The sequence below is a fragment of the Kiloniella sp. genome, assembly GCF_048259265.1.
Taxonomy (GTDB): Bacteria; Pseudomonadota; Alphaproteobacteria; order Kiloniellales; family Kiloniellaceae; genus Kiloniella.
Genome location: NZ_JBLXHT010000007.1, coordinates 114,445 through 227,437, shown reverse-complemented (window position 1 = coordinate 227,437; position 112,993 = coordinate 114,445). Strand labels below are relative to the sequence as shown.

Below are 112,993 nucleotides of genomic sequence, written 5' to 3'. Positions count from 1 at the left end.
CTCTTTCAAGAGATGCACCACCCTTAATTCACTCTGGTGAAAAGAGGGTGGTGTCAGATTAAGTCGGAACTAATTCACTTCATTCTTAATTTATTAGCAACCTAGATGATTGATTTTACTGTTTTTGACCATTCCAATACAGACTTGGATCTAGCTTTTTCTCTCCCCACGATCCGCGAAACTCATCCAGTGCTTTATTGAACTTGAGTTCCAGCATCCCTTTGCCGTAAGTGTCTTGCCACGTACAGGCAAGTACCCTTGTTTTAATTGGATGACAGTTTGTCAGATTTCCGTGTTGAATAGTTTCGGTATCTTCGAATTCATAGGCACCAAATATTTTATTCTCAGCGGTAATGGTCAATGTCGTTGTAATGGAACTCGGTATATTGTTGCTAAGCAATTTTCCCTGATACACGCCAGCTATATCTAAGTGCCAATCGGTTTTTGCGTTGTCTCTGTTCAGACCAGCTTTGTAGTTTTTAATGGCAACTTCAAGCTCTTCTGGCGACAGGCTCATTACATTTTGATCGCCGATAAAGTGCACCTTGCATTCTAAGCTAACTTCTGCGCCGCTGCGATTTTTTTCACACCCTTTTCTGGCCCTGACGAGTGCATCGTCGATATTGGAATATCCCCATGCCCAGCCATAGGTATAGGCACCATTATTGCCAATGGCACCGACCATTGCCTTGTGATCGTCATAGGTAAGGTATTTTTGCTGATCATGGTACATGCCCGGTGGCACCGGGCGTGTGGTTTGGCAGGCAGCGACAGCAAGCAATGTTACGCCCAACGAGAGTGTTTTTAGCAACTTCATAATAACAGTCCTGAATAAAAATCTTTAGAAAATTGACTGGTTCGTAAATCGTTTGTGCGAGCAGACGACTGAAAACCAAGTTCAGACTAGAAGATTGGTATGGATAGACGTTTTTTATAGTAAATCTATTCTCATAAAACAACCATTGCGTGATGTTTGTGAGGCGTATTGTTGCTATCTTAACGAGGCTGTAATCTCGCTATGGGATATCTGCTGCTATATTCCCCTCACTGACGCTCAACTTCGTACCCCAGACGTTCCAGATACCATTGCAGGGATTGATCGCCGCCAAGGTGTCCCGCGCCGACGGCGATGAAGACGGTGCCTGATCCGCGCATGATGTCTTCGATCTGTTCAGCCCAATCGGCGTTGCGGTCGTCTAGCAAGGCGGTTTTGATGCGATCCTGTCCGTCGAAAGAGGCATTCATGAGGGTGGCAAGTTTTTCGATCTGGCCCGTTTTCCAATAGGTGAAAAGTTGATCCAGCATGTCGGTGTCTTCGACCATCTCTTCCATGGAGCTATTGAACATGGCCATATCTTCTTCGGGTGTCATGTCGCCAAAAATACGCAATTGTTGTTCCAACGTTTCCAGATACCCCAGTTCTTTACCCGCAGCTTTGGCATCTTGCCAAAGCGCTTTATCCACACCTGATTCCGGATTGAGCCCCTTGGTTTGCATTTGAATTCCGGCCAAGGTGACGGCGGTGAACCACGGGCGTAGCTCAGCAAAGTTCTGCATGGCTGTTTCGGGAATACCCAAAGAATTTAAGGCGCGGACAAAATTTTCCCGTTCTGGTGGGGAAAGCTGTTCGTAAAAGGGCGTGCCTGATTTGTTAAAGGCATGTTTCTGGAGCAGAGGAACCATGGTTTCCGGCGTGGCGTCACCGATGGGGGCTTCGATATAAAAACGATCTGCGCTATCAAATGCCTGTTTGATTTTTGGTGTCCGCCATTGCAAATTTTCGTTCTGAACATGGACTGTGCCGAATAACCAAACAACACTGTCTTCATCGGACAACTTCCAGATCGCAGGGTTGATTTTGCTATCGGCAAAGGCACTTTGTGCTGCAAAGCTGAGACCTATGATTAATCCTGTAACATGGAGGCTCGAGCGAAAGAAAGCTGTCGTTGCGGTCTTTGTTACGTGAATAATGCCCATGAAGTTCGTGCCCATGAAACTGTCCTGAATTCGAATGCTGTTTAAAAAATGATTACCAGTAGAAAGGAACGCCAGTATTTGCCGTCAAACCGTAAATTGCAACGATGAAAAACAAATGATTATCAGGAAGAATTATGTATTTTTGGGGCGACAATACGGCGGATGAAAAAGATATTGTGATGATAAAGTTTCCCGGGAAAGTAACGATTTAAATTTCTTTTATCGTTTTGCTACTGGAAGTTAGGAACAAAAGGTTCTACCTATAACACTGGGTAATGGGGATGTTAGTATAAGAGGAAGGTCTAGGATTATGTCCAGCTTGTTATTGGAAAAACTTGTTACCGAAGTGCGTCGGTATCAAAACAAAGACTTTCTACATGCAGCAATGGCAGTCTGCGCTATCACGGCCTATTCGGATGGGGAAGTTTCCATCGAAGAACGTTATTCTATTGATTATGCCATTGATAATATCGAAGCCCTCAAAACCTTTGATCCTGTACGAGCAATCGAAATTCTGGATGACTATATCTATCTTTTGAAAAGCGGCACAGAGGGCGCCAAAGCCGAGTTGTATAAAAAGATCAAAGTCTTCGAAGGGAAATACAAAAGATCCCGAACTCTGTTACGGGTGGCGCATTTGATAATCTGTGCCGATCGCGAAGTAGATCCGCGTGAACAGAAAGAATTTGCCATGCTTTGTAATCTGTTGGGGTTAGAGGCAAACAAACTCTGGCGTCAGATCGAAAACCAGAAAGCGCTTTAGGTTCGGGGGGCTAAGTATGAAAGTTTTCTGTGAATTTTGTGATCAGTATTGATATCTGATCAGATGATATCGTCTTTGGATTGTTGCGCAGAAAAAACGGATATCTTGTTGAAAGTGCTGATGATAAAGAGGTTACCTGATTAATGCGATCAACCTTTGGATGATCGTTTGTTTAGCTTATCACAAAGAAGTTCGGCATGATAAACCGGAATGGTGATGCGAAAGGTTGCGCCTGTCTCTTTATTATGCGGGTCCTTCGTGCTCAGGACGTGGATTTTGCCACCTTGATGTTCGATAAGGTCCTTGCAAAGATGCAAGCCAAGGCCACTGCCTATTTCGCCATCTGTACCTTTGGTCGAGACGTTCTCATCCAGCCTGAACAGCTTTGATATTTGATCTGGTGCAATCCCGACCCCGGTATCTGTTACTTCCAGTTCAATAAAATCGCCGTTACTGCGCGTATCTATTGTGACGGCCCCACCTTCGGGTGTGAATTTGATCGCATTGTTGATCAAATTACGGAGAATAGTGTCCACCATGTTAAAGTCGGCCAGAACAATATAGTCTGTGGGCTTACAGATAAGGGTAACACCCTTTTTGTCTGCGGCCGGGGCAAATAGAACTTTGTTGGTTTGAATAACCTCATCCAAACTCACGGGGCCGGGGGCATATTCCATCCGCCCCATTTGTAACAGGGACCATTCCAACAGATTTTCCAGAAGCTTGAAAACTTGTTCGGCGGATTGATGCACCATGGTACCGTATTCTTTTGTTTTTTCAGTGCTTAGGCTTTCGCCGCGATCCGACAGCAAGCTTGAAAAGCCGAGCAGAGCATTAAAAGGTCCTTTGAGGTCGTGGGCGATAATGGAAAAGAATTTGTCTTTCTGTTCGTTCAAGCGGGCCAGTTTATCATGGGCCTCGGATAGGTTTTCGGCCAGAAAAACAAGATCGGCGGCCTGTGCCTCCATACGAACTTCGTTTTCCCTGAACTCATTAACCTGTGCCTTCAAGCGTTCTTCACTGATACGCAAGGCTTCGTCGGCTGCTTTGCGTTCTGTTATCTCTGTTTGAATATGGATATGCCCGCCACCAGATGATTTACTGACTTTGTAGAAATAGCTCCGCCCGTTGGCGTGAACGGTTTCGCCTTCGGTGTGTATGTTTTCACGGCGTTCTTTCAGTCGCTGAGCCAGCCATGTATCAGGGTCAGATTTGGCAAGGGGGTGATCTATTTGGCCAGTGTTCAGACTGCGTTGCAGCAGTTGGGTCATAGTATATCCGGTAATATCATTCTGTGATGGCGAGGCCGGATACATTTCATGATAGCGTTTATTGGTGAACGCCACCCGTTCTTGATGGTCATACAGAATGACGCTGTCGGTAAAGTTGTCCAATGCTTCCTGTAGCATGGCTGCTTCACGTTCGCGGTTATGTATTTCGGTCATATCGGTAAAGGTGGCAATACGTCCCAAGTTATCATCTTGGTATTGTGATATTTCCAATATACGATTATTTTCTGTAACGCGAATTTTTTTCGGCTGTTGGCGCTCAATCAGAATCTCCTTGTGCCTTTTTTGTGCCAGCTTTTCGGGATCCCCTTTGCCATAGTATCCATTCTTTGCCAGATACAGCAGCAATTCAAATAATGTTATCCCTGGTTTAAATGTCCCTTCGGGGATGCCAAACAATGTGTGAAAACGCGTATTACAAATAATCAGGTGATCATCAGGGTCCCAAACGATAAATCCTAAGTTCAGCGCATTCAGAGATTTTTCCAAAAGCTCAGATTGTGCTTGGAGTTCCCGGGTTCTCCTTTCGACGCGCTGTTCAAGTTGTTCTTTTGCTTTTTGAATTTTTTGATCTGTTTTGATCTTGTCTTTGTTTGCCTTTGCCCGTGCCAAAAGTTTTTTGATCAGGATCGGGGCGAATTTCAGATATGTTTGATTTTCGTCTCGGACAATATAATCTGTGATCTCTAGGGAAATAGCCTCTAGCGCAAGGTGCTCTGACCCTTTGTCAACCATGAGAAATACCGGGCATTCCGGGTGCTTTTTCAACAGGTTTCGGGCAATGTCTTGACCTGACATATCTGGTAGATGGCAATCCGTCAGGATGATGTCAAAAGCTTGCTGATCAGCCGTGGCAAGAACAGCTTCTCCGGAAGAAACAGTTGTTACGTTGCACGATCCCAGTTCTTGTTGAGCGGGCTGAGAATGTTCCAGATATTCTTTCATGTCAGCACAACGGGCTACGCACTCTTGTGCATAGAGAATTTTAAGCATGCGCTGATTGGGGACTTTCCTTGTCATGCCGTTTGCAACTGCATTAATTATGTGCTCCTCAACAACCCCTTGTCTCATTATCAGAGAATTAAATTAACAATAGGTTTCTGTAAGTTGCCGGATTTGGGGCAAAAATTAGATTTCATAAAACTATCATTGCAATGTAATGCATAATATTGCATTTTTATGCGCAGTTAATCGTTTAGGTTTAAAATTAATCGTTTTTTACAGCTTTTTATGATGCAATCACTTGATTTAAATAACCCAGATACTCGGCAAGCACTTTTGATCAAGCGACTTGAGGTCGGCAAAACGCTTGTTGCCCGTGTCATCGGCGAAGAGTTAGGCGTTTCGCTTGATACGATCCGAAGGGATTTTATCGCCCTGGAAAAACAGGGGGTTCTCAAAAGGGTCAAGGGGGGCGCAATCCCCATGAACAAATCCCTTTCCCCAGTGGTTGTTCGTCTTCAAGAAAAAACGGATTGGCTGGTAAAGGCAGAAACGGTTTTTCAAGACCTGTTAGCGGGACAACCGAGCTTGTTTTTGGACGGTGGCACCTCGGTTCTTTTTTTTGCGCGGCAACTTCCTATTGGGTACGGAGGATTGGTGATCACGCCATCGCCTTTGGTTGCCACTATCTTATTGGAAAAGCGCATAGAAACCGTTTTGGTCGGGGGGATTTTACGTCCTTTGGGGGGCATTTCCACGGGGGCAGAGGCCATTCGTACCCTGTCGAAGTCATTGGCAGATATTGCAATATTGGGAACCTGTGGGCTGGACCCGGATTTTGGTTTGTCGGCGGATGATGTGGAAGAAGCAGCGGTCAAACAGATCATGGCCGAAAATGCGAACCGTGTTGTCGTTCTCGCGCCGGGGGATAAGCTGGGGTGCAGATCGGCGCATCAGGTCGTGCCCTGTTCTGATATTGATGTTCTTATTACCTCTGGTCTACCCAATGCTACTGCTGACTTTATGGCGTTCGAAACAGAGATACTCCATGTTTGAAGAACTCCGTATTTGGCCCAGTGTTGAACCCAGTATTGAACCCAGTATCCGATCGAATATCGCACCTTCTTACCATTTTTGTTTCTGGTCTTGTTTGGGATCTTATTTCGGGAAATTTCTTTAATCATGGCGACATTATCTCAAGACCCGACAAAACAAGACGAAATTGGGCAAGACCCAGCAAAAGAAGGCCCAGCAAAAAAAGGCCCAGCAAAAGAAGATAGGACAAAACAAGGCCCCAAAAAGGGGCGGGATCAAATTCAGGTCAAAGGTCTGCGATCTCCGCGATGGGCTGTTACGGCCATGTTTATTCTTAATGGTGCGCTCTATGGATCTTGGGCGGCACGTATTCCCTCACTCAAACAAAGCTTTGATCTGTCTGCGGGTGATTTGGGGTTGTTATTGTTACTCATGTCTGGCGGGGCGATTGCGGCTTTTCCTGTTTCTGGGGGACTGACGGATCGCTTTGGGGCGGCAAAGGTGACGTTGGTCTGTGCTGTGGTCTGTTGTGTGTCCATAGCACTGGTTGGCTATAGCCCGGTCATTATTATGCTGTCGATTGCGGTGGTTCTATTTGGCGCTGGCTTAGGGGCCATGGATGTTGCTATGAACGCCTGGGCGGCAGAGGTCGAACGCGGCTATGGCAGGTCGATCATGTCCAGCTTTCATGCCTTTTTCTCTGTGGGCGCTGGTGTTGGCGCGGGGCTTGGCGCGTTCGCGGCTTGGGAGGGAATAAGCTATGGTCATCAGTTCTTTATTTTTGCCTTGATCCTGTCGCCTCTGATTTGGTTTTCTGCATTACCGAACGTTTTTAGCCCGTCAAAAGAGCAACTGATCCCCCAAAAAGATAAGCCAGAGCCAGAAACGACAAAACCCAAAGGCCCCCGTCTTATTATGCCGCGGGGGGCATTGCTGGTGGTGGCGCTGGTGGCTTTTTCCTGTGCAGTGGGCGAGGGGGCCATGGCGGACTGGTCGGCTGTGTTTCTGACCTCTGTCATTAAGGTTGGTGAAGGACAGGCCGCGTTTGGTTATACGGTCTTTTCCATCACCATGGTTGCCATGCGCTTTGTCGGGGATCGTCTGATCATCCGCTTTGGTCCGGTGAACATCCTGCGCTTTTGCGGGGGCGCAGCACTGATCGGCAGCTCGCTCACTGCCACAGCATCGGGCCTTTGGATGACCTATCTGGGCCTTGCTCTGATGGGGGTGGGTTATTCCATCGTCTTTCCGCTGGTTTTTTCCCGCGCGGCGAACAGCAAACAACTTAGCCCCGGTGTGGCCATTGCCTCGGTCGCGACCTTCAGCTACGGCGGCCTGTTGCTCGGCCCGCCCCTGATTGGTTTTATCGCTGAAATATCGTCCCTGCGCTTTGCCTTTGGACTTTTTGTCCTGCTCGCGCTGGTCGTCGTGGTCGGGTCCGTGGCGTTCAGGCAGGGTGACGTGCGTGATAAATCCAGTTAGTTTTTAACAAATATCTGGTCTAGTGGTTTGTATCTATTGTTTGTTTACGGGGTGGACGCTTTATTCACTTTTTATTCACAACACATGAAACGCAAGCTGTGGTTTACTTATTGTCGATGGTTTTGGGAAGCCATCAACTTAGCAAGAGGTATCTGAATAGAGATAGGTTTCTGACAAGAAGTGTGAACACGTCAGTCTGTAACTTTTATATTCTCTCTCTTGGCTTGCTATTCGATAATTGGTCGTTCGGTGAAACGGTGTTTTGTAATTCCGTCCCCTTTGGGATGGTGGCAAAAGCAAAGCCCGCAGCCAACTATCGGGTTAGAGGAAGTATCTCGCATCCCTTATGGAATATGCTTTCGGGTATATATGGTTTTGACATATGCGCTTTCGGGACACACTTTATCAGAATGCTATCTGGCAAAGTTATTCTGCAGAGCGATAGCCAATAAACAAAAACCAGTAAACAGCAGGGTGCGTGAACGGCATGAACATACTGACATCATAAGACATCTCGGTGCGAGAGATGTGCCAGAATAATCCTGAAACGATAATTCAGATGTGACAATCTGGATTGGAATGTCTGGAACAGAATATCTGGAGAAAAATAAACGCTCGACAATCAGATTTGTACCATCCCCGATACAGTCATCAAAAAGCAGAAACAGGACGCTTTTTTGATGATCCAGAATTGGCAATTATTATAATTGCTTGGAAGCTGTTTCGGGGCGTCGTTGATTTCAGGTCCTCCTTTTTAAATTGAAGAATTTGGAAGGAGTTTACAATGGCTGTAAAAACGAAAGAAGGTTCCAGCAAAGCAAAGTCGTCTGACGCAAAAGCATCTGCAAAGTCCAAACTGGACACGGATGATTTTACCAACGAAGTGGTTCTTATTCAGGACGAGGAGCATCTTGATTACCTGCCCGGTATCTATAGTGATCCAGCAGAAGTTAGCGAGCTAGATTATGACGAGGTCGGCTATGATGATCTCGAATTATTTGATGATGACGGCAGTGAAGATATAGAGGCCCTGACCCCTGTACCCGGTGGGCCTATCCCCGGAATACCCGGAATACCCGGAATACCGGGACGTATTCCAGGCCGCATACCAGGACGTATACCAGGGCGTATCCCGGGCCCCCAAATCCCCCTTAATTTCTGTTCAGCGTTGAGTGGCACTTATGGCTATTCATCACCTTTTAGGCCAACACCGCACCCGTTTCCAATCCCGCGGGGGCCTTTTCCACTGCCGACACCGTCGGTCCCGGCACGGCCAGCCCGTCCGGTCGGCCCCTTTATTCCGCTATCTTTGATCAGTATAAAAGTGCGGGTGGATGTGGATCGCTTCTTTCCTCAAAACCGCATATCGATAGAGGTCAATCGGCGGTTTCCTTTCTCGACGGCCCACGCCATTGCAGAGGTCACATCAGATCGCTGTCTGGGCTGGAACCATCGTCGGGTCGAAGCCAATATCACCTATCGCGATGGCCTCAACAGCTTGATCCCGGGGAACCGAGTTATCTTTGAAGCTTCCCGTGGTCGGGGAATTGGCTATGGCACATTCAAACTCACCCTGATCGGACCGGGCAGAACGCGCCGCGTTTATCGTCTTAATTTTGAAAGCCAGCATTTTGACGAGGTTGAGTTCGAAGTTGATCGCGTATCAAATGCCAGTGCGCCGACAACCACCTATGATATAGGCTCTCACCCCAACCGTCCGGCGAACCTGCCTGCGGAAAATATTTCGATGGATACCGTCTATCGCCGTGCGGGATTTGATGTGTCCATGTCCCCGAACAGATCGGTGATCCCCACAAGCGGAGCAGGGGCCAATGGTACATGGAGCGATGCCGAAATGCACAATGCCATGGTGACATACTGGTCACGGTTCCAGAACTTGCCCAAATGGGCCATGTGGGTGCTCTTTGCTCGGCGGCATGATCAAGGGCGCGGCCTCGGCGGTATTATGTTCGATGATATCGGGGCCAACCACCGACAGGGCACGGCGATTTTCACCGACAGCTTTATTCAAGACGCCCCGGCGGGTGACCCCAATGCGGCGGCTTGGCGTCGGCGCATGGTTTTCTGGACGGCAATCCACGAAATGGGCCATGCCTTTAATCTGGCGCATTCATGGCAGAAATCCCTTAGCTATAACGGCGGTGATCCGTGGATACCGTTAACCAACAACAACGAAGCCCGTACTTTTATGAGCTATCCTTTCCGGGTATCTGGCGGTGAAAACGCCTTCTTCTCGGACTTCCGGTTCCGCTTTATGGATGAAGAGCTGGTGTATATGCGTCATGCCCCCCGCCGTTTTGTGCAGATGGGTAATGAAGACTGGTTCTCTAACCACAATCTGGAACAGGACAGCAGCCTGCAAAGTGGTAACTTTGATCTGGAAATTAGACCGAACAAGTCTGGCAACAGCTATGATTTCCTGGAACCTGTATCCCTTGAACTCAAGCTCAAGAATGTGTCGGATCAGGCCGTGGAAATCGAAGAGGATCTGTTGGAAGACGGGCGTCATATCACGCTGTTTGTGCAACGCAGCGAGGGGAAAACCCGCAAGTGGCGGTCACTTTCCACCCATTGCCATCATGAACACACAACCGATCTGAAACCGGGACAAGCCATTTACGGATCGCACATGGTCAGTGCCTCTACCGATGGCTGGACCATTGATGAACCCGGCTTTTATAACATTCAGGCCGTGATTGATGTGAATGATGAAATCATCAGCTCTAACGTGCTTCGGGTTTACGTGAACCCGCCGTCATCCATAGAGGAAAGCAAACTGGCGCCGGATTATTTCACCGAAGACGTGGCACGGACCGTCGCTTTTGCAGGGGCACCGTCACTGGATAGTGCCAATGATGTGCTGCGTGAGGTTGCGGCACGCTGTGCCAATAACCAAGCGGCCCGTCACGCCAATCTAGCCCTGAGCGGCCCGATGCTTCGGAACTTTAAGGTGCTAAACGGTGCAACCGATAAGGCAGAGCTGGAAATCAAGACCATCAACGCCAAAATCGACCAAGGGGCAAAGGCACAAACCGCCGCCTTGATGGATGATCCCGACAGCGCCGCCGATACTCTGGGCCATATCCGCTATTTCGGTATGCTGAACCAACTTGCCACCGCACTGGAAGACAAAGGCGATGACAAGGGTGCAATCAAAGTCCTGAAATCAGCCGTCAGCACCATGAAAAAACGTCAGGTTCTCGACAGTGTAATCAAGGAAACCGAAAAGAAACTAAAATAGTCCTCCCCATATTCCTATTTTGGGAGACTGTTTTACCGGAACTGTTTTGTGACGGTGTATTGAAACCGATTTGATTGGGTGGATATAAAAAGAGGCCCTGTTTATCTCGTACTGAGAACGACAGGGCCTTTTTTCTGTCGGCGTTATTTCGGCAAACTGTTTGGGGCATAGCCAAAATTCAGATGGCGAGATGAATGAAAACTGAAACACCAACTTTGTTTAGGACTAACGGCGTACAAGCAGATTGGAACGCTTATGAAATCCCAAAGAGTGGTAGGAAGGAACGAGGAGTCCATTCGGTAATTTTCCATAAGAAAATAATCACCGTAAAGAATAACAGGACCGCTCAGATTATACTTATCAATAATTCGGGTCGTAAAATCCCGGCTTTCTTCCATACGGGTTGGGATTTTGACCAGATAATGCTCTGAATTCGGAACGATCTCCCAATGAATTTCCTCTACTCTTCTGGGGAAACCCATGTGATCAAAATGATGATCTATTGAAAGCTGATCCTTTTCATCAACAATCTCTATGTCACCCGTTTTGAGGTGAGCGTCTATTTTTCGTGGAGCCTTTTTGCAATAAACTCGTCATTGGAAATCATTTTTTATGCTCAATAATTAACAAAGATTGGGATTAAATTAAGTAGAGTTTTACCATTTTTTAAAGGCTGTAATTAACCAAGTTTCTTTTTTATCATACCTCATCAAACTTAAACGAACTAATTCATTTTTAGTTTCTATTGTTGCTCTTCTTTCACCAAAATCGCCATCAAATCTAGTGAGCTTACCCTTTGCTAAAATTTCAGGTAATCGTTCTCTAACAAAAGATTCATCGTTAATTCCATCCTTCTCAGTTCTTTGCTTGATAATATGTTGCAGACCTGCTTTTGAATCTCCAAAATCTATAGATATCTCGCCAAGATCTTCTCGGAAGACTTTGCCTTTTGATGAAGTTTTTGTTTCCAAGACCTTGGCAATTTCGCTTCCAATCTCTTTTACGGAAGATGTCGAACGTTTGTGGAAAGGTGTTCTTGCGCCATTCATGTTAAGAATGGCGGCGCCTCTTGTTGTTGCTTTGGGAACGGCTGCACCAGAAAGAAAGCCACCGCCAGTTAAATTGAATGCGGCATCGACGGTATCTTGATGTGTAAAGCTCCCACCCTCAAGGGTGTGACCCGGAAGAGTGAAAGTTTTTGCTAAACCATAAAGTAGTTCTGGTGCGGTCCAATCTGTCCAATCAATTGGTTCTTTTTCACCTGCCAAGCTCCCTGCTGGGGTGGGAATGAATCCCGCTCTTCGAATTCCGGGTTCGAGACCAAACATACGCTCTACTTTTTGTTCCAGTGGCGTTGGTTGGTAACGAGGTCGTTTCGCTTTTTGAACAACTTTGGGTTTACCATAAAGCTTTTCAGCATGATCAATGACCTGAACCATCTTGATGTCCTTTGCAATAGGGAGGCTTTAAGGACTATCGCTGATGGGCTGCGTTACAATTCATTACGATTTGTCTTAGCTATTCATGCCCAACTTATCTCTTGTGATAACGATCTCTTTGCCCTTAGAGTCAAAAGATATTTTCTATATACAGGCAGAGGGAACAGGCCTGTTTTCACGATACATAACGGACGATTTTATGGGGCTGGCGGCGCAAGCATTTTCTCGGGTTAAAAAAGACAATCCCATCTATCTTGTTGGTCTCGGGCATGGGGCGACGCATTGGGTGATTGCGACCTTTTATTTTCTGTTGCCCTTTATGGCGCAGGATCTGGGGTTGAGCTATGTAGAGGCCGGATTGTTTGCCTCTGTCTTTTCCCTGGCCTCTTTCGGGGCGAATGTCTTTAGCGGGCCGCTGGTGGATATTACCGGGCGTCGGGTTTTGTGGCAGGTGGTATCCCTCTTGGTGGGGGCTGTGGCGCTTTATGCCATGGGGGCGGTGAGCCTGTATCCCTTGCTGGTGCTGGCGATGATTTTTATCGGGATGTCTAATAACTTGTGGCATCCGGCGGCGATATCTTATCTGTCCCTGCGTTATCCGGATCGGCGGGGCTATGTGCTGTCCATTCATGCGCTGGGGGCTAATCTGGGGGATGCTGTCGCGCCTGTGATTATGGCCCCCGTCTTGGCTGCCTTGAGCTGGCGCGCGACGATGGAGGCAAGTATTGTTGTGCCGTTGGTGGTTGCTATGCTGTTGCTCTTTTTTGTTGAGCGGGTTGGTAAGGCCTCAGGGGGAATTACTGGGAAGCCTGAAACTCAGGGTGGTTCGCACAAGCAATCTTCCATTTCCGAAACCAAACAAGACCAATCCAAACAGGGCCAATCCAAACAGAGAGAGTATTTAGCATCGGTAAACTCGGCCCCGCAAAACGACGAACATGCGCTGAAAGAACACGTACCTACAAGCAGCCCGGATAAAAACAGGGATAAAAACAGGCTAGATATAGATCACACGAAGCCAGACAGAGACCATTCCCAGAGTGAAAGAATGAAGGGGCGGGATTATCTCGCCGGGGTCGGGGCTTTGCTTAAGAACCGCGCGGTGATGGTGCTGTGTTGCATGTCCGGCTTTCGCAATATGGCGCAGACGGGTTTACTGGTGTTCTTACCGCTCTATCTGGCGAATGACTTAAAGTTGTCCCCTTTTCAATTGGCACTGGCGCTTTTTGCCTTTCAGGCTGCGGGACTTGTCGCGGCACCCGTTGCAGGGATCTGGTCGGACCGGATCGGGCGGCGTCCGCTGGTGGTCGGGGGGCTGGGCATTACCACGGTTATGCTGATCCTGTTGACGTTGATTGATAATACGACGGTTTTTGTGGCGGGCATTGCTATGCTCGGCTTTGGGCTTTTTGCCATTCGCCCCGTGGTTCATAGCTGGCTGATGGATATGACACCGCCGCATATGGGGGGCACTGGGACCTCTGTCCTGTTCGGGGTACAGTCTGCCATGACCACCTTTGCCCCTATCATTGGCGGGGCCTTGGCTGATCGTTACGGCTTGATATCGGCCTTTTATTTTCTGGGCGTTACCTTACTGATTGCTAATTTTCTGGTGTTGTTTATCCCCAAGAAAAGCTGACCCAGTCTCTTTAGAATTTCCATATAACAGCCATCAGACATGCAAAATAATGTTAAGCCCTTCATCCTTTTTGGGCGGCACAAAATAGCTGGTGATGACGTCAAACTCTTCGTCGCTGGGGGCGAATTCGTGGGACCCTGATGCGTTGCGCGCGTGTAGGCGTTCTTTGCACAGGTCATTGCTGACGTCCAGATAATGGAGCTTGTTTTTCACCTTGGCGCGGGTCGCAATGCCCAGCATCCATGCGCGAATGTCTGGTGTGTTGGCGGGAAAGTCGAGCACGACGGATACCCCGGCCTGAAGCAATTGTTGCAGGTGGTCTTCCATAATACTGCGCAAACGGCCCGAACAACGCACATAGTCGGGAATGGTATTGATTTCTTCGGGATAAAGCTGGGACAACCAGGTGTCTTCGTTGATCAGAATAACTTTGGGGTCAATCGACAGGTCACGTGCGAGTGTTGATTTCCCTGCAGCGATTTTTCCACAGACAAGATGAAGCGTTGGGGTGAGGTCTGTCATGGCCCTAATCTTTCCGTATGAATTGGGACTGTTCCGTGATTATTGGCACGTTTGTTACAAAGTCGTTCTTGTCAATACAGTGACATGCTTTGTTAACGATCTGCTGAATGAAAGACTAGGCCCTGAAACGGTAAATTACAATACAGTCCTGCCATCTTCTTTTTCTAATCTATTGATTAGCATGATGATTATTTGTGCTTTGCCTAATGGATCAGATGTGTCTTGCTAAACGGGAATGCCAAATGGAGCCAGATGAGCTCAGACACCCCTAGACGAACCCCTGTAAAATGTGTGGATCATCGCGCCGCATTTTCTATTGATGATTTTTCTGATTTGGGTATCATCGTTTCAACGCGACAAAGGTGTATCATTGGCTCTCCTTGGGACTTTTTGCCTGAATTTATTCATTGAGAACTCTAATTTCCGCAAAACCACAATCGATTATTTTGTCAAAAACATGCCCTTGGAAAATGTAGTTGAATAAAATCTTTTGGATCTTGAGAATTTCAACGGCTTTAAGCTCTATGTAATAGAAATAATTAAATATTTTCAGAGTAATAAAAATTAACGAATTGTATTTATACTGTATTTTAGACACTAACGGGTTGTGTGTATCGCAATTATGGTGTTCCAGAAGTGTGGCGATCTAAAGCGGTAAGGTATGGGTTGTATTTATAAGGTGGGATTTAGGTATCAATGAAATTAAAGCATCTGTTGGTTACTGCTTTTTTACTGATTTCGGTTGTGCCATTTATCTTGAGCTTTCAATACTATATCCAGCATTCATCAGAGCAGTATCAAAAACAGATTGAAGAAAATTTATTTGCGGTTTCTCTGATCGCGAAAAAACGTGTTCTGGCCGTTGTTGATCGGGTGCGGGATAACACAGCGTTGATTGCCAGCAGAACCCAGATGCGGATCAGTCTGGATAAGTGGAACAAGACCAAAGAACAGCAACACAAAGATAAAATTACCAAGATCCTGAAAGATGCTCAGGGGAATATGAGCAGATTGGAAGCTATAGAAGTTTTTGATCTCGCAGGAAAAAAGGTCGCGACGACGGACCCAGAAGATACATCTGTTTCAGGTACATCTGATCATGTGTTTGTTATCCCGGAAAAGGACTATACGGTCCGCGTGATCAACAAGGGGGATGGTGTTGTTCAAAGTGCTGTTCGGCTCATTCAGGACGGTCGCGCCATTGGGTATATATCGGTAGAATTCAAAGCTGATTTTTTATCTGATTTAATCGAAGATAGAAGTGGTTTGGGATTAACAGGTGAATGGTTGATTGCGGTTCGGACCAGCAATGGTGATGCGCTTGCAGTTGTACCGTTTCGGCATGACCCCGATGCAGCTTTTAACCGTAAAGTTAGTAAAGAAAATATCCAGACGCCGATTACACAGGCATTATTGGGAAATGAAACCATTCTACGGGGGGTAGCGGATTATCGAAATAAGCCTGTTCGAGCATTTACACGCTTCATTCCAGAATTTGAATGGGGCCTGGTTGTGAAAATAGACGAGGCAGAGGTCAATGCATCTTATGATAATGCAAACCAATCTTTAATTTGGCTGGTGGGGCTTGTTGCGTTGATTTGTGTCGTAGCGGGATTTGTTGTTGCCTATTTTATTGCCCGTCCCATTGATCATCTGAAATTAATGACGAAGCGCTTGGCATCCGGGGAATTTGATGTTCCGCCTGTGACCAAAGGTTGGCAGGAAGCAAAGGAACTTTCGCAATCTTTTCGAGATATGGCAGGGTCGCTTGAAAATTTAAACGAAAACCTTAATGAACTTGTCTTTAAACGTACGGATGATTTGAACCAAGCTAATAAAATTCTGGAAGATAAAAACAAAACGCTGGATGCGTTGGCAGTAAAAGAACAAAAAGCCAATAAGGTGAAATCAGAGTTTCTGGCAAGTATGAGCCATGAAATCCGTACACCGATGAACGGCATTATCGGTGCGACAGGATTACTGCTTGATACAGATTTATCGCCAAAACAATACAGTTTTGCCGATACAGTGATGAAATCGGCCGATGCTTTGTTGAGCTTGATAAACGACGTGCTGGATTTTTCAAAAATTGAGGCCGGAAAACTGGATCTGGAACTCATTCCTTTTGACATGCAACAGCTTGTCGAAGATGTGGTCGATCTGGTGATGCCCAAAGACAAAGATGACGATATTGAATTTTTGGTCAGTTTCCCACCAGAAATGGAACGTTTTGTCGTCGGTGACCCCGGGCGTATTCGGCAAATTCTCCTCAATCTTTTGAGCAACGCCATCAAGTTTACCTATCGGGGGCATATCTTTATTCGCGTCCGTTCGGAAGAGATGGATAACGGGCAAATTAATTATGAATTTGAAGTCAACGATACCGGGGTTGGTATTGCCGATGACAAACAGAAATTGATTTTTGAAAAGTTCTCTCAGGCTGATGCCTCGACGACCCGTCATTTCGGTGGCACGGGTCTTGGGCTGTCAATTTGCCGGGATCTGATTGCCTTAATGGGCGGTCAGCTTTCAGTTAAAAGCGAATTGGGCAAGGGATCTTGCTTTAGCTTTAATATAGAACTTGGGCGACAGGAAAAACTGGTCGCATCGAAAGAAATTGCAGCTATCCAAGCACAGGAATCTTTGGAAGGTCTTAAATTGCTGGTGGTGGATGACAGCAAAGTGTCATTGGAAATCGTCAGGGAACAATTGGCAGATCTTGGTATGGAAATACATCAGGCCGGTACAGCGGAAGACGCATTGGCTCTTCTGCGTGATGGCACGGCCCAGCCTTATGATCTTTTGTTATCTGATTATTGCATGCCGGGAATGGACGGGCACGATCTTGCGCGCGAAATTCAAACCGATTCAAATATTCAAGCGCCACAGATGGTATTGATGTTGTCTTCGCCCGAACGTGGCGATGGTAAGTTGGTCAAAAATCTTGGCTTTCGGGGCTATCTGACGAAACCCATTTTTCCCGGTATTATTCGTTCTACCCTTGCCGCAGTCTGGTCGACGCGGGACAAGGCCGAAGAAACCCCGCTCTTTACTCGGCACAGCTTCCGCGAGGCTGAACTTAAGCAAGAAACAAACCTTAATTTCAAAGGAGTGCGGGTTCTGCTTGCCGAGGATAACCCGATAAATCTGATGATTGCGACAAAAATTCTGGAACGTTACAAGTGCCTGATTACGCCCGCTGGAAATGGTAAAGAAGCCTTGGAGCAGCTGGATCAACAGCAATTCGATATCATCTTTATGGATTGTCACATGCCAGAAATGGATGGCTTTGAGGCAACCCGAAAAATTCGCCAGCTGGAAGATGATCGTAATACATTGCCGATCATTGCTTTTACCGCCAATGCCATGGCGAGCGATCGTCAAAATTGTCTGGATGTTGGTATGGATGATTTCATTTCCAAGCCAGTGCAAATTGATGATTTGGAAAAGGTATTACAAAAGTGGGTCGTTGACCGCAGATCTGATGTTGGGGGCAGGGCATCGAAAGACGATAATCTCAAAGCTGAAGCCCCAGTAAAAAGTAATCCAGAAGAGGTTAAATCTTCTCTTGGCCAATCTGAAAAAGGTGAGCAACTTGTCGATTTTACTGAAATTGAATCCCTGAAAGAAAAAATAGGGGACAAGGTACTCCCGATTATCGAATGCTTTGTTGAATTCGCGGTTCAGACAGCCCCGAAAATGCAACAGGCGCTGGATGACGGGGACGATGCAACCATAAAATCAGCTGCGCATTCGTTCAAGCCGATTTGTTTTGAACTTGGGGCAACAGGCTTGGGCAATCAGGCAAAAGAGATCGAAGCACTGGTGCGGAACGATAACGCAGAACAGGCTTATGCGTTAATCCCTGACTTTATCCGAAGCTGTGATGACGTCGCAGAAACCATGCGAAATTATCTGAATGAAAATCAGCCGGAACCTGATGAGAAAATAGCCTAGTTCTCGGCACAGATCTACTTTTTTACAGGTCCTGAGCGTTGTATAATTTCTTTTATAATTTCAACGAGATTTAACCCACAAGAACGTTAAGTTCAGTGCACTCTAATCATTAAACAGATAGGGCACGACAAATTGTTCTCTCTGATCTTTGACGATCTTTCCAATTTCATCTTGTTCTTTGGATAACAGAATTTTCAGCGTTAGTAATTTCGGATTATCACGGATTTCAATAATCTGATAAAGCGGAAGTTCTGCTTGTGGCGGACCGCAATAGTCACCGAGCGATAGTTCGCGTGTCTGGTGAACTTTAACGTTCAAATTGGTAAGTTCTTTTTTCAATCGTTTTACCGGTACGATCAAAAGATAAAGTGATACAAGAACAGATATCGGTGCCGAAGCAATCAAAATAATGGGCGCAAAAAGAGCCGGGGCAATAATGCCAATCATGAAGATTGCCCAGTACCATGCAACACTCACTTTCTCTTTTAACAATCTGCGTGCTTTGATCAGATTAGCAATTTCTTCTTTTGAGACATCAGCTTTTGAAGCATCGACTTTTGCATTGTGGAGAGTGGGGGCAGTCGCACGTTGCTCGTTTTGCATTATCAAGTCCTGATCGTCTGAGAGAAGTAGGGAGGCGAAGGTGCTTTTACGGCATTAATTTTTGTGGTCTTAGTTTTTCGGCCTTAGTTTATCGGGCTTCTTTAACGGGGTTAATTTTAAAGGCCTAATATCTTTCTGGCTTCGTCTGGTGTGGCCAGTGCGCCGCCCAGATTGTCGATGATATCGGCTGCTTTTTCGACCAGTTGGGCATTGTCACGACAAGGCTCACCCTTGCGGATTTGCAGATTATCTTCCATGCCGACCCGTACATGCCCGCCCAACAGGAAAGACTGGGCAAGGATTGGGAATTCATGGCGTCCAATGCCAAAAGCGGCCCAGACGGTGTCTTTGGGGATTTGCGATACCAGATACATCAGACTTTGCGGGGTGGGTAAAATGCCATACCGCACGCCCATGACAATCTGCATCATGGTTGGGGCCTTCAGAATGCCTTTGTCCAGAAAATCGAGCGCCATGTTGAGATCACCGACGTCAAATAGCTCAATCTCAGGCTTGGTTCCCGCGGCATAGATACGATCTGCCATAATTTCCACATTACGCGGTGTGTTGATCACCACGGCTTCCCCCGACCACATGGTGTTGAAATCAAGCGTACATATTTCGGGTTTCAGCTTTTCTACATGCGCAACACGTAACTCTGGCCGACAGAGGGTACTGCCGGGTGCCGCGACTTTTGGATCGTCTTGCGACGGCACAAAACGGCCGCCTTCACCCGTGGTCAGGTTCAAGATCACGTCCTGATTTTGCTGACGGATCAACCCGACCATTTCTTCATAGAGATTAAAATCCATGGACCCTTTGCCCGTCTGTGGATCGCGCACATGCAAATGCACAATGGCCGCCCCGGCCTTTGCCGCGCCCAAGGCGGCATCAGCGATCTCTTTTGGGGTAATGGGCAGCCCGGGATGCTGTTCCGGCTTGGTCAGGTTCCCTGTAACGGCACAGGTAAGAATAGTTTTCTTTTGTGTTTTGGGCATGAGGGGTGTTTTAGAGATAAGGAGGGCTCTGGGGCGTGGAAATGTTGTTTTTATTGTTTCCACTCTGGCCCAAACGATGAGGGAAAACAAGAAATTATCAGGCGAGAAAATAAGTGGTTTTAAGCGTATATAATCTTAACGATAAGATGAGCTGTAATAGAGGTAACCGTTATCAAGGATAAAGGTTGTTCTATCCTGAAGATTATTCGGATTGTTGTATGCTCGTGAGCTTCTGGATTTACAGGCGGGATTTTTACCTATGCCTAGCTTCTTATAAGTTAACGAAGTTATTTTACTCATATTTTTTTTGAACCATTTTCCTGTTTTATCTATGCGTAGAAAGCCATGCTCCGCACAAGATTGAATGATTTTATCTGACTGTTCTTTGGGAATCTTGAGAAGAATTCTAGTGTGCCCGCCAAATATACCGTTGTTATTTTCTGATAACAGGACCTCGTATTGGGAAAATTGCAAAGCTGGGTAGCTGGATTTGACAGCATTTCCTGGCTCGCTTTTTATGTAATCGGTAAAAACAAAAACACTAGTAGCCGTAATAATAAATAGAACTAGGTACCCACAAATTTTTATACTCCTCTTCAGAGTCCCTTGAGGTGTATCCAGTATTACAGCGATAATGCTTAGGATAATCAGCAGGCTAACGAACATGAAAAGCAAGATGGTTTTGAACTCCTTTACACCTTTTTACTGTAGAAAATGTTACTTTATTATCCTGTTTGGCTTATCCCATTTGAAAGGCAGAATTAAGACCTGCTGGATAATCCACTCAACAATTCTTAGTTTGTGTTGGTGATTTTATTCAGGATCGTTGCTTTCTTTATAACTACGAACGATTGATACCTCACTATTGTTACTCTCATGCCAGATTAGTGATGAACTGCGATGGAAAATTGTATTCTATTATTTACTCCTTTTGGGTAGGGTGGACTTGATTTGAGTATGAACGATCTATATCAATTTTAGTTTATGTCACGTTTGAAGTGTTACTGTCGCGTTAAGCTATCACGCAGACAGGTTTACTCATTAAAGGATTGTTGGTTTGCCTATTGTTATTACAGCGAGTGAAGCTCATCCCTTTTTGCCGTCGCTTGGGGATCCCACGGCGATCGCAGAGGAAAAAGCGCTACATCAGGACATTCGTCCGCTGGAAATTGCAATCCTGAACTTGATGGCAGACAAACAGACAACAGAGCTTCAATTGGCCCGTTGGTTGGGACACACGCCGCTACAGGTTAGGCTCACCTTTGTGACGACGGACAGCTATGTGGCCAGTGTCAAGGCGGGGCATAAATCCAAATCCACACCAAGCGAGCACATCAGTAAATATTACAACGCTTGGAGCGATGTGAAAGATCGCAAGTTTGACGGCTTGCTGGTCACGGGCGTCAACTTACTGGATGCAGATGTCACAAGCGAGGGTATCTGGGGTGAAATTCAGGAAATCTTTAGCTGGTCCAAAACCAATGTGCTGTCGTCCATGTACATTTGCTGGGCTGGCTTTGCCGCCATGCGTTATTTCCACGATATCAAGTGTCACAACGGCAAGATCAAGACGCTGGGTGTCTTTGAACATGGGATAGAGGAAGACAGTGCGGACCTTTTGTTTGGTTTGCCAGACCGATTCCCGATCCCTGTGGGACGTTGGCAACGCTTGCACCGGGATAAGGTAGAAGGCTATGAACCGCTTGAGCTTGTTTCCTGTACCGACGAAGGGGATATTTTTCTCGTGGCAGAGAACAAAGCCTTCAAAAAGGGGTGCAAGACATATCCGCGTCGGATCTATATGTTCAATCACCCTGAATACGATACGGATACGATGAAGAAGGAATTCCTGCGCGATCGCAAGTCATTCCCCGATCTGCCGATCCCGCCGAACTACTTCCCGGATGATGATCTCGAAAAGACGCCGATTAATACCTGGCGTTATACCGCCGCAATCTATGGCAACTGGATCAAATCACTCTACGAAGCGACCCCCTATGATATCAATGATATCCCCGAGGCGTGTGAATAGTTGAGAAGACAGGGGCTAAGTAGAATTACTTACCCAGGTTGAGGGGTACATAATAACGCATTGAGGTTATTATATTCTCTTTGGTTCGTTCCGACGTATTTGGCGAGGAAATTATCTGGTTATCTCGGGGTGCGTGTATGTAGCATCCTCCAAAACTTGACTCTTTCCTGTCTATACATGATAACCGCGCAGTCTTTTTGGTTGGATTTATGGTTTGTTAACCGTAAATGATGTGTGTTTCCCAAAAAGCTGGTCTGTCATCGAACAGGCTGAAAGTCGGCCCCATATTGTTTCGTGTGTTCGGGGGCTTGAGAAAAGCCTGATGATGGCTTTATTGAATCTTACAGTATAATTTTACCTAGGCAGTTACCTGGGAAATTTACTGGGCTTGAGATAACGGTCCCTGATGAACTAGAGTGCTAAAATGCTTAATGTGGAATACAGAACGGTCGCTTCTGATTTGGCGTACAAATACTGGCTTTCGAAATGCCAAGGAGACGCAATCCCAAGCCGGGACGACATAAGCCCTGAAGAAATGGTGCCTTTCTTGCCAAGCATTCTGTTGTTGGATGTTCAAGAAGAACCGCTTGATTTCCGTTTCCGGTTGATTGGAACCCGTATCGTGCCATTGCTTAACCGGGACTATACCGGGGAGTTAATGAGCACAATTGATAACCTGAAATCCCCGAATTCGGTTTGGAAGAACTGTTGCAAAGCAGTTGACTTGGCAGAACCCGTTTATGCCTTTACCCCATACGTTGGCCCGAAAAAGGATATTCTGGATGTTGAGGATCTGATCTTGCCGCTGGCCTCGGACGGTAAGAATGTGAACATGTTAATGATCATCCTTGCGCCTATTAAAAAACAACCGGGACAACAAGGTGATGATGGTGAAAACAAATCTGATGGATCTAGAAGCCGCACATTTTGAAATTTGGATATTTTAAATTCTGTGTATTTTAAAGGTCTGGCTATATTAATCTCTGGGCTTCTCATCTCTGGGCATTCTAATTTCTATAACTGCATCATGATCCCTCTGCTTTAGATTGATCTGTCCTTTTGGTCAGTTTAAAATGCTATGGGGTTATACTCGTGGGGTATAGTTGTGGGAATATGGTTCTCTGGATATAGTCCTCAGGCTTTCCTTGCAGACGTTGGTACTCACGGCGCTTATCAATGGGATAATAAAGAGTTGGACTGTAGCTTACTGGGGCTTACTGGGGCAAAAAGCGCAATATATTAGGGTGCAAGCTGACTAAGGTATAAGCAGGGCGCTTACGTAAGCTCTTGATGGATTGAGGATCAGAATGACCGATTTGAGTTTGGAACTAACCTATATTTCCTGGCAAGAGCTTTTGCTTCGTGTCGGTTTGGCGATGGTTGTCGGGCTTGTTCTTGGGCTAGAGCGCGATAGCAAGAACAAACCAATTGATTTTCGGGCCTATATGATTGTTGCTGTGACCACGTGTGTTCTGGCTATTTTGGGACAGGAAATTTATTCGGATTTCTCATCGGCGGAAAACATTGTAAAGGTTGATCTGTCGAGTATTATTTCCGGTGTCATGACTGGGATCGGTTTTCTTGGTGCGGGCGCAATTATTCAACGGGGTGACCGAGTTGTTGGTACCGCTACCGGGGCCAGTATCTGGGCGTCGGGGGGAATTGGCCTGACGATTGGTTTCGGGTTCTATGCGCTGGGCATTGTTGCTTTTGGGGCCATCAGCCTTATTTTATTGGCGGGCGGCCTTTGTCGGGCATGGATGTCTGGGGTTGATGATAGTGAAAAATGTGCCCAAGAAAATAATAACCAAGAAAATGGTGACCCAAAAAAAGATGCACAAGAAAAGTAACCAACAAGCTTGAAATAACCAATAACCGCAAGAAAACAGTCAAAATTTTCTATTATAATATTGTTGCGAAATAGAACCGTCGGGGCAGATAAGTGAAATTTGCCAGATTTGGTGATTGTTTGATCGCGATGAAGATGCTGGTCAGTACAGATTTATACCTCCAATAAAGGGGAAAGGGGATTAAACAGGCGTGATGGTACATTATCTGTTAGGGGCAATTACAGTGCTGTGCTTTTTGGCCAGTGTACTTCCCTTTATTCCAATTGCGCATGGTGCCGTCAGAATTTTTGATTTTGGACGTCTTCAAATTCTGACTATTTCGTTTGTAACGCTTGCGTCTGTCGTGGCGGTCCTTCCCAGGGATCAGTATTGTTATTCCCTTGTGGGAATGCTGTCTGTCTCGGTTTTGATTGAACTTTTCCATATCATACCCTTTACTCCCTTTTGGTGGCAGCAATCGGCAAGATTTGATCCAGAAAAACATGACCCACAAAAACAGGGTCGTGTCCCGATTTTTAAAATGCTGGTTTGCAATGTAAAGCAGAGCAATAAGAGCCACGATAAACTGATTGAAATCATTGAGGATTGCGACCCAGATATTTTGATCCTGATGGAAACGGATCAACTGTGGGTGGATGTTATGGCGGGGGTAACAGAACGCTATGACTATAAGCTTAGCTGCCCACAAGATAACAGCTATGGAATGTTCTTGGCCTCGCGGTTGGATGTTTTGCAGGGTGATATCCGGTTTCTGCTGAACGACAGTATTCCCAGCTTTCATTGTCGCTTCAGATTTGAGGGCGGGGATGAATTTGACCTGATTGCCATTCATCCCGATCCACCCGTACCGCACCGGGATACCATTGGCAGAGACGCCGAAATTCTGCTGGCTGGGAAAAAGGCACGGTATCGAAAAAGGCCGCTGGTTGTTGCCGGTGATTTGAACGATGTGGCATGGTCATCGACAACCCGTCGTTTTCTGCGGGTTTCTCGGTTACTTGATCCGCGTCAGGGGCGGGGGATGTTTAACTCGTTCGATGCGCGATATCCGTTTTTACGGTGGCCACTGGATCATATTTTCCATTCCGAAGAATTTGAACTTGTGGCAATCCGGCGGCAACCATTTATGGGGTCAGATCATTTTCCAATGTATTACGAATTGGCCTATGTATCTGACCATAATAATGAAACGCCGGATAGTCCGTCGGTTATGGATTTGAAAGAGACAAGAAACCTGATCCACACCGAAAGCAAACGAGAACGTCGCCCCGTTGGCGAAGATTGGGAAAAGTAAAATTACGCGTCCTAACGAAAGGGCAGACAGCATTTGGGGAACGTTATGTATCCTAAATGGTTAGTTCAACCGAAAATGTGTAATTTTAGTACGCATACAATCAGATGTAGAGAAGGCTTTATTTTATCTCACGATATCTCGGTATACTGTAACAAATGATTACGACTCTTACTCGTAAGTTGATTCAATATATTTTACGGCGGCAGAGCGTAAAATAATGTTTTTATAGGTTTTTCAAAAAATAATATTATTTTTTTTGATGCTCGAAATAAATAAGATCTATTCAAATAATTGTCGTATCTTATTGATTTTTAAAGTTGTATATACTTGATTTTTTTACTCGGGATTTACTTAATTGTATATAATATTCTTTAGCCTTTAGGTTGAATAGCTGTTGTGTTAATGTCTCCTTAACCAATTCAACGTAATTTTCCTACATTCGCTCCCCACGTAGTCAGGGGTGGCTTCATAAAATAAGAGTTTGCACAGTTGCTATAATCTTTCGAAGAGGCACTGGTTCAATTGCAAACCTGATCAGATATATAACCTGGTATTAGTGTGTTACAGGAACCGTCTGATCTTTTATTATGGAGTGGGGTGTGGGTAGAAACTAGACATGGTTGTTGACATGATTGTCTGGGGCTTTTTTGAATAATTCGACGCCTAGTGTGGTCGCGTCATGGGAACAGTCTTAGTGAGTTTTGGGCTCGAACCGATTATTCAAAGCGTGTGGTCGCTCTGGAGTGTGGTACTCAACCGCTTGTGTTTCGTCTGGTTTCAAACTGTCAAAGGCACTTCCTTTGGGGGGATCTTGCCAACGTGAAACCATATAGGTCAAGTTTTAGAACCTGATCAGCAAGACATTATCCGCAGTTTATAACTGTTTTATAACTGTGGCGTAAGTAAAATCAGAACGACTGCGATAGAGAAGTGTGGGGATCGCGCTCTGATTTTACAGCGTAGTGGTATACGTCGCAATTACGGGTGTCGGGGTAAGGAACGTTATGTGGCACAGGTAGCTGTCACGGCAAGAGGAACGTTAAGAGTTATCAAGGGGGTAAGCACGTTCTGCCTTTGCTTTTTTTGTCTAGTTTTACGGCTTTCTTTATTTACTAAGGCTTCTAAGCATTTTCAATTAATCAAAGCTAGGAATGCATATTATTATGTGGTGCTGCATGTTTACCTATTTTGTAATATGCTGTTAAAGGCAAATTAATACTTTGTGATCGAGAATTGGTAGGGAGCTTATAACGCTTACTTACAATTGCTTATGTGATCACATTATGCCCGGAATATTGAACAAATCTTTTAGTCTCACAGGTAAGATTCTTACATCTGTCGTTATTACCCTTGCGATCGGGTTAACGGCTACGACCGCCTTTGTCGTTAAGGAAAGTCAGGATGCAATCCTTGATGTTGCTGAAAAACACGGTCAGGAACTCGCCGGAAATATCGGAAGCCAAGTGAAGGCTGATATTGATGTGGCAATGACAGCATCACGTACCATGGCTGAATCATTCTTAGCTTATCATCGGGCAGGAATTACGGATCGGGAAGTTTACCGAGAAGCACTTAAAGGTGTCGCACTTAATAACCCTGACTTTGCAGCAGTTTGGAGTGGATGGGAACCAGATGCACTGGATGGTAAGGATGCAGATTTTGCGAATACGCCGGAAAGCAACGCAAGCGGACGTTTTATTGATCTCTGGTTTTTAAAGAACGCTACAGATCTTGGTGTGCGTGGACTGAATATTGATAAGGGTGAAACTGCCGACTGGTATGACGGTCCTCGAAAAGCCATGGCAGAGGTAATTACAGAGCCTTATGCGATGGAATTGGCAAAAGATGAAGGTACAGAAGCTTTTCTTTCTACTTCTGTTGTAGTGCCTCTTATTCAGGACGGAAAGTTTATCGGTACTGTTGGTGTTGATTTTAATTTACAGGAAGTTCAGGACAAGATTGCAGAAATCCGTCCTTATGAAGAAGGTCTTGTTACTCTTATTACCAATAATGGCGTTTGGGCTGCTTATCCAGATAGAGAGCAAATTGGTAAAGCGATAGAAGAAAGCTCGCCGCAATTCCAGGATTACAAAGGCCTTATTGCTAAAGGTGAGAATGCCAGCTGGATCGGATATTCAAACGAACTGGGGAAAGATGCTCTCTATGTTCTGGTACCTTTGACGGTTGGGCATTCAAAAACGCCTTGGTCAATTGCCGCCATTATGCCTCTGGATAAGGTACAGGCTGGTGCAACGAGCGTGCGTAATAATATGATTATTGCAGCAATCGTTTTAACCTTGCTCATGGCGCTGATAATTACCGTTCTGATTACAGTTTTGATGAGCCGACCATTGAAAAATATTACTGAAGTCGTTGAGGTTCTGTCGAGAGATGAGACCAATGTCGAAATTAAGGATCAGCAGCGGAGCGATGAAATTGGTGTTCTTGCAAAAGCGCTGGAACATTTCCGTCATAAGCTAATCCAGGTTCGCGATCTACAATCCGAACAAGTTGAAAAAGATCGACAGGCAGAACAAGAACGACGAGATACTCTTTTGGGGATTGCCAATCAGTTTGAGGTACAGGTTCAGGGCGTTGTTGGTAATGTATCCAGTTCATCGGATCATCTTTTGACCTCTGCGCAGAGCATGTCCGCGGTGACAGATAATGTGTCAAGACAGACAGCCGTTGTGTCATCTGCAACCGAAGAAGCATCGGCTAATGTTGCAACTGTTGCCAGTGCAACAGAAGAGTTGTCAGCCTCTATTGGTGAGATCAATGCACAGATCACACGTGCTGTTTCAGTATCGCAAGAGGCAGTGCAAGAGGCAGATCGTGCGAACACAAAGGTGCAAGGTCTGTCGGATGCTGCCTTGAAGATTGGTGATGTAATCAAGCTGATCAGTGATATCGCGGAGCAGACTAATCTACTTGCTTTGAATGCAACGATTGAGGCCGCGCGTGCAGGTGATGCTGGTAAAGGTTTTGCGGTGGTTGCCTCTGAGGTTAAATCTTTGGCGAATCAAACCGCCAAGGCTACAGAGGAAATCACAAGTCAAATTTCTGGTATTCAGGAAGAGACCGATGCGTCGGTCGAGGCCATTGGCGGCATTGGGAACACGATTTCTCAAATTAGTGAAATATCGACTGTAATTGCTTCTGCTATGGAAGAACAGGGTGCTGCGACGCAGGAAATCTCGCGTAATGTACAAGAAGCTGCGGCGGGTACCAGCGAGGTGACCAGAAGTATTACTGAGGTTAACAGCAATATAGAAGAAGCGGGTAGTGTTTCCCAATCCGTTCTGACAGCGGCACAAACTCTGCAAGATGATGCGGCGGTTCTAACGCGTCAGGTTGATGAGTTCATGAACCAGATCAGGGCGTCGTAATATAGGATAAAAGCGAGCAGCATCTTAAAGCAAGAAGCTGCTCGTAAAGCTTGATTTCTCATCCTTATCCTAAGTCTGGCGTCGTTAAAGTCGATTGCTTCGATAGTATTCTAGGTACCTATCGTCTGGAAAATAAACCACTGGTCCTGGCGCTCTATCCCTTGGGTGATTCTGGTATGATCCCAGAATATGCCCAGAATATGCCCAGAAAATATCCAGAATAATCCCGAATAGTTCACAGTTGAAAGTGCAATCTTACTGATTGTTAATTCAGCATAATCATTATCTCAGGCTACTAGGTGTGATCTGCCGCCCGATAATAATGTTCTGACTGCGTGGTATTTATATCTAAGTAATACATCCTTAAGCTATGATGCGTAACGTTAGGGAGAGGTTTTTTACAAAAACAACTGGACGTTGATAATGAATGATATTGTCTTGTCAGATGCCAAAAGTGGATCAGCTCTGTTCCAGTCGATTTGGCAAACCGTTGTTGATGGTATGATTGTGATAAATCATTTGGGAATTATCCAGATGGTTAACCCGGCAACCCTTAAAGTATTCGGATATACAGAAGAAGAACTGATTGGTAAAAACGTCAAGATTTTAATGCCCAATCGTTATAGTTCTGAACATGATCAGTACCTGTCCAACTTTATGGAGGGGGGGCCGAATAAAATTATCGGGATCGGCCGCATTGTCGAAGGAGAAACAAAAGACGGGCAGGAAATATCGATGTATCTCGCCGTTAGTGAACTAATGGTGGGGGACCAAGTTTGTTTTGTCGGCATTCTACGGGATCTGACAGAAAAGGTCCGCGCGGAAAATGATATCTTGCGGGCGAAAGAAGAAGCGGAGAGAGCCAATATGGCTAAGTCTCACTTTCTTTCTTCTATGAGCCACGAATTAAGAACGCCGATGAACACGATATTGGGGTTTGCCCAATTGTTACAGGTGACAGACGAAAATCAGATTAAATACGAGCTATATCAAGAAGCGGTTCAACATATCCTCAAAAGCGGAGATCATTTGTTAAATCTGATTGATGATGTTCTTGATTTGTCGAAGATAGAGGCAGGAATTATAGCCGTTTCGTTGGAAGATATTGACGTTAATGAAATTGTTGACGAATGTATTGACCTTACGAAATTTACGGCGACATCTAATAATATCAAGGTCGTCTTCAAACCGGACAATAAGGGGAAAACATTTATTCATGCCGACAGAGGACGTGTTCGGCAGAGTTTAATCAACTTAATTTCCAACGGTATTAAATACAACCGCGAAGACGGGTCTGTTACCATTTCCTTTGAAACGCTAGATAACGGATTTGTTCGTATAAAGGTGACAGATACTGGCTATGGAATACCCCAAAGACATCGTGAAAAGCTGTTCATTCCCTTTGACCGTCTAGGGTTGGAAAATTCCGCAATTGAAGGTAGTGGCGTTGGATTGGCAATTACTCAGAAAATTGTGCGGATGATGCAGGGGGATATTGGCTTTTCAAGCTCCCCCGACGGCAGTCAATTTTGGATAGATCTACCTGCAGGAAGCGTTAACAACGAGCTGGAAGTCACAAGTCGGGAAATAGAAAGTGTGATAGGGGCGGCGGGGAAAAAGATGAATGGCCGCATTCTTTATATAGAAGATAACCCGTCGAATATTGCTCTGTTGAGGCAGATCGTACAAAAAGTGTATCCGGATATTGTATTTGATAGTTGTCCATCTGCTGAATTGGGCCTTGAATATATTCAAGATCATCCCTGTGACATGATTTTCATGGATATTAATTTACCGGGGATGAGCGGTATTGACGCTATGAAATGTTTGGAAAGGCTGTACCGGGACTTACCGCCTGTCGTTGCAATTACGGCTGACGTTTCCAAGTTGACCATTAGTAAAATTAAGAAACAAAAGTTCAGAGAAATGCTTGCAAAGCCTATAAATATACTGGAAACCGTAGAGGTTCTGGAACGATATTTGTAAATTTATGATTGATTAACCTAGTAATATGGTATGGTATTATTACGATGATGCCGGAGGTTGCATGAAGTTCCTGTACGTAGAAGATAAGCCGATGAACACCCGTGTTTTACGCCTTTTTGTGGAGCAGCTGTGGGGCGAGGATTTAACGTCTGTGGAAACCGCAGAAGAAGGGTTGGATCTTATCGGCAAGGAAGACTTTGATCTGGTTTTTATGGATATTAACTTGCCTCAGATGAGCGGGCTAGAGGCCATTCGTTATATTAAAAACAAGCTGAATAAAACAACGTTGCCTATAATTGTTGTTAGCGCGGCGACTGATACGAATGTTATTGCAGATGCCTATGATAGTGGGTGCCGTGCCTTTATTAAGAAGCCCGTGAATATCATGAATTTTAAAGATATTACTGAACGTGTTTTGAAAACGGATGAAACAATCGCCGTTGCTTGATAACTTTGTAGTGGATTGTTTAAATCATAGGACTACCCTAGGCTTGAGATAACTCAACCTTGATATTTTCAGATGGGTGTTAACCTGTAGAGTCCATAAAATGAAGCCGAACGCCCCACCCGTTCAAAGGGCATCGGTATTTATTCTCGTTGCCCTTTGAACGGGTGGGGCTTTTTAATTCTCAGGCTAACACAAACAAACCAAGAGATGTGGCAACGTCCCGATAGGTGTCCTGTGTCAGGTCACGAGACTTTGCTGTTCCCTCTCGGATAACATCCAATACGTAACCAGGATCTTGGGAAAGCTTTTCCCGACGTTCTCTGATCGGTGCAATCAACCCCTGAAGAATATCATTCAGTCTGTTTTTCAGCGCCATATCACCCAGCCCACCTTGCTGATAGTGGCGTTTTAGCTCTGCAATTTCTGTGGTGTCTTCATCAAAAGCATCCAGATAGGTGAAAACTACGTTGCCTTCGATCTGCCCCGGATCATCAACCCTTAGATGGTTAGGGTCCGTATACATTTGCATTACAGCCGCTTTTATTTCATCAGCAGACGCGGAAAGCGCAATGGCATTGCCCAGAGACTTACTCATCTTTGCTTTCCCGTTAATACCGGGCAAACGTCCCGTCTTGGGGATGATGGCTTTTACGTCCGGTAAAACAGATGTATTGGCCGTCGCGTTGATTTTCCGGATGATTTCATTGGTTTGTTCAATCAGGGGGGCCTGATCTTCGCCGACGGGCACCACAGTTGCTTTGAAAGCGGTTATGTCTGCGGCTTGGGCTGCGGGATAACACATAAATCCTGCGGGGATATCCCGGCCAAAATTGCGGGCTTTGATTTCATCCCTGATTGTCGGGTTTCTCTCTAGCCGGGCAACGGTGACAAAGTTGAGATACAGCATCGACAGTTCCGCCAACGCGGGAAGATGGGATTGTAAGCAAATTGTCGTTTTGGCCGGATCGATCCCGACGGCGAGATAATCCAATGCGACTTCGAGCACATTGGACCTGACTTTTTCAATATTGTTTGCGTTATCGGTTAAGGCTTGGGTGTCAGCCAATAGCAAGAATTGATTGTGATTATCCTGAAAGCGTAATCGATTTTTAAGTGATCCGGCATAATGCCCGATATGCAATGGTCCGGTTGTTCGATCACCAGTCAGGATGGTTGGTTTGTTTTGTGTCATGGTTGTCTCCGAAAAAAAACAGAGCTGCCCCATGATGCCGGAAATAAAAAAGCCGCCCATGAGGCGGCTCAAAAAATAGATATGAAATATCCTTGTGCCGCTCCGTTCAGGAACGCCACCAGCGATTAATAAGTGTTGTGCATCGATATTTCATACGCGCTGGATAGCATTCTCATACATGATGTGGCAAGGGGAAACGTGATGTAAAAAAGGAGATCTTGAAAGTCACGTAGATCAACAGGACGACACAATTATAAAGCTGTAATGCCGTTGATTTAGCCGGACGTACTTCTATTCTTGAACAATCAGTTTGCTTTCGGATGAAAATGAGATTGAGGGAGAATTTTAACGAGGGTGGTCGCTTCGCCAAGGACGGCGACGTGTCCTTGTTGAATGGCTTGATTGCGGATCAAGCCACGGCCTTTGGCGACGGCGGCGCGTAGATCCGGGTCTTGCTCGGTAAAGGAACCGCCAGCTTCCAAAGATGTGTTTTGAAAGGTGATACAACCAAGAATTTGAGCGCCGTTGCCAAGGGTTGACTTGCCAAGGATGGTCACGCCGCCGAGGTATCTACCGTAATCGCCGATATGAATTGTGCTGTCGGGGGAGTTCGCTTTGATGGTTACGCCACCTTCTGGACCAAACTGGTTGTTTGATCCTATGGTGATTGTACCGCCGCTGGCTTCCAGATAGGTCTGGGCATAAAAGGTATTGTCATTACCAACGATGATGGCGTCAGGCTTGTCAGAACGCATAACGCTATTGGGATAGAAAGTATTGCCTGTGCCAATCTTTGCATGCACTGAAATCAGAGTTGAAAAAGGGTCCAGCACTGTGTTGCCACGGGCAGTAAGCTCCATGGTTTCAGCTAAAGTTCTGAACCCGTTTTCCTTGCGTTGCGCATCAATACTGGCAAGTAGATCGTCGTTGGTGGGCATGTATCCATCCTGAGAAAATATTGCCCATAATATTGATTTATAAATGTTTATGTAAAGTTTTTTGACTGATGCGCTGAACGAACTTTAATCCAGTTCGTTCAGGGCATTAATCGCTTTCAATACCCGTTCCTGATCCGCAGCGTTTAGTGGCAGGATTGGTAAGTGTGGGGCTGCGTTAGAGAGTGACAGGATATTGGCAGCAGCATACATAACTCTCATGCCGCCAAATTCTTTAAAGAGCGTCCAAAGCGGTTGGAAGAATTGATCGATACGCTGGACTTCCTGTGCATCACCTGCTTGTGCGGATTTTGCCAATTTCATCGCCTGTGACGGGAAAAGACCACCGACCACGCTGTACCATGTATCGGCCCCGGCAAGAAGCCCAGCCGCACAACCCCAATCGCCACTATAGCCAATAGCAAAGCCATCCTTATCGGCGGTATTTTGGCGAAGTTGCGCCAGATCAGCCTCTATATTCTGACCTTGCGGTAAGGGCATCTTAACGGCTGCAATTGTTTCTATCTGTGAAAGACGTTTTAAAAGGTCCAGCGAAAAGGTGAAATGGGTTGTCCCCGGGTTATTATAAATAGAAATGGGGAGGTCTGTGGTACCTGCAACCGCAACAAAATGTTGATAGACTTCCTCTTCTGTCAGGGGTGTGTAAGAAACCGGGGCCAGCAATAGGGCATCTGCCCCGGCATCGCGTGCGTCCTTTGCCAATGTCTGTACGTCATCTGTTCTAAGCGCGCCAATCCCCACGATCAAGGGGACACGACCACCAATAAAATCGGCTGCTACAGCAACGGCGCGTTGACGTTCCGACCTTGTCAGATAGGCATAACCGCCCGTGCTGCCCAATAACCCGATAGAGTTAACCCCGGAAACAGCACTCGTATCGTTCTCTGAATCACCTTTCGCCTTTACAATTCGATCCAGCAAAAGACAAAGCGCATCGCTATTGATCCGACCATCTTTATCTGTCGGCGTTATGGGGAAGACAGAGAGTCCGTGAAAAAGTGACATTGTGGTTTCCTGGCTTTTCATGAGGCAAATCTGCCTCGGAGATTTATCAATAATTCTCTTTGTCTTATTGATTTATTTTTACGAGGCATAGAGCCATTAAATTTTCTGGCATAGGGCCAATGTAAATCTTGCAGGATGAGGCAATTTAAACTGATGCTGTTATAAACCGTGATTTGGTATAAGCCTTCTTGGAACCACAGTTCCGTTTCTAATCCTTTAGACTTATTTACCAATTATTATTGGTATCCCCATAAGTTAGTCTTAGAGCAATAGTACAGAAGTGATCAGACCCAACCGGAGCTATATATGTTTGGAATGGTGAACAGGCATATTATTAAAACGATACAGGTCACTTATGGTGAACGAAAGTGGCGTGAAATTATTGCCAACGCTCCTGAAATTCCCCATTTTTCACAACTACAACAATATCCTGACGAGATAACGTATTTGATTATCGAAAAGGCTGTCAAAGTTCTCGACATTGATATTGATAATTTACAGGAAACTCTTGGTAAAGGGTGGGTAAAGGAAACTGCTGATGGACAATGGGGGATCTATTATGAACTGTATGGCGACACAATTTTTACCTTCTTAAATAACCTTGATTCCCTTCATGCTGCATTAGGGGCGCAATTGACTGATATGTCCCCACCTTCATTTCTTTGTAAGAAGCTTAATTTAGATACTATTTGTGTCCGGTATATGAGTAAACGGCGAGGGCTCACATTTTTTGTCAAAGGAATGTTAAAGGGGCTTTGCGAAAAATTTAACTATCCTGGTCATGTGATCATTAAACAAATTCGTTCCGATCAAATCGAATACGATGAATACCTGATAGAGAAAATATGAAAACATCGATTGATAGCAATGCTTTACTTGAGGCGGTTGGATACTATTTTGTCTTTGGAAAAGATTTTTCTATTACAGAGCTTGGCGGGAACCTGGAAAAAGTTATTCCGGAAATTCAGATTGGAAAGAATGTTGACGATTTATTTACGCTAGAACGGCCTAGCATAAACTGGTCTTTGGAAAATTTGGATTTTATCTTAAAAAAACCGATTTCTTTACGCTCAATTTCAGAGAAAGTTCTTTTGAACGGGGCGCTTTACCCAAGTGGTGATTATGTTCTCTTCACCGGGTATCCGGTGATAAGTACAATTGATGAAATTATTGATTTAAATCTTAAGATGACGGATTTTGCCCCCAGCAATCCGCTGCATTATTATTTTGGAACTCTGCAAGCGAAAGATGCGTTGTTGCAAGATTTAAGCGAAATGACAGAAGTGTTAAGAAAGGCAACGGAAGAAGCTCAAGATGCGAATGCTGCCAAAACCAGCTTTTTGGCAACGATGAGCCACGAGTTACGTACACCGCTAAATTCGATCATAGGGTTTTCTGATTTATTACGAAACGAAATTAATGGCCCAATAGGAAGTCAGTACATTGCATATGCTGATGATATCAACGTTGCAGGTCACAACCTCCTTTCCGTTGTTAATGACGTACTTACTGTTTCTAGGCTTGAATCAGGCCAAATTGAATTACATGAAACCGAATGCGATATCGTTGATTTACTTAATTCGTGTGCTCATAAGATTAAAGCTTCCGCTCTGGAAAAAAATATTACATTTGATCTTCAGATCGACGACAATGTCTCATTAATTTTTGTCGATCCTGACAAGTTTAATCACATCATAAATAATTTGTTGTCAAACGCTGTAAAGTTCACGCAGAACGGTGGGAATGTTTCGCTAAAATCCTGTATATCAATTGAAAAGCAGCTTGTGATTGAAGTATGTGATAGCGGTGTTGGTATCGAAACGGATGATTTGAAAACGGTATTCGAACCTTTTAAGCAAATGCAAAAATTACATACGCGTGAATACGAAGGCAGTGGCCTGGGCCTTTATATTGCAAAGTCTTTCGTCAAATTACACAAAGGTGATATCACACTTAATAGCCAAGTTGGTTTAGGCACCAAAGTTGAAATTATTTTTCCAAACGAACGTATTCTTCAGCAATCGGTCTCAATATCTCATTCGTCTTAAGTGCATCGGCTACGACGATTGGGTCTAATCGGCTTGGTTTGTTTGAAGGGTGATTATGAAAGAGTATCAAGATAAAGCTAAGTCGGTGTCTGTTTTGCATGGTGTTTTTTGTTGGTACGGAATATTTTTGCAAGCATTCTTAGGAACCAAGAAATTTTCGGGCGGGCAATACGAAGTTTTTTATATGCATAACGATCTGCCTCTTCTTCTTGCGAGGGGACCTGACCGCCTTCTTTGTGTTTGTGAAAATGATGCCCTATTTCATGATAAAGCGTTTTTTGTATAAAAAAGTGATCTATAGGATTAAGAAACTTGAGCGTCTCAACATATTTAAACCAAACCAGATTGATAACTCCAATATAGGGCAGGTATTGTCCCGAAAAATCATATTGGGGTTTAAGGGGGATAATATAAATTCTGGGAATCCCTTTTAAATCTTCGTCCGGAATTATTTCCAACCATTTTAAAACAAAGCCTGTTGCGTGATTTCGTGGGTCCAGTGTTTTGTCTTCAAGAATCAAGACACCCCTATGTTCTGTTTCTGTGAAGTTGGCACGTTTAAATCTCAGGATTGAATCAAAAGATCGTTTGATAACAGGATCAGTTTTGGGAGTAATGGATTTCTTTACAAACTGTTCCGATAGCTTTTCATCAAGATCATGCAAAATGGTCAAGAAGCCTGCCGCGAGTATCGTATTCGCAGAATTATGCTTTTCAAAATCCAATAGCTTTAGCTCCCTAAGTAATAAGGGAATTGATTCAACCCCACTTTCATAAATGGCTTTATAGGCCATTGCTTGTGTTGGGTCGTGGTTACTGATTAATCCGCGCTTTAAACGATTAATTGTATTTTCAAGGTCGTTGTTCTTACCGTTTTGTGAAGACAAAATAACTCTCTAAACTCGTTCAGGATATTTCACGCCAAGATCCCACGTGTTGAGAAAATAGTAAAAATTCAGGAATGCAAATAACAAAATCAGGAAAATAACCACTTTGGAGAAATGCCTGGAATTGGAAAATACCTTTAAAACTAGCATATAGATCAAGGGTGTTATAAAGGGAAAGAGGTACTTTCCGCCCATAAGAATAACGATGAAAAGAGGCATTGGATAGGGAGTAAGAATGTTTGGTACCCCAAATAGTCTCATGGATAGAGAGACGAGGAACAAAAGTCCTGCGCGCCAAATAACCAAGCTCTTTCAGGCATTCTCATTGTTCCTTTAATTGGAGTATTTCAGAATAATCAACTTAAAGTGGTGTTGCGAAAAATCAAGTAAGATCATCACTCACTCTCAATAATGCCTTTCCGTTCCTTAATCCGTTGGACGAAGAAGTCGATAAAGGTGCGGATGCGGGGGACGCGGCGTAGGTCTTTGTGCATCAGCAGCCAGATGTCGCGCTGGCTGACGGTTTGACCGGGGGTGAGGCGGATGAGGTTGGGATCTTGCTCGCCGATAAAGCAGGGCAGGATGGTGGCTCCGATGCCAAAGCGTACAGATTCCAGTAGGGTAGCGACGGAATCACTGCGCAGGCGGCACATATGATCGGGAATTTCTGGGGCCAGTCTGGGCCACGTGGGTGTTGCTGTGCCATCGTCCCAGTTTAGCCAGACAATCTTGTTATGGTCGCCTTTTAAGCTGTCGAGATAATCCCGGGAGGCGTAGGAGGCAAAGGTGGCGGTTGCCAGCTTGCGTCCAAAGAGATCTTCATTGGGGGTATTGGTGGCGTAGAGCGCCAAATCTCCGGGCAATGGATTGTTGGATATATTTTTACCATCCATATCCTGCGTGCGAATGCGTAGGTTAATATTGGGATATTTTTGCAAAAATTCGGACGTCACAGACATCAGCAGATGGTTCGAGAGAATATCGGTTGTGACGATATGGATTGTGCCGCCTTGTTCCTCGCTCAGTCCGGCGATGTTCTGGTTGATATCTTCAACTTCTTTTTCCAGTCGGGCGGCACCCTCAAATATTCGTTGTCCAGATGGGCTTAGCGTGTTGCGCTTGGCGCTTCCAATAAAGAGGTTCAGGCCCAGCCTGTCTTCAAAGGATTGGAGCTTGCGCGATACGGTGCTTTGGTCCAGGCCGAGCTGTGCTGCCCCGGCTGTGATTGATCCACAGCGGGCAACGGCCAGAAATATACGAAGATCATCCCAATTTTCCATCCATGCAATATAGCATGATTTTCATGTAAATCTATCTATTTACGATTTTTGTGCATGTGTGTGACAGTGCTTTTACACATTGAACTCTGTTATATATTCAAAAAAGGACCCCTAACATGTCTGCATATTTTGTTGCTCATTTCGACGTGAAAGATCCCGCTAAACTGGCGACCTATTCAAAAGCTGCGGCCCCGATTATTGCCGCGTTCGGTGGTGAGCTGTTGTTCAAAGGCGGGGCAGATAAAGTTCTGATCGGAACTGACCCGCTACCGAGTACGGCGGTTTTCCGCTTTCCTGATCAGAACAAGCTGAATGCTTTTTACCAATCCCCGGAATATCAGGCTTTGACCTCCGCCCGCGAAGCGGGTGCAAACATGGTGCTGTCAGCTTTTGATGCTGCATAGGACTGATGCATATATAAGAAAGCCAGTTGAGATCATTCAGCTGGCTTCTTTTATGACCAGATGGCTTTCTTCCGAAAGAAATACGATGCCGCCAAAATCAAAAGACTTGCGACCCGAAAACGTAATGATGCCTGAAAACACAAGGATGCCTGAAAATACAAGGATGTTTGTGATCGACCTCACATATATCGTTCCGCTTGAAGCGGTTGATCCCTTGATTGATGATCACATAAGCTTTTTAAAAAAGTACTATGCACAAAATGTATTTATCGCTTCGGGGGCAAAGGTCCCGCGTGACGGTGGGGTTATCCTCGCGATATCGGATACCAGAGAAAAGGTTGAGAACCTGATCAAGGAAGACCCGTTTCATCAAAATAAAGTGGCCTGTTATGCCATTACGGAATTTTGTCCAACTATGATGGCCCCCGATGATTGGATTACGTGATGATTCGGTTAATAGAGGGCCAATGCCTATAAAATCATGCTCTTGACGGGCAAGGAGCGGCAAGACGGTGGGGCCAAAGGTTTTTATGAAAGTCTGGGTTTTTCTGATGAAGATAAATACGGAATGACTTTACGAAAGCTGCCCGCGCGTAAATAATGTTTTTGTTTTTTTGATACACCTTTTCCTTCTTCGGTCGTTTCCTTTTGTTTGTCCTGTTCATCTGGACCGATTGAATTCCTTTATTTCTATATTTTTTTGCCCTTCAATGCGGGGGTGTGAATACGGGAGTGCGCCTTTTGCCTTTTGATGCCAGTGAGTTACATGCCGTTGTTTTTGATATGGATGGCCTGTTGATTGATTCCGAAGCGATCTATCTGCGGTCTTCGGTTGATGCGGCCAAGGCATTGGGCTTTCATCTAAGTGATGATCTTTACAAGTCTGTGGTTGGCCTGCCCATGAAGGCGGGGGAGAGCATTATTCGCAAGGGCATGGGCTCAGGCTTTCCCTTTGATGAATTCAACAGCAAAATGCACGAATTGCTAGAAATTGAATTTGCGCGACAGGTTCCCTTGAAAGCCGGTGTCGAAGAGCTTTTGGCACATTTGGCGGAACGTGATCTGCCCATAGCGGTGGCGACCTCTACCAGTAGAAAACGGGCAGAGAGCCATTTGGAACACGCAGGGGTTCGGTCTTATTTTTCCACGATTGTGACGTCTGATGATGTGTCCCGTGGAAAGCCCGACCCTGAACCCTATCTCTTGGCGACAAAGGGGTTGGGCGTATCCCCCCAAAGCTGCCTCGCGTTGGAAGATTCCCACAATGGCGTGCGTTCAGCCCATCGGGCAGGCCTGCAAACCATCATGATCCCCGATATGCTGGCCCCAACCGATGAGATTTCTGAACTCTGCATCGCGGTCATGGAAAGCCTGCACAAAGTACGGGAACAATTTCTGGTTTCATAGTTGTTTGTTTTGATGTGGTGTGGGTATAAACATCAACCTTGAGGAGAAATGAGAGTTCAAAATGACAGCAATCCCGTCGACCATTCCTGCAAAACTTCCTGTCTTCGATACGTTGCTTGATGCTTTTAGTCTTTGGGGGCGTAATTTTTTATACTTTGCCCTAATCGCTGCTGTTTTTGTGACGGGAATTACTCTCTTTCCTATCGAAGAAGTCCCTGATTTTATCACCGGGATTACAAACGGGGAAACACGTTTTCTTTATCTTGCTGACGTGGCTATTACCCTGTTGCTTACCTATACACTCTATTGGTTGGTTTCCTGGCGTTGCTTCCATCAACTAAATAATGCGGACAGTGAAGAAACAGGTAACTGGTTTCCCAAAGAATTTTTGCGTTTGAACACTACGCTCCTAATCTTTTTGATTATTGCAGAGGTGATATACCCAGAGATTGAAGTGTATATCTATGATGCGTATACCTCTCATGTTTTGGTTGATCGTTTTCTGCGCTCTGATAATCCGGGGTCTATTCTAAGCGAATATTCTATCGTTTTGGACATCGCCCTACAGGCACCAAACTATATATTTGGTATTTTATTTTTTGTTTTTATACCGCTTTCCGTGATTGAAAAGCCAAAATTTATGAACGGGTTAAAGCGTACACTAGAACTCAGTAAGGGCAATTATTTTGCTATTCTGGGGCTGTTTTTATTGAACTTGGTTGTTGCAGCTGTTCTTGGGGCGATCATCTGGGCTTGTTTCTCTTTTTTGGCTGAATTTCCCGACCTCTTTGATTTGTTAGCTATTCAGTCAAAGTTTTTTGTTCAAATCTTTGTACCTTTTGTTCAATGGGGCCTGATGCTTACGTTCACGGTTGCGCTTTGGGCCGCGACTTATGCACGCCTTTTAAGGTTGAGAGGTGTTGATTTGATGTGAAATTAATGCTTTCTGATCAAAAATAGCACGAAAGTTTTACGATCGAATAACATCAGGACAAACGACTTCGGCGTGATAAAAAAGTTGGATTGACCTTGCCAAGTAAACTTCTTAAACGGCGCAAATAAGACAGGTTCATTGAAAAAATCATCATTCTTGTCGGTGATAAGAGAGACGTTATTAAAAAAACATGCTCTTTTAAAACCAACAGGTTATGAGGTGGTTAGATGTTCCAACGTCGAATTCCTGAATGGCTTCGTCATGCCCCAGTGCCGGGAGCAAAGGGCTTTGCTGTTCTGTCCGGTATTGAATCAATTTCCCGCGGTATTTTGATCTCTGTTTTCCCCCTCGTGATGTATCGGGCGTTTCAGGATACGTTGGTTGTTTCTGAAATATATTTCTTTGTGGGCATTATCTCGCTCGTTTGCGGGTTACTGGTGCCATGGCTTACCCGTTTTATTCCCCGTCGTTGGATGTATTCGCTGGGGGCTGTTCTTTTTATTGTTAGCTCTTTTCTGGCAATAGAGGGTTCGGCCATTTCAATCGCGCTGGCACTTTTTTCCTATACTGTTGCGGTGGTGATCCTCTTTGTTTGTTTTAATGCCTATGTTCTGGATTATGTCGCAAAGGTTGAGTTGAAGCGCTCTGAAACCTTGCGATTGTTCTATAGCGCATTGGCTTGGTCTGCGGGACCTGCGGGTGGTGTGTGGTTGCTGCAATGGTGGACGCCTGCACCATTTCTTGTTTCGGCCTTGGGCGCGACTGTCTTGCTTGTTGTCTTTTGGTGGATGCGCCTTGGGGATGGTAAGCTCATTACCAAAGCCCGCGCCCCAACGCCCAATCCCGTGGCTTTTATTCAACGCTTTTTTGTGCAGCCAAGACTGATCGCTGGGTGGTTGTTCGCGGTTATAAAATCCTGTAGCTGGTGGGTTTATATCGTTTACCTGCCGATCTATGCAGTAGAGACCGGGCTGGATGAACGTATTGGCGGGATTGCCCTGTCAATTTCGAACAGTCTGCTGTTTCTGACGCCTTTTATGCTGATGTGGATTGAACGAAATTCTGTTCGCCACGCAATCCGCGTTGGTTTTTTTATTGGTGGCGGCGTTTTTGTCGTGGCGGCGTTCAGTGCATCCTTGCCTTGGGTAACAGTTGGTTTTCTGCTGCTCGGAACACTGTTTCTTATTTTGCTGGATATCTGCGCTGGTTTGCCCTTTCTTATGGCGGTTAGACCGTCAGAGCGAACTGAAATGTCTGCTGTTTATTCCACCTTTCGGGATGTATCCGGCATTATTAGTCCGGGGGTTGCGTGGCTGGTCCTACTTGTTGCACCTATCTCGGCGCTATTTGCAGTCGCGGGGCTTGGAATGTTTGCTGCATGGGCTGTTGCGGGGCAATTACATCCAAGACTGGGTGTTCAAAAGCAAACTGTTGTTTCACAGCAAGATGATATCGCCCCAAATGATATAAGGGGAGACAGTCAGATTGTTACCGAAGGTTATCATACATAACAACAAAATTTAGCTGTATATTGGGCGGGCTGTCTTTTGCCCGCACCATATATAAGCTACTCTGCCACCACCTTGCGATAGAGATGCCATGTGGAATGCCCCAACACAGGCATGACCACGCATAACCCGACAAAGAACGGGATCGACCCGATCAGCATTGAACCCGCTACAATGGTGCCCCACACCGCGATGGGGATCGGGTTGGTCATGACAACTTTGACCGATGTTTGCACGGCCAAAGCGGCGCTGATGTCTTTGTCTAGCAACATGGGGAAGGAAATCACGCTGATGGCAAGAACCACAACGGCAAAGACAAACCCAACGCTACAGCCGATAAGGATCAGGTTCCACCCCGCGGGTGTTGTCAGGACCTGACCAATGAAGACACCAATTGACGTGATTTCAGTGGTGCCAAAAAGCGTGTTGAAAAGCATAAGCGCGGTGACCAGCCAAACCAGAAAAATCGCCGTGAGCAAAATCCCCAAGGCACTGATCGATCCGATGGCGGGGGAGTGGCAAATGTTAAAGACGTGACGCCAAGCCAAGCTCATCCCCTTTTCCCGACGACGGCTGAGTTCGTAGAGGCCTAATGCGGCGATGGGACCCAACAGGGCAAAGCCGGATACGATGGGAAAGGCGAGGGGGATAATGTCATACCCGGCGGTCATACGGGCGGCCAAAAGGCCGATGATGGGATAGATAATAGCCAACAAGAGAACATGGCTGGACCTGTGTTTGAAATCATTCAGCCCCTTGGCGAGAACATCCATAAGATCTTCGACGCTAATTTTATTGATTTTGGGAATGCTTTTTACGGCGTCCCTTTCCAGATGGGCGACGGGATCATATTGCGTTGCAGTCTTTGGCATAAGCTTTTCTCCTGAACCAATGGTTCGCGAACAGCACAGACAACTTGATACAACTTTACAGCTAGGCGACAGAAAAAACCGATCAGAAGGAAAGGAACAAACAATCTGCCATTCCTCAAAGACGGTTTATGACACCACCCCATAGGGCCGCTATCCGCTTATCTGTTGCGTATATTACACGAAAAGAGCACAGCCGTCACCTTGTGCGGGAGTGTTGGGGACATTGTTCAGGTGAAATCAACCTTGATGATTGTTTTCGGATCTATTTATAAGGCGCGATTTTATATGTTTTCTTCAATAATCCTAAAATCATCTTATTACCCATGCTTGTTCATTTAAGATAACGGATTATAGTGTTCTTTCTGCAGAAAGACGTGGGGGCGTGAAAATGCGATTTTTACTTGTTGGTTTGTTGATTTTATTGACTGCAGGGTGTGTAGCAACCAAACCAGCAAAAGAGCCATCAACCGATACGATAAATTCTAATCTGGACTGTAGTGTCGCACTTCCTTTGTCTTGTTTTACGCTTGGCAATAAGTACCGGGATGGAAAAGGAGTTGATCGGGATTATCTGAAGGCCGTTCAGGCATATGAGCTTTCGTGTGATTTTGGCTTTAACCCCGGATGCCATAGCCTCGGTGAAATGTATTACAGCGGGAATGGGGTGAAGCAGGACTATGTTACAGCTGCGACATATCTAAATGAAGCCTGTCTTTCCGGGTATAAATGGAGCTGTTTACGTTTGGCTAGCCTCTACGACAGAGGCTACGGTGTTGAGAGAGACGTGGATAAGGCGACGGCGTTATATAATAGAGCTTGCGACAAGAATTTTTCAGAAGGCTGCTTAACCCTCGGAACCCGCTATTATAATGGATATTATACTCAGCAAGGGGTCGAGCAGGATTATGATCAGGCCTATCTGTATTATAAAATAGCCTGTGAACAGGGAAACGGGGAAGGCTGTCATAATCTGGGTATTCTTTATGCTTTGGGCAAAGGTGTTGAACCGGATAAAGACAAAAGCTTGGGTTATTTTCAGCTCGCCTGCAAATCAGGCTATGAACCCTCTTGTCTAAAAACAAATGAACCCCAGCATAAAAAGCAGAACACAACTCCTTTTTATCTGAAGCAATATGTAAAGATTAATTATCAAGAAAAAGCCAAAAAACTAGAATTTTCATGTCAGGATGGGAATGCTCAATCCTGTGCTGATTTAGGTGCATTTTATACCTATGGAACAGGTGTGGCACCGAATAGGAAAAAAGCATTTAATTATTTTGATCAAGCTTGTTTAGCGGGAAATGCCAGAGGCTGCTCGGGTGTGGCTCAATATTATAATAAAGGAGTATTCGTTCCGAGAAATGTCGATAAAGCGGTTTCTCTTTTTAAAGATGCGTGTGATGCTAATTTTTACCCAGGGTGTTTGAAACTTGGTGAATTTTATGAGACAGGGGTGCGTGGTGCTCCTGAAAATAAGCAAGCGATAGCTCTCTATGAAAAAGCATGTGAGGGTGGTTTCCCTAATGGATGCATCGCCCTAAGTTTTGTCTATCAGAAAGATCAAATTGTAACGAAGCAACTAGCTTTATCCCGCGAGTATTGGGATAGAGGGATGTCTTTGTCCGAAGCATCCTGTGAAAAAGGTGACGTGGTATTCTGTTCTCAACTGGCTAGGATGTATCGCTATCCTCATCGAAAAACCCGTAACGGCGAAAAAGCTATCGATCTTTTTCAGTTTTCGTGTGAAGGCTCTTACGGATACGCCTGTAATGAAGCCGCTGATATGTATCGTTTAACCGATACAGTAAAACGCGATATGGGGAAAGCGACGCATTACTATAATCAGGCTTGCAAACTCGGTTACGCAAAGGGATGTCATAATCTGGGATATTTAAAACGGGTGGGCTTGCGCGTTGATCAAAATTATCCCGAAGCTTTGATGCTATACGAAAAGGGATGTTCAGGAGAGAACAAGGCTTCTTGTTATGACCTCGCCCGTATGTACGAAGAGGGCGAAGGCACCGACAAGAATATGATCAAAGCAAAAGAATTCTATACGAAAGCCTGTGATCTTGGGCATGTATATGCATGTAATAAATCCAAAGAGTTTTAGCGATCTTTGAGAGGGAATAAAGAATGCTAAGAACAAGGCCAGTTGAAAGCCGTGATCTGGATTTGATTTGTGAACATCGTCAAAAGATGTTCCAAGCGAGTGGAAAACCCCGTGAAGAGGAACTCGCGGCGATGGATGTTCCCTTTCGCGATTGGCTGAGGCCACGTCTGGAAGATCGTAGCTATTTTGGATTTATTGTTGAAAACGAAGGTGAGGCCATTGGTGGTATTGGCTTGATGGTTATTGACTGGCCGCCACACCCTTCACATCCGCAGGATGGTCGCCGGGGATATGTGCTTAATATGTTTGTCGAACCTGATTATCGTGGGCGAGGTGTTGCGACGGATTTAATGAAGGCGGCAGATATTGAATTTCAACGTCGAGGTATTCGCTATGCTATCCTTCACGCAACCAGCAAGGGGCGCCCTCTCTATGAACATTTGGGCTGGTCCGGGACAACAGAAATGGCAAGGCAATATTAATTCTCGGTTTGCATGATATAGAACCTTATTCTTTCATCCATTCAGCCTGTCTTTTGTTGTTAATGCGTGTTTTTAGTTCATTGGCTTATCGCTGACAGAAGAGGGGGAACGCAATTGTTCGCGGATAAGTGTGATAAAATCGCGGACGCGTTGTGGCGGTTTGGTGTCAAACTGATGCAAGGCATAGATCGGGGCGATACCAAGGGGAGATACTTTTATTAGAGAACTGATTGCGTCGATTGAGGTCGCCGTGATGTCTGGTAATCTGGCAATCCCTAGGCCACTTTGGGTCAGCTTGAGGATATCGGGCAGGCTGTTACAACGTGCACGTGGTAGAACTTTAAAAGATACCCCTTGCGGCAAACTATAGCTTACCGGGTTTCCCTGCCATTCATTGGCAATATGATCCCATTTTTCCAAAGCCTTCAGATTATTTGGAATGCCGCCTTGCGCTTTGATGTAATCTGGATGTGCGTAGAGGCTTTCGCTTAAAGTTCCAATCTTTGTCACGCGGGCGGTTTGTCCCGTCAGTTTGCCAACGCGAACGGCAAGATCGATATGCTCTTCGATCAGTTTGATCGATGCGTCTTCGGCGACCAGACGTACAGACATTCGGGGGTAACGATTCAGATAAAGCTTGATTGCGGGGGTGATAACAGCGGCACAAAGTGCGTGAGGGGCGGTAATGGAAAGAGTACCCTGTGGATCGCCCTTATCTTCCCAAATATCTTCCAATGCATCGTTGTAGGCGTTCTTTATGGCAAGGCAGCTGTCATAGAAACGTGCACCTGTATCCGTTAAGGTCAATGATCGGGTACTGCGCTGGAGCAAGCGGGTATTCATGTCTGCTTCCAAACGGGAAATTGCCTGACTGATCGCGGATTTACTACGCCCCAAACGGTTGGATGCCGTGGTGAACGAGCGTGTGTCCACAACCTCTATAAAGGTCAGTATGTCATGAATATTAGGCTTCATTGTTTAATTTTCCTAAACTATGAAATTATCTAATGTCATCTTATCGTCTTTGGCTTCTCATGCAATAAAGATCCTGAAATCAATCAGATGAAAACAACCCAAGTGGTCTAGGATATTTGGGTGAATTGAGGAGGTGTAAAATGACGACAGATCTAAAAGCAGCGGTTATCAAGGCGAGTGAAAAGTGGAAAACGGCCTTTAATTCAGGTGATGCCGTCGGATGCGCCGCCTGTTACGAAGCAGATGCGGTTATGGTTGCAAAACCCTTTGGGGCCTTTGCTGGACGTACTGAAATCCAATCCTTCTGGCAGAACCTGATCAACGATGGCTTTAGCGGTGTTGACTATCTAAATCCGGAAATCACGGTTCAGGATGAAACATCAGTTCTTTTAACCAGTGGCTGGAAGATGAACAAAGCGCATGGGGTTATTACTCGTGAACTTTGGGTGCTTCAGGCCGATGGCACGATGGCGTTGCGCGAAGATCACTTCGAAGCCCAGGGATAAATTCTTTTAGGGCTGGGGAGGTTGAAAATAGCAAGAGCAGCCTTAGGATTTGATTTCGATAGGTGTCTGGTTTCGTGTAAAGCCTACAGGGAGTAACATGGAGAAAACGAAGGGTTCATTTGCTTTTAAGTGAAGGTATTTCTAAATGGCGCACATAACAGGTATATATTTTCGAGTGCCGGATTTTTCAGGTATTTGTGAGTTTTACGCTGACTTGCTAGGGATGACCATTGTTCGCAAAGATGCAGACTGTATTGTTTTCAGTTTTGATCCCTCTAAAAATAACCTTGTATTTCAAAAAGCTGATGTCTCTGACTATTACGCTGGGCCACACGACTTTTATTGGAAAATAGGAATTACCCTCAAGAACCTGGACGAAGCCGTTAGTTATTTGCGGGGTAGAGGCCTTACCCTAAACGATCCCTATCAGTTCAGGGATATTGGATATATGACTAAGCTCACAGATCCCAAGGGCTTTCATATTGAGCTACTGCAACAAGGGTTTGAGGGGAATGAACAAGCGCTTGATCTTGGTTCCCTCGCGTCAAGCCATGCCATCGCTGATCAGGCTATTCTGGCGCATATTACGCTGCGTGTTACTACCCTTGTCGCGGCGCGGGAATATTTCGAAAAAAAACTGGGGATGCGTCTGATGTCGATCCAGCCAGTAAATGACAGAGGGTTTTGTCTCTATTTTTACAGCTGGAATAACGAAGCGCTGCCCGATCCGGATCTGAAAGCTGTGGCTAATCGCGAATGGCTTTGGCGCCGCCCCTATAGTTTGATTGAGCTACAGCACTGGGAAAATTCGGCAGTGCAGATTTCACAAACACCGATGGATCAAGCAGGTTTCAATGGCTTTTCTTTTGGTGATGAAACTCTGAATGGTAAGGCTGGTTCTGTTGAGCACAAAGTGACCTTAACCGACATGTCGATAATTTAATCTCGTAAAAGTATTGTTTAAAGCTCCTGACAAAATGCTGTCAGTAGGTCGGTGTTATAGATAAGCCCATCTTTTAATGGGAACCTTAACATGCAATTTGATGCCGACCTGAAGTCTGATCACAAAGATCTGTTCCTTTCCGCTCGTGAATATCTGCTTTCCTTTGCCGGGATGTTGGAAATCAGGAAAGAGCGCATTACCACCTATGCCTATAAAAGCCCAGATGCCTCATCTGTGCGTAACAGAGCCGCGGGTAATATTTGTCATATGCGAACCATGCCCTATGGCATCGATCTGGGGTTCTTAAAGGGCGCACGTATGAAAGATGATCTGGGGCTTTTGCAGGGTGCGGGGAAAGCCATGCGTGTTTTACCGCTTCACCAACTGAATAAAGATATTATCAGGTATTATATAGATCAGGCCATTCTGATAAATAATAACCGCAAAAACGATAATTAGGGAAAATTATATTGTTCTATTTTTGAGACAATGAGTTTGAATTTACCCGGCTTGTTCTGATTGTTTGCTGGGGTCATATTTCTAATCAAGAAAGGCGCTGTGGGTTGATGGCAAAAATAAAACCTCAACCCACAGCCAAATTTTTGAAAATGACTTAATCGTCGAACATTTTTTATCCACCTTCGGTTCTTATATCTGCTTTGGGTGAAATGGTCGGCGATATCGCAAAAGGAACTGGTAATATGCCCGGCAAATTGATCAATGGTATCTGGACCCGTGAAGAAGATATCAAGGCAGCCGAAGATGGTCAGTATCGCCGCGAGGAAACGTCGTTCCGTCATTGGATCGTGCCGAAAAGCGTTGGCCGTGATGAGACAAGTGCTGCTGATGGAAATGGGACAAATGAACAGGGCGCAAAATTTACACCCGAAGCGGGCCGTTACCACCTCTATGTCAGTGATGCCTGTCCCTGGGCACACCGCACTTTGGTTATGCGCTCGCTCAAGGGATTGGAAGGTGCAATTTCTGTATCAACGGTGAACCCGGTTTTGCAAGATGACGGATGGGAATTTACTAATGTCTCTGGGGATGTTGAGGGCGGATATCCCGAGCATCTGTTTGGCAAATCCTTTTTGCGGGAAATCTATACCGCGGCTGATCCAACCTATACAGGGCGGGTCAGTGTGCCGGTACTTTGGGACAAGAAGTTGAACACCATTGTCAGTAATGAATCAGCAGAAATCATCCGTATGTTGAACTCTGCTTTTGTCGGTGTTGCGGGCAATGATATTAACTTTGTTCCCGATGACTTGAGGGACGAAATTGATGCGGTCAATGATCTGGTATATCAAAAGATCAACAATGGTGTTTATCGCTGTGGTTTTGCGGGTACACAAGCGGCTTATGAAGATGCGGTAAATGGTTTGTTCGATACTTTGGACGTGCTTGAAACGCGGCTTGACGGCGCAGAATATCTGATCGGGAACCAATTAACCGAAGCTGACTTGCGCCTGTTTACAACCTTGATCCGCTTTGATGCGGTGTATTTTTCCTTGTTCAAGTGCAACCTGCGTCGCATTGCTGATTACCCGAACCTGTCTGCGTTGGTAAAGCGGATCTATGAACAGGGATCAGTTGCCCAAACGGTGAAGTTGGATCAGATCAAGATCCACTATTGGGGTAGCCTGCGCCAATTGAACCCCACGGGCATTGTGCCTGTTGGTCCCGAGAAAGTATTATGACCTGGCAAACCAAGGATCGGGATGGAAAGTGCGTTACGAACAACCCCGTCGTACTTGCTGTAACAGACCATGTGCCGTTGATAGAACAAGATCGTTACGAGGCACTGGTTGACGAGCTGCATCAGCTTTTTAAAACCGAGGATGGTTTCTTATCGGTTGATACGGTTCGTTATAATCGGGATCACCAAATGGAATATACGGTTCTGTCCAGATGGGTGGACGAAGTGTCTGCAAAGAAGTGGCGCGAAAACCTGCGGATCAAAAACGTGCTGATACAAATCGAAACCATCACCGGGGGCGTGGCAGATATGATGGTCGCATCAGGGGGCGGACTTTGGTTCGACCACATACGATTTGATCATATGGAGGGGATAACAGCAGAGGACACAGAACCGGGCTTGCCCCCAATCTGGAAGCGTTTCGTCCTGAGTGTGATTGGTGTTTATCCGATGTTGATATTGTTGCTTGAACTTATCGGCCCGATTATCGGCTTTTTACCACGGTTGGTACAGGACTTCATTCTTGTTGTTGTGTTATCCGCACTACTGACCTGGCCTGTTATGCCGTTTCTCAGTCGTATCCTGCGTCCTTGGCTGATGGTGAGATGAATGTTGTTATTGTTGTTGTATCGGTGGCTATCCTTTTTTACCTTGGCCCAATAGCCAGATAAAGAACAGGCCACCGACCAGTCCGGTTATAATGCCAATAGGCATATCTTCGGGGGCCATGATGGTTCGGGCCGCAACGTCAGACCAGATAACAAAGATCGCCCCGACAAGGGCTGATCCCGGCAGGATGTATCTGTAATTCCCGCCGACCAGACGGCGAAGTATGTGCGGGATCATCAGACCGACAAAGCCAATAATGCCGGAAAAGGCCACCATCACCCCCGTTACCAAGGCCCCGACGATAAAGATAATAAGCCGGAAGCGCGCGACAGGTATCCCAAGGGTCGAAGCCGTTTCATCTCCAACCGTCATGGCATTGAGATCGCTGGATTTAAGATAGAAATAAAGCCCGCCAAGCGTCAGGATGGTCAAGGGGTAAATCAGTTGTGACCATTGGGCAAGGCCAAGACCGCCGAGCATCCAGAACACAACGGTATGGGTTGATTTTTGGTCCCCAAGAAAGATGAGGATATTCGCCCCGGCCATAATGACAAAAGACACGGCGACCCCGGCAAGGATAAGCCGATCAGCAGATGTGGATGCGGTCATGCGGGACACCAAAAGCACAAGGCCAGATGCGGCCAACGCGCCAAAGAAAGCAAAAAGCGGAACCGTCGCCAGCCCCAAAAACATGCCTGTGTGTAACAGGGCAATGATCGCCCCGAATGCAGCACCGGATGAAATGCCCAATAGATGAGGATCAGCCAGCGGGTTTCGGGTCACTGCCTGTAGGGTTGCGCCGACAATAGCCAGTCCGGCACCGACAAATCCGGCAAGGATGGCACGGGGAAAGCGAATGTCCCAAACGATCGCCTCGCGCCCTTTGGACCATGTCTGTTCGATCGTGTCTGGAGAAATCTTGTTCAGAACAATGCCCCAAACCGTCTGGGCAGGGACAGAGATCGCACCAATAGAAACGGCTAAGGAAAAAGAGATAATAAGAAAAAATAACCCCAGTGTGATCATCACGGTCATTTTTCGTTCTGATAATTGGGATGATAAAACCGACACTCGGTTTCGGGGCTGTGTGGTCTTCCACGCAGAGTGCCCGTGAACCGTGTCGTCCCCAAGGGGGGATCTTTTACTCATACTCTCAAATTCCTTAGTTTGTTGCCCTAATGAAGGCAGCAGTAACGGATTCTTACGTCGTGATAGGGGCGGCGAATGGGACGGGCCAAAGGCGGGGGGGCAAACAAATCACCATCCCAAATACTTCGCCCAAATAGGGTCTGTAATCCCTGAACTTATGCTTTAGGGCATTGGGACTTATGACCCTTGGAAGCCTGCGGCAAGCTTCTTCACAGCTTTGATGTTACGAGGACCGGGGGTTGCTTCGACATATTCAAGAACAACAAAACGGTCATTCTTGACGGCATCAATATCTGCAAAGGCAGGGTTGTTTTTCATGAACGCGATTTTCTGTTCGGCTGTGACCTTGCCATAATTCACGATCACGACAACTTCCGGGTTGCGATCAACAACTGATTCCCAGCCGATTGTGCCCCAGCTTTTTTCGAAATCGTCCATGATGTTCTTGCCACCAGCTGCTTCGATCAGGGCTGTCGGCATCGCATAGCGACCGGCGGTAAAGGGTTTGTCTTCGCCACTGTCATAGACAAAAACACGCAAGGGTTTTTCCGGTGATTTCAGGTTGTCCCGAATGGCGGCCATTTCAGATTTGTACCCGGCGACAAGTGCTTCTGCTTTTTCTTCAATGCCGAAAATTTTGCCCAGATTCAACAGGTCGTTATACATATCAACCATTGTAATCTTTGGGCGATCGATAATGTGGCTACAGGATTCAGTTAGCTCATAAACATTAATGCCAAACGGGGCGAGGGTTTCTGGCGTTACTTCGCCGCCGACTTTCATGCCATAGTTCCATCCGGCAAAGTACAGATCGACATCGTGCCCGATCAGGGTTTCTTTGCTGGGGTGTTTGGCGGCCAGTTCGGGCAGTTCCTTAACCTGATGACGCATTTCTTCGTCCAGCGTTTTCCAGCCTGATACACCCGTATAGCCAACCATGCTATCGCGCAGGCCAAGGACCAGCATCATTTCTGTCATATTGACATCGTGAGATACGGCTGCTTTCGGCGGGCTGTCAAAGGTAACCTGTCGGTTACAGCTTTGGACCGTGACGGGGTCGGCAGTTGCCTGTACTGGGGTCAGAATAGCAGCAGCTGTCAGGGATGCAGACAAGATACTGCCTGCGACAAGACGGGAAGATGACAGTGAGTTTTTAAACATCATATTTTCCATTGATAGAGGTAAGTTTATGTAAGCTGTTCTGTGGAAACACAGAGGCGGTTATCGGGAAAGGTGAAAGGTAAAGTGAGGTTGATCACTGGGCATCAGACGCTGAATGCGACTGGTAATCCCAAAAGCTTGATCAACAAGGGGTTCAGTCAAAACCTGATCTGATGGGCCAAAGGCCAAACTGTGACCATTGGCGAGAACCAGAACATCATCTGTATGTTGCCCCACAAGATTGAGATCATGCAGGCTGGTGATGATGGTCATATTCAGAGTACGTAAAAGCGAAAGTACTTCGAGTTGATGGCGAATATCCAAATGGTTTGTGGGTTCGTCCAGAATAAGAACATGCGGTTCTTGGGTCAGGGCACGGGCAACCATCACGCGCTGTCGTTCGCCGCCTGACAAGGTGCCAAAGGATCGTTTGGCGAAACTCAATAGGCCCAAGGTTGTAAGGGCGTTTTCGATAATCGCTTTGTCTTCTGACCCAACTTGGGAAAACCCACGACGGTGCGGCGTACGACCCAAGGCAACGATTTCCCAGACTGTTAGGGCAAAATCAGTAGGTTGTTCCTGAAGAACAGCGGCTATTCTTTGCGCGGCTGAACGCGGGGACATGGCCCATAGATCTTCGTTATCTATCAATACTTGCCCGGTTCGGGGCTGGTGAAAGCGATAGAGCAAACGCAACAGGGTTGATTTTCCGGCACCGTTAGACCCGACAATGCCCAGAACGCGTCCCGGTGCTGCACGAAAACTGATATTAGACAACAAATCAGGTTGTCTTTTTGGCCCCCAGGAAAGGTCTTTGGCCTCAAGTAATGCAGCCTCAAGCATTGGGGCCTTATGAGATGTTGCCGCATGAGATTTGGGTTCATGAGATTTAAGCTCACGGGATTTTGGCCCATGAAATTGTGGCTCAGGGGGTAACGTTTTTCGTGACGCTGGATCTGGCCTTGTCGCTAAGTCAGGGGCGTCTAGATTAGATATGGTCAAACCAGATGTATCCTGTAGAGATGCACGTTTCATTTTGGATGAAAAACAATATGAATTGTTATGTTATAACGTTTCGATTTATTGTTTTCTACAGGGTATAATCCCGGGGCGCAATCCCTCGAAGCGCACAATCGTGCCCATAGGTTGATCGCGTTGAAAGTACAAGAGGCAAGAGCTGTGTTTTCGCTCTTCTATCCTTGTCTCCCCGACTGCCGATAATGTTGGGGCAATTGTTCAGAAAGTTGTCTGATGACTTTTGGGTCGTGTTCTTTTTCATAGCACCCTCCGTGCCTGGGCAGAGAGGGAGGAACAGCGATATCAGGTCGCGGCTTACAATGCCGGATAGCCATCTTTATCACCCATCCCGAGGCACCCCGCCCGGTTAGCGTTGATAACAAAAATGGCAGGTCTCCTGACTTGCGGGTCGAAGCAACATCTGAACCTTCCCGAACCCTATGGGGTCAGTGGTTTATCTCAGAATAGCTCGCCGCTTACAGTTGCGGGGGCAGTCACGGAATTGGCACCTGATGGTTACACCGCACCGTGTTCCCTTTTCATTCCGGACTCAGCTTTGAAATCCAGAAACCATCGCCGCAGATGCTGTCAAAAAGAAGGCGAATAATCAAGGTGAAAAATCTATGGTGACTTAAAAACGGATCGATCATAGTTTCATTCTTCTCTTCCTTGTATCGAGCGAGAAGATCAACTATTGCTAGAACACTGATTAATGTGTGGGTAATTATTTTTTAAAAGAACAGATATGAAATTTTTATACTGTAAATTATTTATAACTATTATAACCACTTTCCTCTCCTATCATGCGGCTTTTGCCGATCAACTGACAGATAATAAATTGGCTACGCTTTTTGACGAGTGTGATAGAGCCGACATGGATGCCTGTAACAATCTTGGTGTGTTGTATGCTGAGGGTAAGGAGGTTGCTATTAACACGAACCAAGCTCATGTGCTTTTCCTGCGCGCATGTGATGGTGGGCAAGGAATAGGCTGCGCTAATTTAGGGGAGTTATATTCAAAGGGAAAAAGTGTTCCACAAGATATGGGCAAGGCTGCTTTATACTATGAACGTGCTTGCCAAATGAAAACTGCCGGGAGCTGTTTTTCAATATCTAAATTGTACAAAACGGGCAGTGGTGTCGCCATGGATACTCAGAAAGCCTTTTCCTATTACGTGCAGGAAAGTGAATTGAGTTTGAAATCCGATGACTATCAATTTCCCTTTTGTCTTCAGCTTGAAAAATCGAGTTGTTATCAAGTCGCATATGAGAACAAGAGAAAAGCTGCTGAAAAAGAAAAGCTTAGAATTGTAACAAGGGTATGTAAACAAGGTATTCCCTGGGGGTGTTATGAGTTGGGGGGGCTATATAGAGAAGGCCGTGGCGTAGATAGAGATATAAAAAAGGCGCTATCATATTATCAGGGTGCGTGTAGTGAAGATAATCCACAACTTTGTGATGAGATTGAAGCTGTTTACCAGGAAAGTACTGGCATAGAAAAAAGTGACAAAAAAATAAATTCTTTTTATGAGCAAGCTTGTGCAGATGGTGATGGGCTAGGATGTTACGGTCTTGCCAACCTTTATTCCAAAGGGATACATGTTAAACAGAGTAGGGAAAAGGCGCGTATGTATGTTGAAAGAGCATGTGATTATGGGGAAGCGATTGGCTGTATCACTGCAGAAAAATACAATAATAAAAACAAGGCTCTTCAATAAGCTAAGGATGCAATTGCATTGTCTTAAGACACTAAGCTGTATTTTTTAGCATCAATATTTCTCAATAGGTTCACATGAATGATTAGAAATTCGTTCTTTCTTCTTACATGCATTCTTCTGTCTTTTAGTATGGCGAAAGTCACGAAAGGAGAGGGAAGCTCAGTAGTGTCGGGATATGTTCTTGACCAGTCAACTATGCAACCTGTCGTTGGCGCAATCGTAGAGTATCAAGAATGGAATGTGTCATCAAAGGCCAAAAAAACGAAGGATAATGATGGACCTAACCATGATAAAAAAGCATTTACAGATGCTCATGGGCATTTTGTTCTTACGTTTGATTCAAATCGTGTACTGAACTATTCAACTGAAAAAGGCGAATTTAACGGATATCCGATAAAGGTTAGTTATCAAGATAATACCTTATTTTCTATTCTCGATGTTTCTACTTCTGAAATGCAAAAAAAAGCGAGTAAGAAACAGGGTTTTCATAATTTAATTATAATTGATCCGGAATGGATTGTTGCTCCTCCCCCGACGACACCTGCATTTATCAGCTTTTTAGATCAACTCAATTTAAGTACGATCTCAGCAACAAACTGCGTTGGAAAAGGAGAGATTTATCAGAGGTCTAGGGTTGCTATATATGCTCTTAATACTGCACGGAAAGTAAGTTGGCGGTATAAAAGTCTTTCCGATTTTGATTTTCAAATAGTTACTCAAGCTTATTTAACTGTAAATCGATTGTGGCAGTATTTCTTTTACTCTTGTCAGAGTAGAAAAGGGATGGGGGCTGAGCATGCACGCTTTTTATCAGAAAGTATTAACAATGAGATTGCGCCCCATTTGAATAATTAAATAACTTTACCAGATTAGCGATGGCGACGAAATGTTCAAACTCCCCCCTTTGATGCTGGTAGTCGTTTTCTTAATGCCTCGATGACTTTGGTTTCTGCTGAGGCTGCGTAACCATCGTCCATAGCGGCCTGAAAGGCATCAAGTGTGGCGGCACCGATTTGTGGAGACAGGCCAAGTTTGTGGGCGTACTTCAAGCCATAATCCGTGTCTTTCAAGCGCCATTTTGTCGAAAAGAGAACGTTTTTTTCATGGGCTCCCTCAACCATCAACGGGGCGTTTCTGGCAACCTGTGGACTGCCAGATCCACTTGTGCCAAGGGCCTTTGCCACAAGGTTGAGGTCCAACCCGGCGCGTTCGGCGGTGATTAAGCCTTCTGCTGCCGCGGCGATCTGTATGGACCCCATTAAATTGACGATCAGCTTATAGGCTGTGCCAGATCCTATGGCGCCAAAATGAATCAGGTTTGATGAAATGCTTTCCAGATAGGGGTGGGCTTTATCTATGGTGCTTTGTTCGCCGCCCAGAAAGAGGGTGAGTTGACCGCTTGCCGCCGCATCGGGCAGCCCGGTCACAGGACAATCCAGATAATCCAGCCCTTTTGTCTTTGCAGCGGCTGATAGTTCTTCAACCCAATCGTGGGACAGGGTCGAACACTCTATCGCCAGTGTGCCGGGCTTAAGGTCAGCGTTCAACACACCGTCTGGTCCCATCCACATTGCTTTTGACGCAACGTCATCCCCCACCATAACAAAGATCGCATCGGCATCCTGCGCCGCCATCGCCGGAGACGTCGCGAGTGTGGCACCACGATCTACCAATGGTATCGCCTTTTCGCGTGTCCGGTTAAAGACATGCACATCGTGACCTGCATCGATAAGCCGCCCGGCCATCCCTGTACCCATCAGGCCAGTTCCTAAAAATGCAATACGTGCCATGGTTGTGTCCTTGAATTACGGTGCTGCGGAAGAAGTTATTTTTTTGATCGGGGGAAATAGTTATCTGTCATTGTCCGCAGCGCAAGGACTATCTTGTGATCATTTTGGTTGTTTCTGGTTGGGTTACTTGACCAGATGCGGAAAATTAGGCACAACTTTCTTCTGAATTCATTCTAATTTATATCAAAAAATAACCTGTAATCGCAGTCATCTAGTCATTCTTTGACCTTTGTTAGGTTTTGTCCCCTGATAGGTTGGGGAATTGAAGAATACGATCAAAAAGACAGATATCTGCGAGCGATGAACAAAGGCTTGAAAAAATGAAACTGAACCGTCGTGAAGCATTGGCGTTGATGGGGGGCACTTTGGTTGCATCCACTGTTGCTGCATCCACATTGGCAACACCTGCCTTTTCCAAGAACCGTAAAATTACCGTTGGTGCGTTGCGGTTTACCAGCCATGCGGCAAGCTTTATCGCGCTAGAGCGGGGATACTTTCAGGAAATGGGTCTGGATGTTGAACTGAAGTTCTTTCAGGCGGCAACACCCATGGCGGTAGCCATCGCTTCTGGCGATGTTGATTTTGCCGTGACGGCCATTTCCGGCGGGTTGATTTCACTGGCTGATAAGGGCGCGATCAAGGTTATCGGGGGCGTCTTGTCAGAAGAACAGGGCATTGATGGCCAGAAAATACTGGTATCTGACGCAGCCTTCAAGGCCGGGGTAACATCGCCGGACAAACTGGATGGCAAGACCTTTGGCATGACCACCGCCGGATCATCTTTCCATTACATGGGCTCTCAAATTGCCGCAAAGGAAGGCGTTGCCCTGAAATTCAAGCCGCTTCAAAAGGTTGGGGCCATTATCGGTGCGCTGAAAACCGGACAGATTGATGCCTGGTCTATTGTGCCACACATTGCCAAGCCTCTGGCTGGGTCTGGCGCAGTTCATATCATTGGCGATGTGTCAGACTATCTGCCGAACTATCAGGTTACGACTGCCTTTACCTCTGCCAAGAATGCGGCGGAAGAGCCTGAAATGACCAAGAATTTTATCGCGGCTTACAGCAAAGGTATCGCCGATTATAACGCAGCGATGGTTGATGGCACGCTGGGCGATGCGGGGCGCGCAGAAATGGTCGATCTGATCCACCAATATGTCTATGCCGATAAACCACGGGAAAAGGCGGCTAAGTCCATCATTAATGGATCTATGCGTTTGAACCCCGGTGTGGCCATGAATGCGGGTTCTATTGAAAAACAACTGAACTGGTTCAAGTCTGAAAATCTGGTAAGTGGTACGATTGGTCTGGATCAGTTGATTGATAGCAGTTACGTGAAAACCCTTTAAGGGCGTTATCCTCGTTTATGGGCCACTGATTTATGGGGCCGTGATTTATGGACCAGTGACTTATTGAATTGGGTTTTGCTCAACGGGATTTTGCTCATCTGGGATCTGCGTATAAGCGGCGGGGTTTTATACTCCGCTGTTTCTTTTTGATTATAACAAGTTAGTTCTATGATTTTGGAACTTTATGGGTATCAGGTTTATGGATATTAAGCGTTATGGATATTAAGCTGGCGGGCATTCATCATACCTACGGCGACCGGGAAGTCCTGCGCGATATAAATCTGGATATTGCCTCGGGGCAGATCGTTTGTATTGTCGGGCCGTCCGGTTGTGGGAAATCAACACTGTTGCGGTTGCTCGGGGGGCTGGAACGGCCCACTTTGGGCGATATTCTTCAGGTCGGGAATACGCCCGAGGGGTGCCTCAATCCGTTGACTTATGTGTTTCAGGACTTTGCCCTGTTGCCGTGGCGCACTGTGGCCGGAAACATTTCACTGGTTCTGGAAGATCACGGCATTGGTCAGGCCGAAAGCCAAGAAATTATCAACGATGTTCTTGCACGTTGTAAGCTCAGCGATTTTGCCGATGTCTTTCCCAAGCAGATTTCTGGCGGTATGAAACAGCGAGTGGCTATTGCCCGCGCGCTGGCGGTGAACCCCGCTGTTATGTTGATGGATGAGCCACTCTCGGCGCTGGACAGCCAAACCCGTGAACTTTTGATGGACGATATTGTCTCGCTTTGGACCCGTCAGCCCTTTACTGCTGTGTATGTGACCCACAATTTGGCCGAGGCAGTACGGTTGGGACACAGGATTGTGGTGCTTTCCCGTCGTCCGGGGGAAATCCGCGAGATCGTGAACATTGATAAACCCTTGTCAGAACGCAGACACGCCGACCCGGATTTGGAACAGCAGCAAAACGCCCTGTGGCAGATGATGCGGGACGAGGCCATGGCCGCAGATGCGGAGCTGATCAATGCCTGAGAAGACAAAACTTGAGAAGTCAAAACCCGAGAATTTAAAGCCTAATAATGCCAAACAAGCATCCGAACCGAATTCAGGAATGAATACGCGAGATACCAATGTTTCTGTGTCAAATATTGGTGCCCCAAATACACCAGTTAAAGCTCCTGAACAAATGAGCCAAACCAAAGGGCAGCCTGTCCCTTTTCGTGGTGGCGGCTTTGCCCCGGTATCCCGTCCGTGGATGGGATTTGTGGTGTTTTTTGCCCTGATATCTTTTCTCGAGGCCGGAACCCGCATCGGGTTTATTTCGGCCCTGACCATGCCCAAACCATCGGATGTTTTCAATTCCTTTGTCGAGCTTTATAATTCTGGGTTGTTGTGGACGCATTTGGTCCCCAGCTTTACGCGCTTTGTCATCGGGGCTGCTATCGGTAGTTTAATGGGCGTTAGTCTGGGCATTGCTATTGGCCTGTTCTCTTATGTCCGGGCGGGGCTGGTTCCCTTGATCGCGGCGCTTTTCCCTGTGCCAAAGATCGCGTTACTACCGCTTTTTGTGATCTGGTTTGGTATTGACGAAGCATCCAAATACGCCCTGATCGCCTTTGGGACTTTCACGCCGATGGTTGTGGCCACCTATGGGGCCGTGGACAATGTGGACCGGGGCCTGATCCGCATGGGACAGAGCTTTAACCTCTCGTGGTTTTCCATCGTTCGCAAAATCGTCCTGCCGGGTGCCATGGCGGGTATTTTGTCGGGCCTGCGTATCGGGCTTGCCATCGCCATTATCCTGTTGGTTGCCGCCGAAATGCTGGGCGCAGAATACGGCATCGGCGCATACATCCTGCAAGCCGGATCACTCTATGACCTTGAACGCCTTTTCACAGGTGTTGCCATCCTCTCGATCCTTGGCGTGCTTGTGAATTCTGCTATCGGATTGATTGAACGGCGCGTACTGCGCTGGCGGGGGTGAGGATCTTAGTGTTTAATGTCTTTATATTCTGAAATATAGTAATTTTGGATAAAAAGAATGAATTAGTAACCTCGAAAATATTGATCTCGTCGCGAATATGATGTGTGATTTTTCGACTGTTTTCTTTTATGTTCTATCGTTTGAAATTTTTATCAAACGCCATTTTAAATCCAAAATTCATCTATAAAAAAACATAAATAAGAACGAGAGTTGAAAGCTCTAAATTTCAATTTTATTCATTTTTAAGGTGTATTAAGTGATGGGTATTTCACTGCAAAATTTCCAAACAGCTGTTGGCATCTTTTGTCTGGTTATCGGTGCCTCATCTGCTGGGGCGGCGGATCGTATTGTAGAAACAGTGACAGGTTTGGAAGAAAGTATCGGGGGCCGTATCGGTGTTGCTGTTTACGACCTGCAGACAGGGCAAAGTTGGGAATATCGATCAGATGAAAAATTCCCTATGTCCAGTACCTTTAAACCTTTTGCCTGTGCCGCATTACTGATGCAGAACGAGAGAAAGGGCGAAACGCTGGAACGTATGGTTTCTGTATCCAAAGATGATCTGGTTTCCTATTCACCGGTTATGGAGAAGTATGCGGATGATGGAGAAGTATCATTACGAAAGTCATGCGAAGCAACTGTTTCCATCAGCGATAACACTGCTGGTAATCTTGTTCTGAAAGAAATCGGTGGCCCCGAAGGATTTACCAAATTCATGCGTTCAATCGGGGATAATACGACACGACTTGATCGGTGGGAGACAGCGCTTAATGAAGCACAGGTGGATGATTTACGGGATACAACAACACCAAAAGCCATAGCAATAAGCTTGCAAAAACTGCTTATTGAAGATGCTTTGTCTCCTGAATCTCGCGTAGAGGTAACGGATTGGATGCTTAATGATCAGGTGGCTGATGATCTATTCCGATCCAAATTACCCAGGGGATGGAAAATCGCTGATAAAACAGGTGCAGGTGGCTTTGGGTCGCGAGGCATTATTGCTGTCATCTGGCCGCCGTCGCGTAAGCCTGTTGTTGCTTCGGTTTATATGACTGGAAATGATGCAGATTTTAAAACCCGAAATGCTGCTATTGCAGAAATCGGTGCTGAAATTTTTGAAGCACTGGAGTGATATTTCTATATTCCAGGTCTGGTTCTTTTATCAGCTTGCCTGTTACTTGGATCACTCATCGACAAGTTCTTGCGATGCACCGTAGTTCGCTACACCAAATCCCAGATTGAAAAGCCCTGTTCTATATCTTGATCCTGATGGAGCAGGGCATCGGGTTCAAGCTTTGTTACTTCTGGCGGGTGGTAGCTGAGGATGTCGTAAACTTCGTGATGGGCAATCAAAAGATAATGGGTGGGGGCTCGTTTTTCAAAGCGGTTATAGCTTTCTTTGTCCAGCCACTTGAAGAACTTGGAATTTTCCACGGTAAAAAGCCCATAACCGGTAGAGGCCAGAAGTGAAGGGTCCATGGTTGCCAGCATCCGCAGGCGATAGCTTTCTGTGGATTGGCGATAACTTATGGTGCTGCCAAAGGTGATACAGTACCGTTCTTTTTGTGCGGTGACCGTTCTTTTTATTTCTTTTGTTTTTCCGTCTTCTCTGGCAGGGCCGGCTTCTCTGGTGGTTTCTTTTTCATAAAGGTCGCTTTCGACCAGCAGTGTGATTTTCTTGTTATTTTCGATCAGGCCGAGTGTTGTGATTTTTCTGGGCAATGCGGGGGTGGTTTCATACAGGGCGTAAATTTCTCGCTTTTTTTTCAGGACTTTGTTTTTAAAAGCAATACTGCTTTTGCGCGGCGATAGTTTTTTGGCACTTGATGTCAGAAAACTGAGAACCCCACCGTTGGATTGGCCATAATCATCTGGCACAGATTGGCTGGTCAGGCGCTTGAGCAACAGGCGAAAGTGGAACATTTCAAGTTCCATTCGGCCGCTTTCCTTGGGATCAAAAATATCAACAATGCCGACCTTGCGTCGGGTGCCGTCTAGCTTGATATCATAGAGATTAAAGTGGTGTTCGCGAAACCGGGGACCACGCCCTGAAATCATTTCATCGATTTCTGTCTCCAACAGTCGTTTGGTTTTTGGATTACATTCGTCGATTAAAAAGCGTTCGGCCAAATTTGGTTTCATTCGCGGGACATTCTTCTTGTCTGATTGTGGCTTTTGGTCTGGTTGTGATCCTGGTCAGACGAATGCCGATATCTTTTGGCATAGGCATCACGGATCTATCATGGCTTATTCCAATTTGGACAATAGCCCCGCATTATTACAGAATTGTTTTGTTTGAATAAAAAACCGACCCGTGAAGCGTTTTAGCTCTCTGTATCAAGTTTAACCGCCTTTTCAGGGGCGAGAACCAGCAGGATCTCTCTGTATAGCTCATAGAGATCGGAATAGGGCAGCGTGTATTGATGGCTTGGGGTTAGGGTGTAGGGGCATGTTTGCTTTGATACGTCAAACAGCTGAATTAGCATGCCGCCGTCGACCAGAATGCGGTCAGGTTTTTCGCCGTTAAACCAGTTTTGAAAGCGCCCCCAAAATGTTTTGTCCCTATCAATGATTTCACGCATTGCCTCGAGCTTTTTTTCGGTCGCGATGATCAGGTTGTCCGGGCTATAGGTTGCGGTAGCAAGAAATTCTGTAACCCCATGCGTAATCGCATCTCTGAAACCAGAGTTTTCGTGGGGGTCATTATATTTTTTAATATTCATCTTCGAATATCCTGTTCTCAGGATGTTGGCGAAGTTAGTTGTGATGCTTTATTGTAAAGTGTCCTTAACTCAACATGATCAATTTCATAAAGCTTTTGTCGTTCAATAGTGATGATGGGGGTTTCCTCAACTGTATCGTAAAGTTGCTGGATCACGGTACCATCCAGTGTAATGATACGAGGGTTATCGCCAGCCATTTTGTTGTAGATACGCCCGAATAAAGTATTTTCTCTATCCCGAATTTGGTCAATCTGCTTTAGTTGATTGGACAAATGGATCAGTAAGTTTTCCGGGCTGTATTCTTGGGCGCGAATGGCTTGGGTATAGCCGCGGACAACTTTCATACTTAGTGGCTCTTCCAAGGGTGGTTTCCCAAAGAGAAGTAGCCAGCTTTTGGGTGAAGCGTTTTGCCAATAGTCCCGCCAATAGTTAAACAGAAATGTTTCCTGTTTCTTTGCTTTTTTCATCGGGCCTTCGCTTATCTATTTTGTGTGGTGAGAGTTTACGCTTTATCAAAATTTTGCGGATCAAAGTCTTGCGGGGCAAGGTTTTGGATAAAGTAACACTACCATAGCCTGTACCAGTCACAAAAAAATATCTTGTTTGTGACGTAGATCAGATCAACACACCTCGTAACACAATCAGACAGATTATGCCGGATAGCACACTAACCACGAGTGGGTAGCGCAAGGCGACTAGCCCGCCCACCAATACAGCGATCGCTTCGGCGGGACCGTTGGTGATCAGTGACGGGGCAACCAGTGCGGTTAAGACAGCGGTTGGCACGGCCTCTAACGCGGCCTCGAGACGATAATGGGTTGTGCCAAAACGCGACAGGATCAAATGGCCCCCTGCGCGGGTGGCATAGGTGGCAAGGGCACAGGTAAGGATTAGAAGAATTGTATCAGACATTGGCTGTGCTTTCCTTGGGTGTACTTACAGCTTTGTGCTTGTTCATGTCTTGGGGGCTCGTGTCTTGGGGCTTGCTCAAGGCGGCGGCGATAATCAACCCGGCGATCCCGCCAAGGGTAATGTGCCAGGGGCTTCCGATTGTCAGATAAGCCGCCAGTGATACTCCTGCACTTGTGATCAGGATCAGAACAAAATTTGGACGTTTGTGAAAGCCGGCAACAAGGCCTGTGAAATACAGTGGCAGAATAAAATCCAGACCATAGGTGGCAGGCGAGGAAATAAGAGAGCCAAACAGAGCACCGATGGCATTCGCGGCCATCCATGTTCCATAAATCATCAAGGCATAGGAAAAATAATAGGCGGGCCTTAGCCCCGATTTTGAGGCACGGGCTTCGGATGATGCAAATTGGGGATCAACCAGTAAAAAGAAGGCGAGGGCCTTTTGCCAAAATGAAAAAGTGCCCATTGTCCGACCAATAGAGGCGGAATAAAGCACATGCCTGAAGTTCACGGCAAAAACGGCAAGCACGATGGACCAGACAGGCACACTCTGTCCCATTAAATCAATCATCACGTACTGGCTGGCCGCGGCGTAGATTGAGAGCGAGGTGACCATGGTCTCGCCAAAGCTCAACCCGCTCTCAATCGCAACAGCACCAAAAACGGCGGCAAAAGGAACAATGGCAATCAAAATTGGCAGGACATCTTTGATGCCATCTTTTATGTCCGATGCCATAACCGGATTTGGGACCGTTTTTGTGCTGTTTTCCCCAGAGATAATCCCCGAGGGAATACTTCTCGCTTCGATGTTTTCTGGTTGCATGTCACCAGAAGGAATTTCGTCCGTATATGTTTGGCCGCTCATACGACTGTCTCCTGACAAAGCTTTCAGAATGCGCCTTGGAAAAACGGATGCTACAGATATGTAATCTGTCCAAGGACGCTTGTTCTCGGTCGCTCTTTCGGAAAGTACGGTCCGAAAATCCGTAGATGGCCCGAAAATCCGCAGGTAGATAGAAGCAACGAGAAAGCTGAAAGCTTGACTTTTGTTCGTTAAATAAGAATATTGTTCTGCATAATGAACGAATGAGGCATGTTCGTCAAATAGAACATTCGTTTTTTATGACGAACATGGGCGAAAGGTAACAGTTAAGAATATGACCCCGGTTTCTCTGATCGCACAGGCAATACAGCGTGAACGCACCCGCGCAAGAATGAGCTTGTCTGCCTTGGCCTGTCAGGCGGGTGTTGCCAAATCAACGTTGTCCCAGCTAGAGGGCGGGCAAGGTAATCCCAGCCTCGAAACCCTTTGGGCTATTGCCTCGGCGTTGAATATTCCGCTCAGCTTTCTATTTGAAACACCCAAATCTGATTTCACCATTATCCGCGCCGATGAAAAAGATCAGCTTTCGTCTGATCTATCGACGTTATCTTCGACACTGTTGGCTGATTGCCCTGTGTCCTGTCGCCGAGATCTCTATCGGGTTTACCTTGAAAACGGATCGGTAAGAGAAGCCGAGCCCCATACACAAAGCACGGTTGAACATGCTTTTGTTTGTCGCGGACAGGTTCGTGTTGGTCCAGAGGACAATTTACAAGAACTGTCCGAAGGTGATTATTATCGCTATCCCGCAGACAGCAAACATTCCTATGAAGCACTCTCAGACAAGGCAATGCTTATCCTGATTATGGAAAGCCCGGGGTAGGTTCGGGGATAAGTCGGGGCAGTGATGCGCGTTGGGTCATGCCCCGTGAGAACCAACTTAATCTGTCTATAACTAATTTAATAACCAAGCGTTAGGTAGCCCAACAAATATTAATACCCTGCACCTTGTGTGATGCAGGGTACTGTATCTTGAGGCCTCAACCTAAATCTGAGACCTGGTGAGCGATTGCTCTTATATTATTCTACAGGAATAAGCGTGATATTTACCGGGCTTTCGTATTGGTTGTCCGCACCAGATGCAGAATCAATTGCACTACTGATCCCGAGTGTCAGGACAACGTCCAGCGCAATGCCGGCTGCCCCGGAACCACTTTCCCAGCCACTATCGTTGAGATAGGTCGCTGTCTGGTACCCATCTTTATTACAGGTAATTGTAATATCTTCTTTGGTTCGCGTAATATTGACACTTCCCGGTGTGTTGGGAACTCTGCCAATTTCGACGCCTTTGCGCTCTAGAATGCAGCTCGCACCGGATGGATTTGTATTGATGGTAATATCCTGATCAGTACCATTAACGATAGAAGAACAGCCATTTAAGCTGAGGCCAATAAGCCCCATTACGATAAAACGCCCCATAAGCATTTGAAAAATATCCAAGAAAATTGATTGAGAGAGCAACCTAACAGAGTAGAAAAACAAATGCATCTACTAATATAAGCTGTATTACCTTAAATTCTCGCAACAAAAGGTGATGTTGAATTACAATAAACAAATCTCGTTTCAAAACTCTGTTTCATAATGTAAATTCAATCTGTTCGGGGTGGTTTTTATGGGAACAGGATGAAGATCGGATACGTGCGGGTGTCGGGTGAAGGGCAGAATTTGGATCAGCAGGTTGCGGCGCTGAAGGATGAGGGCTGCGAAAAGGTTTATTCTGAAATTCTGGCGTCTAATCGGGTTGTCTGCCCGGCTTTGGAAGAAGCGTTGGCTGAATTGGGCGCGGGCGATAGTCTTGTGGTTTGGCGGCTGGACAGGCTGGGGCGTCGTACGGTTGATCTGATTACTTTTCTACAGGATCTTCAGTCGCGCGGGGTTTATTTTCAATCGTTGTGTGAGGGGTTGAATTCGGGAACGCCGCTGGGGAAAATGTTTCATGGTTTTATTGCGGGCCTTGCGGATAACGAGCGCGATTTGACCATCGAACGAACGCTTAAAGGCCTTGAAGGGAGCACGTCTGGGCGAAAAAGCAGGTCAGGAAAATCAGATAAATCCAGTATATTGTCCAAACATGATATTGAAGCCGCAGTGCTATTGTTATCTTCGTCAAATACCTCAGGAACCAAGAAACCAACATTATCGGCAGTAGCAGAGGCCTTGAATACCAGTAGGACAACTTTGTCCCGTCGCCTTAAAGAGCTAAAACTTGATATAAGCAAATAGGTTAAAGGGTGTTTTTGAATTCGGTTTAGTTTCACGGGCAAAACAAAAAGGCAGCAAAAGCACTGCTTTTCTGATTATTTTTCTTTTATCTTCTGCTATTCTCTTTTGGGTTTTGGCGATAATATTTTACCGATAAAGCCAACCTTCGACCCTTTATTTTTCACGTCTTATGGCGTAAATGACAGAGGTTAATGGCTTCGCAACTCTGAAATAAGATGTTGCATTTCACCTTCGGAAAATTCAAATTCCGGCCCTTCTTCCATGGCTGTCAATTGCATCAATTTACAATCGAGATACCGGGATAGTTCCCTGCGGTGATTATTATGAATTCGCCCGGCTAGTTTTGCAACTTTGCTCGCCCGATAACCATGTTCCATTTCCTTACCTAAATCTTCGCTTAGATTTTTTGCGCTATAGGCCACAATCAGAACTCCTTTCGGTCCAGACTCTTTTAGAGTGAGATTAAACACTGGCAACACAATACTTGAACCGCACTGATTAAGGCCCGTATTCTTCTGTCTTTTGTTGACGTGACAGATAATTATTCCGAGCCTTGCGAACATGGTACTTCATCTGTTTGATGAGTACGAATATATGCCAAAAATGACATAAAATAAGATGTTCTTAGAGGCTTTTTTTACCCTTAAGAAATCATCCTGATTATCTGACCTTTGGAAGTGCGCTGTTCGTAATGCACCGTTCGGGTTCCGAATTTTGCGGTCAGCTTTCCCTAATATTGGTCAGTATAGGGAGCAAAATATTAACAAAATCCTTAATATTTTTGCGTGGAATCAACGGCATTGTTCTCTTGATTCTTCGGGCGAAAGCGGGGGTAAATATCAAGTGTTTGATTTAATTTAATTTTGAAGATTATTCTATCTTTTTGGCGAACCCGTGAAGGGGGAATTTTATTTTGTCCTCGTTCTAAGCAAATTATAGATCCTGTCCATTTAAACGTTTTCTGTGCGTGAATTCACAAAAATGCAACATAAGGGTCACATAAGAGGCGTAGAGTTTTTACGTTGAATAAAAAAGATCATAGCCAATGGTCGTTATAGACAGAGTAGATCCGGACAAAATAGATCCGGACAGGTATAAGCTGAGCTGATAAGAGTAGGTGAGGACAAAATGTTCTGGGATGAAACATCAGATAACGCTGCATTGGTGCCGTTCTTGCCGTTGCGAATTCGTCTGGCGAGGCTTTGGTCCAAGTGGAAGGCTTCTTTTAAAGCTCAACCCGATAGTCCTATATCCAAGAATTCTGTAAAAATCCCTGATTGATTAGTCCGATCAATTAACTGGTGGACACATAACCCGGCTGATTAATATCATTTGTGATTAATCGACGTTCTTCAGGGGCAAATCCGAGCGTTTATCCATCTGCAAACCGCAATGAAACCTATCCGCGTTTGGGACCAAGTTTTTTTGGTCTAGCGGTTCTGTTGTTGCAACCATTCGTCGGCAACATCCCCAAGTGTTTTGGGCGCAGGCGTTATGGGGCTGCCATTTTTGATCCAGCTCATAAATGCCCTGTTAAATTTGAAATGCTCTCCGCATTCCGATTTCATAAAACGCCGCACATTTTGCGTGTGCCGATAGTCTTCTGTAATCGGTGTGTCGCGTGTTAACGGGTCTGAGTGCCAATCGATTTTATTCTGGTTTTCTCTCATCTGCCCAGCTTCTCTACTTATTAATTTTATGGTTGTGTTCGCTGAATTAATCTCCTTGATTTCTGACTTGCCTGTCTAGTTAACGGGGCGCCAGCCACAAACAAGCTTTCCATCCGTAACAAAGCCAATTCCGTGATAATGGGCCACATCGTCTTTTAGCCATGTCGCATGATAAATTTCGTCCCTTTTGGTAATAATAAGATCCCACGGGTCGCTTTCCTGCCCATCTGGGCCTGCGTAGGTGATTTCATAAGCTCCGACAAAGGGATCATGGTTGGTTTGATCCCCTTGTCGGGTCTTGTTATGTTTTTCTTGGATAGGATCACAGGCGATTGCCGTTCCCTTGCATATTACATTGACGTCTTTTTGCGCACTGAAGGCCCACTGAGCATGTAGGGTGCGCCCCAAATTGGTCCCATTATTATCTGGGATCGATGTTGTATCTTGTGTGACAGGAGCATCAGGGACATAGATCACAACGCCGATCGGGTTGTAGAGCATATCGGATGATAGGGGCATGATATCTCTCTGAAAGCGGGTGGATATTTATCTATACCTGAAAGGGCCAGAAATGAAATAACAGGACTTGGTTTCTTTTTGTGGCAAGTTCTCTACTATAGAGCAGATTAAAATATCTTATAAACAGGTTTTGTAAGAGGCAAAGAAAAAGGCAGAATTCAATTCAATCTCTTTTTTTGCGTACCTGTTTATAGGCCATAGCTCCCGATCAGGTGAGGTAAATGACAGATGAAAAAGCAGCAAAATATAATGCTGACGATGTTCTTGAATACGCGACAGACAGTATTCTTGTTACCGATTGCAACCTGGAAACTCCGGGACCAAAAATCATCTATGTAAACCGGTCGTTTGAAGAAATGACGGGCTGGTCGCGGACAGAAATTCTGGGGAAATCCCCCCGTATTTTGCAGGGGCAAAAGACCGACCATCGTATCTTTGACAATATGGCAGAAATCCTCACCCAAGGAGATGTTTGGGAAGGGCAGACCATTAATTACCGCAAAGACGGTTCTGAATTTATGATGGAATGGTCCATTTCGTCTGTGTTTGACCCAGAGGGGAAGACCAGTTGTTATGTTGCTGTACAGCGTGACATAACAAGACGCGTTGAAACCGAAAACAAGTTAATACAGGCCCGACAGGACGCCGCCGAAGCCAATCGCAAGCGGATCAATCTCGCCCGGTATTTCTCTCCACAAACGGCGGAACACCTTGCGGATCATGATAATCCCTTGGGACAGATGCGTCGTCAAAATATTGCGGTGTTGTTTATTGATATTCAGGGCTCAACGACCATTGCCGAAAAGCTTGATCCCGAACGTGTTGTGGCCATTCTACAGTCTTTCTATAGCCGCATGGCCAAGGTGATCGTTGCCTATAACGGATCGATCGAACACTTTGCCGGGGACTCTTTGTTGGCCATCTTTGGAATGCCCAAGGTGGGGGTAATGACGCAATTAATGCCCTGAAATGTTCGTATGACATGATAAAAGAGCTGGATCGCTGGAATGAAAAGCGCGTGCGACAAGGGCGTGAAAAGATCATCGCAGATATCTCGGTTCACTATGGGGAAGTGGTTCTGGGGGATATCGGTGTTCGAGAGTCCATGAGCTTTACGGTGATTGGCGATACCGTCAATACCACAAGTCGATTACAGGAATTGTGCCGTAAGCTCGATAAACGGGTTTTGGTGAGCGAAGATATTTTACAACAAGCCGAAGTCGAGGGGCAAAAAAGCTGGCAAAATTACTATTGCTACGAAGGTATTCACAAGGTCAGAGGCCGTGAAGAAGCCATCAGTGTCTATGGAGCGATCGAAAGCGGGATTGATTCCGAATAAGGGTGTCACATGGCTCGCGTGTCTATTACCTAGGTTATTCTTAAAACTCATGAAGTGATGAAAAGATATCGTTTTTCTTCGCATCTGCACAAATGCTATCTCCTGATCTTATTATAGGTTAAGGCTCGTTTGGCGAGTAAAAGCAATCATGGTTGCGTTCGGAGATAAAGTAATGACAAATGATAACCTTCAGGCCAATGGCTTCTTGGCTAAAAATGAAATCCGCGCCCAGTTTTCGCAGGCAATGTCCGCGATGTATAAGGAAGAGGTCCCAGCCTATGGCGCGTTGATGGATCTGGTGGCTGATGTCAATGCAGCGTCTTTGGAACAGAACGCGGATCTCCGGGATCAATTGACCCATACCGACGGGCTGGACCGTATTACCGAAGAACGCCACGGGGCCATTCGTGTTGGCACAGAAAAAGAGCTTTTTACCCTGCGCCGTCTATTCGCGGTGATGGGCATGGAACCTGTCAGTTACTATGATTTGTCAGTTGCGGGTATCCCTGTGCATTCCACGGCTTTCCGTCCGGTTGACGAAGCTGATTTGAACCAGAACCCTTTCCGGATCTTCACATCTTTGTTGCGTCTGGAACTGATTGAAGACGAAGCCCTGCGGGCTGCGGCACAAGAGGTTCTGGATAGCCGTGAAATCTTTACCACTGCGGCCTTAAACCTGATCGATCGGGCCGAGGCACAAGGCGGATTGAATGCTGAAGATGCGACACAGTTTGTTACTGAAGCACTGGAAACTTTCCGTTGGCATAGCAAAGCCAATATCGACAAAGAGCTTTACCGACGATTGCATGACGAACACCGCTTGATTGCCGATATCGTCAGTTTCCACGGCCCGCATATCAATCACCTGACCCCACGGACGCTGGATATTGATACCGTTCAGGCCGGAATGCCCAAACGTGGTATTGACCCTAAGGCCGTTATCGAAGGGCCGCCGCAACGCAAGTGCCCGATCTTGTTGCGCCAGACATCGTTCAAAGCCTTGGAAGAAAAGGTGTTCTTTAAGCAGGGTAATGGAAATTGGGCAGGAGAAAAGTGGGAAGAGGGATCACACACCGCCCGTTTTGGTGAAATCGAACAGCGTGGTATTGCCCTGACCCCGAAAGGTCGCGCCCTTTATGATGAGCTGTTGGATAAAACCCGTGTGCGTGTCCGCGCTGGTGAAGGGGCTTATCAAGATTTGTTGTTAGAAACTTTCGCGGCTTTTCCTGATAACTATGAAGAATTGCGCGCCGAAGGTCTTGCATTCTTCCGCTATTCCCTGAGCGAAAAGGGCGCGGAAATTGCCAAATCTGTAGGGGTATCCGGCACTGTTGATGGCTTGTTAAAAACGGGTATTCTACGGATGGACCCTATTGTGTACGAAGATTTTCTGCCTGTATCAGCGGCGGGTATCTTCCAATCCAACCTTGGGGATGGCGGAGCAGAAGTTGTGTACAGCAACCCAAGCCAGTCAGCGTTCGAAAAAGCCTTGGGGGCGAAAGTGCTGGATGAACTCGCACTCTATGCCGAACTGGAACAGGCATCATTGATGGATTGTTATGAGAAACTTTCGGCAAAATCTCTGAAGAGTGAAGCGTCTGTCGCAGCTTAAAGTTGGCGGCATAATAAATCATAGCCATGTTATACATCTCTGCTTATAACATGGCTCTACATCTTATTGGGGCCCTGATACATGTCCTGCCTTATACATGTCCTGTCAGGGGCACTCCAAATATTTAAAAATCAGAGTTTATTCACATGACAAGCCCGACCCCACAAGACCTTGACACCCTGAACGATATTGTTGGTGAAAAAGGACTGATACGGCCCGGCGGTCATGGTGGGGATGATCTGGTTCCTTATGAAACCTGTGTGCGTTATGGTTCTGGACAGGCAGCCTTTGTTGTGCGTCCGGCAACCAGCGTAGAAACATCCCGCGTTCTGGCCTATTGCCATGGGCGGGGGATTACCCTTGTGCCGCAATCCGGCAACAGTGGGCTGGTTGGGGCTTCAACACCTGATAGCTCTGGCATGCAGGGTGTTCTCAGCTTTGATCGGCTGTTAGATATAGGAGGATCAGAAGCGTCTTCGCATCAGCAGATAATTTTTGACGAGGAAAACCGCTCGGTTACGGTGGGGGCTGGCGTTCGTCTGTCTGACCTCAATGCTTTTTTGGAACCCAAGGGTTATGTGTTTCCCATTGATCTTGGCGCTGATCCACGTATCGGGGGCATGATTGCGACCAACACAGGTGGGGCACGTTTCCTGCGGTATGGCGATGTGCGTCAGAATACGCTTGGTGTGAAGGTTGTATTGGCTGATGAGGTGGGAACCGAGCTTAATTTCATGTCCGGCCTGCGCAAAGACAACACGGGCATCGACTGGAAGCATCTGTTCATTGGAACCACAGGCACGTTGGGTGTCATTACCGAAGCCGTGCTGAATGTTGTCCGCTTGCCACAGCAATCAACGGCGGCGTTGTTGGTCCCTCGTGACGAGGCGGCGGTGCTTAAGCTGTTGCTGGAAATGGAAGAGCGCTGTGATAGTAACCTGACAGCCTTCGAAGGTATGTCGGCCGAGGCGATCCGTGCAGCCTTTGATCATGTGCCTTCGCTGCGCAATCCCTTTCCCGGTGGTGAAATTCCGGATTATGTCCTGTTGGTCGAACTGTCCCGCACTTGGGTCAAACGTGACAGCGAACAGAGCCTGGACGAATTGATGGAAGTGGTGTTGGCCGAAATCTGGGAAGACGAAGATGCGCCGCTGGACAATGCCTTTATTGGTCGCCCCGAAGAAATGTGGGCCTTGCGACACGCCCTGTCCGAAGGGGTGAAACACGCGGGTAAACTGGTGGCTTTTGACGTGTCATTTCGGCGTGGCGATTTGATGAAATTCCGGGGCTTTATGGCGAAAGAATTGCCGGAAAAATTCCCGAATGTGCGGATTTGTGATTTCGGTCATGTGGGGGATGGCGGCCTGCACTTTAACCTGTCGATCCCACAGGATGATCTTCGTCTAGACGATGAGAACTTTATTCCGTCCTTGCGGCAATGGGTGGTCCAGATTGTGGTGGAAAAATACAACGGCAGCTTTTCTGCCGAACATGCCATCGGACGGAGTAATCAGGGATTTTATGATAGCTACACCCCAAAAAAGGTCAAAGAACTGGCTGCGCAGATAAAGAACGTTTTGTCGCCGGGTTACCTCGGCGATGTTAAATTGGGCTAGAAGGTTTAAGCCTCTTGTCTGGTTGCCTTTTTCTCCTCTAAGCTGCATCCTATGATTGCTGATTGGGGGCGTGATGCAGATCCTTTAAACGCTCAGGCTATTTTCGACAACCCGGTCGCTGCGTCGGGATGCGATTAGGATTACCAACGCGACTGTGATGATCACGAGCGATAGCTGGATGGCTGTTTGATAGTTGTAGGCACTGGCGATCAGGCCCATGGAGACGTTGCCCAACATGCCGCCGAGGAAGAGGCTGTTCATATAAAGCGAGGTGGCGCGGCCCAGACGACCGTTAGCAAAGCTTTGGACGAAGGTGATGCTGACACCTGCGAAGATGCCATAGTATAGGCCTTCTAGTGCGGCACCTACCACCAACTGGGGCATGCTGTTCACTTGGGATAGAATATAGAAGGTTGGCATGGCGATCAGCGTTGCGGCATAGAGTGCTGTTCTGGCGCTGAATTTTTGCATGGCATAGGGAATAAGAAGAATAACAGCGACTTCGGTCAGGCACTTGATGCTAAAGGCCAGACCTGGCGCATAGGTTGGCAGTTTGGCTTCCTGCGTAAAATAGAGCGGCAAGGCAGCACTGGTCAAAATATGCGCCCCGGCGATAAAAAGACAGGCGGCTGATGCCAAGTATAATCCGTGATTGAGTGATCTGGATTGAGATGATGCTTGTTGCGAAGATGGTTCTTTTGCCGCAGCAGTAAAGTCGCTTGGTACGACACAAAACCACAAAACAACCCAAAGGATGGCGAGGGAGGCTGCGGTATAAAAAACGAAAGAGTTTCCCCATTGTCCCGCAATGAAAAAGGAAAGCGCCGGGGCAATCATCCAACCGAGTGAGGTCATGCTGCGCAGATAGGAGTTGTAGGTGGTAATGGCCATGCCCTGTTGTTCCGCATAGGCCCGGCCAAAGCTATACATGAGTGAGGTTGAGGCATTTGAGAAACTAAAACAAATACTGATAAAGCCAATAATCACCCAATAGGCCGGATAGAGCGAGAGTGTCGCGGTTGCGGTTAGAAAAGCGAACGCGGATATGGCAATGAGTGGACGGACCCGCGCCCCCTTGTCAAAGCGTTCCCCGAACTGGCGGTTCATCAATAGGGTTAAAACACTGACAAGCCCGACATATATACTAATTTCCCAAGGATCACGCCCGAGTTCATCGATGATGAAAAAACCCATGAAGGGCACGATCATGGCGTTACAAAAAACCCCGGTAAAAAGCAGAAGAAGGATAAGATAGGCTTGCCTGTTAACGGGGGTACTATCTTGAGTTTCTTTTTCGGGCGGTGTCGTTGTCGCAGGTGCGTTTGTAGGATGTGCTTTTTTAGGGGGTGTATTCTTTGGGTAGGTCATGGGGGGCAGCTCATCGGGGGGCGGGTCATCGGGTGTTCGTTTCTACAAAGCGGCGTTATGAGCCCTGTTCTCAAAAATATTCACGGCATCGCGTAACATGGATGCGGCGGTAGGGACAGGTTCGCGTTCCCAGAGTTTGTGGTACATGATGCCATAGATGTCAGTGTGAAGTTCCACCGCCATTTCCCACCCTGTGCAATGGGCAAGGAAACTGTCTTGTGGCAGGGCAATGGGTTCAACCGAGAGCTTGTCATTTTCGTATTTGGCAACCAGCTTGATTTGTTTGCCTTCAGTTTGGGCGGTTTTCAAATTGGCTTCGGTAATCTTTTCGATGCCAGTAACATCAACATCCTTGAGGGTGACAGTCTGACCTAAAATACTATTGGCAATAATGACCAGTTTGTTCGCGGTATCCCAGCCACCCACATCAAGGCTAGGGTCTGCTTCGGCAATGCCGCGTTCTTGTGCCTCGGCCAGTGCATCGTCATAGGAACGCCCCGTTGCCATTTCATCCAGAATAAAGTTACTGGTGGAATTGAAAATACCTTGAAGCTTGTTGATGTCAGCGGCGATCAAATCGCGTCTGCCGATATTGAGAATTGGCAGGCCGCCGCAGACCGTCGCACTCATTTCCAAGGCTGCGCCAGATCCCCGTGCGAGGTTCTGTAGCTCTTCATAGGCAAGTGTCACCGGCCCTTTGTTGGCAAGGACGACAGAAATACCCATGGATAACGCTTTGCGGGTAATGCCCAGTCCGGGGTCACCGGTTTCTAAATCGACGGGGGAGGCTTCGAAAACCAAATCAATTTTGGTGTCTTCCAGAACATCCTGAATGGACGCGCCTTTTCTGAAACCCTGAAAAGAAGAAGCCCGTTCACCAGCATTTTTGTGGTTAATGATGGCCTTAGCTTCAAAACCAGCCGGATTAACAGCAACGCCAGAACTATCGGAAACGCAAACAATCTGAAAACAAATACCGTGATCGCGGTGCAATCTTTCTTGTTTATTGATCAGGATGGTCAAAAGGTTTTTGTTCACGGAACCAAGGCCAACAAGGGCCGTTTTGATAATCATGAAATGTGCTCTCAAAGAAATCTTGTTAAATAATACACTGTGTAAATAATATACTGGGAATGAAGCACTTTAAAAGTATTCTTTGCAAGCTCTGCGTGTGTGGTTTTTGTTGAAAATAATGAAAACAGGACCATTTTAGAATGAAGCTCGGGGAGGCACTTAATTTGGAAGGCATTATTTCAACCCTTTTTATAATTGTAATCGTGGCTTTTTGGAACGTTATCAGAATGGCGGTTTTCAGAATATTTTACCAGATCATCATTCTGTCGATCTGGCAGGCTTTTAAATGGTGGGGAGAGCTTTGGATAAAGGGCGTTCGCTTTGTGTCGCCTCAAAGCCTGCGAACGGCAATTTATTGCCCCATAATAACAAAGACATTGGGGTGCTTATTGGCGATTGCCATTAATCCGATTTCTATCAGCATGATTGTTTATCACTGGCCCGATATCCGGCCTTTGATTGCGGGGTAATCAAGGGTGATTTTTCACAAGTTCCCTGAAAAAGACGCAGTGAAAGATACTGTGAAAAACTCTGTAAAAATCCGAGATCTCTATGGAAACCTCTGCGAAGATTTTTGTGGAAACTGATAGGTTTTGAAATCGAGCCTCTGAAATAGAGAAAAAGATCTGAGAAAATAAGATAAAGCTGATAGTATGTAAGGTGTAGGACAAGATTCTAACGTGAGGGGTACAACACGACGTTAGGAATCTGGCATGAATAGCAATGCGAGCTGGTTGAATATCAAAAGCGGTCTAAAGCAAGCTTTACGGCGCTTATGTTTGGTTGTTGGCTGTTGTCTTGCGGTCCCGTCCTTGTCGTCTGTTTCTGCTTTTGAGCAAAGCAAAACATCTTCCCCGGTTGGCGAACCGTCTTCTGAATATCCCCTTACGGAACGCAAGCTTGTAATCGGTGTGTCCGAATGGGCGCCCTATATGGGGTATGGTTTACCTGATCATGGTCTGGTTGTTGATGTCTTGAAAATCGCCATGAAACGCGCAGGGATCGATGTAGAAGTGAAGGCTATTCCTTGGTCACGTCTGCTCAAGGAAACTTATGACGGCAAAGTCGATCTGATTCCAGGACTTTGGTATCAACAGGATCGGGGTGAGAAGATTGCCTATGGTTCGGTTCTCGCTGAAAATCGATTGGTTTTGATTTCACATAAACGCGACCCGCGCCGTGTTAATACCATAAATGATTTGAAAAACCGTTATGTGGGCATTGCTCAGGATTATGCCTATCCAAAGGCCTTTGCCCAAGCAACACACTTTAAACGTGACGTTTCCAAAAATTTGGAAATTATTCTCAAAAAATTAGAAGATGGTCGGGTTGATGCTGCTCTTGCTGATGAACTCGTCGCGCGTCACACTGCGAATTTACTCTTTCCCGGTCGCACAGTATTTTATTATGGCACCGAAGCAATCGACGTCAAAAACCTTTATATCGGCATCTCGCGTAAAACCCGCGGATACGAAGCGATTTTGCAGCTGATTGATAAGCATCTAAGCGCGATGAAAGCGGATGGAACCTATCGCAACTTACTAGTCAAACACGGTTTGTTGGACCTCAACAGTCAGTGACTGTGCGTGATTGAAATCATAAAAGCTTAAGGCCGTGAAAACCAAGGACTTGTCGATCCAATTTGTAGGGTGTTTTGAAATCGCAAGGGTACCACCAGCTATCGTTAATCTGATCAACGATAGCTTAGATGGTTTTTACCCGAGGGTTCAATATAATCCGCTTTAAGTTAGACAGAACTGGTTTTTCGACCTGATCTGTTTCCGGTTTGGTTTCCGGCTTTATTACCCGGCCGATTTCCGGGTCTGCTTCCGGGTTTACGATTTGGTTTGCCCGCTGGTTTTTCGGATGTTCTGCCCGCCGGATTACCAGCTGGCCTGCTGTTTGCGTTGGTGTTGGTTTTTCCCTCAGCATTTTGTGAATTTCCAGATGCTTGTTGTGACCCGGAACGCCGATTTTTATTACCCGTTTTATTACCCGTTTTATTTCCGGCTCTGCCTTTTGGTGATCCGCCACGGGCGTTTCTGCTTGGGCGTCCGCCACGGTTATTACTATCTTTTTTTGCACCAGCGGGGGCGGCGGCCATACCTTCTTCGTGGTAAGGGTGCTCTTCAAAAACAGGCACGCTTTGGCGGATATTCTTTTCAATATCTTTCAGATAAGCACGTTCTTCATGATCACAGAAGGAGTATGAAATACCAGTGGCACCTGCGCGGGCTGTACGTCCTATGCGGTGAACATAACTATCCGGTTCATTCGGAAGCTCAAAGTTGATGACATGGGTGACACCATCCACATCAATGCCGCGCGCAGCAACATCGGTGGCGACAAGCGCACGGATCGCGCCATCACGAAAGTCAGCCAAGGCACGTTGACGGGCGTTTTGGGATTTATTGCCGTGAATAGCGGCAGAGGTAACGCCCAGTTTTTCCAAAAACTCTGAAACGCGGTTCGCGCCGTGTTTTGTTCTGGTGAAAATCAGAACCCGTTTAATCGCATCGTCTTTGAGGACATGTCCCAGCAAGTCACGTTTGCGGCTTTTGGGCACCATCATCACATGCTGTTCAACCTTTTCAGCGGTGGTGGCCGCAGGGGCAACCTCTACACGAACGGGGTTGATCAGAATGGTGTTGGCCAGTGTGGTAACGGATTTGGGCATCGTCGCGGAAAGCAGAACTGTTTGCCGTTTATCAGGCAGTTCCTTGATGATCTTCTTGATATCGCGAATAAAGCCCATGTCGAGCATCCGGTCGGCTTCATCAAGAACCAGAAATTCAACTTCGTTTAGCTTGATATGTCCCTGAGACATCAGGTCAAGCAAGCGGCCGGGCGTTGCGATCAGGATATCAACGCCGGGGGCCATTGCTTTGATTTGTGGTTTTTCTGACGCGCCGCCGAAAACAATGGTGCTGCGCAGGTGCAGATATTTGGAATAGTCGCGGACGTTATCTGAAATCTGAATGGCAAGTTCGCGTGTCGGGGCCAGGATCAGCGACCGTGCTGTCTTGGCCTTACGCTTGCCTTCGCCTTTGAGCAAATACTGGATCAATGGCAATGAAAAGGCAGCGGTCTTTCCGGTTCCCGTCTGGGCGACACCAATCAGATCTTTTCCCTCCATAATGTTGGGAATAGCCCGTGATTGGATCGGGGTCATTTGTTCATAGCCCCCTTCCTTAATCGCACGAAGAATAGGGTCACGGAGGCCGAGATCGGAAAAGTTGCTCATTATCGCCAAATATCAAATTAATAGAATCAGATTTCACTATAGCTGAATAGCCCACCTGTCAATCAACGATCCTGCGGGGCAGCCATGTCAGGAGACGTATTTCAGGCTGAAAAAGAACCCGCACAGGAAAGTTGCGTGTTGTGAGGGCGTAAGGATAAATCGGATAGGTAAAGAAAGGGAAAAGATGAATATCTGGTTTCCTAAAGCGTTGCGCTAAAAGTGATTTTATAGCTGCGAAAAGAAAATTTCCCGTATAACTGTTATTAATATCAATTATTTAGGTTGAGTTTCTACGGTCGTTATTAAAGTTTTTCTTGCGATGGCTGACTCAAAAGTGTATCCCTTTAGCACTACCCAAAGGGATGCACTTTTAATGATTTGATTTGTTCAAGTGGTATTCCCAAAGGGCATGAATAGAGTATTTTGTTGAATTGTATTAGGAATTTTTTATGACATATATCACCATGGGCGAACGTATCGAGGCAGCACGTAAAAGTAAGGGATTAAGTGCATCGCAGCTTGCGCGCCGTGTCGGTGTTAAAGTCTCAACCATGAATAATTGGGAAAGTGATCGTTCTGAACCTCGCGCGAACAAGCTTGTTGCGCTGGCAGGTGTGTTGAGCGTTAATATGATTTGGTTGCTGGAAGGATCAGAAGATAATACCAGCTTGCCGCCAAATGTAGAAGTTGTTGAGACCGCAGATCTGCAGAGCAAGATTAACCGCCTGCAGTCGATGCACGAACGTATGGTACAACTTCTTTTTGAAATTTCCAGCGAAGTAAACCGCGTTCAACGTGGCATCAAAGAAGATCAGGCCGAGCAGGACGCGGCCCAACTTTAAAGTATTGTTCTATAATTTTTAATTCTGAAAATTGAATTTATAAAAGTGGATTGTTTAATTTGGTTTAAAATCGTGTTCTGATTTTCCGAATAAAACGATCCACTTTTTCTTTGCTTAGGCTTTCGCTACCATAAAGAGAAAGCATCTGAAATCGGCATTTGGGCGCACAGGTGCCTAGGATCGCGGTTTTAAGGACACGTCGAACCGGTTGTCGTAAAATCAACAGATCAACCCATCTGGGTGAGCCAAGGGTAGTAATGACCTTCATCTCAACCAGGTTGTCGAGCTTGGGCAAAATAGCCTTGTTGTTATCTGCGTGATCATAGGCATGACCCGGCGCCCACACCCGATCAAACCACCCCTTGAGGATGGCGGGAAAACCAAACCACCAGGTCGGAAAGATCAGCACAAGGCTCTGTGTTTCTTTGAGCTGTCTCAGGTCACGTTCCAAAGCACTACTATCAAACTCTTCCGTAAAATAACTTTGCCGCTCAGCATGGGTCAATGCAGGTGAAAAGCTTTCCGCATAGAGATCCTTGACCGTAATCTCGTACCCCTTGGCCTTCAAATGCGCAATTGTCTCCTTCGCAAGATGTTTGCACAAACTATCCTCTAACGGATGCGCAATAACCACCAGACATTTCACGGCATTTTCCTTAGCTCATAAGTTATTTTAATTTGGTATCTATACAGTATTGCAACTATTGATAAGTTTAAAGAGTATGGTGTTTTTAAGTTGTTGTTGATGTTGTTATCAAAGAGTTTAAATCTGTTTTTGTCAGGGACGATACCTGTTGTTGACGATTATTGAGGGCTCAAATCATTTCCGATTAAGTTTTTATGGTTTAAGTGCAAATGCAAAAGATATTGAAAATATTGTTAGTTATAGCAGCGTTTGGTGTTTTCTTGCCTGTTAGCTTCGTTTTGTTCGGCTACATAGTACTTTCTATCCCGCCATTCAGTCATGCGGTTTTACCCGATTATGGTACATATATTGCGGTTGGTTTATCTGTGTTACTTAGTCTTCTCGTGTCTTTATTTCTGTCCTGGAAAGTATACAGGCGATTGATGAAGAGAGAGCAAAGAAATGTTTGATGAAATGAAAAATGCCCTATTGCGAGGAAGAGGATGTGGGTATTCTCATTGCTAAATGAGTGACATACGATGATTGATACAACAGCTAATGGTGAAACGCGAAATGTGTCATTTAATGTTTCAACTATTGATGATCATGACGAGTATATAATTGAAACAAAAAGAACGTAAATGTTAACTGAAATTACAGAATATACAGAGCTACTTGCATTACACAAAGCGCTATTGGAGGCAAAGTTCTGTGCTTTACCATCTAACCCAGACGTTGCCCTAAGCCCTGTTGTTTCTAACTTGCATCAGAAGATTATTAATCAGCTAATCAAATATGAAATAGAGGTTGGTGGAGTTGAGGCAAAAAGTAAATGGGATGAATGGTTGCTTATTTCTCCTCAGCGTTTGGAGTGGAGAGCGGCAGTTAAGAGAGCTGCTGAGAAAATAGATTGGGATGACTTACCTCTTAATGAAAAAGAGAAGTACAGCAAGATTTTAGTGGTCCCTTTTTTCCTTGATAACGAAGAACTCGGTATTTTTATCGATCACGCTAGTTTATTGCATCAGATATATAAAAATGATCAAAATTTTACATCTAGTTCAGATAAGTGGGCAAAGGCAGTCGCATACGTTAAATATGAATCCAAATGGGAGAAAATGAATAGAGAAGAACAAAAAAATTATTTATGTGAATTAACGTTACTTAATTCAATTTCTGACAGTGAGTATGAAGATTTTAAAAGTGAAATTTCTATAGCCTCTAAACTTGATGGTAACAGTCTTAATCCAATAGATGCCCGTTTGAAAATCAGCACTCATGATACTCAATGGTCAACTGTACTTTGCGCTATAAAAGAAAACCCTTTCTGGGAAAAGATGTATTTTTTTGAAAAGAAAAGATATGTCGATAACCAAATATGGCCTTATGAAACCTCTTTTGAGCAAATTAAAGAGATTAATGACATTGTATCAAAAGACTAAGCAGGTTTGTTGTTTGTATTTCTAATTATGAATTTTCTTAAAGTCCAAGAGAACCTTGAGTAAAGAGTTTAAACATGTCGATATTCTCCATCTCGTTATCGGATACCCCAATAATTCATTATGATGAGCCCTGTGCCTTGGGAACCATCAAGATTGATAATTTCCAAGAGGATTTTCATGCCCCACTTACATACTGGAGTATCGATGATTATCGAAAGCAGTGGGCAAAAGCATGTCAGGAGTTGTTAAGTGGTAGCGACAAGGAGGCTTTGATGGTGACCATGTATGATCCTGAGTATGCAAATCTCCTCATGACATGGTCGATGTATAAGGTGGAAAATATGGTTTATATTCAGAATACGATATTGTTTCTTGATCAAGTATCGTTTGATGAGGCTAACATTGCCAAAAGTATCTCAGACCGAGAAATCATGTCTGAAGATGGTGAACGAATTTCTGAATGGTCAGTCTCTATTGATGCCATAGAAAAATTTGCCAGGTAATTTAGGATAGGACTTATTGGATCAGATGCTAATTACGAAGAATGAGGTTGTTGATATATTTTCAAAACTTCTAGCAGGAAAGATTACCAGAGAAGATGCTAATTGTTGGGCATGTGAAAAAATGTATGCATTTGATTCCGATAAACTTGAGTTTTCTCCACCTGAAAATAAAGAATTATTATGGTCAGGGGGGATGGATCTTATGTTAGTTGATAGTCAAATGTCACCTGACGAGTATATGTATTCTTTAGAAGAAATAGATGAAGTTTATCGAAAAAAATGGGTAGATAATCTATAGCGGAATGATCAACCTCAAGAAGATCAATTAACTATTGTCTTTATAGAAAATAATTTCATTTTTTTGTGGAAAAGGCCCATCAGGATAAGTTCCTTCTGGGCCTGCTTTTCAAAACTCTTCTAATTTGTCCCTTCGCCGGAACTGGTCCAGTTATTACAAGTGTGATCGTTTTTATCTTCTGGGAAATAGGCTGTGCCGCCGGTCTTTAAACGTTGCTTACAATGCCCTCAATTGAACCCAGAATAGCCTCTACTTCCTCGGCGGTGTTATAGTGGGCAATGCCAATGCGCAAGATGCCTTCGTCCATTGGAATACCTAGGCTTTCAACCACGCCGATGGCATAGTTATGACCACTCCAGACGAAGATGTTTTCTTCGCTTAAAGCCTTTGCGAGAGGATCCGGCTTTACTTTGTTGTGGCGGATAGACACGGTGGGTACACGTGCTTTCATCTGGTTCTGTGCGGTGGGGCCAAAGATTTCCACGCCGTCAATTTCTTGCAAACCTTTGATCAGTTGGCTGGTCAGGGTTTCTTCGTATTCGATTGCGGCGTTGAAAGCCGTGGTCATCTGTGCGCGGCGAGATCCGGTCTGACCCAGTTCGCCGCCTAGCCACGCGTAATAATCTATGGCGGCGGTCAGGCCAGCCAAGAGTTCTATAGCCGGTGTTCCTGTTTCATATTTGGTCGCCAGCGTTTCCGGCACGCAGCGGCATTTATAGGCGTGCATTTTCTCGAGTATTGATCGTTTGCCCCAAAGAACCCCGATATGTGGGCCAAAGAACTTATAGGACGAACAGATCAGGAAATCACAGCCCAAGTCTTTGACGTCAATTTGGTGGTGTGGGGCCAATTGAACGGCATCGACATACACCAGCACATCTGATTTATGGGCTTCGGCAATAATGGATTTAACGTCGTTGATGGCACCGGTCAGGTTGCTGGCATAGTTCAGGGCCAACAACTTTGTTTTATCGGTGATCAGGCTTTTGATATGTTCCGGTTCGATCTTCCAGCTTGCCTTGTCAAAGTCGGCCCACTTGATCACCAGATCCAAATCCTGCGCAATTTCTAACCATGCGGCAACGTTACCTTCGTGATCCATCCGGGTGACGATAATTTCATCCCCCGGTTTGAAGTCACGACAGATACTGCGCGACATGTGCATGGTCAGTGTTGTCATTGTGGCACCGATAATGATTTCGCCGGGATCATCAGTCCCCATGAAATCCGCCATGGCAAGATGGCAATCATCAACGACCTTTTCTGCGGCAATGGATGTTGGGAAGTATCCGCCAAGGTTGGCATTGGCATTGAGAAAACAGTCCGAAACAGCCTCAATAACGCGCGATGTTACCTGTGTTCCGGCGGGATTATCCAGATAGATCCGCCGTTTTTCTTTGCCGTTCAGGGTGTCCGTCAGAGACAGAGAAGGGAATTGTGCGCGAACGCTTTCGATTGGGAAGGTCATGTTGTAATCCTCAAAAACCACTTTGTTCTATAAGGATTGTTGTCAGGCCTCTTTTATTTGAACAATCATCCTAAAGGATGAGTTTGGGGGAGCTTTCCCTCAAAAGAGAGAATGCTATGCCTTGTGATGCCTTAGTGATGCCCTTTTTGGGGGGGGCGAGAGGACATATGGGATGACATGAGCGCAAAAAGCTCTGCCTGTGATGAAATACCGAGCTTGCGATAGAGATTGCGTCGGTGGGTTTTAACTGTTGGCAAGGCTATGCCGAGGTGAAGACCGATGGCTTCTGATCCGTAGCCAGAGAGGATTAAATCCATAATATGCTTTTCGCGGCGGGTCAGAAAATCTGGCGCAGACAAAAGCGGTTGACTACGTGTGGTGTGCCCCGGTGTGGTGTGATTTAGTGTCGAGTGACCTAGGCCAAGGGTTTCACAATGCTTTTTGATGGCGCTGATGATAATGGGCACCAATTCTTGTGACTGTTCAAGCAAGGGGGCGCCTTTGTCGGTGTGATCAATCTTTTGCGATAGAGAAATTTCGATCACATCATCACCGGGCAGAGGAACCGCCAGCATAAGTTCCTGCATGCCCAATGGCCAGCCATCGGTGACATAACCGATTTCTTCCTTGTGATCCGGCCGCATCTTGTAATCGGCGTTGGTTCTGGTTTTCTCTGTATAGAAACGGGCTTGAGCTTTCCCTGTTTGGACTTTTTGGGCTTGAGATTTTCTGGTCTGGGCTTCCCGTGACAGGGCTTCCATCGTATGCAGGCCGGGTTTAAGGCCTTCGCGACAGGCGTGGTAAAAGGGGTTGATCTGCCACGTGCTTTGTAGGAAATTTTTCAAGCCTTCCCGATACCCCAGCGGGCTTAATCCATCATAGAGAACCTGTGGGCGATGTTCCTTTTCATATTGAAAAATAATACAGAATTCGTGCGGAATTACCTGTTTCATCTGTTCCGCGATCCATGGGAAAAAATTGGCATTCCCAATATTATCAATAAGCGCACTGACCCAGAGAGAGGCATTGAAATGTGTATCGCTCTGTTCAGGTTTGAAGCCTGTTGATCGTAAAATCTCACCTGACATCTTTGGTCTTTCTGACGTATGATTTGTGCTGATCGTTGATAGCTTTGCTGGATGGTGTGTTGGATTATATCACCATTATTGACGCTGTCGATTGGGTTGCAAAGTTGGTTTCTATAAAGTTTCCTGAGGCGAGTTTGACCGCTGTCTGGTTGTTAGAGAACGCGGTTATGTTGACGTTGCATGAAGTCAGATTTTTCTTGATACTTCTTTGATCATATAACTTGCTTAATTATTCAACCGGGGAAGAACCAATGATCTTTACCCAAAATGGAAACGAACAGTGATGCCTGATACTTTATCCGATAGCCAAAGGATGACACCTGCCGGGAAAATGAGAGCTGCGGGGTTAGGGTTAAAGTTTCCAGGCGAGCCGGGGCCAAACAATGCGATCACGGATGTTGCGGGGGTTAGCGTCGGTTATACCACCCTGATTGATGGTGATGGTTCTTTGAAGGTGGGGCAGGGGCCTGTGCGAACGGGAGTGACGGCTATTTTACCCCGGCCGAGGGCAGATGTGTGTACGCCGGTTTTCGCCGGGTACTTTTCCCTGAACGGTAATGGTGAACTAACCTCGTCTCACTTTCTGGAAGAAGTGGGACTGATGTCGTTGCCGATAACGATTACCAATACCCATGCCTGTGGCTTGACCCGTGATGCGACCTTGCGATGGGCTAATCGGGCTTTCCCGGATGAATTCGCAGACAGTTTCGGGCTGCCCGTTGCAGCGGAAACCTATGATGGGTTTTTAAATGACATCAATGGCTTTCATGTTACCAATGACCATGTATCCCAAGCCATCGAAGCTGCAATAGATGGCCCGATTGAAGAAGGCAGTGTCGGCGGCGGGACGGGAATGAAAAGCTTTGATTTTAAAGCTGGGTCTGGCACGGCATCTCGACGGGTACAGTACGGTGATGTGGCTTATACTGTTGGCGCTTTTGTGCAATCAAACTTTGGCAAACGGGATGATTTGACCGTTTTAGGGTCCCCCCTTGGCAAAGAGCTTTCCGAACCCAGAATGGTTGAGAAAACGAGAAGCACTGAACTTAGTTCTATCATTGGTATTATTGCGACAGATGCGCCTTTACTGCCTCATCAGCTCAAGCGTTTGGCACGGCGGGGCGCATTAGGAATGGGACAAACCGGGGGAATTGGGGCCCATGGGTCTGGCGATATCTTTTTAGCCTTTTCCACAGCCAACCGTGATGTACTGGTAACGAAAGAACAGGCTGTTCAAAACGTTTCTTTTATCCCCGATACGGATTTGGATTTTCTGTTCGAAGGGGTAATTCGATCAATGGAAGAAGCCATTATTAATTCGATGGTCGCCAACGAAGATATGGAAGGGCGCGATGGAAACTTTGTTCCTGCGCTACCGCATTCGGCCCTGAAGAAATTGGTTAAGTGGCTTCAGGAAAGGGCTGAACGATAAGGGGATAGAAAAAGGCATGTCAAAAGGTCTTACGTAAAAGACGTCGGCTGATCCTGTATCAACTGGTTGGCAAGTTTCGTCCACTCGTCAATCAGGGCTTTTGCCATAATAACCTTGCCCATGTTTTCTGGCGCGGGCGCGGGCGCGGGCGTGTCTTGGGCAACAAGCCCTTCGATAATGGCACGAACCTGTTCCGGGCTTACCTGTACCCTGAAATGGTCCGTGTTTCTGTTGTTGATATCCTGAGCTGATTTTTCCAACGGCGTGTGATGAACGACGTTGCGGATTGTCAGGGCTAGTTCAGGATTCTGTTTACGCAAAAGCTCATAAGTGAACATCAGGCTGCCGCGGCTAAAGACATCGGGGGTATTTTCAACATGCCGGGAATTTGGATCAGAGGAACAGGGGGAAGAAATTTTTAATGACATCGGGGTATTTTCCTCGCTATCCTGTTTAAGTTATTATGTTTTTATCTCACCGTTCCTGTAATTCTCTGCTATATCTTACGCGCAAAGAGTTAATGAGTATTCAATTCTTTTCAAAGAACCCGCGACACCGTGATTGTTCATTGTAAGTCGAAGATCTAACGCCCTGATTTGAGGACGGCCAGAATGATCTGAGATACCAGACATACCCGTAGGCTCATCTATAAACAGCTAAACGCTATAAACGTAAAATAAAGACAAGTGCCACGAAGCAAACTCATAGGAAGAAGAGAAAGCATTCATGATATTTTTGAAGTTGATTATGGGAGCCTTGATCGGGATCAGTCTTCTTTTGCTGGTTGCTTTGGTCTTTATCGGCCGGGATAGGGGCCTCGCGCTGTTTTTTGGTCCGGTTGACGAACAAAAAATTGATTTTGTAACGTTGTCGCTGGCGCCAACGCCAAATCAGTTTCTGGTCTGCCCCAAAGGTTATTGTAATGCGCCAAGCGATCTTGAAAGCCCGGTGTATAACCTTTCGGTGGATGCACTAAAGGCCGAATGGATGGCACTGATGAATAAGCAGCCGCGAATAGAAAGAGAGGCTGTGGATAGCGAAAACCTTCAGTACGATTTTATTCAACGAACAAAATGGATGCGTTATCCCGATAGCATTACTGTTCGCTTTATTCCTCTAGGGCCGACAATCTCTACTCTGGCGATTTATAGCCGTTCTCACTATGGGAAAGATGATTTTGGGGTGAATGAACAGCGGATAAAGAACTGGCTATCCGAACTGTAAGTCGGGCTATAAGCTTGGTTATAAGTTTGTCGGTTCGATTTTATGGGAGCCAGAAACAGGGAGCCAGAAACAGGGAACCAGAAATAGGGAACCAGAAACAGGGAACCAGAAACAGGTTTAAATGATTCTTAATGCCTTGGCCATACTATCATATGTTTGGCAATCTATGGTTAGATTTTTGGTATTTGAATTGCACAGGATCTGAATGAACTGACGCAGACCAGACTATACACAGAAATATGTGGCCATAGGAAAAACGTTTTGGGAAAGGAACGTTATGAGCATGTTTTTCGGTTTTCTGTTTAAGAAAACAAAACGATTAGCTGTTACACCTAAATTTGGATTTCGCACCAATGTCTGTGCATGTTTACTTGCGGCGACTATTTGGGGACACCCAGTTTATGCTGAAACGACAGCCCCTTCAAAAAGCCTGATTGATGATGCTGCGGTTGAAACGATTAAAGAGTGGCTTAAAAATGCAGTCGTCGAAATTTCTATTACCGCACAGAATAAAAAGTATGGTGCAATCTCTCAGAGTGAAGTGGATACCCTGGATAAGCAGTGGCGCGCAGAGCGGGATAAAGAAGATCAGCCACTGATCGCAACAACATTGAGTAGCCCGCTATCAAATTATCTTACACAAATTCAGGCTGGGTCCGGCGGGCTTTTTACTGAGATATTTATTATGGATGCTAAGGGTCTGAATGTTGGGCAATCAGCCATTACATCGGATTTTTGGCAAGGGGACGAGGCAAAGTTCAGCAAAACTTATCCAGAAGGACACGCCGCGATCTTTGTGGATGATCCTGAATTCCACGAGGCAACGAAGACATGGCGAACCCAGGTAAATCTAACAGTCTCTGATACTGGCAATAAGCCAATTGGTGCCGTTACTGTTGAATATAATCTAACTGAATTGGCGCGTCGGCGCGCGGGTAACTAACTTTCGGTACAGTTAGCCAATCCGTTCAACGAAGCCTAAAAGGATTTACCCCAAGAGGATTCACTAATGCAATTTTTCCGTAATTTAAAAATCGCGCATAAGCTCATTCTAAGTTTTTCTCTGCTTGTCGCAGTTACTCTTTTGATGGCAGTGGTTGCCTTCTCTGCGATCAATGATATCAAATCCGCTGATCAGGAAATTGAAAAAGCGAACAAGCTGGAGCTTGCCTTTAATCATTATAAAGAATCATTTTCTAATCAACGCCAGGGGTTGCTTTATTACCTGTTAACGGGAGATCGTTCCGGGTTACAGCAGTTTAATGATTTTGCACTCTCAACTGAAAAGTACTTTGCAGAATTAAAAACACTATCTGCTGGGCAAGATCAGGTAACAGGTTCGGTACAATTGTTGTCAGACCATTATCAGAACTGGGTCGATAAGTTTGCAAGTTCCCAAATTCAGTTGATGCGAAATTACCTCACGGTTAATCAGGCGCGAGCGATTGAAGTCTCGGGGTTGCCACAGGAAACAATTGCAGAATTTGATGCTGTGGCGTTAGAACTGAATAATCAGTTGAATCAAATTTCTATTGAGGCGGCTTCTGTCAAAGAAGGAGCATTTGGCAAGTTTACAATAACAATTATCGTCTCTATCTCGGTATTGGCTTTGGCGGCCATTTTCTTGGCCTTTACCCTTACCCAAGCAATTTCGACCCCGCTAAGTCGGATAACGCAAAAAATGAGTGAGCTAGCCAGCGGAGAGCTTGATATTGAAATTCAGGGTGCCAACCGTCAGGACGAAGTCGGCGGCATGGCAAGGGCTGTTGAGGTGTTTAAAGAAAATGCTATTGAGCAACGCGAAATGCGTTCATTGGAAGAAGCCAAGCAAGAAACGGAAAGAAAACGCCATGAAAGCATGGAGCGTTTAACGAGAGAGTTTGATGCAACAATGGGGAGCGGTTTAGAAGTGGTCTCCAAATCAGTTTTAGACGTTTCTCAATCTGCGACAACAATGGTTGGTAATGCAGCACAAACCGGAACCTTGTCCCAAGAAGCGTCGGGGGCGATCGAAGAGGCATCAGCAAACATTCAGACCGTTTCTGCGGCGACCACACAGTTGACGTCTTCTATTAGCGAAATTTCACGCCAGATGAACCAGACATCTGGGGCTTCACAGGCCGCTGTGACCGAAGTTGAGCAGGCCAATTCTAAGGTTGTGGAATTGAATGACGCAGCAAAAAGTATTGGTCAGGTCGTGCAAATCATTAGTGATATTGCCGAGCAGACCAATTTACTTGCTTTGAACGCAACCATTGAAGCAGCCCGAGCAGGTGATGCCGGAAAAGGCTTTGCCGTTGTGGCGAGTGAGGTCAAGCACCTTGCGACGCAAACGGGGCAGGCCACCGAGGAAATTGGCATTAAAGTTAATGAGATCCAAAACGAAACCGCCTCTGCTGCCGATGCCGTACTGGGTATTGGCGATACAATTCGCAAGATTGATGAGCTGACAGGGGCAATTGCCAGTGCTGTCGAAGAGCAAGGGGCCGCAACCAGCGAAATTGCCCGGAACGTGGAAGAAGCTGCGCAAGGGGCAAACGAAGTCGCCAGTGTTGTTCAAAAAGTTGCTCAAGCGGCAGAAGAAACAGGTAAACTTGCAGAAAATCAGCAAAGTGTGATCGGTGAAATGGGCCGTAATAATGATGCGTTAAAACAAGATATCTCTATCTTCCTGACAGAGGTAAAGGCTTTGTAATTATCGCGATTAATTTCGGAGATAAATAGGCTTTGCGAAAGATATTTGCCACTCTTTCTTTTGTTTGGTGTTTGCCGCTATCACCTAGTTCCGCCGCAGACGTAAGTGATAATGCCATTAATGTCAGAACGCATCTGCACCCGCCCTATCAGCTCTTGAAGGATAAAGAGCTGACGGGAACGGGGGTACAGGCCATGAGGTGCGTTTTTACGCAGATGGGACGCAAATACCAAATCATGCTCTCGCCACCTAATCGAAACCGACACTTGATGACCGTGGGGAAAGTGGATGGCCTTTTTCTGAAAATTCCCAATCGTGAATTAAATAAAATGGGAACTGCAACAGAACCACTTGCTGTTGAGAGATGGAAATTTTTTCGTCTTAATGGGCCATTAGATAAAACCGGTGGTCCAATTCCCAACGTTAATGACAGGATTGGTAGTGTTCTTGGATCCAACGAAGGGAGCTGGCTGAGAGAACATCAATTTGAGAAGCTTGCTTTTTCAAGTAATATGAAAAGCCTGATCAAAGTCCTGTTAAATAAACGGGTTGATTATGCCTTGGCTGATGAGGCCGCTTTTTTGCAGGCAGCTAAAGAATTAGAATTTGGCTTGGAAAATATCAGATCGTCTTTTGTGCGCTATGTTCCGCTTGTTGCTTATTTTTCTCATAACTTTGTAGAAGATAACCCCGGCTTTCTAAATGATTTTAATCGTCGGATCGATCTTTGTCCCACAGACGAAAAACAGCCAACTGCAGCCGAAGAACAAAGGCTTGCAGACCTTGCCGAGTTATATGTTTCATTTGGGGATCTGCAAGCCGTCATTGTTCAGCAGGCCCTAGAGAACAGGGAAGGCAATAGTCAAACGGATAACGAGCTACTTGATCGTAAGAAACAACAAGATGCAACCTGGATAGAAGTCCGGAAAAACAACAAAAAAACCGAAACCCCTTTTATGGCTTCTATCCTAGGGAATGGCTTGTCCAAAGAATTGAAACGCATAAAGAAAAGATCCAAAGGTATAATATCTGAAGTTTTTGTTTTTGATGATCAGGGGTATATTCTGGGCCTTAGTGAGATCACATCGGATTATTGGCAAGGTGATGAACAGAAATACAACCGTATTTTTAAAGATAACAAGCGGATAAATTTTTCACGAATTCAATTTGATAGCTCAACCCGGAAGTTTCAAATATCGGTGACAATGCCAATTTTTAATCCGGAGACAGGGCAAAAAATTGCGGGTATTACTTTTGGCTTTGATGCCGATACTTCTCTTAGTGATTATACGGCGTCAAAACCACTCTGAAGAATAAAGCAGCGTATCCGCAATTCAGTTTTCCGCAACTTATGTCACCGATAATTCTGGTTATTGGTAATTCATGAATGATGTTAAATCTATTTTAAAGACTCTCTGACAGACTAAAATTTGTTAATAAAGTGTGCTCTTTGATAAATTTGCTCGCAAGGTAATGGGGTGTTTGGCTTTGGAAATCAAAGTCCAAACAGCTGTTCCCCAAAAGACTGTTCCAAATTACTGGATCTGACAAAAAGCAAAATAATAAGGAAGATCACAATGGTACTTTTAAAACCACTTATTTCTCTTTTAAGAACTATAGGGCAAATTTTTGATGGACCTAAATCAAGAATACCTTGCCGTGTTCGAGTGAAGCCACAGCCACAGAAACGAAAATAACGCGATCTGTGTCTGATGTTGATTTCTTAATTTTAACCTGCTGTATCTAGTGGCGGCTATATTGGCTTTACTCTTTGAAATCTAATCTGAAATGGGTGTTCCATCTGACTTAAAATAAGTATTGGGTTTGTTTTTACCGCCAAGGGAATCAAGGAATAAACGCGCGAAAATCTTTATCATTAAGCTGATGGGGAATTTAGGTGCTGAACTTTCTGCTTTGGGCATTTCCGTGGATGATGTGACAGGTGATTTTATCGCGTCCTGTTCCATAACGGAATAGCGTACAGGCCCCAAACTTTTGTCGCAGGCATTATCTTTGCCCATAAAGGTGTGGACGATACCCAAGAAGGGAAGTTTGGGACCAATCATGTTTCCAGCGGGTGTTTTACAACAGTCTGTATACCAACGATAAATCCCCTTTTCTGACAGTTTTAAGTAACGCAGTTGATCCTGTCCTTGCGTGATTTCAACCTGCGATGGGGTGATTTGAAAAATCTCGGTGCCCCCAAAGGCATTAAGAACATCATCTGCGCGGTTAAGCTTTCTGGCAAAATTCTGACAATCCTCACAGTAACAAATAACACGTCTTGCTGTGCTTGGTGATATATTGCGTGCGACGCCCTTTACCTTGCCACAGGTGCATTCTAACCCGATGTCAGCCATTATTTTACCTTTGTGAAAAGTCCTGACGACTTGAATGAAATCTAACTCGGGAAATAATACTGACTTGGTGACGGAGAACAATAGTTTTTAAGGCTGCTTATTTTATTCTCATAATAAAGCTCAAAAAAATCCCCGGCTAAGGGAGGCCGGGGAAGTTAGCAAGTTGACACAAACTATACTTGCTCAGGGTAGGGAGGTTTTATGCTTTAAAAAACGATTATGGGGAGAATGGCTGTGAATACGGGGCTTTTGGGGGAAAGCCAAAAACTGTGATTGAGGGCGGTAGTGAGTTTGAAGGAAATTATAGAAAGCAAAATTTTTTAAAAATAAAGCTCTGGTCAAAGAGATGTTCTTAAAAATAAAATTTGTAATAAATGCATTGGAAAAAGGAAGCCAGAGTGAGCTGGTATTGGAAGTGTTCAAATTCTGATCTTCGTCGTCGGGATATCTGGCTTGATACCTTGTATGATCAGTCATCTTGGTGTCCCCCTAGTGGTTTCGCTAAACACTTAGGTAACGCACTCACGTCAACAACTTTCCAAATACTATAACCTGAAAATACTTCTTTTGAGAAGCAAAATTTCACATAACTGTAATAGTGGTTGTGTGGAGGGGGTTTTTAAGGGGCTATATTTGGGGTTTCTCCGTCTGGGATATAGCTTTGGAAGCGTTGTGGGTTTTTGTTGGAATTAGATTAAACAGTCAAAATTTAAATGTGGAAATTTTTTAGTTTACACACTTACTATCATAGATAGTACCATAAATGACAGCCAGTTATTTAGTTAATATTCGCAATGGTCTAGCTATATTCTTGCGATTTGATCAGATAAATTAAGATTTGTATCCTGGTATTGTATTCAGCGACTGTAAGGTGAGAATAGTTTTGCCGACCTCTACATCCTCTTTTCGGGTTAAAGAGCCTAACCAAAGTTGATCTTGCGGGGCATTAGACAGTAAGTTTTGTCTCCGATCATATCAGTACGCCCTGAAACCAGAACCAGAGTAGGAATATCAATATTGTTTATTTGATCCAAAAGCCCAGCTTCTCTTCGTCTTTTTGGTACTTTTTAGTAACGAGTGTAAAGTGCACTGGCATGAAGACGCGCCTATGAGCTGAATAAAGACGCGCCTATGAGCTGAAATTTTTGATCTTTTTTCTCCTATCATGCATAAGCTTAACAAGAGCAATTACTTCCCTCGATGCTTTCGGAGGACTTCAAATTTTCATTGTAACTTTGTGTCAATGCCGTTAGAAATACCTCAACAGGCTGAGCCCCTGATATGGAATACTTATTATCGAGCACAAAAAATGGAACACTTGATACGGCCATATTTCTTGCTTCCATAAAATCTTGCTTAACTTCATAGTCAACCTTATTTGAAACAAGTGCTTCGCGTGTGACTGTTTTGTCAATTTCAAGCTGCTCGGCCAAAGATATTAAAAGCTCGGGATCCGCAATATTCATCCCATTTTCAAACAAAGCTTGAAACAGCAACTCTTCCATTTCACTGTTTTTGCCGTATTTCTTAGCAAGGTGCAGTAGTTTATGGGCTAGGAATGTATTAGCGACATATGTTTTATCAAAGTTAAAATTCACCCCTGAACTTTCTCCCATGTCTGTCAACTGCTGAAGAAATTGACCTTTCTTCGAGACAGAAAACCCTTTCCTTTCCATTAAATACTGCCCAAAATTTGTGCTTCCAGAAGTCTCTTGCAGTTCTGGATCCAACTGATAGCTTTTCCATTCAACCTCGATTTCTTTAGCAAAGGATAACTGCTGCATCGCTTTTTCAAAGTTTTTCTTCGCTATATAACAAAATGGACACATAGTATCTGACCATATTTTTACTTTCATTATCTCACCTATTATTTTCTTTTTAAACGAGCATTACGTCTCTTCATTTATAAAAATTTTGATAGATTTTTATATGGTTTGATGCCATGTGACACCTTGTGGGATAATTACTCTCATTCATTAAAAAGGTGTGTGCCGTGAGTTACAGCTGCACCTGCCCTTAAAGCCGCAGCAACATGAACAGTTTCTGCTATTTCCTTTTCATTTGCGCCCGCCTCATAAGCCGCTTTTTTGTGCAACTCAAGACAGTAAGCACATTGTGTTGTCAGAGCGACAGCAATCGCAATCAATTCCTTATACTTTTGAGGCACGGCACCATCAGCCATAACCGCTTCATTATACGTCCAAAATGCAGAAGTTGCCTTTTCTGCGCCCTTACTTAACTTTGGAAGTTTTTTTAGATTATCCATTGTATGCATCACTTATCCTTTCAAGATGAGCTTATTCAAATTAATAACGACCCACCATTACGATACGGTCTAGTTTACTATTATCGATATTGCCTAGCATCAGCTTGAACCCCGTAAATAGTAGTGCTCGCTAATTATTAACAACAATTTCTCGTTCATTTTTTTTAAAGAAACAGTATTTCTATCTAACGATAGATAGGCAATTGAGGTTGTATACAAGCTTGCATATTTCATTGTCAATAGCTATCTATCGTTAGATAGAAAAGGTGAGCTAAAAATATGCAACGAAAAGAAATGGAAATTTTAAACGCCGCTGCGGTAATGGTTCGTGAAGGAGGTTACAACGCCTTTAGTTTTAGAGGTATAGCTAAAGAGGTTGGGATCAAAAGCTCTTCTGTACATTATCATTTTCCAACAAAAGAACTTTTGGGAGTCGCTGTTGTGGCTTATTACACAGAAAGTTTTTTTGAAGCTCTCGGCGAACCTGAGGACTTAATTGCAGCGCAAAAAGACCCTATAGAAATATACATAGACGTTTTTAAAGCTGCTTTAATAAGAGATAAACGAATGTGTTTATGTGGCATACTTGCTGCTGAAGTTGACAGTCTTCCCTCATCAGTAGCGGAAGAAACAAGAATATTCTTTAAGCGTAATATTGACTGGCTATTTCGGTCTTATAACCTTAAAGGTTTTAACAGTACTGCTAAAATTAAAGCTCTCCAAACTTTAGCAACATTAGAAGGTGCCATGATTACTAGCAATATTTTGGATGATCCGGATACTTTTAGTTCTATTGCCAATCTTATCTTGTCAGATTATTCCAAAGCCTGACAAGCTACATATCTCTTGATCAGGCAGAGTATGTCACCTTCTTGTAACTCTGATTTTTGGTCTTTTGTGACCTGTTCCCCCAATATGTACTCATTTATAAGTTAATGGGGTTTATATTTGGGGCCTTTGAGTATTGTAATCCATTCCCTGCATTTCTACCAATTCCCCAGCATGACGATAGCTCGTAAACAGATCTTATCTCGGTTCCGTTTCTCTGATCACCATGCAAGGGTAAACATGGGACTCTGCAATCGACCAAAATGTCTGATACGAAGTCCAGAATTCAACGCTGGTTGCACCCTTGCAGGATCTTTATTAGGGCTCTCGTTCCCAGGTCTCAAGGCTCGCTTCCTGCCACCACGCTTGCGTACGGTCAACTTCTCCTCCTTGTATAAACGATAAATCTTATTCCAATTCAGTACCCAACCTTCTCGTTTAAGCAGAAGGTGGAGACGACGGTACCCAAATCGCCTGCGCTCTGATGACAGCTCTGCTAGTCGCTTACGCAGCTGTGTGTCATCTGAACGCCAGTTGTAAAATGTGGCATTGCTTATACAGTCCTGTCTGCAAAGATCTCGGGCTGACATATCTGCCTAGTAAGATTTCAAAATACCGATAATCTGTTCTTTGCTGAAACGTGATTTTTTCATGTACCGTCTCCCTTGGTGGAAAAGGACTAACTTAAAAGCGAGGAATTTTCAGGGGAGAATAATCTTGCTTTGTGAAGTTTGAATATCTGATTAAACATCTTTAGCGAGAGAAAAATAATTTCAGCATTTATTCTAGCGAGTGTTTGTTCACTTTAAACGTTAGGATAAAATGATGACCAAGTCTGTTATTGATGTCGCTATTGTTAAAGGTCTTGATGAATTGGAACTGGCCTATGCCATCAGGCGGAAAGTTTTTATGGATGAAGGTGGTGAACCCGAAGAAGAGCAGTTTGATGGCAATGATCTTTGTTCTGTTCATCTGATTGCCAAATGGAACGGGGCTGTTTGTGGGACAATGCGCATTCGCATTATTTCTATGGATGAAGGAGGAACAGCAATTTGGGAGCGATTGGCTGTTGAGCAAAATGCACGAGAGAAAAATCCCTGGATTTTTCGTTCTTTGCTCTTAAATGCTAAACGATATACGGAACTACTGGGCCTGAAAACGGTTATTGGTATTGTTGAAAATCCCAAGTTGATGCGGTTCTGGAAACTTTATGGTTTTAAGCCGACAGGGGAAAAGCCGTTGAATTATCGCGGTCATGAATATGTTCCGATTAAATTGTCTTTGGCGGGCAGGAAAAACGAAGATACCATGGACCAAGAAGTTACGTTGCGACAGGCTGTTCGTGCTTTTCCCGATGTTTTTGCCCAGGCACAAGAATGTCAGGCACAACGATATCAGGCATAAGGATAAGCGTAAGTGTGAAAGAGTTGAAATTTGCCCAAGATATTCTCCAGGCGGAAACGCCTGGAGAGACCAAAGACCTGATTATTGGTCTAGGGTTCAATGGTCTGTTCTTTCAACGTTGGTACCCGGATACGATGGATAACTGGGAAGGTCATCTCGCCGAGGGGTTTCAAGAACACTATTACGCTGCACAAATTTACCGTTTTTGTCCGGTCGCCAAGGCTATTCACCAGTGGTGCAGAAGTTATACCTTTGCCGAGGCACGGGATACTATTTCTATAGACCCGGAACAGGCTGTGATTGCCGAAAACTTATGGTCGTTTTTTGGAATGGACGATGGTGTTGTTATTTTTTCCGGCCGTTATAACTTAAAATCAGCCTTGATCCTGACAACAGAGGGGCCGGTTGAAAGCTTGTACCGCAAGTATGCCGGGCTATTGGCTTTGGCGGCGGAGAAGCTGGATCAACAGCTTTACCCCGGACATGCTTCGTTGCGACAACTAAGCCGAGACAATATTACCCTGTCGCCAATACAGCAAAAAATTCTGAAGTTACAGATTAATCATCCGGAATTATCCAACGCCGCCATGGCTGAAACACTGGGCATTTCGGTGAATACTTTATTTGCGCACCACAAGAAAATTGCAAAAAAAGAAGGCGTGACAACTTTTACAGGTGCCATTGTTAAACAGCTTGAGAAAAAAGTGGCTGAATAGATCCGCATAATTTTGATTAGTTTAAATTTGACCAGAATAATTTGGGCGCCAATCAGCAAGGTCGTTTGAACGCTGGTTCTAGCTGATGTGACGCTTTGGAACTTAGACTGCCTTGCTTTGTTGGCCTTCAATAAAATTCTCTAGATGATTTATGGCTTCCAAGGCTTTGGATAAATAGCTTTTTTTACAAGCCGGAGCACGTTTTTTCGTGTTGACGATGCTGGACACGCTGACCCCGAGTACATTGGCTATATCTTGTAATAGGGGAGGGAGAACTTCGACTTGTCCTGTTTCACATTGATGAATATAGGATGATTTGACACCGATTTTGTGTGCAAGATCATCTTCGGACATATTTTTCAATAGTCGGGTATAGCGAATGTTGACACCAATAGTAGTATTGCGTGTGGGAATATCGTTAATATTTGGCACGTAAAAATTCCATCAGCCATCAGCCAATCGGGATGATCAGCAGTAAAAAATAATGATGAAGCCGAAGGTTGAACCAACGGATTGTTATTATGAGGCAATCACATAACAATATATGCATTAGTATATTTATTATTTTGAAGTTACACAACTTAAAAGTTTAACGTCGGGCCTCGTTCTCGGAATGATTTTTTATTGACCGGGAATTAAATTGAACAGAAAATTATTTCTGGACTCATATTCTAAGTATAGACTATATGTCTATTTATGGAAAATTTTAATAATTATAAATCGATGGCAGATGGGGTTGCGGCATTAATGCATCCCCATGCTGAAGTCGTGATACACGACCTGAAAACACAAGAGATTGTTTACCTGGCGAATAACTATTCCAACCGTGAAATTGGGTCACCGTCCCATATGGACGAGGTGGAATTTACCGGAGGCGATCGTGTGCTCGGGCCATACCGCAAGGTGAATTGGGACGGTAAAATCCTTAAGTCCATCAGTGTCGTCATGAGAAATAGTAACGATCAGGCCGAAGCTATGATCTGTATAAACCTGGACATGTCTGAAATGAACCGGATGCATCAAGTTCTTGGCATGATGCTGGGGGCGCCGGAAGAAGGCCTAAAAGAAGGTAAGCCCGAAGAGAATAATGGAAAACAAAGTGAAAAGGTTGACGCGCTGTTCCGTGATGATTGGCATGAGCGGATCAATATCTCTATTCAGGATTGGCTAAAGGAAAACGGGCTTAGTCTGCAAGCTCTTGGCCGAAGTCAAAAGCGTGATTTGGTTATTGCGTTAGAGACCAAAGGGGCTTTTCAGGGGCAGGGATCAGCCAACTATGTTGCACGCTGCTTAGGACTTGGACGTGCCACCGTTTACAAATATCTAAAAGAACAAAGGGGATCGGCATGATCATACATGATCGCAATCTGGTCGAGGAAATTATGGCTGCCAATCAGCGTATTAAGGCTGTGGATGGCGGTGTACGCGAAACGCCACTGGACGAAGCGCCATCCTTTAGTGAGCGAACGGGTGCAACCTTTTTGCTTAAGGGTGAGCATTTGCAACGTACAGGGTCCTTCAAAATGCGCGGGGCGATGAACAAGGTTCTGACCTTGTCAGAAGAACAACGGGCAAAGGGTATAACCACAGCATCAACAGGAAACCATGGAATGGCAACGGCACAGGCCGCCAGTGTTGGGAATGTCGAAGCCACAATCTATTTACCAAATTCAGTTTCCCCCCTGAAGCATGGAAATATCACCAGAATGGGGGCGAAGACCGTTTTGGTCGAAGGCACCTGTGTGGATAGCGAGCGTACGGCAAGAGCGGCAGCAACGAAACAGGGTATCACTTATGTTTCAGCCTATGCTGATCTGGATGTTATTGCCGGACAAGGAACAATCGGTTTAGAGCTGGCTATACAATGTCCTGACCTTGCCGCCGTTTACATCTGTGTCGGCGGTGGAGGGCTTATTTCCGGCGTGGGAAGCTATCTCAAATCACGGTTGCCCGATGTGGATGTTATTGGGTGCTGGGCCGAAAACGCGGCGTCTATGCATCACTGTCTGGAAAAGGGCGAGATTTATGACGCGTGGGAAGCCGACACGCTTGCCGATGGATCCGCAGGTGGTGTTGAAGAAGGCACTATTACCTTTCCTATCTGTCAGAAAGTTATTGATCGTCATGTGTTGGTGAGTGAGGACGACATCGCACAGGCTATGCGTGATGTCGCTGCGAATGAACGCTTTATTGTTGAGGGTTCTGCCGGGGTTGCCGTTGCTGCGGCCCTTAAAACCGGAAGTGATTATCAAGGCAAGAAGATCGCGGTTGTGATCTGTGGACGTAACATCGGCTACGAAACATTTTGTGATGTGATTAACCCATTAGAGGGAGAGAAAAGAAATGCGTAATTTTTCACTGGAAACTTTCTTTTCTGACTGGGAGTTCAAAGCCAGATACCATATGACGGCGTCTGATATTCAAAGCATGACCATTAATGAACTTTTGGTAATGGCAAACGAAGAAGACCGCGAAAAGTTTTATGATCTCTCGTTAAGTTATACGGAAACCTTTGGGCATCCCCTGTTACGGCAAGAAATTGCCAACACCTATGACGGGTTAGCGTCGGAAGATATCTTGTGTTTTGCCGGTGCAGAGGAAGGCGTTTATGTGGCCATGCGGGTTCTGTTGGAGCCCGGGGATCATGCGATTGTTGTGGTGCCTAATTATCAGGCGGCAGAAACACTGCCTCTTGATATCTGTGATGTAACGGGTGTTCCGCTCGATCCGGATGATAACTGGTCGCTGGATATGGACGCTGTGCAAGATGCAATTCGGCCCAATACTAAACTGATTTCTATTAACTTTCCCAACAATCCGACAGGGGCGATTTTAAAACGCAGTTCTTTTGATCGTTTGATAGAGCTTTGCCGTGCTCACGGAATTTATCTGTTCAGTGATGAAGTCTATCGGGGGATTGAACGGGACGAGAGCTTGCGATTGCCACAGGCAGCAGATGCCTATGAAAAGGCTCTGTCGTTAAATGTGATGTCAAAAGCCTATGGGTTGCCAGGATTACGTATCGGCTGGATTGCCTGTCAGGACCGGGATCTTCTCAAACGTTTGGAATGTTACAAACACTATCTGTCTATATGTAATTCCGGGCCGAGCGAGTGGTTGTCGATTATTGCTCTGCGCGCGCGGGAACAGATCTTGGCGACCAATCGCAAGTTGGTCAAAGAAAACGCAGGCAAGTTAACAGCATTTTTTGATGAATTTCCTGACCTGTTTGATTGGCAAGTGCCAGATGGAGGCTGTGTTGGCTTTCCAGCATACAAAGGTAAGGGAACAACGGATGAGTTTTGTGAAGACTTGATCAATAAATCTGGTGTGTTGTTGTTACCGCCGCGGATTTATAAATCTGATCTGCTCCCCGTGACCTGGAACCGTTTTCGGATTGGCTTTGGGCGCAAAAATATCGATGAAGGTCTCGCTGCTTTCCGCGCTTATCTCAAGAGTAACACATGAACACATTGCCGATCATAACGCTGGATGAAATTCAGGCGTGTCTGAGCGAGGATGATATCCTCTCGGCTGTGAAAACGGCCCTGATTTCACATGGGCGAGGGGGTGTGAACTCGCCGCCGCCGGGTATTCTAGAGCTAGATAATCCGGCAGTTGGAGAGTGTCACATTAAATACGGCCACCAAAAAGGGGCGGATACATTTGTTGTGAAAATCGCAAGTGGTTTTCGAAATAATGGTAACCTTGGTCTGTCCCCCAACAGTGGCATGATGCTGGTCCTCAGTGCACAAACGGGGGCACCTGTCTGTGTTTTGGATGATCAGGGGTGGCTCACGGATATTCGCACCGCTGCGGCGGGGGCTTTGGCGGCACAAGCTGGCGCCCCGGATAAGGTGAGCGCAGTCGGGATTATTGGTACAGGGGAACAAGCACGGCTACAGGCACATTGGACTTGTCGCCTTTTAGGATTAAAGTCAATCGTGGTTTATGGGCGCAATCCCGAACAGGCGACAAAGTATGTCACTGACATGACAGCGCAGGGATATGACGTAAGTTCTGCATCAGAAGTCAAAGAACTACTCGGTCAATGTAATCTTGTCATTACGACAACTCCATCGCCAACAGCATTGGTGCTGAAAGGTGATGTGCAACCGGGCACGCATATCGTTGCTATGGGGGCGGATAATCCGGGAAAACAGGAACTGGATGCGGTATTGTTCGAACAAGCTGCGGCTATAATGGTCGATGACCTTGCGCAATGTGTCCATCACGGTGATCTGGGCCATGCAGTTCGTGGTGGTTTAATCTCGCAAGATCGCGCTGTTTCACTGGGGCTGGTTCTGGCGGGTGAACAGCCGGGACGCTTAAATGCTGATGATATTACCATCGCCGACCTTACCGGCATTGCCGCAGAAGACATCGCGGTGGCATCACTGGTTTGGGAACGACTGAAAATCAAACAGGGCACGGCTTAGACTGTAGAGGATATAAAAGACTTGAAACCTTGAAGGGAAGGTTGCATTCTCGTTAGATAATTCTACCTCTCCCAGTCTTTTATAGGCTATCTCACGGGCAAAGGGTTCCCTGATAAAGGGTTTAGGGTAAAGGTAGTGCTACAAATTTGATTCTGTTGCGCTTCTCGAGACCGTTATGACACTTTTAAATGCCAAAGATCTGGGCATTACCCTTGGTATGCCGCTTTTCACAAACCTGAATTTTTCCATCAACAAGGGTGATCATATTGGCTTGGTTGCTGCCAATGGACGTGGAAAATCCACGCTGTTGAGCTGCCTTGCGGGCGGATTAGAGCCGACCGAGGGGGATATCACCCGCGCACGGGGGCTAAAGGTCGGGTACGTGGAACAAAATGTTCCCGAAGAACTCATGACACAAACCCTGTATGATGCGGTGCTTTCGGTATTGCCGACAGAACAGGCAGAATATGAAAGCTGGCGTGTGGATGTTGTGCTGGATGATCTGGCGGTTCCTATCGAATTGCACAGTCGTCTGGTTGGCGAACTGTCTGGTGGCTGGCAACGTGTGATGCTGCTTGCCCGCGTATGGGTGGGGGAACCTGATCTGTTGTTAATGGATGAACCAACCAACCATCTTGACCTTTCACGTATCGGTTTTCTTCAGAACTGGCTAGGCACTGTGGCGCGGGATACACCTGTGCTGATTGCCAGTCATGACCGTGCTTTTCTGGATGCGGTAACCAACCGAACGCTTTTCCTGCGAGAAGATCAATCACAAAGCTTTGCGCTTTCCTATAGTCAGGCTCGATCAGCGTTGGATGAAAGTGATGCGGCGAAAGAACGTCAGTTCGAAAATGATAGCCGCAAGGCACAACAGCTAAGGCGTCAGGCTGCGAAGCTCAAGAATATCGGGGTAAATTCGGGTAGTGATCTGCTGATCACCAAGACTAAACAGCTCAAAGAACGTGCGGACAAGATCGAACAGCAATCTCAAGCGGCTTATAAAGATAAATCTGCCGGGGCGATCAAGCTTGTCAATTCTGATACCCACGCCAAGGCTTTGATCACATTGGAAGAGGGGGAAGTCACAGCCCCTGATGGCAAGGTTTTGTTCAAGAACCCGCCACTTTGGATCAAGCGCGGGGACCGTATTGTTTTACTTGGTCGAAACGGAACCGGGAAAACCCAATTGATCCGCATGGTACAACAGGCCGTTCTGGGGGAACATCCGACGATCAAATCCACACCAACCGTGGTCATGGGCTATTCCGATCAGGCATTGTCCCAACTGGATGACAAAGCAACACCGCAAGAGGTTATTACAGAACGTTTCGATGTGGGGGACCAGCGTGCGATTGCTTTACTGGCGGGGGCTGGCATTAATCTGGATATGCAGAGCAAGCCCATCGGGGCGTTATCCGGTGGACAAAAATCACGCTTGGCGATGCTGGATCTAAGACTTCGTAATCCGAATTTTTATCTGTTGGATGAACCAACAAACCATCTGGATATCGAAGGACAGGAAGCATTGGAAGAAGAGCTCCAAGCCCATAACGCCAGCTGCCTTCTTGTCAGTCATGACCGAGCCTTTGTGCGCAACACGGGCACCAGATACTGGCTTATCTATAATAAACAGCTTACGGAAATTGATGATCCGGAAGATTTCTTCGCGGCTTCGCTGGGGGAGCAGTTATAGAGTAAGAAATAGAGTTTATTGGGATTGGCGAGTGTTCACAAAAAGCCACTCTCTAATCTACTGTTTTGATTTAAAATCATTTTGATGAAGAGATATATTTAGATCTGGAAAAACTCAAAGCGATGTTTAAGGATTGAGACTGCGGATTGATAGGTTGCTTTCTTGACTTCGTCTAATGATTACTGGGTGTTTATATTCCAGAGCGAATGAATATTCTTTTGAAGTTGATTAGTGCTTTAAATTAATAGTGTTCATTTGTTGTGAATTTTAATTGTGAGCTCGTCAGTCACAGTCTAGTTGACGATTGAGCGCAATATGTTCTCGATCTCTCGAGAAGCAAAAAATAATATGATATTTAAATATTAAATTTATCAGCTACTTATCTGACTCATTTGATGTGAAAATTATAATTGTATACAAATTGTATTTTTAATGTATAAAGGTGGTTGAATTAATAGCTGACACGAAAGAACAGGTGTATTGCGAAATGAGTGTACCAGATGAAAGATGATGCCAAAAACCGGAAACGAACGATGTCAAACGTTCTCAAGCGAGAAATATTGACCCTCGTGAGAAAGCCGGGATCTGATTTGGATGAGGTACAGCTTTCTGAGGAATTCTCGCTTTCAAGAACACCGCTTCGTGAAGTTTTCCGTGAACTCGCTGGCGAAGGTTTTGTGGAGTTACGCGAAAATCGTGGAACAAAAATATCTGATATGAGTCATATGACATTGCGGGATTTTTTTCTTGCCGCACCGATGATTTATAGTGCTGTGATGCGCTTGGCAGCCCGTAATGCCTTAGCAGATCAAATTGAAAAATTAAAAGGGGCACAGGAACAGTTCCGAGAGGCCTTGCGCAGCGGATCAAGTGCTGACAGGGCTTTGTCTAATAACCGCTTTCACGAGATTACCGGTGAAATGGCTGATAACATATACCTCAAGCCGAGCTTTAATCGTTTGTTGATTGACCATGCCCGCATTGGGATGACCTTTTATCGACCGCAAGATCATAAAATGGTTGAGAACCTGACGGCGGCTAGTGATCAGCACGACGCTATTATTTCCGCGATTGAAAACAGAGACGAAGCCTCTGCAGCTGAGCTGGCGACTGATCACTGGAACCTTTCTCGCCATCAAATAGAACTTTTTGTGATGCCTGGTCAGTTAGATATACCACTTGGCACATTTTCTTAAAATACATGTGAGGATGCAATGACCCCGATTATGCAGTTTGAGGGTATATACACACCACTCGTAACGCCTCTCTATCCGGACGGACGTGTGAATTATGATGCCATGTCTGAGGTTATCGAAAACTTGATTGCGAAGGGTGTGCATGGGCTTATCTCAGGTGGATCAACCGGTGAGAACTATGCGCAAGATGTCAATGAACGACTTGAAATTGCACGCTTTACCAAAAAGCAAATAAAGGGGCGCTTACCTTTAATTGTGGGAACGGGTGCCATGATGACACCAGACTCTATTGCTCTTGCATCAGGGGCTAAAGAAATGGGGGCTGATGCTATTTTAGTTGCGACGCCGCCCTATTCCGTTCCTACAGAGCGTGAGAATGCACTCAATGTTCTTGCGATAGATAAGGTCGCTGACCTGCCGATCATGCTCTATAATTATCCGGGACGAATGGGTGTCCATATGGGGGAAGAGTTCCTTGACCGTGTTGGACGATCTCGGAATGTTTGCGCGATCAAAGAAAGTTCTGGTGATATTAACCGTGTACACCTGCTGGCGCGTGACTATCCGCATATACAAATGGCGTGCGGTATGGATGATCAGGCACTGGAATTTTTCGCTTGGGGATCAAGAAGCTGGGTTTGTGCGGGGTCAAATTTCCTACCGGATGAACATATTGCACTGTATCAGGCCTGCGCTGTGGAAGGGAATTTTGATAAAGGGCGGCGCATTATGTCCGCCATGATGCCGCTGATGCGGGTTCTGGAGCAGGGCGGTAAATTTATTCAATGTGTAAAGCACGGCGTAACCCTTGACGGGATTGATTCTGGGCCGATGCGTCCCCCCCTTAAGGGATTGAACAAGGATGATAAGCGCACCTTGGAAAAGGTTATTCAGGTGCTGAAAATAACTATCGCAAAAATTCAGGCAGAGGACTAATCCATGAACCTGTTAACGACAGAAGAGTATAAATCAATCGCTTCAAACCTGACTTTGCCGTGTAATGCTTATATCGATGGTGGATTTAGGCCGGCTATTTCTGGAAATAGATTTCAGACAATAAACCCGGCGACGGGCGAGTTTTTAGGTGAAGTTTCTGCTTGTGATAAAGAGGATGTTGATTTTGCTGTCTCGAAAGCACGTGAAGCATTTGACGACGGCAGATGGTCTCGAATGTCACCATCGGATCGCAAGGAAATCCTGATCCGTTTGTCCATCCTCTTATCCAGAAATGCGCGTGAACTCGCTGTGATGGAAAGTCTGGATAGTGGGAAAAGTATCTATGACTGTGAAACAGTTGATATTCCGGAAACCGTGCAGTGTATTAAATGGCACGCTGAAGCAATCGATAAGATATATGATCAGGTGGCCCCTGCATCAGATGATCATCTTGCCATGGTGGTTCGTGAACCTATCGGGGTTGTTGGTTTGGTGTTGCCATGGAATTTTCCGCTTCTGATGCTCGCCTGGAAAATTGGCCCTGCGTTAGCTGCGGGTTGTTCTGTTGTTGTTAAGCCTGCCGAAGAAACAACACTGACAGCACTTTATCTTGCTGAATTGGCAACATCTGCCGGTTTACCAAAGGGGGTGTTGAACATTGTTCCCGGTAGTGGTCTGGAGGTTGGTGAGCCGTTAGGGCGACATATGGATGTTGATATGATCTCGTTCACTGGATCAACACAGACAGGTAAACGTTTTCTGACTTATTCTGCTGAATCAAATGTGAAAGAAGTCGTTCTGGAAATGGGGGGGAAGAACCCTTGTATTGTGATGGATGATGCAGAAAATCTGGATAGGATCGCAGAGCATGTCGTTAACGGTGCTTTTTGTAATATGGGTGAAAATTGTTCGGCTATATCACGGTTGATTGTTCACCGTGATGTAAAAGAAGAATTGCTTTCCCGGGTCGCAATTCATGCACGTCATTGGAATGTAGGCGATCCTCTTGACCCTGAAACTCGTATAGGGTCTTTGATCTCAAAGGCACATTTTAATAAGGTGTGTGGATATCTTGAAAAGGCTCAATCAGAAGCTATTTATCTTGGCGGGAAAAGTCATGAGGGTATGTTTGTTGAGCCAACAGTTATTAATCTTAAAGATCACGATGATGTACTGGCACGGGAGGAAATTTTTGGCCCTGTTTTATCGGTAATAAGCGTTTCAAGCTTTGATGAGGCTATAAAGCTTGCCAATGATACGGATTATGGTCTTGCGGCATCAATCTTTACGGCAAATGCCAAGCGTGCCCTTCGCGGAGCAAGTGCCATTCGGGCAGGGACCGTAACAGTTAACTGTTATGGTGAGGGAGATATCGCAACGCCCTTTGGCGGTTACAAACAATCAGGATTTGGTGGCAGAGACAATTCGCTTCATGCACATGATCAATATACGCAGCTTAAAACCATTTGGCTTGACTTGGCTGATGATAATGATGACGTGGTGGATTAGCTAAGAACATGACGTGCGAGTAAGATAAGGTGATTATGAAAGCTTATCAGGCGAAGCAACTCCCCAAACATAGAGGGAAGGCTGCGTGGCGGGACATATTGCCACCACGTCAGTCTGCTGCGCCTTTAACGCAAGACATTACGGCTGATTTTGCCGTAATTGGCGCTGGTTTTGCCGGACTTTCTGCGACACGACGCTTAACCCAGTTAAATCCTGGTGCTAAGATTGTTGTCCTAGAGGCTGGGGAAATTGCCGAAGGGGCTTCTGGCCGTAATTCGGGCTTTATGATTGATCTACCCCACGATTTATCATCCGATGATTATGCTGGACAGACACAAAGCAGCGATTTGAAGATGATTAGCCTTAACCGAATGGCAATTAATTTCGCAAAAGAGGCTGTCGAAGAGTACAATATCAATCCAGCTTATTTCGACTTGGCGGGGAAGGTAAATGGAGCGGCCAGTTCATCAGGTGTGTTGCATAATTTGGACTATGCAACGCACCTAGAACGTTTGGGAGAGCCTTCTCAAATACTGGATGCGCAGGAGATGGCAGAGCTTACGGGTAGTCGCTATTATCTGTCCGGGCTTTATACACCAGGCACAGCAATGTTACAGCCTGCTGGGTACATTCAAGGACTGGCTGATGGCTTAAAACGTTGCTCCAGAATATTTGAAAACACGCCGGTGATCAGCTTTTCTAAAGTGGGTAAGGATTGGAAACTGACAACACCAAAAGGAACAGTAACAACACCCCGGATTGTTATCGCTAACAACGGGCATCTCGAAAGCTTTGGTTTTATGCGCGGGCGATTGATGCATATCTTTCTCTATGCCTCAATGACACCAGAACTGGGTGGGGAGGATATTAAGTCACTAGGGGGACTCTCTCGTTGGGGCATAACGCCATCTGACCCCATGGGGACAACGGTACGCCGGATTGATACGGCGCTGGGAGGGAACCGAATTATTACTCGGACGTGTGCGAGCTTTTTGCCCGAGATGAAAGCATCAAAAGCAGGGCTTTCCCGTGCTTTAAGTGTGCAGCAGGAAAAATTCAATGCCCGTTTCCCTACGCTTGCTGGTATGAAGATGCAGTACAGCTGGGCAGGACATCTTTGCTTGAGCAAAAATAATGTGTCGGTCATGCGCGAGATTGAACAAAATATCTTTTCTGCCTGCTGCCAAAACGGTCTTGGTACTGCTCGAGGAACTATGACTGGTATTGGGGCCGCAGAACTCGCCAGCGGCCACGCCAGTGAAATTACACAAGCTTTTGGAAGCGAAGCTAGGCCTCAGAAACTTCCGCCGCGACCCATTTCGACAATTGGTGCCAATGCTTATTTACGTTGGAAAGAGTGGCGTGCGGGACGGGAATAAATTCTCATGATCGGAGGTTGTTTTTGTCGCTCTGATCTATAATTAATGTTGCGCTTGTTATCTTATTATTAATAGTTATCTGTTTGATTTATATTATTGTCTCGCCATTCCGGCAAAACGAGTATAATCTCAGACATTATATCTTGGCGTCAGGAATACGCCCACTAATACGCACTGCGCTCTTTAAATATTGTGGCAGATCCTCTTAATAAAGTTAGATGACTGAAGGGAGAGACGATTATGTCTTCCATGTCCAGAACAGAGGAAGATCTGCTCTTTATGTCAGATTTACAATCTGCCGAGCTTCGCAAGGGCCGTAAGGCTGCCTATGTCGTAACGTTTCTCTCCTTTTTCTTTTTTACGACTTTGTTTATCTGGGCATCCCTAACCGAACTGGATGAAGTCACCCGGGGCGAAGGTAATTTTACGCCAGCCCAAAAGACACAGATTATTCAGAATCTTGAAGGCGGAATTATTTCTGAAATCCTGGTGAAGGAAGGCGATACTGTCGAAAAGGGGGCTATTCTGGTTCGGATTAATAACTCGTCAGCTCAGGCAAGTGCGGATGATCTGGAAGGCCAGCGGAGAATACTTTCTATTTCGGTTATACGAATGATGGCTGAACTGAATGATACGCCGTTGGAATATACCGCCGAACAAATGGAAACATCAGCCGATGAAGTTGATGATCAGATGTCGCTTTATACTGCGCGAAGTAATCAACAGTCTTCGCAAATACAGGTGATTGAAAACCAGACACGGCAACGGGAACAAGAAATTTCCGAGGCAAATAGCCGGATAGGGCAGCTGAGGAACTCGCTTGGTCTTGCCCAACAAGAACGTAACATCACCAAGCCTTTGGTGGATAAAGGGGTTTTGCCTCGCCTACAACTTATTCGTCTGAACCGGGAAATCGTGGATTTGGAAGGGGAGATCAAAACGCTTGGGGTTAGTCTGCCACGGTTACGGGATGCGGTTCTTGAATCAAAGCAACGCCGCGATGAAATGATCCTGACAACCAAGGCTGAATTGTCTGATGAACTGAACCGGGCACGGTCAGAGTTGAAATCTGTGACCGAGAGTATGGAAGCCGGGGCGGATACCGTCAGACGTACGGATGTGAAATCGCCCGTTCATGGTATTGTCAAGGAACTGAAACGCAATACCGTTGGTGGTGTTATCCGCGGCGGCGAAGATATCGTCGAAATTGTTCCATTGGACGATACATTGATTGTCGAGGCTAAAATCCGTCCTTCGGACCGCGCGTTTTTGCAAAAGGGTCAGAATGCGACGATTAAGGTTTCTGCGTATGATTTTTCTGTTTATGGCGGCATGAAAGCCAAGCTGGAACGCATATCGGCAAGTACCATCAAAGACGAAGAAGGGGAAAGTTTCTACCGGATTTATCTGCGGACTGATGACAATAAAATCATCAGTAAGGGTAAAGAGCTGGAAATTATTCCGGGGATGACCGCCGATGTAGAAATACTGACGGGTAAGAAATCTATTCTGGATTATCTGTTGAAACCGATCTTCAAAGCCAGAAAGTCCGCAGAAGAAACAGCGCAACCGAAAGAGGTTGAAGAGGACGCCTAAGGTGCAATCGTAAGCACGTAGTTTATTTACCGATACCGGTATAAAATGCTAAGGGAACATTTAATGGAATCTTAGTGAAAAATTGTGTGTTTTTACATTATGGTATTATTCAACAAAGTTAAGTTGTTTTTGATTTTTGGACTTGTTATTTTTCTGGGGCTCTTCCCACACTATACAAAAGCGGAAAGTAAAAAAATCACAGCCTGTTACGATGGTTGGGAACCGTTTTATTATGCAAATTCCGAGTATGAAGCAGGCGGCGTTGTTGTCACGCTTTTAGACGAAATTGCTCGTGAAACGGGATATGAAATTCAATTCCGCCTTTTGCCCTTTAAAAGGTGTATGAAGCAAGTTTCTCAGGGCAAGATTGACATTCTTATGGTTACTGGTTTTACGACAGATGTTCTTATGGGGCGTACATCATTGGTAACGTGGCAAATCGGTGCTGTCGTTAAAAAAGACTATCCCAAAAACCATATTACTGGCTTGTCAGAGTTCAAGGGAAAGAAAGTTTTACAGTCGTTAGATTATGAATATCCTGAGAAAATAAGGAACTTTGCCCCTTATTGGAAGGTTTCAAAAGTTGGTTATTTTAACGGCGATAATCCTGATGTTGTACCACATGCTTTTACCATGGTTGAAAGGGGGCAAGTTGATACTTTTCTTGAAGATATTATCTTCTCGGAAAAAATTATTAAGGACAATGGTCTCAACCTTAAAGTTTTAAAGCCAGCTGTTGCATTTGAGAAAAATTATCTGGCTTATGCGTCGGGGCGCGAAAATCTATACCGGAAGTTTGAAAATGCTTTGCGAGCGCGTGCAGAAGACGGCCGGCTGGATCAGTTCTATAGCGATATACTTGGACAGAGTTGGTCTGATCTGGGAAATGAGGTTGATCAAAAAACGGAGCTATTTTAGGTAGATTAGATCACAGTCTTCTGATTTTTTTATTCCCGAGTATTTTTCTTTTGCTTTGCCATAAAGCGTTCCAGACGTCGTTTTGAAACTTCGATACGGTGATCT

Annotated in this window: 107 protein-coding genes, 1 pseudogene and 1 riboswitch (1 of these 109 cut by a window edge); of the genes and pseudogenes, 67 read left to right on the top strand and 41 right to left on the bottom strand. The window is 45.6% G+C overall.

All coding sequences use genetic code 11. The annotated features are described in order from the left end of the window. Positions 1–115: 115 nt before the first annotated feature. Positions 116–817, bottom strand: coding sequence for a hypothetical protein (locus ACN0QW_RS13140; protein WP_417432081.1), 702 nt, complete (start codon positions 815–817; stop codon positions 116–118). 227 nt (positions 818–1,044) lie between these two features. Continuing rightward, complete coding sequence (locus ACN0QW_RS13135; protein ID WP_417432080.1) at positions 1,045–1,992, bottom strand: TraB/GumN family protein; 948 nt, start codon at positions 1,990–1,992, stop codon at positions 1,045–1,047. 295 nt (positions 1,993–2,287) lie between these two features. Between ACN0QW_RS13135 and ACN0QW_RS13130 the strand changes: the two genes are divergently transcribed. Next, positions 2,288–2,740 carry a tellurite resistance TerB family protein gene (locus ACN0QW_RS13130; RefSeq protein WP_417432079.1) on the top strand — a complete coding sequence of 151 codons (453 nt, stop codon included), beginning with the start codon at positions 2,288–2,290 and terminating at the stop codon, positions 2,738–2,740. A 149-nt stretch (positions 2,741–2,889) separates the two neighbouring features. Here the strand turns inward: ACN0QW_RS13130 and ACN0QW_RS13125 are convergent, their stop codons facing one another. Further along, complete coding sequence (locus ACN0QW_RS13125) at positions 2,890–5,049, bottom strand: PAS-domain containing protein (RefSeq protein WP_417432078.1); 2,160 nt, start codon at positions 5,047–5,049, stop codon at positions 2,890–2,892. Between the two features lie 210 nt (positions 5,050–5,259). Here ACN0QW_RS13125 and ACN0QW_RS13120 point away from each other — a divergent pair, with 210 nt between their 5' ends. From ACN0QW_RS13120 to ACN0QW_RS13110, 3 genes are all read left to right on the top strand, one after another. Further along, the gene (locus tag ACN0QW_RS13120; protein ID WP_417432077.1) at positions 5,260–6,027 is read left to right on the top strand and encodes a DeoR/GlpR family DNA-binding transcription regulator; all 768 of its coding nucleotides are present in this window, start codon (positions 5,260–5,262) and stop codon (positions 6,025–6,027) included. 126 nt (positions 6,028–6,153) lie between these two features. After that, positions 6,154–7,488, top strand: a complete 1,335-nt coding sequence (locus ACN0QW_RS13115; RefSeq protein ID WP_417432076.1) for an MFS transporter — start codon at positions 6,154–6,156, stop codon at positions 7,486–7,488. 784 nt (positions 7,489–8,272) lie between these two features. Further along, positions 8,273–10,750, top strand: coding sequence for a hypothetical protein (locus ACN0QW_RS13110; RefSeq protein WP_417432075.1), 2,478 nt, complete (start codon positions 8,273–8,275; stop codon positions 10,748–10,750). Between the two features lie 656 nt (positions 10,751–11,406). Here ACN0QW_RS13110 and ACN0QW_RS13105 read toward each other — a convergent pair. Beyond that, a complete protein-coding gene (locus ACN0QW_RS13105) occupies positions 11,407–12,189 on the bottom strand; it encodes a hypothetical protein (RefSeq protein WP_417432074.1) in 783 nt (260 codons plus the stop codon). Positions 12,190–12,388: 199 nt separating this feature from the next. Between ACN0QW_RS13105 and ACN0QW_RS13100 the strand changes: the two genes are divergently transcribed. After that, positions 12,389–13,828, top strand: a complete 1,440-nt coding sequence (locus tag ACN0QW_RS13100) for an MFS transporter (protein WP_417432073.1) — start codon at positions 12,389–12,391, stop codon at positions 13,826–13,828. 33 nt (positions 13,829–13,861) lie between these two features. On the opposite strand, the gene ACN0QW_RS13095 is transcribed toward ACN0QW_RS13100, so the two are convergent. Then, positions 13,862–14,350, bottom strand: a complete 489-nt coding sequence (locus ACN0QW_RS13095) for an AAA family ATPase (RefSeq protein WP_417432072.1) — start codon at positions 14,348–14,350, stop codon at positions 13,862–13,864. 696 nt (positions 14,351–15,046) lie between these two features. Between ACN0QW_RS13095 and ACN0QW_RS13090 the strand changes: the two genes are divergently transcribed. Then, the gene (locus ACN0QW_RS13090) at positions 15,047–18,307 is read left to right on the top strand and encodes a response regulator (RefSeq protein WP_417432071.1); all 3,261 of its coding nucleotides are present in this window, start codon (positions 15,047–15,049) and stop codon (positions 18,305–18,307) included. Between the two features lie 102 nt (positions 18,308–18,409). On the opposite strand, the gene ACN0QW_RS13085 is transcribed toward ACN0QW_RS13090, so the two are convergent. Together ACN0QW_RS13085 and ACN0QW_RS13080 are read right to left on the bottom strand one after the other, a co-directional pair. After that, positions 18,410–18,910 carry a hypothetical protein gene (locus ACN0QW_RS13085; protein WP_417432070.1) on the bottom strand — a complete coding sequence of 167 codons (501 nt, stop codon included), beginning with the start codon at positions 18,908–18,910 and terminating at the stop codon, positions 18,410–18,412. 116 nt (positions 18,911–19,026) lie between these two features. Next, positions 19,027–19,908 (bottom strand): 3-keto-5-aminohexanoate cleavage protein, encoded by an 882-nt coding sequence (locus ACN0QW_RS13080; RefSeq protein ID WP_417432069.1) that lies wholly within the window; start codon positions 19,906–19,908, stop codon positions 19,027–19,029. A 1,057-nt stretch (positions 19,909–20,965) separates the two neighbouring features. Here ACN0QW_RS13080 and ACN0QW_RS13075 point away from each other — a divergent pair. The 8 genes from ACN0QW_RS13075 (at position 20,966) to ACN0QW_RS13040 (ending at position 30,907) form a co-directional block, all read left to right on the top strand. Then, on the top strand, positions 20,966–21,940 hold the full coding sequence (locus ACN0QW_RS13075) for a homoserine O-acetyltransferase/O-succinyltransferase family protein (protein ID WP_417432068.1): 975 nt from the start codon (positions 20,966–20,968) through the stop codon (positions 21,938–21,940). A gap of 424 nt (positions 21,941–22,364) precedes the next feature. Further along, a complete protein-coding gene (locus tag ACN0QW_RS13070) occupies positions 22,365–22,871 on the top strand; it encodes a PAS domain-containing protein (RefSeq protein ID WP_299377079.1) in 507 nt (168 codons plus the stop codon). Between the two features lie 376 nt (positions 22,872–23,247). Further along, positions 23,248–23,790 (top strand): MgtC/SapB family protein, encoded by a 543-nt coding sequence (locus ACN0QW_RS13065; protein ID WP_417432067.1) that lies wholly within the window; start codon positions 23,248–23,250, stop codon positions 23,788–23,790. A gap of 193 nt (positions 23,791–23,983) precedes the next feature. Continuing rightward, complete coding sequence (locus ACN0QW_RS13060) at positions 23,984–25,084, top strand: endonuclease/exonuclease/phosphatase family protein (protein ID WP_417432066.1); 1,101 nt, start codon at positions 23,984–23,986, stop codon at positions 25,082–25,084. A 1,283-nt stretch (positions 25,085–26,367) separates the two neighbouring features. Next, a complete protein-coding gene (locus ACN0QW_RS13055; RefSeq protein ID WP_417432065.1) occupies positions 26,368–28,473 on the top strand; it encodes a methyl-accepting chemotaxis protein in 2,106 nt (701 codons plus the stop codon). 50 nt (positions 28,474–28,523) lie between these two features. Beyond that, positions 28,524–28,697: a hypothetical protein gene (locus ACN0QW_RS13050; RefSeq protein WP_299374309.1), complete on the top strand. Its 174-nt coding sequence runs from the start codon at positions 28,524–28,526 to the stop codon at positions 28,695–28,697. Between the two features lie 199 nt (positions 28,698–28,896). Further along, entirely contained in the window at positions 28,897–30,459 is a 1,563-nt protein-coding gene (locus ACN0QW_RS13045) for a PAS domain S-box protein (protein ID WP_417432064.1), read from the top strand. Between the two features lie 61 nt (positions 30,460–30,520). Next, positions 30,521–30,907: a response regulator gene (locus tag ACN0QW_RS13040; protein WP_417432063.1), complete on the top strand. Its 387-nt coding sequence runs from the start codon at positions 30,521–30,523 to the stop codon at positions 30,905–30,907. Between the two features lie 181 nt (positions 30,908–31,088). Here the strand turns inward: ACN0QW_RS13040 and trpS are convergent, their stop codons facing one another. The 3 genes from trpS to ACN0QW_RS13025 form a co-directional block, all read right to left on the bottom strand. Next, a complete protein-coding gene (gene trpS / locus ACN0QW_RS13035; protein WP_417432062.1) occupies positions 31,089–32,099 on the bottom strand; it encodes a tryptophan--tRNA ligase in 1,011 nt (336 codons plus the stop codon). A gap of 305 nt (positions 32,100–32,404) precedes the next feature. After that, positions 32,405–33,037: a hypothetical protein gene (locus ACN0QW_RS13030; protein ID WP_417432061.1), complete on the bottom strand. Its 633-nt coding sequence runs from the start codon at positions 33,035–33,037 to the stop codon at positions 32,405–32,407. 84 nt (positions 33,038–33,121) lie between these two features. Continuing rightward, a complete protein-coding gene (locus ACN0QW_RS13025) occupies positions 33,122–34,060 on the bottom strand; it encodes a dihydrodipicolinate synthase family protein (RefSeq protein ID WP_417432060.1) in 939 nt (312 codons plus the stop codon). A 306-nt stretch (positions 34,061–34,366) separates the two neighbouring features. On the opposite strand from ACN0QW_RS13025, the gene ACN0QW_RS13020 reads away from it, so the two are divergent. Further along, the gene (locus ACN0QW_RS13020; RefSeq protein WP_417432059.1) at positions 34,367–34,909 is read left to right on the top strand and encodes a heme NO-binding domain-containing protein; all 543 of its coding nucleotides are present in this window, start codon (positions 34,367–34,369) and stop codon (positions 34,907–34,909) included. After that, positions 34,906–36,108, top strand: coding sequence for an ATP-binding protein (locus ACN0QW_RS13015; RefSeq protein ID WP_417432058.1), 1,203 nt, complete (start codon positions 34,906–34,908; stop codon positions 36,106–36,108). Before ACN0QW_RS13020 ends, ACN0QW_RS13015 begins: the two co-directional genes overlap by 4 nt. Positions 36,109–36,185: 77 nt before the next feature. On the opposite strand, the gene ACN0QW_RS13010 is transcribed toward ACN0QW_RS13015, so the two are convergent. Together ACN0QW_RS13010 and ACN0QW_RS13005 are read right to left on the bottom strand one after the other, a co-directional pair. After that, the gene (locus ACN0QW_RS13010) at positions 36,186–36,995 is read right to left on the bottom strand and encodes a hypothetical protein (protein ID WP_417432057.1); all 810 of its coding nucleotides are present in this window, start codon (positions 36,993–36,995) and stop codon (positions 36,186–36,188) included. 395 nt (positions 36,996–37,390) lie between these two features. Next, the gene (locus ACN0QW_RS13005; protein ID WP_417432056.1) at positions 37,391–38,275 is read right to left on the bottom strand and encodes a LysR family transcriptional regulator; all 885 of its coding nucleotides are present in this window, start codon (positions 38,273–38,275) and stop codon (positions 37,391–37,393) included. A gap of 116 nt (positions 38,276–38,391) precedes the next feature. Here ACN0QW_RS13005 and ACN0QW_RS13000 point away from each other — a divergent pair, with 116 nt between their 5' ends. From ACN0QW_RS13000 to ACN0QW_RS12980, 5 genes are all read left to right on the top strand, one after another. Next, positions 38,392–38,679, top strand: coding sequence for a DUF1330 domain-containing protein (locus ACN0QW_RS13000; protein ID WP_417432055.1), 288 nt, complete (start codon positions 38,392–38,394; stop codon positions 38,677–38,679). Between the two features lie 52 nt (positions 38,680–38,731). Continuing rightward, entirely contained in the window at positions 38,732–39,124 is a 393-nt protein-coding gene (locus tag ACN0QW_RS12995; protein WP_417432054.1) for a YciI family protein, read from the top strand. Between the two features lie 296 nt (positions 39,125–39,420). Further along, positions 39,421–40,086, top strand: coding sequence for an HAD family hydrolase (locus ACN0QW_RS12990; protein WP_417432053.1), 666 nt, complete (start codon positions 39,421–39,423; stop codon positions 40,084–40,086). A 61-nt stretch (positions 40,087–40,147) separates the two neighbouring features. Then, positions 40,148–41,020, top strand: a complete 873-nt coding sequence (locus ACN0QW_RS12985; protein WP_417432052.1) for a hypothetical protein — start codon at positions 40,148–40,150, stop codon at positions 41,018–41,020. A gap of 227 nt (positions 41,021–41,247) precedes the next feature. After that, entirely contained in the window at positions 41,248–42,531 is a 1,284-nt protein-coding gene (locus ACN0QW_RS12980; RefSeq protein ID WP_417432051.1) for an MFS transporter, read from the top strand. Between the two features lie 56 nt (positions 42,532–42,587). On the opposite strand, the gene ACN0QW_RS12975 is transcribed toward ACN0QW_RS12980, so the two are convergent. Next, positions 42,588–43,400, bottom strand: coding sequence for a DUF2189 domain-containing protein (locus ACN0QW_RS12975; protein ID WP_417432050.1), 813 nt, complete (start codon positions 43,398–43,400; stop codon positions 42,588–42,590). A 388-nt stretch (positions 43,401–43,788) separates the two neighbouring features. Here ACN0QW_RS12975 and ACN0QW_RS12970 point away from each other — a divergent pair, with 388 nt between their 5' ends. Both ACN0QW_RS12970 and ACN0QW_RS12965 read left to right on the top strand, forming a co-directional pair. Then, positions 43,789–45,513, top strand: coding sequence for a tetratricopeptide repeat protein (locus ACN0QW_RS12970; RefSeq protein WP_417432049.1), 1,725 nt, complete (start codon positions 43,789–43,791; stop codon positions 45,511–45,513). Between the two features lie 23 nt (positions 45,514–45,536). Next, positions 45,537–45,995, top strand: a complete 459-nt coding sequence (locus tag ACN0QW_RS12965; protein ID WP_417432048.1) for a GNAT family N-acetyltransferase — start codon at positions 45,537–45,539, stop codon at positions 45,993–45,995. Between the two features lie 72 nt (positions 45,996–46,067). Here ACN0QW_RS12965 and ACN0QW_RS12960 read toward each other — a convergent pair whose 3' ends face one another. Continuing rightward, the gene (locus ACN0QW_RS12960) at positions 46,068–46,970 is read right to left on the bottom strand and encodes a LysR family transcriptional regulator (RefSeq protein ID WP_417432047.1); all 903 of its coding nucleotides are present in this window, start codon (positions 46,968–46,970) and stop codon (positions 46,068–46,070) included. 140 nt (positions 46,971–47,110) lie between these two features. Here ACN0QW_RS12960 and ACN0QW_RS12955 point away from each other — a divergent pair, with 140 nt between their 5' ends. From ACN0QW_RS12955 to ACN0QW_RS12935, 5 genes are all read left to right on the top strand, one after another. After that, positions 47,111–47,476 (top strand): YybH family protein, encoded by a 366-nt coding sequence (locus ACN0QW_RS12955; RefSeq protein WP_417432046.1) that lies wholly within the window; start codon positions 47,111–47,113, stop codon positions 47,474–47,476. Positions 47,477–47,621: 145 nt separating this feature from the next. Beyond that, positions 47,622–48,419 carry a VOC family protein gene (locus ACN0QW_RS12950; RefSeq protein ID WP_417432045.1) on the top strand — a complete coding sequence of 266 codons (798 nt, stop codon included), beginning with the start codon at positions 47,622–47,624 and terminating at the stop codon, positions 48,417–48,419. A 90-nt stretch (positions 48,420–48,509) separates the two neighbouring features. Further along, positions 48,510–48,878 (top strand): hypothetical protein, encoded by a 369-nt coding sequence (locus tag ACN0QW_RS12945; protein ID WP_417432044.1) that lies wholly within the window; start codon positions 48,510–48,512, stop codon positions 48,876–48,878. Positions 48,879–49,120: 242 nt separating this feature from the next. Beyond that, on the top strand, positions 49,121–50,119 hold the full coding sequence (locus ACN0QW_RS12940) for a glutathione S-transferase family protein (protein ID WP_417432043.1): 999 nt from the start codon (positions 49,121–49,123) through the stop codon (positions 50,117–50,119). Next, positions 50,116–50,727 carry an antibiotic biosynthesis monooxygenase gene (locus ACN0QW_RS12935; RefSeq protein WP_417432042.1) on the top strand — a complete coding sequence of 204 codons (612 nt, stop codon included), beginning with the start codon at positions 50,116–50,118 and terminating at the stop codon, positions 50,725–50,727. Before ACN0QW_RS12940 ends, ACN0QW_RS12935 begins: the two co-directional genes overlap by 4 nt. 27 nt (positions 50,728–50,754) lie before the next feature. Here the strand turns inward: ACN0QW_RS12935 and ACN0QW_RS12930 are convergent, their stop codons facing one another. From ACN0QW_RS12930 to ACN0QW_RS12915, 4 genes are all read right to left on the bottom strand, one after another. After that, positions 50,755–51,876, bottom strand: coding sequence for a FecCD family ABC transporter permease (locus ACN0QW_RS12930; RefSeq protein WP_299381171.1), 1,122 nt, complete (start codon positions 51,874–51,876; stop codon positions 50,755–50,757). 177 nt (positions 51,877–52,053) lie between these two features. Then, positions 52,054–53,040: an ABC transporter substrate-binding protein gene (locus ACN0QW_RS12925; protein ID WP_417432041.1), complete on the bottom strand. Its 987-nt coding sequence runs from the start codon at positions 53,038–53,040 to the stop codon at positions 52,054–52,056. A 57-nt stretch (positions 53,041–53,097) separates the two neighbouring features. Further along, a complete protein-coding gene (locus ACN0QW_RS12920; protein ID WP_417432040.1) occupies positions 53,098–54,072 on the bottom strand; it encodes an ABC transporter ATP-binding protein in 975 nt (324 codons plus the stop codon). A 55-nt stretch (positions 54,073–54,127) separates the two neighbouring features. After that, complete coding sequence (locus ACN0QW_RS12915; RefSeq protein ID WP_417432039.1) at positions 54,128–54,316, bottom strand: hypothetical protein; 189 nt, start codon at positions 54,314–54,316, stop codon at positions 54,128–54,130. A 107-nt stretch (positions 54,317–54,423) separates the two neighbouring features. Further along, positions 54,424–54,644: riboswitch (cobalamin riboswitch) on the bottom strand. A gap of 155 nt (positions 54,645–54,799) precedes the next feature. Between ACN0QW_RS12915 and ACN0QW_RS12910 the strand changes: the two genes are divergently transcribed. Together ACN0QW_RS12910 and ACN0QW_RS12905 are read left to right on the top strand one after the other, a co-directional pair. After that, on the top strand, positions 54,800–55,771 hold the full coding sequence (locus ACN0QW_RS12910; protein WP_417432038.1) for a tetratricopeptide repeat protein: 972 nt from the start codon (positions 54,800–54,802) through the stop codon (positions 55,769–55,771). Between the two features lie 165 nt (positions 55,772–55,936). Continuing rightward, on the top strand, positions 55,937–56,626 hold the full coding sequence (locus ACN0QW_RS12905) for a hypothetical protein (RefSeq protein ID WP_417432037.1): 690 nt from the start codon (positions 55,937–55,939) through the stop codon (positions 56,624–56,626). Positions 56,627–56,661: 35 nt separating this feature from the next. Here ACN0QW_RS12905 and ACN0QW_RS12900 read toward each other — a convergent pair whose 3' ends face one another. Beyond that, positions 56,662–57,561: an NAD(P)-dependent oxidoreductase gene (locus tag ACN0QW_RS12900; RefSeq protein WP_417432036.1), complete on the bottom strand. Its 900-nt coding sequence runs from the start codon at positions 57,559–57,561 to the stop codon at positions 56,662–56,664. A 320-nt stretch (positions 57,562–57,881) separates the two neighbouring features. Here ACN0QW_RS12900 and ACN0QW_RS12895 point away from each other — a divergent pair, with 320 nt between their 5' ends. The 4 genes from ACN0QW_RS12895 (at position 57,882) to bla (ending at position 61,977) form a co-directional block, all read left to right on the top strand. Beyond that, a complete protein-coding gene (locus tag ACN0QW_RS12895; RefSeq protein WP_417432035.1) occupies positions 57,882–58,910 on the top strand; it encodes an ABC transporter substrate-binding protein in 1,029 nt (342 codons plus the stop codon). Positions 58,911–59,125: 215 nt separating this feature from the next. Beyond that, positions 59,126–59,893, top strand: a complete 768-nt coding sequence (locus tag ACN0QW_RS12890; RefSeq protein ID WP_299379755.1) for an ABC transporter ATP-binding protein — start codon at positions 59,126–59,128, stop codon at positions 59,891–59,893. Further along, complete coding sequence (locus ACN0QW_RS12885) at positions 59,886–60,845, top strand: ABC transporter permease (RefSeq protein WP_417432034.1); 960 nt, start codon at positions 59,886–59,888, stop codon at positions 60,843–60,845. Before ACN0QW_RS12890 ends, ACN0QW_RS12885 begins: the two co-directional genes overlap by 8 nt. A 259-nt stretch (positions 60,846–61,104) precedes the next feature. Next, a complete protein-coding gene (gene bla / locus ACN0QW_RS12880) occupies positions 61,105–61,977 on the top strand; it encodes a class A beta-lactamase (RefSeq protein ID WP_417432033.1) in 873 nt (290 codons plus the stop codon). A gap of 89 nt (positions 61,978–62,066) precedes the next feature. On the opposite strand, the gene ACN0QW_RS12875 is transcribed toward bla, so the two are convergent. The 5 genes from ACN0QW_RS12875 to ACN0QW_RS12855 all read right to left on the bottom strand — a co-directional run bounded on the left by ACN0QW_RS12875 (position 62,067) and on the right by ACN0QW_RS12855 (position 65,345). Further along, positions 62,067–62,987, bottom strand: coding sequence for a hypothetical protein (locus ACN0QW_RS12875; protein ID WP_417432032.1), 921 nt, complete (start codon positions 62,985–62,987; stop codon positions 62,067–62,069). A gap of 182 nt (positions 62,988–63,169) precedes the next feature. Next, positions 63,170–63,568 carry a hypothetical protein gene (locus tag ACN0QW_RS12870; protein WP_417432031.1) on the bottom strand — a complete coding sequence of 133 codons (399 nt, stop codon included), beginning with the start codon at positions 63,566–63,568 and terminating at the stop codon, positions 63,170–63,172. Positions 63,569–63,585: 17 nt separating this feature from the next. Further along, complete coding sequence (locus ACN0QW_RS12865) at positions 63,586–64,035, bottom strand: hypothetical protein (RefSeq protein WP_417432030.1); 450 nt, start codon at positions 64,033–64,035, stop codon at positions 63,586–63,588. 148 nt (positions 64,036–64,183) lie between these two features. Next, the gene (locus ACN0QW_RS12860) at positions 64,184–64,480 is read right to left on the bottom strand and encodes an AzlD family protein (protein ID WP_417432029.1); all 297 of its coding nucleotides are present in this window, start codon (positions 64,478–64,480) and stop codon (positions 64,184–64,186) included. Next, complete coding sequence (locus ACN0QW_RS12855) at positions 64,473–65,345, bottom strand: AzlC family ABC transporter permease (protein WP_417432028.1); 873 nt, start codon at positions 65,343–65,345, stop codon at positions 64,473–64,475. The genes ACN0QW_RS12860 and ACN0QW_RS12855 overlap by 8 nt, the downstream gene beginning before the upstream one ends. Positions 65,346–65,637: 292 nt before the next feature. On the opposite strand from ACN0QW_RS12855, the gene ACN0QW_RS12850 reads away from it, so the two are divergent. Beyond that, a complete protein-coding gene (locus ACN0QW_RS12850; RefSeq protein WP_417432027.1) occupies positions 65,638–66,186 on the top strand; it encodes a helix-turn-helix domain-containing protein in 549 nt (182 codons plus the stop codon). A 197-nt stretch (positions 66,187–66,383) separates the two neighbouring features. On the opposite strand, the gene ACN0QW_RS12845 is transcribed toward ACN0QW_RS12850, so the two are convergent. Next, complete coding sequence (locus tag ACN0QW_RS12845) at positions 66,384–66,788, bottom strand: hypothetical protein (protein WP_417432026.1); 405 nt, start codon at positions 66,786–66,788, stop codon at positions 66,384–66,386. Between the two features lie 198 nt (positions 66,789–66,986). Here ACN0QW_RS12845 and ACN0QW_RS12840 point away from each other — a divergent pair, with 198 nt between their 5' ends. Continuing rightward, a complete protein-coding gene (locus ACN0QW_RS12840; RefSeq protein WP_417432025.1) occupies positions 66,987–67,586 on the top strand; it encodes a recombinase family protein in 600 nt (199 codons plus the stop codon). 188 nt (positions 67,587–67,774) lie between these two features. Here the strand turns inward: ACN0QW_RS12840 and ACN0QW_RS12835 are convergent, their stop codons facing one another. Further along, positions 67,775–68,008 carry a hypothetical protein gene (locus ACN0QW_RS12835; RefSeq protein ID WP_417432024.1) on the bottom strand — a complete coding sequence of 78 codons (234 nt, stop codon included), beginning with the start codon at positions 68,006–68,008 and terminating at the stop codon, positions 67,775–67,777. A 706-nt stretch (positions 68,009–68,714) separates the two neighbouring features. On the opposite strand from ACN0QW_RS12835, the gene ACN0QW_RS12830 reads away from it, so the two are divergent. Further along, positions 68,715–68,867, top strand: a complete 153-nt coding sequence (locus ACN0QW_RS12830) for a hypothetical protein (protein WP_417432023.1) — start codon at positions 68,715–68,717, stop codon at positions 68,865–68,867. A gap of 149 nt (positions 68,868–69,016) precedes the next feature. Here ACN0QW_RS12830 and ACN0QW_RS12825 read toward each other — a convergent pair whose 3' ends face one another. Next, the gene (locus ACN0QW_RS12825) at positions 69,017–69,256 is read right to left on the bottom strand and encodes a DUF6434 domain-containing protein (RefSeq protein WP_417432022.1); all 240 of its coding nucleotides are present in this window, start codon (positions 69,254–69,256) and stop codon (positions 69,017–69,019) included. A gap of 75 nt (positions 69,257–69,331) precedes the next feature. Beyond that, positions 69,332–69,775: a hypothetical protein gene (locus ACN0QW_RS12820; protein WP_417432021.1), complete on the bottom strand. Its 444-nt coding sequence runs from the start codon at positions 69,773–69,775 to the stop codon at positions 69,332–69,334. Positions 69,776–69,996: 221 nt separating this feature from the next. Between ACN0QW_RS12820 and ACN0QW_RS12815 the strand changes: the two genes are divergently transcribed. From ACN0QW_RS12815 to ACN0QW_RS12800, 4 genes are all read left to right on the top strand, one after another. Next, positions 69,997–70,743 carry a PAS domain S-box protein gene (locus ACN0QW_RS12815; protein WP_417432020.1) on the top strand — a complete coding sequence of 249 codons (747 nt, stop codon included), beginning with the start codon at positions 69,997–69,999 and terminating at the stop codon, positions 70,741–70,743. 14 nt (positions 70,744–70,757) lie between these two features. Beyond that, positions 70,758–71,114 carry an adenylate/guanylate cyclase domain-containing protein gene (locus ACN0QW_RS12810; protein ID WP_417432019.1) on the top strand — a complete coding sequence of 119 codons (357 nt, stop codon included), beginning with the start codon at positions 70,758–70,760 and terminating at the stop codon, positions 71,112–71,114. Between the two features lie 172 nt (positions 71,115–71,286). After that, entirely contained in the window at positions 71,287–72,726 is a 1,440-nt protein-coding gene (locus ACN0QW_RS12805; protein WP_417432018.1) for a VOC family protein, read from the top strand. Positions 72,727–72,872: 146 nt separating this feature from the next. After that, entirely contained in the window at positions 72,873–74,342 is a 1,470-nt protein-coding gene (locus ACN0QW_RS12800; RefSeq protein ID WP_417432017.1) for an FAD-binding oxidoreductase, read from the top strand. A gap of 84 nt (positions 74,343–74,426) precedes the next feature. On the opposite strand, the gene ACN0QW_RS12795 is transcribed toward ACN0QW_RS12800, so the two are convergent. Continuing rightward, positions 74,427–75,710, bottom strand: coding sequence for an MFS transporter (locus ACN0QW_RS12795; RefSeq protein ID WP_417432016.1), 1,284 nt, complete (start codon positions 75,708–75,710; stop codon positions 74,427–74,429). A 42-nt stretch (positions 75,711–75,752) separates the two neighbouring features. Next, positions 75,753–76,784, bottom strand: coding sequence for a homoserine dehydrogenase (locus ACN0QW_RS12790; protein ID WP_417432015.1), 1,032 nt, complete (start codon positions 76,782–76,784; stop codon positions 75,753–75,755). A gap of 140 nt (positions 76,785–76,924) precedes the next feature. Between ACN0QW_RS12790 and ACN0QW_RS12785 the strand changes: the two genes are divergently transcribed. Further along, the gene (locus ACN0QW_RS12785) at positions 76,925–77,254 is read left to right on the top strand and encodes a hypothetical protein (protein WP_417432014.1); all 330 of its coding nucleotides are present in this window, start codon (positions 76,925–76,927) and stop codon (positions 77,252–77,254) included. A 243-nt stretch (positions 77,255–77,497) separates the two neighbouring features. After that, positions 77,498–78,364, top strand: coding sequence for a substrate-binding periplasmic protein (locus tag ACN0QW_RS12780; RefSeq protein WP_417432013.1), 867 nt, complete (start codon positions 77,498–77,500; stop codon positions 78,362–78,364). Between the two features lie 167 nt (positions 78,365–78,531). Here ACN0QW_RS12780 and ACN0QW_RS12775 read toward each other — a convergent pair whose 3' ends face one another. After that, complete coding sequence (locus ACN0QW_RS12775; RefSeq protein WP_417432012.1) at positions 78,532–80,028, bottom strand: DEAD/DEAH box helicase; 1,497 nt, start codon at positions 80,026–80,028, stop codon at positions 78,532–78,534. Positions 80,029–80,477: 449 nt separating this feature from the next. On the opposite strand from ACN0QW_RS12775, the gene ACN0QW_RS12770 reads away from it, so the two are divergent. After that, on the top strand, positions 80,478–80,870 hold the full coding sequence (locus ACN0QW_RS12770) for a helix-turn-helix domain-containing protein (protein WP_417432011.1): 393 nt from the start codon (positions 80,478–80,480) through the stop codon (positions 80,868–80,870). Between the two features lie 64 nt (positions 80,871–80,934). Here ACN0QW_RS12770 and ACN0QW_RS12765 read toward each other — a convergent pair whose 3' ends face one another. Beyond that, a complete protein-coding gene (locus ACN0QW_RS12765; RefSeq protein WP_417432010.1) occupies positions 80,935–81,516 on the bottom strand; it encodes an NAD(P)H-dependent oxidoreductase in 582 nt (193 codons plus the stop codon). A 620-nt stretch (positions 81,517–82,136) separates the two neighbouring features. Between ACN0QW_RS12765 and ACN0QW_RS12760 the strand changes: the two genes are divergently transcribed. The 3 genes from ACN0QW_RS12760 to ACN0QW_RS12750 all read left to right on the top strand — a co-directional run bounded on the left by ACN0QW_RS12760 (position 82,137) and on the right by ACN0QW_RS12750 (position 83,738). Further along, positions 82,137–82,937 carry a hypothetical protein gene (locus ACN0QW_RS12760; RefSeq protein ID WP_417432009.1) on the top strand — a complete coding sequence of 267 codons (801 nt, stop codon included), beginning with the start codon at positions 82,137–82,139 and terminating at the stop codon, positions 82,935–82,937. Positions 82,938–83,011: 74 nt separating this feature from the next. After that, positions 83,012–83,440 (top strand): hypothetical protein, encoded by a 429-nt coding sequence (locus ACN0QW_RS12755; protein ID WP_417432008.1) that lies wholly within the window; start codon positions 83,012–83,014, stop codon positions 83,438–83,440. A 16-nt stretch (positions 83,441–83,456) separates the two neighbouring features. Then, complete coding sequence (locus ACN0QW_RS12750; RefSeq protein WP_417432007.1) at positions 83,457–83,738, top strand: hypothetical protein; 282 nt, start codon at positions 83,457–83,459, stop codon at positions 83,736–83,738. Positions 83,739–83,943: 205 nt separating this feature from the next. Here ACN0QW_RS12750 and ACN0QW_RS12745 read toward each other — a convergent pair whose 3' ends face one another. Next, on the bottom strand, positions 83,944–85,206 hold the full coding sequence (locus tag ACN0QW_RS12745; RefSeq protein ID WP_417432006.1) for a cysteine desulfurase-like protein: 1,263 nt from the start codon (positions 85,204–85,206) through the stop codon (positions 83,944–83,946). A gap of 131 nt (positions 85,207–85,337) precedes the next feature. Beyond that, the gene (locus ACN0QW_RS12740; RefSeq protein WP_417432005.1) at positions 85,338–86,294 is read right to left on the bottom strand and encodes a helix-turn-helix transcriptional regulator; all 957 of its coding nucleotides are present in this window, start codon (positions 86,292–86,294) and stop codon (positions 85,338–85,340) included. Positions 86,295–86,353: 59 nt separating this feature from the next. On the opposite strand from ACN0QW_RS12740, the gene ACN0QW_RS12735 reads away from it, so the two are divergent. Then, a complete protein-coding gene (locus ACN0QW_RS12735) occupies positions 86,354–86,506 on the top strand; it encodes a hypothetical protein (protein ID WP_417432004.1) in 153 nt (50 codons plus the stop codon). A gap of 71 nt (positions 86,507–86,577) precedes the next feature. Further along, positions 86,578–87,726 (top strand): P1 family peptidase, encoded by a 1,149-nt coding sequence (locus ACN0QW_RS12730; RefSeq protein WP_417432003.1) that lies wholly within the window; start codon positions 86,578–86,580, stop codon positions 87,724–87,726. 29 nt (positions 87,727–87,755) lie between these two features. Here ACN0QW_RS12730 and ACN0QW_RS12725 read toward each other — a convergent pair whose 3' ends face one another. Next, positions 87,756–88,154, bottom strand: a complete 399-nt coding sequence (locus ACN0QW_RS12725; RefSeq protein WP_417432002.1) for a hypothetical protein — start codon at positions 88,152–88,154, stop codon at positions 87,756–87,758. A 298-nt stretch (positions 88,155–88,452) separates the two neighbouring features. Between ACN0QW_RS12725 and ACN0QW_RS12720 the strand changes: the two genes are divergently transcribed. From ACN0QW_RS12720 to ACN0QW_RS12705, 4 genes are all read left to right on the top strand, one after another. Continuing rightward, positions 88,453–88,950: a DUF1499 domain-containing protein gene (locus ACN0QW_RS12720; protein WP_417432001.1), complete on the top strand. Its 498-nt coding sequence runs from the start codon at positions 88,453–88,455 to the stop codon at positions 88,948–88,950. 277 nt (positions 88,951–89,227) lie between these two features. Then, complete coding sequence (locus tag ACN0QW_RS12715) at positions 89,228–89,893, top strand: hypothetical protein (RefSeq protein WP_299371787.1); 666 nt, start codon at positions 89,228–89,230, stop codon at positions 89,891–89,893. A 66-nt stretch (positions 89,894–89,959) separates the two neighbouring features. Then, on the top strand, positions 89,960–91,645 hold the full coding sequence (locus ACN0QW_RS12710; RefSeq protein ID WP_299371785.1) for a methyl-accepting chemotaxis protein: 1,686 nt from the start codon (positions 89,960–89,962) through the stop codon (positions 91,643–91,645). A gap of 32 nt (positions 91,646–91,677) precedes the next feature. Beyond that, on the top strand, positions 91,678–92,955 hold the full coding sequence (locus ACN0QW_RS12705) for a hypothetical protein (RefSeq protein ID WP_417432000.1): 1,278 nt from the start codon (positions 91,678–91,680) through the stop codon (positions 92,953–92,955). A gap of 468 nt (positions 92,956–93,423) precedes the next feature. Here the strand turns inward: ACN0QW_RS12705 and ACN0QW_RS12700 are convergent, their stop codons facing one another. The 3 genes from ACN0QW_RS12700 to ACN0QW_RS12690 all read right to left on the bottom strand — a co-directional run bounded on the left by ACN0QW_RS12700 (position 93,424) and on the right by ACN0QW_RS12690 (position 96,280). Beyond that, complete coding sequence (locus ACN0QW_RS12700) at positions 93,424–94,005, bottom strand: DUF6151 family protein (RefSeq protein ID WP_417431999.1); 582 nt, start codon at positions 94,003–94,005, stop codon at positions 93,424–93,426. Positions 94,006–95,180: 1,175 nt separating this feature from the next. Beyond that, positions 95,181–95,861, bottom strand: coding sequence for a DsbA family oxidoreductase (locus ACN0QW_RS12695; protein ID WP_417431998.1), 681 nt, complete (start codon positions 95,859–95,861; stop codon positions 95,181–95,183). Between the two features lie 113 nt (positions 95,862–95,974). Beyond that, complete coding sequence (locus ACN0QW_RS12690; protein WP_417431997.1) at positions 95,975–96,280, bottom strand: carboxymuconolactone decarboxylase family protein; 306 nt, start codon at positions 96,278–96,280, stop codon at positions 95,975–95,977. Positions 96,281–96,550: 270 nt separating this feature from the next. Between ACN0QW_RS12690 and ACN0QW_RS12685 the strand changes: the two genes are divergently transcribed. Then, entirely contained in the window at positions 96,551–97,102 is a 552-nt protein-coding gene (locus ACN0QW_RS12685; RefSeq protein WP_417431996.1) for a TetR/AcrR family transcriptional regulator, read from the top strand. Between the two features lie 286 nt (positions 97,103–97,388). Here the strand turns inward: ACN0QW_RS12685 and ACN0QW_RS12680 are convergent. Continuing rightward, positions 97,389–97,752, bottom strand: a pseudogene (locus tag ACN0QW_RS12680) (transposase); the annotation flags it as partial. 169 nt (positions 97,753–97,921) lie between these two features. On the opposite strand from ACN0QW_RS12680, the gene ACN0QW_RS12675 reads away from it, so the two are divergent. Both ACN0QW_RS12675 and ACN0QW_RS12670 read left to right on the top strand, forming a co-directional pair. Beyond that, positions 97,922–98,503 (top strand): hypothetical protein, encoded by a 582-nt coding sequence (locus tag ACN0QW_RS12675; protein ID WP_417431995.1) that lies wholly within the window; start codon positions 97,922–97,924, stop codon positions 98,501–98,503. A 14-nt stretch (positions 98,504–98,517) separates the two neighbouring features. Then, positions 98,518–99,219, top strand: coding sequence for a hypothetical protein (locus ACN0QW_RS12670; protein ID WP_417431994.1), 702 nt, complete (start codon positions 98,518–98,520; stop codon positions 99,217–99,219). A gap of 102 nt (positions 99,220–99,321) precedes the next feature. Here the strand turns inward: ACN0QW_RS12670 and ACN0QW_RS12665 are convergent, their stop codons facing one another. Beyond that, complete coding sequence (locus tag ACN0QW_RS12665) at positions 99,322–99,651, bottom strand: helix-turn-helix domain-containing protein (protein WP_417431993.1); 330 nt, start codon at positions 99,649–99,651, stop codon at positions 99,322–99,324. A gap of 264 nt (positions 99,652–99,915) precedes the next feature. On the opposite strand from ACN0QW_RS12665, the gene ACN0QW_RS12660 reads away from it, so the two are divergent. From ACN0QW_RS12660 to ACN0QW_RS12610, 11 genes are all read left to right on the top strand, one after another. Continuing rightward, positions 99,916–100,569: a helix-turn-helix transcriptional regulator gene (locus ACN0QW_RS12660; RefSeq protein WP_417431992.1), complete on the top strand. Its 654-nt coding sequence runs from the start codon at positions 99,916–99,918 to the stop codon at positions 100,567–100,569. Continuing rightward, positions 100,566–101,570 carry a threonine/serine dehydratase gene (locus ACN0QW_RS12655; RefSeq protein WP_417431991.1) on the top strand — a complete coding sequence of 335 codons (1,005 nt, stop codon included), beginning with the start codon at positions 100,566–100,568 and terminating at the stop codon, positions 101,568–101,570. Before ACN0QW_RS12660 ends, ACN0QW_RS12655 begins: the two co-directional genes overlap by 4 nt. Beyond that, positions 101,563–102,687 carry an aminotransferase class I/II-fold pyridoxal phosphate-dependent enzyme gene (locus ACN0QW_RS12650; RefSeq protein ID WP_417431990.1) on the top strand — a complete coding sequence of 375 codons (1,125 nt, stop codon included), beginning with the start codon at positions 101,563–101,565 and terminating at the stop codon, positions 102,685–102,687. Before ACN0QW_RS12655 ends, ACN0QW_RS12650 begins: the two co-directional genes overlap by 8 nt. Then, entirely contained in the window at positions 102,684–103,658 is a 975-nt protein-coding gene (locus tag ACN0QW_RS12645; protein WP_417431989.1) for a hypothetical protein, read from the top strand. Before ACN0QW_RS12650 ends, ACN0QW_RS12645 begins: the two co-directional genes overlap by 4 nt. Before the next feature lie 175 nt (positions 103,659–103,833). After that, positions 103,834–105,354: an ABC-F family ATP-binding cassette domain-containing protein gene (locus ACN0QW_RS12640; RefSeq protein ID WP_417431988.1), complete on the top strand. Its 1,521-nt coding sequence runs from the start codon at positions 103,834–103,836 to the stop codon at positions 105,352–105,354. Between the two features lie 533 nt (positions 105,355–105,887). After that, positions 105,888–106,550 carry a GntR family transcriptional regulator gene (locus tag ACN0QW_RS12635; protein WP_417431987.1) on the top strand — a complete coding sequence of 221 codons (663 nt, stop codon included), beginning with the start codon at positions 105,888–105,890 and terminating at the stop codon, positions 106,548–106,550. 18 nt (positions 106,551–106,568) lie between these two features. After that, positions 106,569–107,486 (top strand): dihydrodipicolinate synthase family protein, encoded by a 918-nt coding sequence (locus ACN0QW_RS12630; RefSeq protein WP_299380468.1) that lies wholly within the window; start codon positions 106,569–106,571, stop codon positions 107,484–107,486. A 3-nt stretch (positions 107,487–107,489) separates the two neighbouring features. Continuing rightward, positions 107,490–108,995 (top strand): aldehyde dehydrogenase, encoded by a 1,506-nt coding sequence (locus tag ACN0QW_RS12625; RefSeq protein WP_417431986.1) that lies wholly within the window; start codon positions 107,490–107,492, stop codon positions 108,993–108,995. A 35-nt stretch (positions 108,996–109,030) separates the two neighbouring features. Then, complete coding sequence (locus ACN0QW_RS12620; RefSeq protein ID WP_417431985.1) at positions 109,031–110,374, top strand: NAD(P)/FAD-dependent oxidoreductase; 1,344 nt, start codon at positions 109,031–109,033, stop codon at positions 110,372–110,374. 240 nt (positions 110,375–110,614) lie between these two features. Beyond that, entirely contained in the window at positions 110,615–111,970 is a 1,356-nt protein-coding gene (locus ACN0QW_RS12615) for an HlyD family type I secretion periplasmic adaptor subunit (RefSeq protein WP_417431984.1), read from the top strand. A gap of 99 nt (positions 111,971–112,069) precedes the next feature. Beyond that, positions 112,070–112,888: a substrate-binding periplasmic protein gene (locus ACN0QW_RS12610; RefSeq protein WP_417431983.1), complete on the top strand. Its 819-nt coding sequence runs from the start codon at positions 112,070–112,072 to the stop codon at positions 112,886–112,888. 29 nt (positions 112,889–112,917) lie between these two features. Here the strand turns inward: ACN0QW_RS12610 and ACN0QW_RS12605 are convergent, their stop codons facing one another. Next, positions 112,918–112,993, bottom strand: partial view of an FCD domain-containing protein gene (locus ACN0QW_RS12605; protein WP_417431982.1) — the 3' portion only. Its footprint extends 713 nt past the window's final position; the window shows 76 of its 789 coding nt (coding positions 714–789); its start codon lies beyond the right edge, outside the window — the gene reads right to left on this strand; the stop codon is at positions 112,918–112,920.

Excerpts from the sequence above, each read along its gene's own strand:
- ACN0QW_RS13140 (WP_417432081.1), bottom strand. The coding sequence starts at position 817 with ATGAAGTTGCTAAAAACACTCTCGTTGGGCGTAACATTGCTTGCTGTC.
- ACN0QW_RS13135 (WP_417432080.1), bottom strand. The coding sequence starts at position 1,992 with ATGGGCACGAACTTCATGGGCATTATTCACGTAACAAAGACCGCAACG.
- ACN0QW_RS13130 (WP_417432079.1), top strand. The coding sequence starts at position 2,288 with ATGTCCAGCTTGTTATTGGAAAAACTTGTTACCGAAGTGCGTCGGTAT.
- ACN0QW_RS13125 (WP_417432078.1), bottom strand. The coding sequence starts at position 5,049 with ATGACAAGGAAAGTCCCCAATCAGCGCATGCTTAAAATTCTCTATGCA.
- ACN0QW_RS13120 (WP_417432077.1), top strand. The coding sequence starts at position 5,260 with ATGATGCAATCACTTGATTTAAATAACCCAGATACTCGGCAAGCACTT.
- ACN0QW_RS13115 (WP_417432076.1), top strand. The coding sequence starts at position 6,154 with ATGGCGACATTATCTCAAGACCCGACAAAACAAGACGAAATTGGGCAA.
- ACN0QW_RS13110 (WP_417432075.1), top strand. The coding sequence starts at position 8,273 with ATGGCTGTAAAAACGAAAGAAGGTTCCAGCAAAGCAAAGTCGTCTGAC.
- ACN0QW_RS13105 (WP_417432074.1), bottom strand. The coding sequence starts at position 12,189 with ATGGTTCAGGTCATTGATCATGCTGAAAAGCTTTATGGTAAACCCAAA.
- ACN0QW_RS13100 (WP_417432073.1), top strand. The coding sequence starts at position 12,389 with ATGGGGCTGGCGGCGCAAGCATTTTCTCGGGTTAAAAAAGACAATCCC.
- ACN0QW_RS13095 (WP_417432072.1), bottom strand. The coding sequence starts at position 14,350 with ATGACAGACCTCACCCCAACGCTTCATCTTGTCTGTGGAAAAATCGCT.
- ACN0QW_RS13090 (WP_417432071.1), top strand. The coding sequence starts at position 15,047 with ATGAAATTAAAGCATCTGTTGGTTACTGCTTTTTTACTGATTTCGGTT.
- ACN0QW_RS13085 (WP_417432070.1), bottom strand. The coding sequence starts at position 18,910 with ATGCAAAACGAGCAACGTGCGACTGCCCCCACTCTCCACAATGCAAAA.
- ACN0QW_RS13080 (WP_417432069.1), bottom strand. The coding sequence starts at position 19,908 with ATGCCCAAAACACAAAAGAAAACTATTCTTACCTGTGCCGTTACAGGG.
- ACN0QW_RS13070 (WP_299377079.1), top strand. The coding sequence starts at position 22,365 with ATGCTTAATGTGGAATACAGAACGGTCGCTTCTGATTTGGCGTACAAA.
- ACN0QW_RS13065 (WP_417432067.1), top strand. The coding sequence starts at position 23,248 with ATGACCGATTTGAGTTTGGAACTAACCTATATTTCCTGGCAAGAGCTT.
- ACN0QW_RS13060 (WP_417432066.1), top strand. The coding sequence starts at position 23,984 with ATGGTACATTATCTGTTAGGGGCAATTACAGTGCTGTGCTTTTTGGCC.
- ACN0QW_RS13055 (WP_417432065.1), top strand. The coding sequence starts at position 26,368 with ATGCCCGGAATATTGAACAAATCTTTTAGTCTCACAGGTAAGATTCTT.
- ACN0QW_RS13045 (WP_417432064.1), top strand. The coding sequence starts at position 28,897 with ATGAATGATATTGTCTTGTCAGATGCCAAAAGTGGATCAGCTCTGTTC.
- ACN0QW_RS13040 (WP_417432063.1), top strand. The coding sequence starts at position 30,521 with ATGAAGTTCCTGTACGTAGAAGATAAGCCGATGAACACCCGTGTTTTA.
- trpS (WP_417432062.1), bottom strand. The coding sequence starts at position 32,099 with ATGACACAAAACAAACCAACCATCCTGACTGGTGATCGAACAACCGGA.
- ACN0QW_RS13030 (WP_417432061.1), bottom strand. The coding sequence starts at position 33,037 with ATGCCCACCAACGACGATCTACTTGCCAGTATTGATGCGCAACGCAAG.
- ACN0QW_RS13025 (WP_417432060.1), bottom strand. The coding sequence starts at position 34,060 with ATGTCACTTTTTCACGGACTCTCTGTCTTCCCCATAACGCCGACAGAT.
- ACN0QW_RS13020 (WP_417432059.1), top strand. The coding sequence starts at position 34,367 with ATGTTTGGAATGGTGAACAGGCATATTATTAAAACGATACAGGTCACT.
- ACN0QW_RS13015 (WP_417432058.1), top strand. The coding sequence starts at position 34,906 with ATGAAAACATCGATTGATAGCAATGCTTTACTTGAGGCGGTTGGATAC.
- ACN0QW_RS13005 (WP_417432056.1), bottom strand. The coding sequence starts at position 38,275 with ATGGAAAATTGGGATGATCTTCGTATATTTCTGGCCGTTGCCCGCTGT.
- ACN0QW_RS13000 (WP_417432055.1), top strand. The coding sequence starts at position 38,392 with ATGTCTGCATATTTTGTTGCTCATTTCGACGTGAAAGATCCCGCTAAA.
- ACN0QW_RS12995 (WP_417432054.1), top strand. The coding sequence starts at position 38,732 with ATGACCAGATGGCTTTCTTCCGAAAGAAATACGATGCCGCCAAAATCA.
- ACN0QW_RS12985 (WP_417432052.1), top strand. The coding sequence starts at position 40,148 with ATGACAGCAATCCCGTCGACCATTCCTGCAAAACTTCCTGTCTTCGAT.
- ACN0QW_RS12980 (WP_417432051.1), top strand. The coding sequence starts at position 41,248 with ATGTTCCAACGTCGAATTCCTGAATGGCTTCGTCATGCCCCAGTGCCG.
- ACN0QW_RS12975 (WP_417432050.1), bottom strand. The coding sequence starts at position 43,400 with ATGCCAAAGACTGCAACGCAATATGATCCCGTCGCCCATCTGGAAAGG.
- ACN0QW_RS12970 (WP_417432049.1), top strand. The coding sequence starts at position 43,789 with ATGCGATTTTTACTTGTTGGTTTGTTGATTTTATTGACTGCAGGGTGT.
- ACN0QW_RS12965 (WP_417432048.1), top strand. The coding sequence starts at position 45,537 with ATGCTAAGAACAAGGCCAGTTGAAAGCCGTGATCTGGATTTGATTTGT.
- ACN0QW_RS12960 (WP_417432047.1), bottom strand. The coding sequence starts at position 46,970 with ATGAAGCCTAATATTCATGACATACTGACCTTTATAGAGGTTGTGGAC.
- ACN0QW_RS12955 (WP_417432046.1), top strand. The coding sequence starts at position 47,111 with ATGACGACAGATCTAAAAGCAGCGGTTATCAAGGCGAGTGAAAAGTGG.
- ACN0QW_RS12950 (WP_417432045.1), top strand. The coding sequence starts at position 47,622 with ATGGCGCACATAACAGGTATATATTTTCGAGTGCCGGATTTTTCAGGT.
- ACN0QW_RS12945 (WP_417432044.1), top strand. The coding sequence starts at position 48,510 with ATGCAATTTGATGCCGACCTGAAGTCTGATCACAAAGATCTGTTCCTT.
- ACN0QW_RS12940 (WP_417432043.1), top strand. The coding sequence starts at position 49,121 with ATGCCCGGCAAATTGATCAATGGTATCTGGACCCGTGAAGAAGATATC.
- ACN0QW_RS12935 (WP_417432042.1), top strand. The coding sequence starts at position 50,116 with ATGACCTGGCAAACCAAGGATCGGGATGGAAAGTGCGTTACGAACAAC.
- ACN0QW_RS12930 (WP_299381171.1), bottom strand. The coding sequence starts at position 51,876 with ATGAGTAAAAGATCCCCCCTTGGGGACGACACGGTTCACGGGCACTCT.
- ACN0QW_RS12925 (WP_417432041.1), bottom strand. The coding sequence starts at position 53,040 with ATGATGTTTAAAAACTCACTGTCATCTTCCCGTCTTGTCGCAGGCAGT.
- ACN0QW_RS12920 (WP_417432040.1), bottom strand. The coding sequence starts at position 54,072 with ATGAAACGTGCATCTCTACAGGATACATCTGGTTTGACCATATCTAAT.
- ACN0QW_RS12915 (WP_417432039.1), bottom strand. The coding sequence starts at position 54,316 with ATGAAAAAGAACACGACCCAAAAGTCATCAGACAACTTTCTGAACAAT.
- ACN0QW_RS12910 (WP_417432038.1), top strand. The coding sequence starts at position 54,800 with ATGAAATTTTTATACTGTAAATTATTTATAACTATTATAACCACTTTC.
- ACN0QW_RS12900 (WP_417432036.1), bottom strand. The coding sequence starts at position 57,561 with ATGGCACGTATTGCATTTTTAGGAACTGGCCTGATGGGTACAGGGATG.
- ACN0QW_RS12895 (WP_417432035.1), top strand. The coding sequence starts at position 57,882 with ATGAAACTGAACCGTCGTGAAGCATTGGCGTTGATGGGGGGCACTTTG.
- ACN0QW_RS12890 (WP_299379755.1), top strand. The coding sequence starts at position 59,126 with ATGGATATTAAGCTGGCGGGCATTCATCATACCTACGGCGACCGGGAA.
- ACN0QW_RS12885 (WP_417432034.1), top strand. The coding sequence starts at position 59,886 with ATGCCTGAGAAGACAAAACTTGAGAAGTCAAAACCCGAGAATTTAAAG.
- bla (WP_417432033.1), top strand. The coding sequence starts at position 61,105 with ATGGGTATTTCACTGCAAAATTTCCAAACAGCTGTTGGCATCTTTTGT.
- ACN0QW_RS12875 (WP_417432032.1), bottom strand. The coding sequence starts at position 62,987 with ATGAAACCAAATTTGGCCGAACGCTTTTTAATCGACGAATGTAATCCA.
- ACN0QW_RS12870 (WP_417432031.1), bottom strand. The coding sequence starts at position 63,568 with ATGAATATTAAAAAATATAATGACCCCCACGAAAACTCTGGTTTCAGA.
- ACN0QW_RS12865 (WP_417432030.1), bottom strand. The coding sequence starts at position 64,035 with ATGAAAAAAGCAAAGAAACAGGAAACATTTCTGTTTAACTATTGGCGG.
- ACN0QW_RS12860 (WP_417432029.1), bottom strand. The coding sequence starts at position 64,480 with ATGTCTGATACAATTCTTCTAATCCTTACCTGTGCCCTTGCCACCTAT.
- ACN0QW_RS12855 (WP_417432028.1), bottom strand. The coding sequence starts at position 65,345 with ATGAGCGGCCAAACATATACGGACGAAATTCCTTCTGGTGACATGCAA.
- ACN0QW_RS12850 (WP_417432027.1), top strand. The coding sequence starts at position 65,638 with ATGACCCCGGTTTCTCTGATCGCACAGGCAATACAGCGTGAACGCACC.
- ACN0QW_RS12845 (WP_417432026.1), bottom strand. The coding sequence starts at position 66,788 with ATGCTTATGGGGCGTTTTATCGTAATGGGGCTTATTGGCCTCAGCTTA.
- ACN0QW_RS12840 (WP_417432025.1), top strand. The coding sequence starts at position 66,987 with ATGAAGATCGGATACGTGCGGGTGTCGGGTGAAGGGCAGAATTTGGAT.
- ACN0QW_RS12830 (WP_417432023.1), top strand. The coding sequence starts at position 68,715 with ATGTTCTGGGATGAAACATCAGATAACGCTGCATTGGTGCCGTTCTTG.
- ACN0QW_RS12825 (WP_417432022.1), bottom strand. The coding sequence starts at position 69,256 with ATGAGAGAAAACCAGAATAAAATCGATTGGCACTCAGACCCGTTAACA.
- ACN0QW_RS12820 (WP_417432021.1), bottom strand. The coding sequence starts at position 69,775 with ATGCCCCTATCATCCGATATGCTCTACAACCCGATCGGCGTTGTGATC.
- ACN0QW_RS12815 (WP_417432020.1), top strand. The coding sequence starts at position 69,997 with ATGACAGATGAAAAAGCAGCAAAATATAATGCTGACGATGTTCTTGAA.
- ACN0QW_RS12810 (WP_417432019.1), top strand. The coding sequence starts at position 70,758 with ATGATAAAAGAGCTGGATCGCTGGAATGAAAAGCGCGTGCGACAAGGG.
- ACN0QW_RS12805 (WP_417432018.1), top strand. The coding sequence starts at position 71,287 with ATGACAAATGATAACCTTCAGGCCAATGGCTTCTTGGCTAAAAATGAA.
- ACN0QW_RS12800 (WP_417432017.1), top strand. The coding sequence starts at position 72,873 with ATGACAAGCCCGACCCCACAAGACCTTGACACCCTGAACGATATTGTT.
- ACN0QW_RS12795 (WP_417432016.1), bottom strand. The coding sequence starts at position 75,710 with ATGACCTACCCAAAGAATACACCCCCTAAAAAAGCACATCCTACAAAC.
- ACN0QW_RS12790 (WP_417432015.1), bottom strand. The coding sequence starts at position 76,784 with ATGATTATCAAAACGGCCCTTGTTGGCCTTGGTTCCGTGAACAAAAAC.
- ACN0QW_RS12785 (WP_417432014.1), top strand. The coding sequence starts at position 76,925 with ATGAAGCTCGGGGAGGCACTTAATTTGGAAGGCATTATTTCAACCCTT.
- ACN0QW_RS12780 (WP_417432013.1), top strand. The coding sequence starts at position 77,498 with ATGAATAGCAATGCGAGCTGGTTGAATATCAAAAGCGGTCTAAAGCAA.
- ACN0QW_RS12775 (WP_417432012.1), bottom strand. The coding sequence starts at position 80,028 with ATGAGCAACTTTTCCGATCTCGGCCTCCGTGACCCTATTCTTCGTGCG.
- ACN0QW_RS12770 (WP_417432011.1), top strand. The coding sequence starts at position 80,478 with ATGACATATATCACCATGGGCGAACGTATCGAGGCAGCACGTAAAAGT.
- ACN0QW_RS12760 (WP_417432009.1), top strand. The coding sequence starts at position 82,137 with ATGTTAACTGAAATTACAGAATATACAGAGCTACTTGCATTACACAAA.
- ACN0QW_RS12755 (WP_417432008.1), top strand. The coding sequence starts at position 83,012 with ATGTCGATATTCTCCATCTCGTTATCGGATACCCCAATAATTCATTAT.
- ACN0QW_RS12745 (WP_417432006.1), bottom strand. The coding sequence starts at position 85,206 with ATGACCTTCCCAATCGAAAGCGTTCGCGCACAATTCCCTTCTCTGTCT.
- ACN0QW_RS12740 (WP_417432005.1), bottom strand. The coding sequence starts at position 86,294 with ATGTCAGGTGAGATTTTACGATCAACAGGCTTCAAACCTGAACAGAGC.
- ACN0QW_RS12730 (WP_417432003.1), top strand. The coding sequence starts at position 86,578 with ATGCCTGATACTTTATCCGATAGCCAAAGGATGACACCTGCCGGGAAA.
- ACN0QW_RS12725 (WP_417432002.1), bottom strand. The coding sequence starts at position 88,154 with ATGTCATTAAAAATTTCTTCCCCCTGTTCCTCTGATCCAAATTCCCGG.
- ACN0QW_RS12720 (WP_417432001.1), top strand. The coding sequence starts at position 88,453 with ATGATATTTTTGAAGTTGATTATGGGAGCCTTGATCGGGATCAGTCTT.
- ACN0QW_RS12715 (WP_299371787.1), top strand. The coding sequence starts at position 89,228 with ATGAGCATGTTTTTCGGTTTTCTGTTTAAGAAAACAAAACGATTAGCT.
- ACN0QW_RS12710 (WP_299371785.1), top strand. The coding sequence starts at position 89,960 with ATGCAATTTTTCCGTAATTTAAAAATCGCGCATAAGCTCATTCTAAGT.
- ACN0QW_RS12700 (WP_417431999.1), bottom strand. The coding sequence starts at position 94,005 with ATGGCTGACATCGGGTTAGAATGCACCTGTGGCAAGGTAAAGGGCGTC.
- ACN0QW_RS12695 (WP_417431998.1), bottom strand. The coding sequence starts at position 95,861 with ATGAAAGTAAAAATATGGTCAGATACTATGTGTCCATTTTGTTATATA.
- ACN0QW_RS12690 (WP_417431997.1), bottom strand. The coding sequence starts at position 96,280 with ATGCATACAATGGATAATCTAAAAAAACTTCCAAAGTTAAGTAAGGGC.
- ACN0QW_RS12685 (WP_417431996.1), top strand. The coding sequence starts at position 96,551 with ATGCAACGAAAAGAAATGGAAATTTTAAACGCCGCTGCGGTAATGGTT.
- ACN0QW_RS12675 (WP_417431995.1), top strand. The coding sequence starts at position 97,922 with ATGATGACCAAGTCTGTTATTGATGTCGCTATTGTTAAAGGTCTTGAT.
- ACN0QW_RS12660 (WP_417431992.1), top strand. The coding sequence starts at position 99,916 with ATGGAAAATTTTAATAATTATAAATCGATGGCAGATGGGGTTGCGGCA.
- ACN0QW_RS12655 (WP_417431991.1), top strand. The coding sequence starts at position 100,566 with ATGATCATACATGATCGCAATCTGGTCGAGGAAATTATGGCTGCCAAT.
- ACN0QW_RS12650 (WP_417431990.1), top strand. The coding sequence starts at position 101,563 with ATGCGTAATTTTTCACTGGAAACTTTCTTTTCTGACTGGGAGTTCAAA.
- ACN0QW_RS12645 (WP_417431989.1), top strand. The coding sequence starts at position 102,684 with ATGAACACATTGCCGATCATAACGCTGGATGAAATTCAGGCGTGTCTG.
- ACN0QW_RS12640 (WP_417431988.1), top strand. The coding sequence starts at position 103,834 with ATGACACTTTTAAATGCCAAAGATCTGGGCATTACCCTTGGTATGCCG.
- ACN0QW_RS12635 (WP_417431987.1), top strand. The coding sequence starts at position 105,888 with ATGTCAAACGTTCTCAAGCGAGAAATATTGACCCTCGTGAGAAAGCCG.
- ACN0QW_RS12630 (WP_299380468.1), top strand. The coding sequence starts at position 106,569 with ATGACCCCGATTATGCAGTTTGAGGGTATATACACACCACTCGTAACG.
- ACN0QW_RS12625 (WP_417431986.1), top strand. The coding sequence starts at position 107,490 with ATGAACCTGTTAACGACAGAAGAGTATAAATCAATCGCTTCAAACCTG.
- ACN0QW_RS12620 (WP_417431985.1), top strand. The coding sequence starts at position 109,031 with ATGAAAGCTTATCAGGCGAAGCAACTCCCCAAACATAGAGGGAAGGCT.
- ACN0QW_RS12615 (WP_417431984.1), top strand. The coding sequence starts at position 110,615 with ATGTCTTCCATGTCCAGAACAGAGGAAGATCTGCTCTTTATGTCAGAT.
- ACN0QW_RS12610 (WP_417431983.1), top strand. The coding sequence starts at position 112,070 with ATGGTATTATTCAACAAAGTTAAGTTGTTTTTGATTTTTGGACTTGTT.